Source organism: Flavobacterium flavigenum, assembly GCF_027111255.2.
Classification (GTDB): Bacteria; Bacteroidota; Bacteroidia; order Flavobacteriales; family Flavobacteriaceae; genus Flavobacterium; species Flavobacterium flavigenum.
Map to the genome: position 1 here is coordinate 173014 of NZ_CP114285.2, position 115343 is coordinate 288356.

Annotated in this window: 79 protein-coding genes and 1 pseudogene (2 of these 80 only partly in view); 46 read left to right on the forward strand and 34 right to left on the reverse strand. The window is 34.5% G+C overall.

All coding sequences use genetic code 11. From position 1 onward, the window contains the following. The 5 genes from OZP09_RS00565 to OZP09_RS00585 form a co-directional block, all read left to right on the forward strand. On the forward strand, window positions 1–1168 hold the 3' portion of the coding sequence (locus OZP09_RS00565; protein ID WP_269235971.1) for a glycoside hydrolase family 43 protein. 188 nt of this gene lie to the left of the window's left edge; 1168 of the gene's 1356 nt are visible here — the last part of the coding sequence; its start codon lies off the left edge, out of view; its stop codon occupies window positions 1166–1168. Window positions 1169–1239: 71 nt separating this feature from the next. After that, entirely contained in the window at window positions 1240–3207 is a 1968-nt protein-coding gene (locus tag OZP09_RS00570; protein WP_281310095.1) for a glycoside hydrolase family 97 protein, read from the forward strand. Window positions 3208–3219: 12 nt separating this feature from the next. Further along, complete coding sequence (locus tag OZP09_RS00575; protein WP_269235973.1) at window positions 3220–4569, forward strand: family 43 glycosylhydrolase; 1350 nt, start codon at window positions 3220–3222, stop codon at window positions 4567–4569. A gap of 76 nt (window positions 4570–4645) precedes the next feature. Further along, entirely contained in the window at window positions 4646–6385 is a 1740-nt protein-coding gene (locus OZP09_RS00580) for a glycoside hydrolase family 43 protein (RefSeq protein ID WP_269235974.1), read from the forward strand. 145 nt (window positions 6386–6530) lie between these two features. Beyond that, window positions 6531–8084 (forward strand): carboxylesterase/lipase family protein, encoded by a 1554-nt coding sequence (locus OZP09_RS00585; protein WP_281310096.1) that lies wholly within the window; start codon window positions 6531–6533, stop codon window positions 8082–8084. Between the two features lie 406 nt (window positions 8085–8490). On the opposite strand, the gene OZP09_RS00590 is transcribed toward OZP09_RS00585, so the two are convergent. Then, complete coding sequence (locus tag OZP09_RS00590) at window positions 8491–10338, reverse strand: glycoside hydrolase family 97 protein (protein ID WP_269235975.1); 1848 nt, start codon at window positions 10336–10338, stop codon at window positions 8491–8493. Window positions 10339–10585: 247 nt separating this feature from the next. Between OZP09_RS00590 and OZP09_RS00595 the strand changes: the two genes are divergently transcribed. From OZP09_RS00595 to OZP09_RS00605, 3 genes are all read left to right on the forward strand, one after another. Further along, window positions 10586–11506, forward strand: coding sequence for a helix-turn-helix domain-containing protein (locus OZP09_RS00595; RefSeq protein ID WP_269235976.1), 921 nt, complete (start codon window positions 10586–10588; stop codon window positions 11504–11506). Window positions 11507–11872: 366 nt separating this feature from the next. Next, a complete protein-coding gene (locus OZP09_RS00600) occupies window positions 11873–12799 on the forward strand; it encodes an alpha/beta hydrolase family protein (protein WP_269235977.1) in 927 nt (308 codons plus the stop codon). A gap of 202 nt (window positions 12800–13001) precedes the next feature. After that, a complete protein-coding gene (locus OZP09_RS00605; RefSeq protein ID WP_269235978.1) occupies window positions 13002–13124 on the forward strand; it encodes a hypothetical protein in 123 nt (40 codons plus the stop codon). 86 nt (window positions 13125–13210) lie between these two features. Here OZP09_RS00605 and OZP09_RS00610 read toward each other — a convergent pair whose 3' ends face one another. Further along, a complete protein-coding gene (locus OZP09_RS00610) occupies window positions 13211–14044 on the reverse strand; it encodes an SDR family NAD(P)-dependent oxidoreductase (protein WP_281310097.1) in 834 nt (277 codons plus the stop codon). A gap of 75 nt (window positions 14045–14119) precedes the next feature. Then, window positions 14120–15025, reverse strand: coding sequence for a helix-turn-helix domain-containing protein (locus OZP09_RS00615; protein ID WP_281310098.1), 906 nt, complete (start codon window positions 15023–15025; stop codon window positions 14120–14122). A gap of 419 nt (window positions 15026–15444) precedes the next feature. On the opposite strand from OZP09_RS00615, the gene OZP09_RS00620 reads away from it, so the two are divergent. Together OZP09_RS00620 and OZP09_RS00625 are read left to right on the forward strand one after the other, a co-directional pair. Next, window positions 15445–16839: an aldehyde dehydrogenase family protein gene (locus tag OZP09_RS00620; protein ID WP_269235982.1), complete on the forward strand. Its 1395-nt coding sequence runs from the start codon at window positions 15445–15447 to the stop codon at window positions 16837–16839. Between the two features lie 112 nt (window positions 16840–16951). After that, complete coding sequence (locus OZP09_RS00625) at window positions 16952–17974, forward strand: LLM class flavin-dependent oxidoreductase (protein ID WP_281310099.1); 1023 nt, start codon at window positions 16952–16954, stop codon at window positions 17972–17974. A 260-nt stretch (window positions 17975–18234) separates the two neighbouring features. Here OZP09_RS00625 and OZP09_RS00630 read toward each other — a convergent pair whose 3' ends face one another. Then, window positions 18235–19017, reverse strand: a complete 783-nt coding sequence (locus tag OZP09_RS00630) for a polysaccharide deacetylase family protein (protein ID WP_269235985.1) — start codon at window positions 19015–19017, stop codon at window positions 18235–18237. 186 nt (window positions 19018–19203) lie between these two features. On the opposite strand from OZP09_RS00630, the gene mprF reads away from it, so the two are divergent. The 3 genes from mprF to OZP09_RS00645 are packed head-to-tail and all read left to right on the forward strand — an operon-like array spanning window position 19204 to window position 23952. Next, on the forward strand, window positions 19204–21831 hold the full coding sequence (mprF, locus tag OZP09_RS00635; RefSeq protein ID WP_281310100.1) for a bifunctional lysylphosphatidylglycerol flippase/synthetase MprF: 2628 nt from the start codon (window positions 19204–19206) through the stop codon (window positions 21829–21831). A 12-nt stretch (window positions 21832–21843) separates the two neighbouring features. Beyond that, window positions 21844–22491, forward strand: coding sequence for a DUF998 domain-containing protein (locus OZP09_RS00640; RefSeq protein ID WP_269235988.1), 648 nt, complete (start codon window positions 21844–21846; stop codon window positions 22489–22491). Window positions 22492–22524: 33 nt separating this feature from the next. Next, window positions 22525–23952: an AcvB/VirJ family lysyl-phosphatidylglycerol hydrolase gene (locus OZP09_RS00645; protein WP_269235989.1), complete on the forward strand. Its 1428-nt coding sequence runs from the start codon at window positions 22525–22527 to the stop codon at window positions 23950–23952. 168 nt (window positions 23953–24120) lie between these two features. Here the strand turns inward: OZP09_RS00645 and OZP09_RS00650 are convergent, their stop codons facing one another. Continuing rightward, window positions 24121–25836 (reverse strand): hypothetical protein, encoded by a 1716-nt coding sequence (locus OZP09_RS00650; protein ID WP_281310101.1) that lies wholly within the window; start codon window positions 25834–25836, stop codon window positions 24121–24123. A gap of 476 nt (window positions 25837–26312) precedes the next feature. On the opposite strand from OZP09_RS00650, the gene OZP09_RS00655 reads away from it, so the two are divergent. The 5 genes from OZP09_RS00655 (at window position 26313) to OZP09_RS00675 (ending at window position 39338) form a co-directional block, all read left to right on the forward strand. Then, entirely contained in the window at window positions 26313–27188 is an 876-nt protein-coding gene (locus OZP09_RS00655; protein WP_269235992.1) for a tail fiber protein, read from the forward strand. A gap of 10 nt (window positions 27189–27198) precedes the next feature. After that, a complete protein-coding gene (locus OZP09_RS00660) occupies window positions 27199–35763 on the forward strand; it encodes a LamG-like jellyroll fold domain-containing protein (RefSeq protein ID WP_281310102.1) in 8565 nt (2854 codons plus the stop codon). Between the two features lie 62 nt (window positions 35764–35825). After that, entirely contained in the window at window positions 35826–36731 is a 906-nt protein-coding gene (locus tag OZP09_RS00665) for an SGBP N-terminal domain-containing protein (RefSeq protein WP_281310103.1), read from the forward strand. 2 nt (window positions 36732–36733) lie between these two features. Continuing rightward, window positions 36734–37114 (forward strand): hypothetical protein, encoded by a 381-nt coding sequence (locus OZP09_RS00670; protein ID WP_269235997.1) that lies wholly within the window; start codon window positions 36734–36736, stop codon window positions 37112–37114. Between the two features lie 487 nt (window positions 37115–37601). Beyond that, a complete protein-coding gene (locus OZP09_RS00675; protein WP_269235998.1) occupies window positions 37602–39338 on the forward strand; it encodes a thiamine pyrophosphate-dependent enzyme in 1737 nt (578 codons plus the stop codon). 462 nt (window positions 39339–39800) lie between these two features. Here OZP09_RS00675 and OZP09_RS00680 read toward each other — a convergent pair whose 3' ends face one another. From OZP09_RS00680 to OZP09_RS00695, 4 genes are all read right to left on the reverse strand, one after another. Next, entirely contained in the window at window positions 39801–40238 is a 438-nt protein-coding gene (locus OZP09_RS00680) for a hypothetical protein (protein WP_269235999.1), read from the reverse strand. A 27-nt stretch (window positions 40239–40265) separates the two neighbouring features. Then, the gene (locus tag OZP09_RS00685) at window positions 40266–41393 is read right to left on the reverse strand and encodes an efflux RND transporter periplasmic adaptor subunit (RefSeq protein WP_269236000.1); all 1128 of its coding nucleotides are present in this window, start codon (window positions 41391–41393) and stop codon (window positions 40266–40268) included. 7 nt (window positions 41394–41400) lie between these two features. After that, on the reverse strand, window positions 41401–45741 hold the full coding sequence (locus OZP09_RS00690; protein ID WP_269236001.1) for a CusA/CzcA family heavy metal efflux RND transporter: 4341 nt from the start codon (window positions 45739–45741) through the stop codon (window positions 41401–41403). Between the two features lie 95 nt (window positions 45742–45836). Then, window positions 45837–46133, reverse strand: a complete 297-nt coding sequence (locus tag OZP09_RS00695; RefSeq protein ID WP_269236002.1) for a hypothetical protein — start codon at window positions 46131–46133, stop codon at window positions 45837–45839. A 952-nt stretch (window positions 46134–47085) separates the two neighbouring features. On the opposite strand from OZP09_RS00695, the gene OZP09_RS00700 reads away from it, so the two are divergent. The 13 genes and pseudogenes from OZP09_RS00700 to OZP09_RS22635 form a co-directional block, all read left to right on the forward strand. Next, a complete protein-coding gene (locus OZP09_RS00700; protein ID WP_269236003.1) occupies window positions 47086–47319 on the forward strand; it encodes a hypothetical protein in 234 nt (77 codons plus the stop codon). A 258-nt stretch (window positions 47320–47577) separates the two neighbouring features. Next, window positions 47578–49092, forward strand: coding sequence for a ferritin-like domain-containing protein (locus OZP09_RS00705; protein WP_269236004.1), 1515 nt, complete (start codon window positions 47578–47580; stop codon window positions 49090–49092). A gap of 16 nt (window positions 49093–49108) precedes the next feature. Further along, complete coding sequence (locus OZP09_RS00710) at window positions 49109–49696, forward strand: hypothetical protein (RefSeq protein WP_269236005.1); 588 nt, start codon at window positions 49109–49111, stop codon at window positions 49694–49696. Then, on the forward strand, window positions 49686–50597 hold the full coding sequence (gene bufB, locus OZP09_RS00715; protein WP_269236006.1) for an MNIO family bufferin maturase: 912 nt from the start codon (window positions 49686–49688) through the stop codon (window positions 50595–50597). The genes OZP09_RS00710 and bufB overlap by 11 nt, the downstream gene beginning before the upstream one ends. Before the next feature lie 11 nt (window positions 50598–50608). Continuing rightward, window positions 50609–51448: an HvfC/BufC N-terminal domain-containing protein gene (locus OZP09_RS00720; protein WP_269236007.1), complete on the forward strand. Its 840-nt coding sequence runs from the start codon at window positions 50609–50611 to the stop codon at window positions 51446–51448. A gap of 243 nt (window positions 51449–51691) precedes the next feature. Beyond that, window positions 51692–52183 carry an RNA polymerase sigma-70 factor gene (locus OZP09_RS00725; RefSeq protein WP_281310104.1) on the forward strand — a complete coding sequence of 164 codons (492 nt, stop codon included), beginning with the start codon at window positions 51692–51694 and terminating at the stop codon, window positions 52181–52183. A gap of 99 nt (window positions 52184–52282) precedes the next feature. Then, window positions 52283–53485: a FecR family protein gene (locus tag OZP09_RS00730; protein ID WP_269236009.1), complete on the forward strand. Its 1203-nt coding sequence runs from the start codon at window positions 52283–52285 to the stop codon at window positions 53483–53485. 97 nt (window positions 53486–53582) lie between these two features. Next, entirely contained in the window at window positions 53583–57170 is a 3588-nt protein-coding gene (locus OZP09_RS00735; protein WP_281310105.1) for a SusC/RagA family TonB-linked outer membrane protein, read from the forward strand. 10 nt (window positions 57171–57180) lie between these two features. Continuing rightward, window positions 57181–58578, forward strand: coding sequence for a RagB/SusD family nutrient uptake outer membrane protein (locus OZP09_RS00740; RefSeq protein WP_269236011.1), 1398 nt, complete (start codon window positions 57181–57183; stop codon window positions 58576–58578). A gap of 61 nt (window positions 58579–58639) precedes the next feature. Next, entirely contained in the window at window positions 58640–60643 is a 2004-nt protein-coding gene (locus tag OZP09_RS00745) for a TlpA disulfide reductase family protein (RefSeq protein ID WP_269236012.1), read from the forward strand. After that, window positions 60643–62058 carry an alpha/beta fold hydrolase gene (locus OZP09_RS00750; RefSeq protein ID WP_269236013.1) on the forward strand — a complete coding sequence of 472 codons (1416 nt, stop codon included), beginning with the start codon at window positions 60643–60645 and terminating at the stop codon, window positions 62056–62058. The genes OZP09_RS00745 and OZP09_RS00750 overlap by 1 nt, the downstream gene beginning before the upstream one ends. A gap of 51 nt (window positions 62059–62109) precedes the next feature. Beyond that, the gene (locus tag OZP09_RS00755) at window positions 62110–64173 is read left to right on the forward strand and encodes a protein-disulfide reductase DsbD family protein (RefSeq protein ID WP_281310106.1); all 2064 of its coding nucleotides are present in this window, start codon (window positions 62110–62112) and stop codon (window positions 64171–64173) included. Between the two features lie 640 nt (window positions 64174–64813). Next, window positions 64814–65002 (forward strand): annotated as a pseudogene (locus OZP09_RS22635) (IS982 family transposase); the annotation flags it as partial. 126 nt (window positions 65003–65128) lie between these two features. Here OZP09_RS22635 and OZP09_RS00760 read toward each other — a convergent pair. Beyond that, window positions 65129–66187 carry a mechanosensitive ion channel family protein gene (locus tag OZP09_RS00760; RefSeq protein WP_269236015.1) on the reverse strand — a complete coding sequence of 353 codons (1059 nt, stop codon included), beginning with the start codon at window positions 66185–66187 and terminating at the stop codon, window positions 65129–65131. Between the two features lie 471 nt (window positions 66188–66658). On the opposite strand from OZP09_RS00760, the gene OZP09_RS00765 reads away from it, so the two are divergent. Then, complete coding sequence (locus OZP09_RS00765; RefSeq protein ID WP_269236016.1) at window positions 66659–68401, forward strand: APC family permease; 1743 nt, start codon at window positions 66659–66661, stop codon at window positions 68399–68401. 459 nt (window positions 68402–68860) lie between these two features. On the opposite strand, the gene OZP09_RS00770 is transcribed toward OZP09_RS00765, so the two are convergent. Both OZP09_RS00770 and OZP09_RS00775 read right to left on the reverse strand, forming a co-directional pair. After that, complete coding sequence (locus OZP09_RS00770) at window positions 68861–70153, reverse strand: hypothetical protein (RefSeq protein WP_281310107.1); 1293 nt, start codon at window positions 70151–70153, stop codon at window positions 68861–68863. A 257-nt stretch (window positions 70154–70410) separates the two neighbouring features. Then, on the reverse strand, window positions 70411–70773 hold the full coding sequence (locus OZP09_RS00775) for a hypothetical protein (RefSeq protein WP_269236017.1): 363 nt from the start codon (window positions 70771–70773) through the stop codon (window positions 70411–70413). 310 nt (window positions 70774–71083) lie between these two features. Between OZP09_RS00775 and OZP09_RS00780 the strand changes: the two genes are divergently transcribed. Continuing rightward, window positions 71084–72394 carry a DUF389 domain-containing protein gene (locus OZP09_RS00780; protein ID WP_269236018.1) on the forward strand — a complete coding sequence of 437 codons (1311 nt, stop codon included), beginning with the start codon at window positions 71084–71086 and terminating at the stop codon, window positions 72392–72394. A 90-nt stretch (window positions 72395–72484) separates the two neighbouring features. Here the strand turns inward: OZP09_RS00780 and nhaA are convergent, their stop codons facing one another. Beyond that, window positions 72485–73669 (reverse strand): Na+/H+ antiporter NhaA, encoded by a 1185-nt coding sequence (gene nhaA / locus OZP09_RS00785; RefSeq protein ID WP_281310108.1) that lies wholly within the window; start codon window positions 73667–73669, stop codon window positions 72485–72487. 381 nt (window positions 73670–74050) lie between these two features. On the opposite strand from nhaA, the gene OZP09_RS00790 reads away from it, so the two are divergent. From OZP09_RS00790 to OZP09_RS00810, 5 genes are all read left to right on the forward strand, one after another. After that, the gene (locus OZP09_RS00790) at window positions 74051–74443 is read left to right on the forward strand and encodes a hypothetical protein (RefSeq protein WP_269236019.1); all 393 of its coding nucleotides are present in this window, start codon (window positions 74051–74053) and stop codon (window positions 74441–74443) included. Window positions 74444–74602: 159 nt separating this feature from the next. Next, window positions 74603–75685: an efflux RND transporter periplasmic adaptor subunit gene (locus tag OZP09_RS00795; RefSeq protein WP_269236020.1), complete on the forward strand. Its 1083-nt coding sequence runs from the start codon at window positions 74603–74605 to the stop codon at window positions 75683–75685. Window positions 75686–75706: 21 nt separating this feature from the next. Next, window positions 75707–78913 carry an efflux RND transporter permease subunit gene (locus OZP09_RS00800; RefSeq protein WP_281310109.1) on the forward strand — a complete coding sequence of 1069 codons (3207 nt, stop codon included), beginning with the start codon at window positions 75707–75709 and terminating at the stop codon, window positions 78911–78913. Further along, window positions 78903–80339 carry a TolC family protein gene (locus tag OZP09_RS00805; protein WP_269236021.1) on the forward strand — a complete coding sequence of 479 codons (1437 nt, stop codon included), beginning with the start codon at window positions 78903–78905 and terminating at the stop codon, window positions 80337–80339. Before OZP09_RS00800 ends, OZP09_RS00805 begins: the two co-directional genes overlap by 11 nt. Window positions 80340–80807: 468 nt before the next feature. Further along, complete coding sequence (locus OZP09_RS00810; RefSeq protein WP_281310110.1) at window positions 80808–82592, forward strand: chloride channel protein; 1785 nt, start codon at window positions 80808–80810, stop codon at window positions 82590–82592. A 656-nt stretch (window positions 82593–83248) separates the two neighbouring features. Here OZP09_RS00810 and OZP09_RS00815 read toward each other — a convergent pair. Both OZP09_RS00815 and OZP09_RS00820 read right to left on the reverse strand, forming a co-directional pair. Beyond that, on the reverse strand, window positions 83249–83410 hold the full coding sequence (locus OZP09_RS00815) for a hypothetical protein (protein WP_269236022.1): 162 nt from the start codon (window positions 83408–83410) through the stop codon (window positions 83249–83251). A gap of 478 nt (window positions 83411–83888) precedes the next feature. Further along, the gene (locus OZP09_RS00820) at window positions 83889–84827 is read right to left on the reverse strand and encodes a ring-cleaving dioxygenase (RefSeq protein ID WP_281310111.1); all 939 of its coding nucleotides are present in this window, start codon (window positions 84825–84827) and stop codon (window positions 83889–83891) included. A gap of 314 nt (window positions 84828–85141) precedes the next feature. Here OZP09_RS00820 and OZP09_RS00825 point away from each other — a divergent pair, with 314 nt between their 5' ends. Continuing rightward, window positions 85142–86731 carry a sigma-54 interaction domain-containing protein gene (locus OZP09_RS00825; protein WP_281310112.1) on the forward strand — a complete coding sequence of 530 codons (1590 nt, stop codon included), beginning with the start codon at window positions 85142–85144 and terminating at the stop codon, window positions 86729–86731. A 6-nt stretch (window positions 86732–86737) separates the two neighbouring features. Here OZP09_RS00825 and OZP09_RS00830 read toward each other — a convergent pair whose 3' ends face one another. The 4 genes from OZP09_RS00830 to OZP09_RS00845 form a co-directional block, all read right to left on the reverse strand. Next, on the reverse strand, window positions 86738–87355 hold the full coding sequence (locus tag OZP09_RS00830; protein ID WP_269236027.1) for a TMEM175 family protein: 618 nt from the start codon (window positions 87353–87355) through the stop codon (window positions 86738–86740). 173 nt (window positions 87356–87528) lie between these two features. Then, complete coding sequence (locus tag OZP09_RS00835) at window positions 87529–87885, reverse strand: cupin domain-containing protein (protein ID WP_281310113.1); 357 nt, start codon at window positions 87883–87885, stop codon at window positions 87529–87531. After that, window positions 87885–88505 carry an alpha/beta hydrolase gene (locus tag OZP09_RS00840; RefSeq protein WP_269236029.1) on the reverse strand — a complete coding sequence of 207 codons (621 nt, stop codon included), beginning with the start codon at window positions 88503–88505 and terminating at the stop codon, window positions 87885–87887. Before OZP09_RS00840 ends, OZP09_RS00835 begins: the two co-directional genes overlap by 1 nt. A gap of 15 nt (window positions 88506–88520) precedes the next feature. Next, the gene (locus tag OZP09_RS00845; protein ID WP_349293616.1) at window positions 88521–88811 is read right to left on the reverse strand and encodes a GNAT family N-acetyltransferase; all 291 of its coding nucleotides are present in this window, start codon (window positions 88809–88811) and stop codon (window positions 88521–88523) included. Window positions 88812–89269: 458 nt separating this feature from the next. On the opposite strand from OZP09_RS00845, the gene OZP09_RS00850 reads away from it, so the two are divergent. After that, entirely contained in the window at window positions 89270–90235 is a 966-nt protein-coding gene (locus OZP09_RS00850) for an IS110 family RNA-guided transposase (RefSeq protein ID WP_269235741.1), read from the forward strand. A 255-nt stretch (window positions 90236–90490) separates the two neighbouring features. On the opposite strand, the gene OZP09_RS00855 is transcribed toward OZP09_RS00850, so the two are convergent. The 12 genes from OZP09_RS00855 to OZP09_RS00910 form a co-directional block, all read right to left on the reverse strand. Next, entirely contained in the window at window positions 90491–91855 is a 1365-nt protein-coding gene (locus OZP09_RS00855) for a sigma-54-dependent transcriptional regulator (protein WP_281310114.1), read from the reverse strand. Window positions 91856–91858: 3 nt separating this feature from the next. Next, on the reverse strand, window positions 91859–92851 hold the full coding sequence (locus tag OZP09_RS00860; protein ID WP_281310115.1) for a sensor histidine kinase: 993 nt from the start codon (window positions 92849–92851) through the stop codon (window positions 91859–91861). A gap of 52 nt (window positions 92852–92903) precedes the next feature. Continuing rightward, window positions 92904–93569, reverse strand: coding sequence for a YoaK family protein (locus OZP09_RS00865; protein WP_269236034.1), 666 nt, complete (start codon window positions 93567–93569; stop codon window positions 92904–92906). 4 nt (window positions 93570–93573) lie between these two features. Beyond that, on the reverse strand, window positions 93574–94047 hold the full coding sequence (locus OZP09_RS00870) for a Dps family protein (protein ID WP_269236035.1): 474 nt from the start codon (window positions 94045–94047) through the stop codon (window positions 93574–93576). A 1-nt stretch (window position 94048) separates the two neighbouring features. Beyond that, on the reverse strand, window positions 94049–94477 hold the full coding sequence (locus tag OZP09_RS00875) for a DoxX family protein (protein WP_269236036.1): 429 nt from the start codon (window positions 94475–94477) through the stop codon (window positions 94049–94051). A 10-nt stretch (window positions 94478–94487) separates the two neighbouring features. Next, window positions 94488–96374 carry an amidohydrolase gene (locus OZP09_RS00880; protein ID WP_269236037.1) on the reverse strand — a complete coding sequence of 629 codons (1887 nt, stop codon included), beginning with the start codon at window positions 96372–96374 and terminating at the stop codon, window positions 94488–94490. 8 nt (window positions 96375–96382) lie between these two features. Continuing rightward, on the reverse strand, window positions 96383–97114 hold the full coding sequence (locus tag OZP09_RS00885) for a M17 family peptidase N-terminal domain-containing protein (protein ID WP_269236038.1): 732 nt from the start codon (window positions 97112–97114) through the stop codon (window positions 96383–96385). 215 nt (window positions 97115–97329) lie between these two features. Continuing rightward, entirely contained in the window at window positions 97330–98622 is a 1293-nt protein-coding gene (locus tag OZP09_RS00890) for an alginate export family protein (RefSeq protein WP_269236039.1), read from the reverse strand. Between the two features lie 163 nt (window positions 98623–98785). Then, a complete protein-coding gene (locus tag OZP09_RS00895; RefSeq protein WP_269236040.1) occupies window positions 98786–99418 on the reverse strand; it encodes a hydrolase in 633 nt (210 codons plus the stop codon). Between the two features lie 249 nt (window positions 99419–99667). Beyond that, window positions 99668–99985 (reverse strand): phosphoribosylpyrophosphate synthetase, encoded by a 318-nt coding sequence (locus OZP09_RS00900; RefSeq protein ID WP_269236041.1) that lies wholly within the window; start codon window positions 99983–99985, stop codon window positions 99668–99670. Between the two features lie 72 nt (window positions 99986–100057). Further along, a complete protein-coding gene (locus OZP09_RS00905; protein ID WP_269236042.1) occupies window positions 100058–100876 on the reverse strand; it encodes an alpha/beta fold hydrolase in 819 nt (272 codons plus the stop codon). A 488-nt stretch (window positions 100877–101364) separates the two neighbouring features. Next, window positions 101365–103419 carry a tetratricopeptide repeat-containing sensor histidine kinase gene (locus OZP09_RS00910; protein ID WP_281310116.1) on the reverse strand — a complete coding sequence of 685 codons (2055 nt, stop codon included), beginning with the start codon at window positions 103417–103419 and terminating at the stop codon, window positions 101365–101367. Window positions 103420–104220: 801 nt separating this feature from the next. Here OZP09_RS00910 and OZP09_RS00915 point away from each other — a divergent pair. After that, the gene (locus OZP09_RS00915) at window positions 104221–104424 is read left to right on the forward strand and encodes a hypothetical protein (RefSeq protein WP_269236046.1); all 204 of its coding nucleotides are present in this window, start codon (window positions 104221–104223) and stop codon (window positions 104422–104424) included. 140 nt (window positions 104425–104564) lie between these two features. Here the strand turns inward: OZP09_RS00915 and OZP09_RS00920 are convergent, their stop codons facing one another. Together OZP09_RS00920 and OZP09_RS00925 are read right to left on the reverse strand one after the other, a co-directional pair. Continuing rightward, window positions 104565–105398, reverse strand: a complete 834-nt coding sequence (locus OZP09_RS00920; protein WP_281310117.1) for an IS3 family transposase — start codon at window positions 105396–105398, stop codon at window positions 104565–104567. Beyond that, window positions 105398–105925, reverse strand: coding sequence for a helix-turn-helix domain-containing protein (locus OZP09_RS00925; RefSeq protein WP_269235004.1), 528 nt, complete (start codon window positions 105923–105925; stop codon window positions 105398–105400). Before OZP09_RS00925 ends, OZP09_RS00920 begins: the two co-directional genes overlap by 1 nt. Before the next feature lie 500 nt (window positions 105926–106425). Here OZP09_RS00925 and OZP09_RS00930 point away from each other — a divergent pair, with 500 nt between their 5' ends. The 5 genes from OZP09_RS00930 (at window position 106426) to OZP09_RS00950 (ending at window position 114076) form a co-directional block, all read left to right on the forward strand. Continuing rightward, on the forward strand, window positions 106426–106983 hold the full coding sequence (locus OZP09_RS00930) for an RNA polymerase sigma factor (RefSeq protein WP_269236047.1): 558 nt from the start codon (window positions 106426–106428) through the stop codon (window positions 106981–106983). 118 nt (window positions 106984–107101) lie between these two features. Further along, window positions 107102–108040: a FecR family protein gene (locus OZP09_RS00935; protein ID WP_269236048.1), complete on the forward strand. Its 939-nt coding sequence runs from the start codon at window positions 107102–107104 to the stop codon at window positions 108038–108040. A gap of 120 nt (window positions 108041–108160) precedes the next feature. Beyond that, a complete protein-coding gene (locus OZP09_RS00940; RefSeq protein WP_281310118.1) occupies window positions 108161–111571 on the forward strand; it encodes a SusC/RagA family TonB-linked outer membrane protein in 3411 nt (1136 codons plus the stop codon). Between the two features lie 30 nt (window positions 111572–111601). After that, window positions 111602–113119 carry a SusD/RagB family nutrient-binding outer membrane lipoprotein gene (locus OZP09_RS00945; protein WP_269236052.1) on the forward strand — a complete coding sequence of 506 codons (1518 nt, stop codon included), beginning with the start codon at window positions 111602–111604 and terminating at the stop codon, window positions 113117–113119. A 126-nt stretch (window positions 113120–113245) separates the two neighbouring features. Further along, window positions 113246–114076, forward strand: coding sequence for an endonuclease/exonuclease/phosphatase family protein (locus tag OZP09_RS00950; protein ID WP_281310119.1), 831 nt, complete (start codon window positions 113246–113248; stop codon window positions 114074–114076). 156 nt (window positions 114077–114232) lie between these two features. On the opposite strand, the gene OZP09_RS00955 is transcribed toward OZP09_RS00950, so the two are convergent. After that, window positions 114233–115343, reverse strand: partial view of an energy transducer TonB gene (locus tag OZP09_RS00955; RefSeq protein WP_281310120.1) — the 3' portion only. Its footprint extends 425 nt past the window's final position; 1111 of the gene's 1536 nt are visible here — the last part of the coding sequence; its start codon lies beyond the right edge, outside the window — the gene reads right to left on this strand; the stop codon is at window positions 114233–114235.

The window sequence follows — 115343 nt, forward strand, 5'->3', positions numbered from 1 at the left end:
CACTACAGAAGATATGGTAAACTGGACCGACCATGGTTCTGTGTTATCCTATAAAAATTTCGGGTGGGCCAAAATGAATGCCTGGGCACCGCAATGCATAGAACGAAATGGGAAATTTTATATGTATGTACCAATAACCGATCGTCAGGGTAAAAACGGTATTGGTGTCGCGGTTGCAAATTCTCCATATGGACCTTTTACAGATCCGTTAGGAAAACCCTTAATACAAAACAGTAATGCTGATATCGATCCAACGGTTTTCATTGATGATGACAATCAGGCATACTTGTTATGGGGCAATCCGGAATGTTATTATGTAAACCTGAACGAAGATATGATTTCCTATAATGACGAAATAAAATTATTTCCCAATACTGTAGAATCATTTGGAAAACGAGCAGGAAAAGAAGATCCGCGAAGACCTACCACTTATGAAGAAGGGCCATGGCTTTACAAAAGGAACAAATTGTATTATTTATTTTTTGCAGGAGGTCCTATTTCAGAACATATAGGGTATTCAACCAGCAAAAGTCCGGTTGGTCCCTGGAAATATCAGGGTGTCGTAATGCCTGCACAGGGTGGAAGTTTTACCAACCATCCTGGGGTAATTGATTTTAAAGGGAAAACTTATTTTTTCTATCATAATGGAGCTTTGCCTGGCGGAAGCGGCTTTAACAGATCAGTATCAGTAGAAGAACTGAGTTTTAATCCGGATGGCACTGTTAAACAATTAAATATGACCGAAGGAATAAAAAAAGGTTTAGCAATTGTCAATCCTTATGTTAAGTCAGAAGCAGAAACCATGGCCTGGTCAAAAGATGTAAAAGCAATGCAAAATGATCAGGTAGGAGTTTTTATCACAGCCATGAAAAACGATGCTTTTACAAAAGTCAGGGATGTAGATTTCCGTAAAGAAGGTGCTTCAAAATTTACAGCGCGTGTTGGTACTACCCATAATAGCGCTGTATCAATGGAAATTAGGTTAGATGGTCCCGACGGTGAATTGATTGGCACAATAAAAGTCCCAATGACCGGAGGTAATGACAGATGGCAAGTAGTTACCGCAGATGTGAAGAAAGTAACAGGGATACATGATGTTTATTTTGTATTTAAAGGAAAAGCTCCCGCCAAAATCATGTTTTTCGATTACTGGATGTTTTCAAAATGATAAAAATGGTTCAAAAAATTAGATGTATTGAAAGCTATCTAATCATTATTAACAATAAAATAAATTATAAAATGCCAATTAACGATCAAACCATCATGAACTTTAAAAATATAGTATTCCTTTGTTTATTCAGTTTTTTTACCTCGAATGCACAATTGGTTGTAGAAAGCCCAGACGGAAAATTAAAAGTATCAGTTTCGTCAAATAACGGAACAGCTTTTTATAGTATTGCTTATAATGGAAAACAATTTTTGGAAAATTCACCACTTGGTTTAAAAACGAATGTTGGTGATTTTACTTCAGGATTGACTTTAGAAGCAAACATCAATAAAAATAAAATTGATGAAACGTATGAGTTAGCCAATATAAAGCAAAGCAAGGTGCATTATGTAGCTAGCGAAGCTGTATTTTCTTTTACAAAGGAAGGTAAAAATGCTATTGATGTTATTTTTAGAGTAAGCGATAATAATGTTGCTTTTAAATATAAAGTACATCCTCAAAAAGAATCGCGCTCATGTGTAGTGCAGGAAGAAGCTTCAGGTTTTTTACTTCCTCAGGGAACAACTACTTTTTTGTGTCCACAAAGTAAATCGATGGTAGGTTTTGCCAGAACAATGCCTAGTTATGAAACGTCCTATACGCTTGATGCTCCAATTGGGAAAAATGGAAACGGAGAGGGTTATACATTTCCATGTCTTTTTAAGGTAAATGGAAATGGCTGGGTATTAATTTCTGAAACCGGAGTAGACAGTTACTATTGCGGAAGCAGACTTATAGGCAAGGAAAACGGTCTATATACAATAGGATTCCCAATGTCAGGTGAAAATAACGGTAATGGCACGACTTCGCCAGGTATTGCGCTGCCGGGCGAAACGCCATGGAGAACAATTACAGTAGGGGAAACATTGGCACCCATCGTAGAAACTACTATTCCGTTTGATTTGGTCAAGCCGAAATATGAAGCTTCAAGACAATACCAATACACCAAAGGCAGCTGGAGCTGGATTATGAAAATGGATGGTAACACTACATTTCCTGTTCAAAAACAATACATCGATTTTAGTAATGCCATGGGATATGAAACCATATTAGTGGATGCGCTTTGGGATACGCAAATCGGTAAGGATAAAATTGCCGAATTAGCGAAATATGGAGAAAGTAAAGGCGTAGGACTTTACTTGTGGTATAATTCTAACGGATATTGGAACGATGCTCCGCAGGGTCCAAGAGGGATCATGGACAATACAATCATTCGTCGCAAAGAAATGGCCTGGATGAAAAGCATTGGAGTTAAAGGAATCAAAGTTGACTTTTTTGGGGGTGACAAACAAGTGACTATGAAGCTCTACGAAGATATTTTGACAGATGCTAATGATTTTGGTATTATGGTTATTTTTCATGGCTGCACACTTCCAAGAGGCTGGGAGCGAATGTATCCAAATTATGCGTCAAGTGAAGCTGTCCTGGCTAGTGAGAATCTGCATTTTGGTCAGGGAAGTTGTGATAATGAAGCCAAAAATGCTTCTATACATACTTTTATTAGGAATACTGTTGGAAGTATGGATTTTGGAGGCAGTGCTTTAAACGAGTTTTATAATAGTGACAACATACCTAATAAAGGCTCAAAAAGGATGACTTCGGATGTTTTTGCTCTGGCTACAGCTGTATTATTTCAAAGTGGGGTTCAGCATTTTGCTTTGGCACCTAATAATTTAACTGATGCGCCTGACTGGGCAATCAATTTTATGAAGGAAGTCCCGACAACCTGGGATGAAGTTCGTTTTTTAGAGGGATATCCTGGAAAATATGTGGTCCTTGCACGCCGGAAAGGGAGTAAATGGTATATAGCTGGTTTAAATGCTCAAAAAGAAACAGTGAAAATTAAATTAAAATTACCAATGATTCAGGCTGGAAATGAGTTGAAAATGTATAGCGACGATATGCAGTTAAACGGAAAGGTGAGCACTGTAAAAATGAATAAAAACCAACAGCTTGAATTGATAATTCCTTGTAATGGAGGCATTCTGGTAGTCAACTAAACAAAATATTTTATGATGAATCTTAGATGTTTTTCCGTAATAGTGACAGTATTGATTTTAATCAGCACTATGTCTTTTGCGCAAAATCCGCTTATCAGGGATCAGTTTACTGCTGATCCTTCTGCAAGGTTATTTGGTGATAAGGTCTATGTTTTTCCTTCTCACGATATATTGGCGACCGAAGGGAAAGGCCGTAAAGACTGGTTTTGTATGGAAGATTACCATGTTTTTTCATCATCAGACTTAACCAACTGGACAGATCATGGAATGATAGTACAGCAAAATTCAGTTCCATGGGTTAAACCTGATAGTTATAGCATGTGGGCTCCTGATTGTATCGAAAGAAATGGTAAGTATTACTTTTATTTTCCAAGTATTCCAAAAGACACTGTTAATTATAAAAAAGGGTTTACTGTAGGTGTCGCTATTGCTGATAAGCCTGAAGGACCTTATGTCACAGAACCCAAACCCATAAAGGGCGTTAGCGGAATCGATCCTAATGTTTTTATAGACAAAGACGGGCAGGCGTATTTGTACTGGTCTGGAGGAAATATTTTTGCGGCTAAACTAAAGCAAAACATGACGGAATTAGATTCTGAGGTGAAAATACTAGAGAATCTCCCTGCAAAAGGTTTAAAAGAAGGACCTTATGTGTTCGAAAGAAACGGAATTTATTATCTGACGTATCCTCATGTCGAAAACAAAATTGAACGCCTGGAATATGCAATTGGCGATAATCCGCTGGGACCATTCAAAGTGGCAGGTGTTATTATGGATGAATCCACAACCGGTTGCTGGACAAATCATCATTCGATTATACAATTTAAAAAAGAATGGTATTTATTTTATCATAATAACGACTTTTCGCCTCAGTTTGATAAAGCCAGATCGATTAGGGCAGATTACCTGCATTTTAATCCGGATGGCAGCATTCAAAAAGTTATTCCCACTTTAAGAGGCGTTGGAATTACAAAAGCAACAGATAAGATTCAAATAGACAGGTATTCTGAAATAAGTAAAGAAGGAGTTTCGATTTCATTTTTAGATAGCCAGAATACTTTCAATGGCTGGAAAACTACTTTCAATAAATCAGGAGGATCGATTCAATACAACGCTATTGATTTTGGGAAAAAGAAATTAAAATCAATAGTTGTAAAAGCCTCTTCGGAAAAAGGAGGGATACTTCAAATAGCTTCTAAAGGTAAAAAACAGACTATAATTGCTGAAGTGACTATTCCAAAAGGAAGTAATTGGGCAGAAATAAAATCACCTCTATTAAAATTTGAATCCGGCATTCAGGACTTGGCTGTTATATCGAAAAATGAGAATCAGGTTGAGGTTGACTGGATAAAATTTGAATAGCTTATTTTAAAAAAATTACTCTCCAAAATTCAAAACAACACAAAGAAAAAAATATAAAATCAATAATAAATAAGAAATGAAAAAGAAACAATTAATTTTACTTTCGGTCGTAATGATGAGCTTGTTTTCCTTTACAGGCATAGATGATAAGGATAAGGATAAACCTAAACCAAAAACAGTCAAAAATCCACCTGTTTTTTCTAAAGTAGTTTATCAGGGAGATGACCAGTTATACAAAAAATATCCATTAAAAGAAGGAGAATTTTATAATCCGGTTCTGCAGGGATGTTATCCGGATCCGGCAATTACAAGAAAGGGAGATGATTTTTATATGGTATGTTCTTCGTTTGCAATGTTTCCCGGAGTCCCTATTTTTCATTCTAAAGATTTAGTAAACTGGACCGACTTAGGAGGCGTTTTAAATAATGTTAACGAATTCAATCCGCACGATACAGGTATCAGTGCCGGAGTATACGCACCTGGAATAACTTACAATCCGCATAATGATACATTTTATATGATTGTAACTGCTTTTTCTGGCGGTCTCGGAAACATAATTGTGAAAACAAAAGATCCAATGAAGGGATGGGGAAGCCCTGTTAAATTAGCTTTTGAAGGAATCGATCCATCTATTTTCTTTGATGATGACGGAAAAGGGTACGTAGTGCATAATGATGCTCCGGATAAAGGAAAAGAATTATATAACGGACACCGTGTGATTAAAGTATGGGAATATGATCTTGTGAATGATAAAGTTATTCCTGGTACAGATAAAATCATTGTAGATGGGGGAGTAGATCTTTCTAAAAAACCAATCTGGATTGAAGCGCCGCATTTATATAAAAAAGACGGTCATTATTATTTGATGTGTGCTGAAGGTGGTACAGGAGGAAATCACAGCGAGGTTGTTTTTATCAGTGATAGTCCAAAAGGGCCTTTTAAACCATCATCAAACAACCCAATTCTGACTCAGAGACATTTTCCAAAAGACAGACCAAATAAAGTAGACTGGGCAGGTCATGCAGATCTTGTTTTAGGACCGGATAATAAATATTACGGAGTGTTTTTAGGGATTCGCCCTAATGATAAAGACAGAGTAAATGCTGGTCGTGAGACTTTCATGCTGCCTGTTGACTGGTCTGGAACATTCCCTGTTTTTGAGAACGGATTAGTTCCTATGGAACCAAAATTAAAAATGCCAAAAGGTGTTGAAAACAAAACCGGCAAGGATGGTTTTTTTCCTAATGGCAATTTCACTTTTGAAGAAAATTTCACCTCCAGTAAATTAGATTACCGATGGATTGGATTAAGGGGGCCTCGTGAAAATTTTATTTCAATAACTAAAAAAGGACTGCAGATTAATCCTTTTCAGGTGAATATAAAAGAAATGAAACCTACTTCAACACTTTTCCACAGACAGATGCATAATAATTTCACTTTTGCCACAACAGTCGATTATAAACCAGCTTCAGAAAAAGATTTGGCGGGTATTACCTGCTTGCAAAATGAGCGTTTTAATTATGTTTTTGGTATTACGAAAAAAGGTAATGATACTTATATTTTGTTAGAAAGAACAGAAAAAGGACAGTCTAAAATTATCGCAAGTACTAAAATAGACGTAAAAAAACCGCTTCGTTTACAAGTGAAAGCAACAGGCGACAGCTTTGAATTTAGTTATGCGACGGATGGAACAGATTTTAAAAACTTAGGAGGTGCAGTTTCTGGTGATATTCTTTCAACAAATGTAGCAGGAGGTTTTACAGGTGCATTGGTAGGTTTGTATGCAACAGCTGCTAATGATGCACAGCCTCAGTAAAAAATAATAGAAATTCATCAGCATGCTTTTGAATGTATGGCTATAGTACAGGTCCTGAAATTATTTAGATTTCGGGATCTTACTGTTATATATTCTTTACCACAATGCGAAATAATATTATAACTGTAACAAATAACCTTTACATATGAAAAATATTTTTTTTAGTGCTTTCGTTCTGCTATTGTTTGGTTTTACAGATGGAGCCAAAGAACCTCTTACCACTCAAATAGAGGTCAAACAAGGCAGGTTATCAGGAATTGAAGAAGATGGATTATTAGTATTTAAAGGAATCCCCTTTGCGAAACCACCAGTTGGAAATCTTAGATGGCGTGCTCCCCAACCGGTAAAAAAATGGGATGGCGTGTTGCAGGTAGATAAATTTGCGCCTGGTCCATTTCAGGGAGGAAATCCTCCATCTGGGAAAAGTGAAGACTGCCTCTACCTCAACGTTTGGACTCCGGCTAAATCTGCAAAAGAAAAAGTTCCGGTTTTGGTGTGGATTTATGGAGGTGGGTTTGGAGCTGGTGCAACCTCAGAAACAACATATAATGGGAAAAACTTAGCTAAAAAAGGTGTGGTACTGGTAAGTATCGCTTACCGTGTGGGGCCATTAGGATTTTTAACACACCCGGAACTCAGTGCTGAAAACCCAAAAAAAGTTTCAGGAAACTATGGTTTATTGGATATGATTGCAGGCTTGCAATGGGTAAAAGAGAATATTGCTGCCTTTGGCGGTGATCCAAATAAAGTCACAATTTTCGGAGAATCAGCAGGTGGGATCGCTGTAAGCATGTTATGCGCTTCGCCTTTGGCAAAAGGTCTTTTTACTGGAGCGATATCACAAAGTGGAGGCTCATTTGGACCTTCAAGAGCTACTACTTATCCAGGTGAAAACATGAAAACACTTAAGGTTGCTGAAAGCGAAGGATTGGATTATATGAAAAGTGCAGGTGTCGGTTCAATTGAAAAATTAAGGTCAATTGAGCCAGATAAACTGCCTGCAGGACGTGGATGGCCCATTATTGACGGATGGGTAATTCCTGACGACCAGTATAAACTATATGAATCGGGAAAATATAATGACACTCCAATTCTTATTGGCTATAATTCAGATGAAGGGGCAAGTTTTACAAGAACGAAAGACCCAAAGGAATTTATCAGCAGTGTAGAAACACGCTATGGTAAATTTGCAGAAAACCTTTTAAAAGCCTATCCTGTAGGTGATAATTCGGTTCCAAAAACAGCTCGGGATTTATCGCGTGATGCAGCTTTTGGCTGGCAGACATGGTCATGGGCGAGACTACAGGCAAAAACTGGAAAGTCGAAAGTGTTTTTTTACTATTTCGACCAGCATCCGGACCATCCTAAAGATTCACAATATTATGGTTTTGGTTCTTACCATGGCCAGGAGGTGGCATATGTTTTTGAGAACCTGGATAAATCAAACTCTCAAACAAGTAAATCAGATTTAGAGATTTCAAATCTGATGGGAACCTATTGGACAAACTTTGCCAAGTACGGTGATCCTAATGGCAAACATGTCCCTAACTGGCCAGCTTTTAGTAATTCAGAGCCTAAGTTACTGTATTTCAATAATAGCGCTTACACGGGGCCTGTTCCGAGTTTAAAATCACTTGAGGTTTTAGATTCTTATTTTTCCTGGAGACGTACACCAGAAGGAGAAGCCTGGGCAAAGTAAATCTATTCCTTTCAAATATAATAACATTTTCATATTATGTAAGTTATACTTATTGATGCAATTACTGAAAACGGCCACACTTATTCATCAAAGTGTGGCCTTTTTTTTAAATCATTATTATTTATTAATTATAAAAATGATGCGTGCAATTAGTTGTCATTTTTAATTAAAAATAGCTTACAAATCGTCGGAATTATTATATTTCAGGAAACACTTGTTCAGAGAAATTTCTATAATTGATTTGATTTCCATTTTTTTAATTTTTTATTTAATAAAAAATTCTTGTAAATATTTCCGATGGGTCTATGTTGATGATACAAAAATAATATTGAAAACATTTATCAGGATTATATATTTTCATGTTTACTGAGATATTGATATGCATATGAAATCTTAAACGAAATAATTATTTTTCTTTTTCAAATAAAATACAAGCCCCTCCGCCAGGAGCTAGTTTAATATCGATAAAATCGCTGCTGCTAACTTTTTTAGAAATGGTTTCGTGGCTTACTTTATTAGTTCTGAAATCAGCATCTTTTGCGTCCTGAATGATCATTGCTTTATAACTGCCTTTTCCTAATACCGTCAGTGGAATGCGAAGTGAACGTGGATCTTCGTTAGTGGCAACAGCTATCAGCCAGTTTCCATCTGCTGCCTGACGCGCCATAACAATATATTGGCCAATTTCTCCGCTAATTGTTTTGCTTTCCTGCCAAGGCTGTTGCTGTGCACTAATAAACTTTAATAATTCGGGATACTTATTGTAGTTTTCAGGAATATCAGGAATAATAGTTGCTCCTGAAAATGTTATAAGCGTGCGTGCTGCCTCTGCCGTAATTGTAGAAGGTACCGGCATTGGATTGTCAACTCTTCCTTTTTGCTCCATATCAAAAGTGCCGTTGTTCATATCAATCGGGCCTGCTATCATGTTCACAAATACAGAAGTAACAAAGGTTTTCGGTTGAAATACTCTTCGTGCATCCAACTGTGCCTGACAAAACTCACGTGTAACGGCGTTAGGCCAGGTTCTCATTTGTCCGTATGGATGAACAGGACCATCATGAAAATCGACCATTAAATGGTTTTCCGCACAAATTTTTGTTATATGTTGCGTGTGTATATTTTTTTCCTCCGGACTGCCTTGCATAAAACCATATTTTACACCGGCAGCTCCCCAGTCTCCGTATTGTTTTAATGTTTTTTCTAAAGGATAATTTTTTCCCCCAACATCATTCAGATACAGCCAAATGCCAACATTTTTTTGTTTTCCATAAGCAATAATCTGATGTACTTGTTCAACTTTGCCTCCTTTTAAAGGATCTGATTCTTTACTAAATTCTTCACCATACCAGTTGGCGTCTAATACCAAAGATTTCATCGCATTTGCAGATGCTAAATCAACCATTCGTTTCCATGATTCCAATGACATTTCATATTTAAACCCATCCGCTACTGCACCGTCAATACGCCAATCCCATACAGCCACCCCCGGTTTTACCCAAGAAAAATCGGCTCCCTTCGCTGGTTCAGGATTGAGTAATTCGATCAGGTGAGAATCAATTAAATCTCCCGGAGATCTTCCATAAATTACTATCCTCCATGCTTTTGCATTTTTAGAAGGTACCGAAAATAGCGTTGTTCCTTTTTTTGGCTGTAAAAGTAATGGTTCGCCACTTTCAAGATTAGCTTCATGAACTGCCATATAACTATTTTCTGCCGCTTTGACAACCATAACAGGTTCGCGCACATTATCTGCTTCAGATAACTTTTCAGGACCTATATTATGTCTTTCTCCATTATAATACCAGGCAAAGTAGTTGTCTGCAAAATTAAATTCTGTAAATTCTCTCTCCGAAGTTAGCCCTTCATATGTGAAAGCCATTCCGTCATTGTATACTCTTACTTTTATTTGATAAGAAGTGAGATCTATTATGATCTGATTGTAATGATCAGGTACATTTTTCCTTTTGCCCCAAACAGGTTTCCAGACACTCTTTACAGATGAATTAATCACTTTATTCCAATGAATATTGTTTGGTGATTCTAACCCAAGCTTAGATTGTTTTATCAATAAATGATTATCAGCCCGAAAACTGTATTCAATTGTATTTAAGCTGGTTTGTTCAATTTGAACTACGAGTTTTTTATCCGGAGAAGTAACAGTTACGGAATGTTTGTGTGATTGTGCTAATAGAATTGCCGGCAATTGAATGCAAATAAATACAATTACAATTAATTTGTTTTTAAACCTCATTTTTATTTTTTTATTGTCAACAAAAGACCCAATCATATTTGTGGTAACGAAAGAATTACGCTATGAATTTAAAAATACATTCTGCCGTTTAACCTAAATAACAAAACTAATCAATCTCAGTAATAAAAAACAATTTAATTTCAATCGCATTTTGGTTACAAAAGTACTCATTTAAGTTACGGACATTTATTGCTATATATATAACTTTGCTTATCTCCAATGTTGGCCAGTATTATAATGTATCATTATGAAAAAAGAAAATAGAAATAATGAAGTTTTCGAATCGATTACCAATGTACATAGGGCTTTCGGGCTGCCAGCTCCGCAACATCCGCTCATAAGTATTTTGAATGCACAAGATCTGAGAGCTTCAAAACGGCCTTCAGGTGCTCATGTATTGCATTTTTACAAAATTTCATTCAAGACAGCAATGAGTGGGAAGGTGCGTTATGGACAGAGCTTTTACGATTTTGATGAAGGAGGTTTATTGTTCGCTTCCCCAAACCAGGTCATCGGAAGTGATGATGATGCAGGTACAGAAGACTTATCCTTTTATACAATGCTGATTCACCCTGATTTTCTTCACGGTTTTCCGCTGGCACGTAAAATAAAACAGTATGGCTATTTCAGCTACGGGACCAATGAAGCACTGCATCTGTCTGAAAGCGAAAAGACAATTATTCTGTCGGTCTTTCATATCATCGAACAAGAACTCAATAGTCGGGTTGATGAATTCAGTCAGGAAGTCGTCTTATCACAAATTGAACTGCTCTTGAATTATGCCAACAGGTTCTATAAACGTCAGTTTATTACCCGTAAAATTGTTAGTAATAATACACTTGAGCGTCTCGAAGCTTTGCTGGACGATTACTTTGAAAACGAAAAAACAGCGAGCCAGGGTATTCCGACAGTACAGTTTCTATCGCAACGGCTTAATGTTTCATCAAGCTATCTTAGCGACATGCTGCGATCCTTGACAGGTATGAATGCCCAGCAACACATTCACAATAAACTCGTAGAAAAGGCTAAAGAAAAGCTGTCTTTGACCTCATTAACTATAGCGGAAATCGCTTTTGACCTTGGTTTTGAGCATCCGCAGTCTTTCAGTCGTTTTTTCAAGATGAAGGCAAAAGTATCACCTGTCGAATTTAGACAAACGTTTAATTGACCATAATGCACATTTGATTATGATTCACAGGGTATATATGATTACCAAATACGGCTAAACGCCGTATTTTTTTTGTCTTCTTGTGTCCATTTTAAACCGGTGCATTTCCCGATCGCATTACCTGTGTTTTTGTTGTGAAAACGAGATTCATTTCGGTTAAGCATTCCCCCGGTTCGGTTATGATTCAGAATGATTACTTATGGAACTTTGTCATGTAATCAAAAAACAAATATTTCATGACAACTTCAATACTTAAATCTAAAGCAGTTATCTGGATCACTGCTTCGTGCCTAATATCTTTTAGCTTATTTGCTAAAGGAAAGGTTTATTCTGCATCCAACAATCAAAATAAAAATTTATAATAAAATGAAAAATTCAGAAACTCCCGTAATGTCTTACGGTCCAATTGTAATGACTGTAGCGAACCGCCACGTAGACCTTCAGATGAAAGTAACTGCACCCGTAACAGGAGGTAACTTCCCTGTTGTTATTCTTTCTCATGGTCATGGACGCTCAAACTTCCTTTCTTCAATGTACGGGTACGGACCAATGGCCGACTTCTTTTCAAAAAACGGATTTGTCGTTATTCAGCCAACCCATCAAAATTCAAAATTACTAGCACTTGACGCAAACCTTCCTGAAGCTCCGCTGTTTTGGAGTTCACGCCCAAAGGACATTACATTTATTATTGATAATCTTGAGCATATTTTATCTACAGTTCCAGGCCTGAGTACTCGTGTCAACAAGGATCAAATAACTGTAGTTGGACATTCTATGGGAGGGCATACTGTCAGCATGCTGGCCGGAATGCAGGTTACTGATCCGGTTACAGCTAAAAAAGTAAATGCCATTGAAAAGCGTTTGAAGGCTTTTGTGATGATAGGCGCACCCGGTGCTCCTGAGGGACTTGTCCAATCAGCCAAAGAACATTATCCTGTGCTAAATAATGCTGACTTTTCGACTATGACCCAGCCAGTGCTTGTAGTAAATGGTGATAAAGATGTAAATCTGAACTTTTCGGAAGTTGACAACTGGCGCGCTGACGGATATTATTTAAGCCCCGGACATAGTAGCCTGCTGACAGTATATGATGCAGAACATATTTTTGGCGGAATCTCAGGATACGATTCTAATGAAACGACCGATGAAAGCCCGGAAAGGGTTGAATTCGTAAACCAATGTATTCTTGCCTACCTACGTAGTGCCTTAAACCCAAAAGATACAAATTGGGCTGATGCTCAAAAGCAACTTAATGATATCCCAGGAGCTAAAGGTCGTATTGATAATAAATAAGGGAGAATTTGAATTACAGGAAATAATTTTGAAGTGTTTAAAAAAAGAGAAGCCATCTCTTGTTGAGTCGGCTTCTCTTTTTTCTATGTATAATCTAACAATTCCGTTTATTGCTTTTGGCTACTTAAATTATGGTTTTGGCTAAAGTATCTTTCCTGTATCTGCTAAAATTTGCATCATAATAATATTAAAATAAATAATTATGTCAGCGCAAAGTAAAATTGCAGTAGTAACAGGAGGAAGTCGTGGTCTTGGAAAGATATGGCTAAATTTTGATTCTATATACTCAAACTCAATTTACAGAAATGGAAAATGTACATCTTAGAGGTCCATTTTCCTCACTCAGAAGTTATTGCCTTTATTTAGGGGATTGTAACAAAAGTTTATTTAATTCTAAAATGATTATAAATTTTACTTAAAGTCTGTAGATAGGGACAATGCTTCCCAATCGGACATCTCTTGATTCAATTGCTGTATTTTATTTTTCGCCCTGTTAAAAGCATCACTTCCTAAAAATAAGTTTACCGGTGGATTTTTACTCGATATCAACTCTAAAAAAACGGCTGCAAGCAGATCAGGATTTCCAAGTTGTGTTCCATGCATGCTGTTCATTTTTTCATGATATTCCCTCAGATAGCCGTACTCTTCAATCTGATTTATATTGTAAGCAATGGAATCAGGTGCTGCAAAATTTGTCCTAAACCATCCAGGCAAAACATTTGTAACATGTAATCCAAGCGGTTTTAAATCATTTGCAAGTGCTTCAGATAATCCGCTTAATGCAAATTTTGCAGCGCAGTACATTGACCATCCCAATCCTGGAGCGAAGCCTGCTATTGATGAAATATTAATTATGTTACCTGAACGCTGTTCTCTGAGATAGGGTAAGGCTTTTTGAATGACCCTGACAGCAGCAAAAAAATTAACTTCGAAATTTTCGGTCATTTCCGCAGCGCTAAGTTCTTCAAGTGCGCCTCCTAAACCATAACCTGCATTATTTACGATTACATCGATCCTGCCAAACTTTTCAATTGTTTTATTAAACGATAACTCAATGGATTGCTCGCTTTTTAAATCTACCACTAATGCCAGAAACCTGTCTCCGTATGTTCCTAACTGGTTAAAAATATTCGATGCTCTTGAGGTGGCTGCTACTCTGTGGCCTTTAGAAAGCAGTTCTTTTGTTATAGACAGCCCCATTCCTTTAGAAGCTCCTGTAATATACCAAACTTTAGTTGTGCTCATAAATTTTATTTTGAGACAAAGTTAAAACTGATAATTATGGCAGTTTTGTTAAAATAGCACTATTTTTTGTCAAATTCAAACCTTTCTAAAAGATGAGGGACTGCTCTTAGTTTGTTTTTTAAAAAAGTGATAAAAATGCGCCTGATCCTCAAAACCGAGAGCATAACTAATTTCAGCGATGCTCCAGTTAGTATATTTTAGCAGTGCTTTTGCTTCGGTGGCAAGCCTTTCGAAAATATGGTCTGTTGTAGTGCGCCCTGTAGTTTTTTTAATTGCCCGATTAAGATAATTAACATGAACAGAAAGCTTTTCTGCTATAGTTTTGGGAGACCTTAACTCAAAGCGCTGCAATGTCGACTCTATAGGGAATTGCCGCTCAAGAAGTTCTGTAAAGGAAGCTGTAATTCGAGCGCCGGCATCAATATGTCTAAAAAGTTCTTCAGCCGGCTGTAGCTGCAAAGTTCGGTAAATCAATTCGGTGATGTAACTCTTAATTAATTCATATTTATAAAGGTAATCCTTTTCAAAAGTGCTAATTATCTTTTCAAAAATAGCACTGATTTCTTCATATTCATTCTCATTGAGTTTGAAGACAGGGTAAAATCCTATAGAAAATAATGGTATTTCATGTAGATTAATCCGGAAGCTATTCTGAAAAAAATCCTCTTTAAATACACAAAAACATCCCTTGGTGTCTGGCTCAACTTTATCATAAGTATAGGGTACCTTAGGATTGAAAAACAATAATGTATCACCCTTTACCTCAATAGCCCTGTCTCCGTAATGAAACGTATTATTACCTCTATATAGCATGATTTTAAAAAAATCCCTGCGAATATAGGATGTTGATGTTGCATTGGCAGCAATACGATCTTCAATTCTAAAAACGTTAAATTGTCCAATATGCTTATTGTGCTGCAGTGGTAAATCGTTGAATTTATACCGGTAAAACTCCTCAAGAGATTGTATTGATTTTGCCATAAATTAATATATTTTGCAAATTTCAAACTTTTTTTATTACCAGATGTAAATTTTACTGACTTATTAAAATGATTTTATAGTTTCAATACATCTCTTACAATTACCTCTTAAAATCATAGAACACTAGAAGGCAATTCAAAATCTTATTACAATAAATATTCTGTCCATTAAATCAGTTTAGTGTTTTTCTTTAAGTGGGTATTATTAATAGTAGTCTTTTTTTAAAGTTGTATTCTTTTTTATTTATCCAACAACTAAAGCTCATGCAATAAATTCAGAATTACAATAGAGGATTTTAAATAACAAAACACATTGTTTTTACCAACAATTTGACTAAATTTAAGTAACAAACTCCTGTTGTATTAATTGTTAGATAGTAAGAGCAGGATTTTTAGATTTACCTATTAAAAAAACATTTTATGAAAAATACCACTAAAATAATTTTCCCATACGATCAAAGCCTTATAAAAGAATTGCCTTTAATTGATAAAGGTAACGTTGAAAATATATTGACTACTGCTTACAATTTATTTATTGATCAGCAAAACTGGATTCCTGCTTTTAAAAGAATTGAAATATTAGAAAAAGCAGCTTTAATAATGAAGGACAGAAGTGAAGAACTAATTCATATTGCTATCAGTGAAGGCGGAAAACCTTATAAAGACTCAAAAGCAGAAATTCTGAGAGCTATAAAAGGCGTGAAATTATCAGCTGAATATATATCGCACATCAAAGGAGAACAAATTCCGATGGGGCTTACAGAAGCTTCTGTAAACATAATTGCTTTTACATCAAAAGAACCTATTGGAGTTGTGGCAGCTATCAGTGCATTTAATCATCCATTAAATTTAGCAGTACATCAAATTGCTACCGCTGTTGCGGCGGGTTGTCCGGTCATATTTAAACCAGCAAGCAGCACGCCATTATCAGGTCTTGCTTTGGCCGATATTTTAAAAGAAGCTGGTTTACCCGAAGGATGGCTGCAAGTAGTTTTATGTGATAATGAAACAGCAGAAATGTTAGTTACAGATCCGAGAGTTAATTTCCTGACTTTTATTGGTTCTGCAAAAGTGGGCTGGTCGCTAAAAAGCAAATTGTCTCCGGGAACACGTGCTGCATTAGAACATGGTGGCGCCGCTCCTGTAATTGTAGAAAGTGATGCTGATTTTAGTGAAATGATTCCCGATTTGGTAAAAGGGGGCTTTTATCATGCAGGTCAGGTTTGTGTTTCAGTTCAGAAGATTTATGTCAATCAGGAAATTGTCGACCAATTTTTGGACCAGTTTTCTGAGGCAGTGCAAAAATTAATTGTTGGAAATCCTTTTGATGAAAATACAGATGTAGGTTCGCTTATAACGCCCAAAGAAGTTAATCGTGTCGAGGATTGGGTTAATGAAGCAATTGAAGAAGGCGCTAAATTAATAACTGGCGGAGAACGTATTTCTGACACCACGTTTCAGCCAACAGTTTTGCTTAATCCATCAGAGGATTCTAAAGTATCAAAGCACGAGATTTTTGGTCCTGTTGTCTGTATATATCCTTTCTCAAGTAGGGAAGAGGCCATAAAAAAAGCAAATGCTTTAGAAGTTCATTTTCAGTCCGCTGTTTTTACAAAAAATATTGATGTTGCATTAGATGCGACAAAAAAACTAAACGCTACAGCTGTTATGGTAAACGACAATACCGCTTTTAGAGTGGATTGGATGCCGTTTGGCGGAAGAGACGCTTCTGGTCTTGGAATGGGCGGAATATCGTATACGATAAATGAAATGACAAGAGAAAAGCTAATGGTATTTAAAAGTAAATCTCTCTAATTATGAGGATATAAAGAGTAACTGAGTTGACCAGTAAATGCACAAATTTTTACATTGTATAAATTACTGAGTTTTGATGCGTATATTTGAAATAGTAAAAAAATAAGTCATTATGAAGAGTATAGGATTTTTATCATTTGGACATTGGTCAAATAATCCATCCTACGGATCTCGTACAGCGGGAGATACACTTCTCCAATCAATCGATTTAGCTGTAGCGGCAGAAGAATTAGGCATAGACGGAGCTTATTTTCGGGTACATCATTTTGCACAACAGCTAGCTTCACCTTTTCCATTGCTTTCGGCTATTGGCGCCAAAACCAATAAAATTGAAATAGGAACAGGCGTAATCGATATGAGGTATGAAAATCCGTTGTACATGCTGGAGGATGCCAGTGCTGCCGATTTAATATCAGGAGGACGTTTACAATTAGGAATAAGTAGAGGATCACCGGAGCAGGTTATAGACGGTTGGCGTTATTTTGGTTATGAACCTAATGAAAATGAAACAGATGCAGACATGGGACGCCAAAAAGCATTACAATTTTTAGAAGGATTAAAAGGGGAAGGATTTGCAGAACCAAATCCGTATCCAATGTTTCCAAATCCGCCAGGATTGTTGCGTATCGAACCACATTCAGAAGGATTGAGAGAAAGGATCTGGTGGGGCGCTGCATCTAATGCAACTGCTGTCTGGGCTGCCGAAAACGGCATGCACCTGCAAAGTTCTACACTTAAGTATGACGAGAATGGCAAACCTTTTCATATTCAGCAGGCAGACCAGATACGATTGTACAAGGAAGCCTGGAAAAAAGCCGGACATGAACGTGAACCAAGGGTTTCTGTAAGTCGTTCGATTTTTGCATTAATGAATGATCAGGATAACTATTATTTTGGTTCGCAAGGAAAAGGAGCTGATAGTTTTGGTTATATTGAACGGGATAAAAGAGCAGTATTTGGAAAAAGTTATGCTGCGGAACCGGATAAGTTAATAGCAGAGCTGGCTCAGGATGAAGCTATACAGGAAGCAGATACCATTCTTCTGACTATTCCCAACACTTTAGGAGTCGAGTATAATATACATATTTTATCATCAATTTTGGAGCACGTTGCACCAGGATTAGGTTGGAGATAAATTGTAGAAAACAAACGGAAGCCCTCGCATTTAATGGAGGGCTTTTATTTTAAAGAGACTAAAAATTCCTTTGAGAAAATTAAACCCTTAAATTTTAGGTATTAAAGACTTGATATGGGTATAAAAAATTGACAATTAGTTGTTTATTTAAGTGACTTCGACGGCATCTTGTAAATTGGCAGTTTAACTTTTAAATCATTTAAAAACTTTCTAACAGATGTGACAGAAACAAAAATTTTCTATCCAAATCCAAAAATTAATTATTGTTTCTGAGGAAGCAAATTATCCAAATCAGAAAGTTTGTAAAACTTAAGATCATTTAGTTTCATGTATTTACAGATAAATTCGAGTGTTTCTATTTTGGTCTGATAATTTTCAGTTATCTCTTTAACAGGTTTGTGGCCGCACAGTATTAAAATTTTATTATTTTCTTTAGCGTAATGTAATAATTCGAGAAGATAAGGAATACTAAAATGAATATGGCTGTTATCAATATCAAAAGCAAATACAATTTTCGAATTGTTGAAATAGCTGTCCTGTTTTTCAGGAATCTCTCCTCCAAATGCACGGCCTCTTATGATCTTAAATTTAGGTGATAGTGCCCTGTCAAGAGATTCCGATCTTTCTCCATATGGATAAGCAAATGAAGTAGTTTTAAAGGATTTCTTTTTCAGAGAGATGATCATAGGATTTATTTCCTGATCCATATACTGGGAAATTCCATATTCCTGTGTAAATTTAACAGCATTATAATGGTGATAACCGTGTCCGGCAATCTCGTGTCCGTATTTTTGCATTTCCAGCAGTTTTTTGATTTGTGGAGCTCCTATAGAATCTATTCGGCAGACATTAAAAGTGGCTTTCCATGAATATTTTTTTAAAGCCTGATCAGCTTCGTACCATTCATCAACATAAGCATCATCAAAAGATAAAATTACGCCCGCTTTATAAGGTTTTGGTTTTGGTTTTGAATTTTTAGTTTCACAGGATAATAAACTTAACAACATTAAAAGTAAGAGTGTTTTAGTAAAAAATAGCTTCATAGATTTTTGCTGTTATTAAATTAAAATTGTAAACGGAATTCATTCAAATATAAAAAAATAGTCTGAATATTATATTGTACCTGTATTGAAAAAATAAAGGGACAACTCTTCTACAAATAGATATTTATTGTACATTTATGTACGCCTAAATTTGATTTTCATAACTAAATTATCAATAAGATAAATATGAAAGTACCAACCATTTTCAATACGTTTTCAGATTATTTTAAACAAACAAAAGGTATTTCCTTTTTACGGGAAAATGATAAAATTATAAGGCAGTTTGTATTCACTCTTTTCTTTATTGGAGTTGGAATCTGGTTTATCAAACATGAAAATTCAGAGCTTAAAGAAGTAAAAAATGTAATTGCAGATGCAGGCATTTTTTGGGTTTTATTCGGTGTAACCTTATCCGGAATCTATATCCTCCTTCAGGCACTGATGTATTTTGCTTCTTTTAAAGCGATACAAAGTGAAATTTCATTCAGGCAATCCGTTGTTTTATTTCTTAAACGAAATTTTGTGAGTGTATTTTTACCGGCAGGCGGAATTTCATCTTTGGCATTTTTTACAAAATCCATTGAAAAAAAAGGAGTAAAGCAGACTCAAATTCATTTTGCCTCAATACTTTATGGTTTTGTCGGAATCCTTTCTGTAATTATTGTAGCAATCCCTGCTTTATTGTATTCTTTATTTCAGGGCACTTTAGGAGCAGGAGAATGGTATGCATTTGGAGCTGTTGCGGTATTGGGGATCCTGATTTTTTATAGTTATAAATCAATTTTAAAGAAAAGCAATGTATACCGCCTTATTGTAAAGTTTTTTCCGTCTGCTGAAGTATTTATGGATGATTTGCAGAACAATCGGATCAACAAACAAAAATTCTGGCTGGTTGTCTTTTTTTCTGTGCTCATTGAGTTTGTCGGAATTACGCATTTGTATATCGCTATGATTGCTTTAGGCTTTACACCATCATTATCTGCAGCCATAATGGGGTACATTATTTCGGTGATATTCCTGATTGTTTCTCCCTTTCTTCGCGGGCTTGGCGCTATCGAAATTTCAATGAGTTTTATACTGATACAATTTGGCTTTTCAAATGTTAATGCCATAGCTGTTACTTTTTTGTATCGTTTTTTTGAATTCTGGATTCCGTTGCTTGCCGGAGCATCACTATTTCTGTTTAATGTCAATAAGTTGTTGATGCGCATTGTGCCATCTTTTCTACTTTTTGTATTAGGATTAATCAATATAATATCGGTCTTAACTCCGGCTATTTCTGAACGTCTTCATACTCTGGAAAATATTGTTCCGGTTTCGGCTATTAAAGCTTCAAATTATTTTGTTATAACAGCCGGATTATTTATGCTTGTTAACGCGGCTTTTATGCTCAAAGGGCTAAGAAATGCCTGGTGGTTTGCTGTTTTTCTTACCGGTATTTCAGTTATCGGACACCTTACAAAAGCGATTGATTATGAAGAAGCGATTGTTGCGCTGATCGTTTTGATTAGTTTAATTGTTACCAGAAAAGAATATTATGTAAAAAGCAGTTCGCATTTGCAGAGTATAGGCTTAAAGACCGTTTTAATGAGTATTGCGGCTGTTTTGGTATACAGCATTCTGGGGTTTTATTTTCTGGATAAGAAACATTTCAATATTGATTTTAACTGGGTCGAGTCTGTCAAATACGGCCTTCAGAATTACTTCTTAATAGGGAGTTCAGATTTGGTGCCTTTGGATCGTTTTGCGAGACGTTTTTTACTGTCAATTAATAGTTGTGGATTTTTATCACTCGGATTTTTGATTTACACTTTAGTTCGTCCGTATACCATAAAAAAGGAAGCGTTAGAAAATGATTTTGCAAAAGCTATTGAAATTCTGAATAAGTATGGAAATTCTTCTTTAGATTATTTTAAAACCTATGATGATAAAGTTATTTTTATTGCCCGTTCTAATAAAGCCTTTTTAGCTTATCGTGTGACCGATAATTTTGCCGTAGTACTTGAAAATCCCGTTGCAGCATCAGAGACAGAAATTAAACAATGCATCCTCGAATTTGATGCTTATTGTTATGACAATGGATTAAGAAGCCTTTATTATCGTGTACCCGAAGAAAATTTGGATTTATATTATTCGCTCCGCAAAAAGAGTTTATTTATCGGTCAGGAAGGAGTAGTAGATTTATCGTCATTTACTTTGGAAGGCAGTGCTAAAAAATCCCTTCGTAATGCGATAAGTAAAGTAAAAGAGAAAGGTTTTAAAACTACAATTCATACGGCACCAGTAAAAGATGGATTATTGCAAAAAATAAAAGCAGTAAGTGATGAATGGCTCGATAGCACCGGAAGAACCGAAATTATTTTTTCGCAGGGGAGATTTGACTGGGAGGAACTTAAACAGCAGACTATTATTACGGTTGAAAATTCCGAAGAAAAAATTGTGGCTTTTTTAAATGTAATTCCAGATTATGCAAAAGGGGAAGGAACATATGATTTAATCCGTAAAACGAATGATGCTCCAAACGGAATCATAGATTTCATTCTTTTAGAACTTTTTACGTATTTAAAATCTCAGGGCTGTACATCCGTAAATCTAGGATTAGCGGCAATGAGCGGATTAGAAGAGGCGAATACTTTTCCTGAAAAATCAATGAAGTTTGCTTATGAACGAATAAAATTCTTTTCACATTATAAAGGATTACGCGATTTTAAGGAGAAATTTTCTCCGGTTTGGTACAATAAATACTTAGTTTATTCTCATGATTATGATTTACTCCAGGCTCCGATAGTTTTAAATAAAGTAGTAAAACCATAAGAGATACGGATTATGGAGGTAGCACGTTTATATTTGGTGAAAATTACAGCTATAATGTGTATTACTATTTGTATTTCGGATATTATTGTATTGTTTCTGGCAGGGCTTTATTATCCGGGATACAGCCAGTTGAAAATGACTATGAGTTCTTTAGGGGCTTCAGAAAGTCCAGTGTCAGAATTCATTTCGGTATGGTGGATATTTATTGGAGTTGCATTTATTTTCTTCGGAATCGTTTTTAGAAAAGCATTCGGAAGCAATCATAAAAATGTAAGACTGGCTTCCCTGCTGTTTATCCTTTACGGATTAGGAGAAGGAATAGGTTCCGGTATATTCAAAGCAGACAGAATAGCCGGAAAAATGACCGATTCGTTTGTAATGCATGATATAGCAGGAGGTATTGGTGTTATTGCAGCATTGATCTTACCTTTAGTAATGAAGGAGGTGATGACAAAGGAAAATAAATCCGGTTTCACTTTATTGTCACAGATTATTTTTACCGTAGGATTTATTACAATGCTGCTTTTTACAATTCAGTTTTCTTCTGATGAAAACAATTTTATTGTTTTTTATAAAGGATTGTGGCAGAGGATTTTCATGCTGAATCTTTATGTGTATTTTATTGTAATTTCAGCTATCATGTATCATAAGAAAATATAATTTTCAATTTTATAATACTAAATAATAAGTAAGATGAATAAAATTATAGCACTCATTCTGTTAATTGCTGTTTTTAGTACCAGTACTTTTGCTTCTGAATCAGATACTATAAAAGTTGGAGCATTTGGAAAAGTTACGATTTATAGACCCAAGGTAACGCCTAATGCAGTTGTTCTGTTTGTTTCAGGAGACGGAGGCTGGAACAGCGGTGTTGTTGAAATGGCTAAAAAAATAGTAAATCAGGGTGCTTTAGTTGTCGGAATCGATATTCAGCATTATTTTAAAGAGATTAAAAAAGAAAAATCAAAATGTTATTATCCTGCGGGTGATTTTGAAGAGCTGAGTATGATTTTGCAAAAAAAGGTACAAATGAAACAGTACTTAAAACCTATATTAGTTGGATATTCCTCAGGTGCAACTTTGGTTTATGGTATGCTGGCACAAGCTCCAGCCAATACATTTAGCGGTGCCCTTGCACTGGGATTTTGTCCGGATATAGAAACAGACAGAACATTATGTGACGGTTCCGGACTAACTTCTCATGTTTTAAAGGAAGCAAAAGCCTATTATCTGGATAAAACAGAAAAGTTAACAGCTCCCTTTATTGTGCTTCAGGGAACTACTGATCAGGTTTGTAATTATGCCGATACTAAGAAATATATGGATGGACTGAAGCAGGGTAAATTAATTTCGCTTTCTAAAGTTGGTCATGGTTTTTCGGTTACCAAAAATTGGTTACCGCAGTTTATTGGGGCTTATAAAGAGATTTTAAACCTGTCTTATACCAAACAAAAATCAGAACAGAATTTTTTAGAAAAAGAACAACATCTTACTCCTTTGCCTTTTGAAATGCCTTTAACTATAATTCCGGCAAAAGGTAAGAACGAAGATTTACCTATTGCTTTTGTGATTTCAGGCGATGGCGGATGGACAAGTTTTGATCAGTTAGTTGGTGAAGCTTTGGCAAAGAAAGGAATTGCTGTAGTAGGATTAGATGCCCAAAAATATTTTTGGAATGCTAAAACTCCGCTTGAAACTTCAAATTCCATATCGAAAGCTGTTGAGCATTATTTACAGCAATGGAATAAAAAAACATTTATTATTGCCGGGTATTCATTTGGAGCCTCCATAGTGCCATTTGTAGCAGCAAATTTCACAGAGCCTTTAAAAGAAAAGTTAAAAGGGGTCTACTCTTTATCGCCAGATATAAAAGCAGATTTTGAAATTCATATTGCCGATATGCTGAGTATGGGAAGTTCGAATGACAATTATAATGTGATTGCTGAAATGAAGAAAATAAAACTGTACAATCCGGTTTGTTATTTTGGAAATGAAGAAGATCCTGAAACCCGTAAACGATTTTCAGAATCTGAAATTAAAGTTATTGAGTTACCAGGTTCACATCATTACAACAACGACTATAATAAAATTGCTGAAAATATTTTAAAAGAAATTAGGTGATTGTTTAAAATATAAATAGGCTTTGAACTAGTATATTGATTAATTTTAATGAAAAATTCTCCAAAACTTTTTTAAACCAGATAATATTAATTTATATTGAAAGCTAAGATTTTTTTAACACAGTATGATATTGCTGAACTTGAGGCAAACATTTACAATTGATTTCAACTATTTGAAATCTATAATTTCAAATAATAAATCGTATCGGTCGCCTAATTTTTTCTTTAACCGCTGTTTGCTTTTTTTGATTGCATCAACTGTAACACCTAATAAACTCGATATTTCGTAATTATTATAATCTAATTTTTGGAGCATTATTATTTTGAGATTAGATTCTTTTAATTCCGGGAAATTCTCCATTACGTTATTGTAAAAACTGTTATGCTGTTTTATAAACTCTCTTTTAAAGGTATTCCAGTTTTCATCTGTCATTAAATGAGAGTTTAATATTTCTTTTAGTTTTATTTTATCTTCTTCTAAATGTGTCGAAGAGAAGCTTTTAATCTCTTTAATCTCATTCTGTAAAATGGATATTTGTTTGTTTTTATTGCTAATATGTTCATTATAAGTGTCTATTTCCGAGCTGGCAACATTGAGTTTTTGTTCAAAAAACAATCGGTCGTTTTCGAGTTTTATTCTTTTTGTTTCTAATTTTTTATTTAAAGAATGATATGCGACCAGGCTCAATAAAATGGTTAAGCTCAAAATGATAATAAAAAGACGTTCTGTTCTTTGTCCTTTTTCTAATTCTAATCGAATTTTCTTAGCATCATTTTCATATTTCTTTTTCTGAATAAGCCAATATGATTTCTGTAATACGGTTTTACCGTTTGTTTTTAGCAGAAATTCCTCAAGTACTTTAAGCTGTCTTCTTAGAAGCAATTCTTTTCCGGGGTTTTTACCGTTTAAAATATTCAGTTTTAATTCAATTATTTCTTTTAATGAACTCCTGTAGTATGATTTTGAACTTGCAATTTTTCCAGCTTTTTCCAGAATTTTTCCAGCTTCTGTTGCAATATTTAGTTTTAAAAGAATTTTGGCTAATAAGATAGAAGCATACATTTCATTCTTATCAATTTTAAACTTTTGCGAATAAAAAACATCCTTTTTTAAAAGATTTACAGCATCTTTTAGATTACCTTTTTTTTCATAAACAAGTGCTTTGTCGCCTAAGATTTTTGCGTATCGGATACTATCGTTCACTTTTAATGCTATGGCTTCCGATCTGCTAAAGTAAAGCATTGCATTTGCTAAATCATTATTCCTAAAATAACAATTTCCAATGGCATTTAAAACCCCAGCAGATTCTGATGATGGTTTTTTCATGTATTGCATCGATTTTTTATAATAACCAATGGCAGAATTATCTTCGACAGTAGACATTATCCAGCCAAAGAATTTGAAAGTTTCTTCAGGCTGAATTATTTTTGATGGATCAATCTGACTTGTTTCTTCCATTGTTTTAAGTACAATCGGAATCAGTTTATCAATTTGGCAATAGAAATATAAGTATTTTGAATAATTCAATTTTGTCCAAATAATAAGACTTGGATCTTTTAGCTTTTTAGATTCTTCAATTGATTTTAAGTAATAATATTCACTTCGTTTATTTATTTTGTCAAAGAAAACAGAATAACCGTTTGCAAGCAATGCGTGATATAAAACAGATGATGTTTTGCCCGAAGATTTTTCTAAATAAGCCAACCGTTTTTTGAGTTCAACAGTATCTTTTTTAGGCTTATTTTCTTTGATAATTATCGATTCAATAGTACTGATTAAATCTGTAGAAGAATATTGGGATAGCTCTCGCGCATGTGAATTTTGAGAGAGAAAAAGGGCGAATAACACAAAAAAGAGTCTGTTTTTTTTTATACAGAAAATCATTTTGAAATAGGGCTTGTTAGAAGTGGCTAAACTATAAAAATAAATGTCTTTTTAAATAAAAAAGTAGCGCAACAGCATTTTTTTTTTAAAACTATTGGTTTGAAAATCTTAATTATAAAATTTTTCTTATACTCTTTAAATTTCATTTCAGAATAAACAGAAAAAGATATTTGATATTAGGTAAATTCTTTGAAAGATATTTCCAATGCAATGAAGTTGAAAGCAATTCCTTTGTAATATGTTCCAATGAAACAAAAAAAAATCACTTTTACTGCAATTTCTAAAACCTTACAAAAAGTATTTTTTTTTAAGTATTTGTAATTTAATATTTTGTGCTTTTTAGGAACGTAATTTGTCCCCTTTTTGTCTCTGCCTATTATTTAAATAGTCATTTTTTTTGAAATAATTTTGGGCTTTATTTATGAGATGTGACACATCTTAATTTATGTCGAATTTTTAATTTTTAAATAATATCTATGAAAACAAAATTATTTTTAATGTTTTGCCTTTTTTTGGCAGCAATTTCTAATTACGCCCAAAGTTCAGCCACTCAGTCAGGAATAGCAGTACAGGGAATTGCCAGAGATGCAAACAATACAGCTTTAACAAATCAGACCATCGATCTTACTTTTACACTGTATTATCTGGATGCTTCAAGTATCGAACAGACTATTTATAAAGTTACAAGAAAAGTCACAACCGATGCGTTTGGAGTATTTTCGGATGTAATAGATCCAACGGCAGTTAACAACAACTTATTTGCTAACAATGCTGCTTATCTTAGAATTGAAAAAGGTTCAGAGTTGATTTCTGATGAAAAACTGCGTCATGTGCCATATGCAATAGCTGCCAATAACGGTGTTCCAACCGGTTCTATTATGCCTTTCATCGGGACTGTTGCTCCAGAAGGATGGGTACTTTGCAACGGAGCAGCCCTTCCCACTACTGCTAAAGCTTTGATTGCTATGGTTGGGAATAATGCACCAAACCTGCAAGGTATGTTTTTAAGAGGTACAGGAATAAATCCAGTAAATAATGAGGCTGGACCGGCTTTAAAAGCAACACAGAATGAAGAGTTGAAGAGTCACTTACATGGAAAAGGTACATTAACTACCGGAACAGCTGGTAACCACAACCATGCTAATGGAAGCAGTAATATGCTTATGAATTATACCGGAAGCAACACATCTGACGGATTAGATAATACGGGTAATGAAGTTGATTTAATGAGCATGAAAGCTATGCTTGATGCAGGTAATCATACTCATACAATTTCTGGAGAAACGGCTGCTTCAGGCGGAAACGAGACTCGTCCTGTTAACTATGGTGTAAATTATATCATCAAATTATAAAGCTGCAATTATGAAGAAAATAATTGCAATTCTCGGAATATTTGTTCTGGGATCGGGACTCTATGCTCAAAATAACACTGGAGGAGCGAGAATAATACCCGTTTCGCAGGCAATTCAAAAAAATGGTTTCAGCATACAGGTTGGACTTCCATTTTTAGGTCAAAACAAAACAGGTCCAAGACTTACAAATCCTGCTGATATTCGTTTTCCATGGAATACACTTTACTTATATAAAACTTTTGCAGAAGAGTCTTTTGGAGTTTCAAAGGGTTTTTATGGCGATAAGGTTTTAATTACATGGGATTTAAGAGCCAATGAAAACCTTGTAAAAAGTATCAAAATCTACAGGAGGGTTTATTCAGAGGCGGGCAATCTTCCGTATAATTTAGTAGTCACTCTTTCTTCTACAGAAACTACTTACGAAGATAAATATGTAGAAGGAGGTGTTTTGTACGAATATAAAGTAGAGGCGCAGGGAATTAGTTCAACGCCGGAACTATATAGTACTTATATAACCGGTGTAGGATATCGAAATCCGACAGCTGTGGTAACAGGTAGTATAAGTTATAAGGGCGGAAATCCTGTAAAAGATGTTGTGGTTACAGCAACTCCTAGCGGCAGTGATGTTGCTAAGGGAAGTGCTTTAAATATTCCGGCTTCAGGTTTTGTAGATATTAAAGATTTAAGTTCAACAATTTCGAATTCAGCAACTTTTCAGGCATGGGTAAAACCAAATGGAGCTCACACAAGTGATTCAGAAGCTGCTATTCGATTGTTTAATATCTCTAGTTCTAAAAGTTCGGATAATATTGATGTAACCGTAAAACTAAATTCGGTTGCTAACTCCATTGATGTTAACATTGGAAGTAATAAATATACTTTAACGAATTATTTTCCTTCGGGTAATTTAAACTCAAGAGGAAATGATTTGCTTGTCCCAGTTTCAGATTTTAATAAATCTTTTGTGCATTTTACAGTCGTAATCAATGATAATCAGACTCCTTTATTATATGTGAACGGAAGGCAGATTACGCAAGCTTACAAAACAGAAGCAGACAGTAAATTAAAAGGTGTTGATGCCTCTTATACTGCTCCATATTTTAATGTAACAATCCCTACCGGAACAATAAACCTTTCTGGCGTAACCTGGGATAATGCTAAAGTTGGAGGAGGAAGATCAAGCTACGTTGATGAAATTAGGATTTGGAAAGCGGCTTTAGAATCTTCTGTAATTAGAACAGATTATTCAAGATTTATAAGCGGAAACGATTCCAGAATGGTTACCTACTTAAGGGCTAATGAAAAAGCAGGAAGTTATGCTTATGATTTGTCCCGAAGTGGTTTTAATTATAACGAAAATCACGGTAAACTTTGGGATGGTAATACTCCGGTAAATAATAAAGTTTTATGGGCTGTAGAGGCGGATAATTATCCAACAACTTCTCAATTAGGTATTTTAGGGGTTACAGACAGTAAAGGAAATTACCAAATCAGTGCCATTCAATATTCGGGTACGGGAGAATCTTACAACATTACCCCAATGTATGGTCAGCATAAATTCGAACCAAATCAACAGTTGGTTTATTTAGGATTAGGTTCTGAAGTAGTAAATAAAATTGATTTTGTTGATCAGTCATCATTTAGCTTTAAAGGTGTAGTTGCTTATGATACTCGTGGAGTTTTTCCTTCTTATGTGAAAGTAGACGGGAAAAAAACTGAAAATAAAAATGATGCATGGATTGATGGAGGAGCCAATATTCTTGATGAAGGATACAACTATTATGAAATCAATGGTGAAAAGTTTCCTAAAGCAAAATATTGGAAAAATGATGGAGAAACACCAACAGATAAGTCAGACGATTATTTAGAGCGTTATGCTTCAATCTATACAGCTGGAGCAAATATATATATCGACGGAAATATTGTGCTGGATGCCAATAACATTCCGGTAGTTACAGATGATAATGGTTATTTTGATGTAAGTGTACCTATTGGAAAACATTATATTACAATTAAAAAAGACGGACATGAATTTGCTTATAGCGGACGATTCCCGGGTGCTATTAGTGAATTTAAAGAGTTTTTCGAAGACTCGAACGAGCCGGTTTATTTTGTAGACAACACCAAAGTTACCATAGTAGGTAAAGTAGTTGGAGGTGCTGTAGAGGCTGAAAAAGCTATTGGTTTTGGTGGCACTGGTCTGGTAACAAAAACGATTACCGATTCAGGAATAACAAAAAATCTTGAAGTCAGTGCAAAAAACAATATTGGTAAAGCTGATTTTACATTAGGTTATGCACCAGTTGGGGCCACGGTTACCAATTACACCAAGTTTAATTTTACAAGTAATACAGCTTCAGGGGAATACAGGGTTGCGGTATTGCCTTTAAAATATAATTTGGAAGCAAATGATTTGGTTATTAAAAGCAACTCAGGTGTTTCGTTATTAAAAGCAGGAACAACAGAAACATTTGATTTTACTGAAATACCAACGGTAAAAACGCCTGAATTTAAGTATAAAGAAAATAATGTAGATAAAACCTTAACAGGAATACCGTATCATTACGAGAAAAGTTTTACATACAGGTCAACTCCTGTATTGCAGGTAATCGAACAGACTTCTGATAAAACGATTGATGTTGCCGGAACGCAAGTATCTACACAAAACTTTGCAAAACCAATTTATTCCCAATTTACGAGGTATAAAATTGTAATGAATCGTTTTGAACGTTATACCAATAATGATTCAGGTACAGCTGTAGAAGTAAAAGTTCCAGTAACAGATGGTGAATTGGTAAAAACAAACAATCTTGCTTTACCAAATTCAGAGACCATCACAACAGACGGTAGTACTTTAACATATACATTTAAAGGAGGAGTTCCTTCAATTACGCCGCCGTTTGAGATAAAAAGTACTTTAAAATACCGATTAAACGAAGTTGATTATCCAGTTGAAAACTTTAACGATACCGGAATTATCTTAGGAGGTGCATCAGACGGAAGCCAGACATTTGTTACTGAAGCTCCAGATGTTCCTGCCATAATTTTAAGAGACCCGCCGGGATCTAACAGTTTTGCGACTATAGAAAAAGGAGAAAGTATTTCTTTTACCTCTGAAGCCTCTCTGGCGCATCAGGAAGGATTTACACAAAACGTTACTGTTCATGCAGGATTGCATTTTGAGGTTAGCGGCGGGATAGTTCCTACACCAGTAGTAGAGGCAACAGCAACAAATAATGTAGATGTTGGAGTTGGACTTAACAATACTTCTAATAATGGTAAAAGCGTTACAAGTACTTTTACTTTCAGCAAGGCAATATCAACTAGTGATGCAACAGATTATGTAGGTTCAGATGGTGATTTATACATTGGAAACTCTAAAAATATGTTTTATGGTACTTTTGATAACATTGAAGCATCTAAAAAAATACCTGTAAAAACGGTAAACGGAGTTACTGTAGAATTGGGAGCTAATGAATATATAAACTTAGGAACTAGTATTGATCCTGTTTATGTAAGCAAGCAAAAAGCATTGATTTTAAATGATCAAACCAGTCCTACATTTTTCGTATACTCGCAAAAACATATTCTGAATACATTAATTCCAGAATATGAACAATTTATTACTACAAATCTAAATGGACAAAATCCTAATTCAGAAGAAAATAAAAGAAAAAGGGACCAGTATACTGAAAAAATAAGATTGTGGAGAAAGATAATATTAGAAAACGAAAGGACTAAATATACAGCAAAAAACTCTCCTGAGGCATTTAAAGCAGGTTTAGCAGGAGTTATAACCAAGTTTAAAAATGAGATAAACAATGTTTATGATAATGTCAGCGATCCTGTTGCTAAACAAAAACTGACGAATCAGCTTAATCAATCCAATACAATTAAAAATTTATTGGAATCTAATTTCCTGAAAAATATTTCATTTGATGCAGGTTTAGGTTCTTATACACAAAGTGTAGAAACAAGTATTGTAGCAGCAGAACCTACATCTTATAATCTTGTTATTGACGAATCTGTAGCTTTAGAGCTTGGATTTCTTTTCAATAAAGTAGGAGTTGTGAGTAAGACAAACTCTTTCTTTCAACAGGATATAAATTCTTCATTATCAGAAGAAAAAACGACTACTACAAATATAAGTTACACCATTAAAGATAATGATAAAGCCAACTTTTTAAGTGTAAACGTAATAGATTCGTTTGATGGTAATGGACCAGTTTTTATTAGTCAGGGAGGAAGAACTTCATGTCCGTATGAAGGTGAAGAATTAACTCATTTTTATAATAAAACGGACTACAGCGAGACGGCCACTGTAATTAATGAGCTGGTTGGTGATAAACGTGAAAAGTTAAACTTTGCTACACAAAAAGTAGAAGTACCTGTACTTATGGTAACCAACAACGATGTTAGTAACGTTGTAGAAACTAAAAAAGCTGAATTTGAATTAAAACTTCAAAATAACAGTGCATCCGGTTCTGATGCTGATTTCTTATTAGTTGTGGATAATACTACTAATCCAAATAATGCTATAATTAATATTGAGCCAAACGGTACAATTGTAAATGTACCTTATGGAAAAGAAGTTATTTATAAACTGACTTTAGGTAAATCTATTTCAGATATTTATGATTATAAGGACATAAAAATCAGACTGCAGTCATTATGTGACGGTGCAGATGTAAGTTCAGAAGTGCTTGTTTCGGCAAGTTTCGTTCCATCATGCTCAAGTGTAACGGTAAGCGCGCCGCTGAACAACTGGGTACACAATAGAGAAAAAGCATTTAATACAGATGGATCAACTAAGCCGTTAGCTATAAATTTAACAGGTTATAACACCAAATTTAAAAGTTTCAAGAAAATTGATCTGGAGTACAAATTAGCAACAAGTCCAAACTGGATTCGTCTTCACACGTATTATGGAACTCCTGAATTTTATAATGAAGCGGTAAATAATAAAGAAACTGAGATTTCATCGATTGGCGCGGCTACGACCTTAAGTTATAATTTTGATATTGCTGGCTTAAAATTAGCAGATGGTAAATATCAAATCAGGGCCAGAAGTACGTGTACCAATGATACAGAATTTATATCTGAAATCATTACAGGACTTGTAGATTTAAGTGCGCCTCAATTATTCGGTACACCTTTGCCTACAAACGGCATCTTAAGTGCTGGTGATGATTTGAAAGTAAATTTTAATGAAAATATCTTCTATAATCCTGCAGTAAGTACAATCGAAATAAAAGGAGAGACAAATCAATTAAAAATTGATCACAATGTAAGTTTACGTTTCGAAGGCAGTAACAATACGGCAGTAATCAATAGTCCTAAAATTAGTTCAGGGAATTTAAGTCTTGAATTTTGGTTGAATAATGAAACCAAAACTTCAAACGCTTCTATCGTTTCTCAGGATGGCGGTTTAAATATCGGCTTAAGCAACGGAAATATTTCCTTCACATTAGGGGATGTTACTGTTCAAGGTGGATTGAAAAACGACAATCTATTCCATCATTATGCTTTTACATACAACAGCGGCAATGGTGATTATAGAATTTTTGAAGATGATACTGAAATTGCTTCGAAAAGCGGTAAAGCTAACATGCAATTTGCCAATAATAATACTTTGTTAGTAGGAGGGAATACCTTTACAGGAAACCTACATGATCTTCGTTTATGGAATAAAGCATTAAGCAGAGAAGATTCTTATTCAAAAATGTATTCTAAATTAATAGGTAACGAAGCTAATCTGGTTGGGTTTTGGCCAATGAATGAAGGAAGGGATGCTTTAGCTAAAGATTTAGCAAGATTTAAGCATGCAACTGTAAACACTTCATGGGATATCAAGCCAAAAGGAAATTCGTATGACTTTGCTAACGGACAATATTTAGCAATGGACAATGTGAACTTTGTTCAGATCACTAAAGAAATGGACGCCACTATGGAGTTTTGGATTAAAACCGGAACTTCTCAGGAAGCTACTATTTTCTCAAATGGAAAAGGCGATGGTTCAGATGTAGTTCAAAGCAATGGTTTATCTAACAAATGGTCTGTTGACATGAATAATTCTGGTAATCTTTTACTGAAAAGTGAAGGTAAGACCTACGTTTTAACAACAGGAACCGTAGCTGATAATGCATGGCATCATGTCACTTTATTGTTCAACAGAAAAGGATCGTTAAGAACGTATGTAGATACACAATTAGTGTCTTCAAACCAGATGACAGCTATTGGAGGTTTCTCCGGAAATAAAATTTGGCTTGGAGCAAGGGGAGCAAAAGATCTTTCAGGAAAAGAAACTGTTGATCGTGTCTTTACGGGTAAGATAGACGAATTCCGTTTGTGGAATACACTTCGTAATGTCGAGCAAACAAACAGAGACAGTTATAATGAAGTTGATGTAGAGAGCATTGGCTTATTATTATACTCCCGAATGAATGTTCCTGATCCGGTTACAGCAAACGGACCAAGGTATTATCATGCAGACGCCAATCAAACGGTTGTCGTAAACAACGCAGTTTTAAGTGGCGGAGCTGTAAATTATTCTAATGATACTCCGGCAATAAAACCAGAAAGACAGTTGGTTAAATTTGTAACCACAAATGTTATTAAAGATGGTGAAATGATTATTGCACCAGTTATTACGGATTGGGCATCATTAGAAGGACAGATCTTAGACATTACGGTTCACAGAATGTTTGACAGTGCCAATAATATGCAGGAATCCCCGGTTACCTGGACAGCATATGTAAATCGTAATGAAGTAAGCTGGTTTGCCGAAGGATATAACGAAATTGTTGACCTTACAAAAAACAGCAGCGAAACTAAAACTTTCGAAATTACACTAGTTAACAAAGGAGGAAAACAACAGCCTTATACCATTAACAATGTTCCAAGCTGGTTAAGTTTAAGTAAAACATCGGGAAGTATTGATCCTAATACTAAAACAATAATCAAAGCAGTTGTTGATGAAAATGTAGCGGTTGGAGAATATCTGGAGAATTTATATTTACAGACTGATTTTGGCTACGACCAAAAATTGCAGACAAAATTAAGAGTATTGGCTCCGGAACCAAACTGGAATGTTGACCCAACGCGTTTTGATTACAGTATGAATATCATCGGAAAAGTAAAAGTTGACGGCGTATTATCTGCCGATTCTTATGATAAAATTGCTGCTTTCTATAATGAAGAGGTAAGAGGAACTGCAAAACTGGTTTACAATGAAGCTTACAAAGAGTATTTTGCATTCCTGACGATTTACAGCAATACCAATTCTGGTGAAAACCTGAAGTTTAAAATCTGGGATGCTTCTCAGGGGAAAATTTTAGAAGCTTCTATCGAGTCTAACTCATCTGTTACTTTCATGAACAATGAAGTGTTAGGAACGATGAGTAAACCGTATATTTTTGTAAACTCGGGTGTTATAGAACAAGAAATAAAACTGAACAAAGGATGGACTTGGGTTTCTTTAAACACAAATGATCCAAATTTTTCAGACTTGAATGCTTTGACAAAAAATCTAACGTTAGAAACTTCTAACCGTATTTTAAGTCATTCTCCTGCATTGCTGGATACTTATTTTAAAGACAATTCAAACCCTGCAAACAGCGGATGGTCCGGTACAATAAGTGCAAACGGAGGACTTTCGTCTTCTAAAATGTATAAAGTAAATGTAACGCAAGAACAGACTTTAAAAATTAAAGGTAAAAATGTAGATGTTTCAACCTGGAGTTTCCCAATTAAAGAAAACTGGAACTGGCTCTCTTATCCGATAGCATCAAACCAAACCACTAACGAGGCATTGGCATATTTTGATGCTGCTGACGGAGATGTTATTAAATCTCAGAATTTGTTTGCAATCTATGATCCTATTATTGGATGGAACGGAACTTTGAAATACTTAGAAGCCGGAAAAGGGTACATGATTAAATCAAGTAAAGACCAGACTTTTAAATATCCTGATAATTTAGAGAAAAGCAGAACCGGAAAAACGGTTAAAGCTGATGAACAGCAATCTATTGAATCAGAGTTTACGAAGTATTCACAAAACATGAATGCCGTTGTATTACTTCCAAAAGGATTTGATGAATTGTTTGTTTATGATTCGAAAGGTGTTTTAAAAGGATCTGCAAGAAACCAGATTATAAACGGAAAAGAGTTGAGTTTCATTACCGTTTTTGGTGAAGATGCAGAAGAACTTTCATTTACACTTGGAGACGGATTCTCGAAAAAAGGAACTTCAAAATCATTTACATTTAAAGGAAATGAAGTATTGGGAACAATTACAAATCCGGTTATTTTAGAAGAAGTTTCAAAAACCGGGAACAGTATTTATCCTAACCCATTTGCAACAGTTCTGAACATCGAACTTAATGCAGCTAAAAAGCAGGAAGTAAGCGTTCAGCTTTATTCACTAAGCGGTCAATTGGTTTTCAGCCAAAAGGCGTTTATTGAAAGCGGTAACAATGTAATTTCAATTTCCCCAAATATAGCCGAAGGAGTCTATATCACAGAAGTTGTAGTTGATGGAAAGCTGGTAAGAAGTAAAGTTGTGAAAAATAAATAAACAATAATTGAGCTCCTAAAACATCTCTTGAGACTGTTTTAGGAGTTTCTAATCAATTAAAAATGAGAAATTATATCCATATAACACTATTGCTTTTTATAATAAGCAGTACTGTATTTGGCCAATCGCCGGACTGGTCAGTCAATGAAAATAAATTTCAGTACACCATGTCGTTTGAAGGTTTCATAAACGCTGATGGAAAAGACTTAACAAACAGCAACGATAAAGTGGCTGCTTTCGTTAATGGAGAATGCCGCGGAATCGCCAGCCCGATTTATGTGCCAAGTGAAAAAAAATACATGGTATATTTAACCGTTTTTTCGAATACCGATAATGAAGTTGTTAGTTTCAGGATCTATGATTCAGCAAACAATGTTGTTAAAAATGTAGAAAAAACAAAAGTATTTGAAAACAACAAGCATTACGGAGATTTGTTTCAGGCGTATAGTTTTGCAAGTCCTGCATTGCAAAATACAACTGAAATTACAAATTTTAGCATTAAAGATTTAAAGACCACTAAAATTATTAATGGTTCGCTAATAACACTTTATGCTGCTAAAGGAACTAATGTTACAGCATTGAATGCCTTATTTGAATTAAGTGCAGGAGCCAGATTATTTATCGGGACAAACAATAAAATTTCAGGATCAAATAGTATCGATTTTACTAATCCGGTAAAGTTTCAGGTACTTTCAGAAGATCAGTCAGTTTTAAAAGAATGGACTGTTACGGTCAAATTAGGGAGTGCCGTATTTTATAAAAAAGATGCGGTATGTTACGTCGGCGGAATTATAAAAGTCTTATACGATGAGAATGAAGCCATAGCTGATTTGACAAAAGGCAATGTTAAAATTGCGACTCAGAATGTTCAAAATGGACAGGCAGTTTTTAATAACCTGGAAGCTGGAAAATATACTGTTAGTATAGGCGGTACAACAAAAGAAATAGTAATAAATCAAAAATATTAATAATGAAAATTAAGCAATACTATATTTTAGCATTCGTCATGTTTTTGTTTTTGGCTTGTTCAGATTATGAAGAAAGGAATATTTATGCTACAAGCATTTCTTTTGTTCACGCTGACGGTTCAAAATTATCAGAAAATGAATGTATCAGTCCGAATGTAAAATACGGAATAAAAATTGAAACTAATTTTAGTGATATAAACAGGCCTTTTAGAGTAGATTATTCTGTAAACGGAGTGGTATATGCAATGACTTTTACAGAAAATACTTCTCTGGTCAATCCGATTACTCTTATCAATGGTAATAATGCTGCACAAATAGTAGGAACTGACCATAAAGCAGTTCTTAAATATGTTGAACAGGGAGATTTTGAACTGGTTGAATAAAATGATAAAGTTTTTATTAACTATAGAAAGTGAAAGGGGCATGATCGGTTCCTAAATTTTCGAAAACCTGCTTTACGTTCTCAGGAAAGTTAAGGCTACTATCACGTATTTTGTTGCTTTCCGCAACAGTCCCCAACAAAGAGGTTATCCAAAAAGTAAAAATTCTGAACTTTTGGATAGCCTCTTTTTACATAATAAATGAAATTTTTAAGAAAGGTTTTAAATTTAAAAATTACCATTCTTATTGGACGATTTATCTTGTAAAGCTGTAATAAGGATTTTTTAAATTGATATTTTTTTCAGATGACAACGAGATTGAATTAAACATGGTTTTTATTTAACACGAATTGGTTTTCTCTATAAAATTAATTCACTAAATTTAAGTAAGGCAGCCACAATGTTAATTTTTAACATGCCTGCCTCATTTAAATATACCTTTTAAATCAATTTTTATAATACAAAAATTATCAATTCTAAAACATAATCCATGAGTAAAATAGTTGCAGAACAATTAGTCGAAATGTTGGTAGAAGCCGGAGTAAAACGTGTATATGCAGTAACTGGTGACAGTTTAAATTATTTTAATGATGCCATACGAAGGGACGGCAGGATAAAATGGATTCATGTCCGCCATGAAGAAGTTGGAGCTTATGCCGCTGCGGCTGAAGCAGAACTTGATGGTTTTGCGGTCTGTGCAGGAAGCTGCGGTCCTGGCCATGTGCATTTAATCAATGGTTTGTATGATGCCCACCGCTCTCATATTCCGTTACTTGCTATTGCTTCGACCATCAACACCAGCGAAATGGGAATGGATTATTTTCAGGAAACCAATACAATCAAGCTTTTTGATGATTGCAGTTGTTATAACCAAATGATCATGACCGCCGAACAGGCTCCCCGAATTATACAAACTGCTATACAACATGCATTAGGTAAAAAAGGCGTTGCTGTTATTGGTTTGCCTGGTGATGTTTCAGAGTTGGAAGCAGTACAAAGCAATGTATCTACCCAGTATTTTTATTGCAATCCTGTTATCAGGCCTTCAGATTCTGAATTACAATTATTAGCACAAACAATTAATGAAAGCTCCAAACTAACTTTATTTTGCGGGATTGGAGCCGAAAAAGCACATGATCAGATTGTCGAATTATCAAAACACATTAAAGCTCCTGTCGGATATTCATTCCGCGGAAAAATGAGCATCCAGCCTGATAATCCAAATGAAATTGGAATGACAGGTCTGTTAGGGCAGCCTTCAGCCTATCACAGCATGCACGAATCCGATCTTGTATTGTTGTTGGGAACTGATTTTCCTTACGATAAATTTATGCCTGTTGACAATAAAATTATACAGATAGATACAAGTTCTGAACGTTTGGGAAGACGTGCCAATCTCTATATGGGCTTGTGTGGTGATGTTTCAGATACTATTGAAGCCCTGTTGCCGTTGGTCGAAACAAAAACAGACGATAGTTTTTTACAAGCTCAGCTAAAACTGTACAGCACAGTAAAAGAAAATATGAATACTTACATTGCTGATAATGGGGGAGAAGATAATATTCAGCCCGAATATGTAGCACATATTATTGATAAATTGGCAGATCAAAATGCTATTTTTACAGTAGATACAGGAATGACATGTGTTTGGGGAGCACGTTTTATTAAAGGTACGGGAGAGCGCAAAATGCTCGGTTCTTTTAACCATGGCTCTATGGCAAATGCAATGCCTATGGCTATTGGAGCTGCCTTGTCGCAACCTGAAAAACAAGTTATTGCAATGTGCGGAGACGGAGGTTTATCTATGCTCATGGGAGATTTAGCAACGGTTAATCAATATAAAATACCCATCAAAATCATTGTGTTTAATAATCGGGCTTTAGGTATGGTAAAGCTTGAAATGGAAGTTATTGGATTGCCTGATAACGAAACGGATATGATAAATCCGGATTTTGGAATGATTGCTCAGGCAATGGGATTTCAAGGAGTAAACGTTCATAGACCGGAAGAGGTTGAAGGTGCTATCAAAGATGCATTTCTTCATGATGGCCCAGTTTTACTAAATATTTTTACTAATCCAAATTCACTTGCTATGCCGCCAAAAGTCGAATGGAAACAAGTGCTGGGAATGGCAAAATCAATGACAAGATTAATGCTTGGAGGCAAAATGGAGGAAGTCGTGGATACTATTAAATCAAATTATAAACATTTGAAAGAAGGTTTGTAATTTGATTTAAATTTAACCAATGAGGCCTATTACTGCTAGATGAGTTGTGTGGTGGAATCCAAATAGGAGTTAACTATCTGGGGGATTATATAATTTCCTGCTGTGACTTTACCTTGGAGAAACAAGAAAGTTTCTGATAGTGATGCCTTTACTGACAACAAAACTTTTTTGTTTGTTTTCCAATGATTAAACACTTTTAATTGTTGATTTATCCTCAACTATTAGGATTCTTGCAACAAAGGTGTTTTGGAAATTAGATTCATTATTTTTTCAGCAGTTATAGGTTTTCTGATATAAATTGTTTCAGAAGAATTTTGCTTTCAAATATAAATAGGTTTTAGAAATTAGTTTAATGAAACTTTTAAGATGTTCTTATGGATATAGATCCACAGTGTAACTATATAGAAAACACTGTGGACTAAAACTCTTTTAAGCAGATCTGCAAAAAAATAATCTAAGATGCTATCTAATTTCAGAATGCCTGATTTCTCCCCCTGTTGTACCTGTTTGCTGACCAAAGTATAAAACTGCCAGACAGTACACCAGTATAGTTAAAGCAATATAATTGGCATACGATTTCTTTTTCCAATTACTCCATAAAGCAGCTGCAGAACCTATGCCTAACAAATAAGATAATAAAGCAAATACCTCTGCTTTTTCTTCATGTTCATGGATTAAATTTTTCGAAATTCCCTCCATGTGTTCTATTGCTTCCTCGGCGCCGTCCCCTGTTGCTATTGCTGCAAAAGCAGCCAGTGCCCCTAATATAAAAATACAATAAGCCGTTCTTTTTACAATTTCAGATTTTACTATAAATCCGCCAATAAGAACCAGCAGACCTACAATAGGTATAATAATAGGTAAGTGGTTTAATACCAGATGATAATGTGCTCCGTTCATAATGTTTTGTTTTAAATGGTTAATTTTTTATTCTTCTTTATTCTTCATTTTCATCAGCAGCGTATATGCTCCATTGACTACTATTTTTTTGTCTTTAAATTGCTCCGGATTTAAAATTTCTAAATAGCCGTTTTCTTTTGACCCAACCTTAACTTCTTTCATTTCATATTGTTGTTTTGCAATTTCTATAAAGATGTAGTCTTTACTTTCAAAATTCACAATACTTAATTCAGGCAATGCATTGGCTAAACCCGATGTTGTTTCTATTTCTGCATTCATGTACATACCCGGTAAAAGGTATTTGTCATACTTTTCAAAATGGCAGTGTACCTCTGTATTACCGTTAGAGTTGATGTCTTTGTTGATTAAGATAATGTTACATTCGTACTTTTTATGGGGTGCTGCATTACTGTAAGCAATTACTTTTTGGCCCACAGCAAGCTGTGCAATATTGGTATCATAGACATTGAGGTTCAAATGAATGTCGCTTGGATCTATAAGTTCAAACATTACTTCGCCTGGTGCAATATATTTGCCTATATTGATATTCACTTTGCTGACAAAACCATTTATAGTGCTTATAATGCTTATGCTCTTGGAAATTTTACCGGCTGATAGAGTATTCGGATTTATATTGATCAACCTGAGTTTTTCCGCCAATGCATTTACTGTTATGCGAAGGCTGCTTGCTTCGGATTCTGCTGCTTGTGTTATTTTATCGCTGCTGGCTTTAGTCTGATTGAGGTCTTTCTGGCGGGCAAATTCTAATTCTGCAAAATGCAGTTTGGATTTTGCCATGAGATAATCCTGCTGTAGCTGAACATATTGCTGATCCTGTAACATAGCTATTATTTCGCCTTTTTTCACAGGCATTCCCGGTAAAAGTTTACTGTTTATTAAATATCCTCCAAGAGGGGCGTTTACAGATACTAAATTTTGTGGTGGCACATCTATTTTTCCATTCAGTTTTATAACCGTAGCAATATTTTTCTGTGTTAATTGGGCAGTTTTAATAGTTGCATTTTTGAATTGCGCATCAGTTAGTATTACACTATTTTCGTTCACAGGTTTTTCTGATGCAATCTGTTCTTCGGTCGTGTTTTTGCATGCATTTAGTATAAAAAGCATACTTATGAACAAGGATATATTTTTCATTTAATTATTAATTTGACGTGATAAAATTTAGTTCGATACTACTCTCGTTTAGCGCTCTTACTGCTTCTAAATAATTGCTTTGTATGTTAAGGGACTGATTGATTACCATTACAAAATCCAGGAAATTAATTTCTCCGTTACTAAATTGTTTGTTCGCTGTTTCTTTAATCAGCGTGGCGTTTTTTATTCCTGTATCTTCAAAATACTGTGTTATTTCGGTATTGCTTTTATAACTGGCCATTAATTGTTTATATCGATTCTGTAAAAGCTGCAATTGCATTTGATATTCATTTTCTGCAATGCTTTCTCCAATCTTAGAAGCTTGTATTTTGGCACTCTGGCTTCCTGCAAAAAGGGGGATTCCCAATCCGGCCTGTACCGAGCTAAAGCGGTTACTTCCGTCATAGAAGTTATTATCAGGTCCCATACCTTTAAAACTATTGTTAAAGTAGCCTATCGTAAGATCCGGCAGGTATTTTGACTTTTCTAATTGTGTTTGTGCTGTAGCATTATTTTTTTGCTGCTGCGAGAGTTTTAAAAGGATATTATTCTCAATTCCATTATTCATGGGAGCAAGAGGATATTTATAGCTTTTTTCTAAAGGAACAAGAGGCATTTCTGAGTTCAAAAGAACCTGAAGCTCTAATAACGTAGTCTGCATCTCTTGTTGCACCTGCATTAATTGTATTTCAATGGCAGCCCGCTGGTTTTCGGCAGTGGTTTTTTCCAGAATGTTGCTTTCTCCTTTTTGTAATCGAAGGTTTGCTTTGGCATAAAAATCCTTGAAAAGGGTATCTGCTTGTTGTAAAAGTTTTTCTTTTTCTTTATAATACAAGAACGTATAAAAAACTTGTGTTACGGCCTTTTTAATTTCCTGCTCTTTTAATGAAGTGTTTAATGCCGAAGTTTTCCACTGTTCGGATAAAAGCTGCTTTTGTTTTTTATATATCGTAGGAAATGCAATAGTCTGCGAAATGCCAAATCGGGTATCATTATAAGTACTGTTTATTTGTCCGGCTTCGGCTAAAACGTTTGTTTTAGGAATGTCATTTCCTGATTTAATAAGCGCTTGCGTGTAAGCTGTTCTAAGCTTTTCATTTTTTATATTATTGTTTTTCTCTGCTGCTATTTTTAATGCCGTTTCGAGACTAATTTTTTCCTGTGCGTTTACAGCTGAAAAAACAGAAAAGAAAACCAATGCAAATGCTGTCTTTTGAGTTAAACTTTTTACTTTAAAACCTTTTTCAAACAAGATATAGAGGAGGGGCAATACAAATAAGGTCAAAAAGGTAGCGACAAGCAATCCGCCTATTACAACCGTTGCCAGCGGGCGTTGTACCTCGGCACCTGCACCGTTGCTTAAAGCCATTGGCAGAAACCCCAACGAAGCTACAAAAGCAGTCATTAATACAGGACGAAGTCTTGATTTTGTTCCTATCAGAACAATTTGGGCGAGATTTTTCATTCCGTTATTTTTTAGCCTGTTAAATTCAGCTATCAATACAATTCCGTTTAAAACGGCTACTCCAAACAAAGCAATAAAACCCACACCAGCACTAATACTGAAAGGCATACCGCGCAGTGCCAGGAAGAATATTCCTCCAATTGCCGATAACGGAATTGCGGTATAAATAAGCAGCCCGTGTTTGACCGAATTGAACGCAAAAAAGAGTAAAATAAAGATAAGGACCAGCGAAACAGGAACCGCAATCATAAGGCGGTTTTTGGCCTGATTTAAATTCTCGAATGCCCCGCCGTAAGTAACATAATAACCGGCAGGCAGTTTTAGTTCCTTGTCTACTTTGGCCTGTAATTCATTTACGATACTCTGCACATCCCTGCCTTTTACGTTAAACCCCGTAACAATCCTGCGTTTTGTGTCCTCACGCTGTATTTGGTTGGGACCATTTTTAATTTCGACAGCAGCAAGTTGCGATAAAGGAATCTGACTTCCGTCTGATAATGGAATAAGCAGATTTCGAATGTCTTCGATATCTTTTCTTTCGTTGGTGTTCAGCCGCACCACCAGATCAAACCTTTTTTCCTGTTCAAATACTAAGCCGGTGCTTTGTCCTGCAAAAGCTGTATTGATTACTTTGTTAATATCAGCTATTGATAAATGATGCTGGGCAATTGCAGGCCGGTTATACGATATAATTACTTGCGGCATACCCGCTACGGGTTCTATGAATAAATTGGCCGTTCCCTCTACCTTGCTGATAATTTTGCCTAGTTTGTCTGCTGTGACCGCTAATGTATCCAGATTTTCTCCAAATATTTTAAGTACAACATCTTGTCGCGCTCCTGTCATGAGTTCGTTAAAACGCATTTGTACCGGGAATTGAAATCCTGTTGTAATTCCGGGAACATCTTCGAGTGCTTTGCTCATCTTGGCAGATAATTCATTAAAAGTTTTAGCAGACGTCCATTCTTTTTTATCTTTTAAAATCACCATCATATCGCTGGCTTCCATTGGCATTGGATCTGTAGGGACTTCGCCGCTGCCTATTTTAGTTACCACTTTTAATACTTCCGGAAACTGGCTCTTGAGTATATGAGCCGCTTTCTGGGTACTTTCTATAGTTGTATTTAAATTACTGCCTGTAAGTACCCTTGTGTCTACTGCAAAATCTCCTTCTTCAAGAGCCGGTATAAATTCGCCTCCTAAAGAGAAAAGTGTTATAACAGCCAAGATAAAAAGCAGTAACACAGAACCCAATACGACTTTAGGAAAACGAAGGATCCTTTTTAGTGTATTTTGATAAGTGTTTTCAAGGCGTTTCATTATCCTGTCTGATAAATTTTCCTCATGTTTTGTTTTTCTGCTTAGAAAAAAAGCACTCATCATCGGAATATACGTCAGAGATAGTATAAAGGCACCCAGCAGGGCAAAAGCGACTGTTTGTGCCATGGGTTTAAACATTTTACCTTCGATACCCTGCAAGGTAAAAATGGGCAAGTAAACAATCAGGATGATAATCTGCCCAAATACGGCACTGTTCATCATTTTACTGGCTGAACTTGTAACTGTTTTATCCATTTGTGAAGGAGAAAGTGAAGCCTGCTCTTTATATTTAGTAGTACTGGAAAGGTGATGCATGACCGCTTCAACGATTATTACGGCACCATCTACAATCAGTCCAAAATCAAGTGCGCCGAGACTCATTAAATTGCCGCTTACGCCAAATAGATTCATCATGCAGATGGCAAAGAGCATGGCAAGCGGAATGACAGATGCGACCAGTAAGCCTGCCCTGAAGTTTCCCAGAAACATAACCAATACAAATACCACAATCAGGGCACCTTCAATTAAATTTTTTTCGACTGTGCCAATAGCATTATTGACCATTTTTGTCCGATCCAGAAAAGATTCAATTTCAATTCCCTCAGGAAGTGTTTTTTGTATTTGGTCAATTTTCTCTTTTACATTTTTAATCACCTGACTGCTGTTGGCTCCTTTAAGCATCATGACAATCGCTCCCGAAACTTCGCCTTCATCATTATAGCACATAGCGCCGTAACGGGTAGCAAAACCGGTTTTTACCTGAGCTACATCTCTTATAAACAAAGGAGTACTACTGTTTTTATTTGGAATAGCTATATTTTCTATATCGGTCGTGTTTCCAATAAGTCCCTCACTACGGATATAAAGTACAGTTGGGCCTTTTTCTATATAAGAACCGCCTGTATTTTGATTGTTATCCTGCACCGCCGCAAAAACATCATTTATTGTAATACCGTATGCATTTAGCTTATCAGGACTAATACTGATTTCATATTGCTTTAGCTTACCGCCAAAACTACTCACTTCGGCAACTCCCTTTACTCCCAAAAGCTGCCGTCTTACGATCCAGTCCTGAATCGTTCTTAATTCGGTTACACTAAATTTTTGTTCATATCCTTTTTTGGGTTTTACCACATATTGGTATATTTCACCAAGTCCTGTGGATATTGGTCCGAGTGTAGGAGTACCAATGCCCTGCGGAATCTCATTCTGCACCTGCTGCAGGCGCTCTGCAACCTGCTGTCTGGCCCAGTACACATCAATATCATCATCAAAGACGATTGTTACCAGTGATAATCCAAATCTGGAAAAGCTCCGAATCTCTTTCATTCCTGAGATATTACTATTGGCCTGTTCTATAGGAAAAGTGATCAAACGTTCAATATCAGTCGCACCGAATGAGGGTGCTATGGTTATAACCTGCACCTGGTTGTTAGTGATATCCGGAACAGCATCAATAGGCAGGCGGGTAGCTTCATACGAGCCATAGCCAATCAGGGCAATGATAAATAGCCCTACGATGAGTTTATTCCTTACGGAAAACTCAATTATTTTAGTAAGCATAAGTTTTTTTGTTAATCGTAATTATAAAAAATAGAAAATATGAAAGCACACGCACAACCATGTATGCGGGAATTTATAAACTATAATAAAAAAGATTAACAGTTTTTGGGTGGCTGCCAGATGGAGGAAATAGAAAGCGAAGAATAGGAAAACGAATATGTGTATAAATTTTCCTTTTTATATTTGAAATTAACTTTCTGTATTGCTTTATATTCTTGTGTTAAGGGATAAAATACAAAAGAGTTGATACTGGTGTACGATTTAAAAGGAAGTTTCATGTCTTTATCATAATCAGCGTCAAATATATCTTCCCCCTGATAGTGAATGCATAAAAATTGAAAAACACTTAAATTAGGATTCAACTCTTTATGCTCCATATAGTGTTCTATCATTACAGGCAGTTTTACCAGTTCAATTAACGGAGTTACTGACATCAGGTAAAAGGATAAAAATAATATGGATATGTATTTTTTCACATATCAAATATAGCAAATTTAAGCATACAAAACGCTCTAAGTATTTGTTTAAAAGTGTTATAAATAATTAACCGGACTGAACCTGCTGCTTCATTTTCTTTAAGTTATTATATTCCAAATTAATATTATTGCGACGAATACTTTCGCTTCTTTATAGATTATATCAATATTTTTTTTTAAAGGAAAATCTACAGTCTGATGTGACCGTGAAATAGTTTCGTCCAGAAATAAGTGATCTATTACCATCTGCCTTAGGCTTTTGTCCTGTTTTTTTTCAGCGTTAAAAGGTTTATTTTTCTGAACCGAGAAGACCGTGATTTTGTCTTTTTCATTAAAGCCAGATTTCGAGGCTTTGTCGCATCTTCCAATAATCTTGATTTGAAATGGATCCTTGATCCCTTTGCTTAAGTTTAGAGTAAAAAAAATCCCGAAATATTGCTTTCGATGATTCAATTGCAAAAATCCGCCTTTTATTTAACTAATGAAAAATGTTTTTGATCTTTAAGTGTAAGCTTTGGTAAAACTTTTGGAACGAAAAAAAAGTATGAAGTACAAATCAATCTGTGGATGATTATTACAATGTTTTAACATGTCTATTTTAATTGTTTCTCCGTCTTTTTTTCACATCTATTCTTTTCAGATTTATACGGAAGCGTTTATAAAATATATAACGAAATAGTCTTAATGCTTTTATTTCGGTCTCTCATGGATAAAAATTCCGTATTCATGACTTTTTTTTAATTTGAACTATGGAGTACTAGTAATTTTATTGAAGAAATGAGATAAGATGCTTACGCCAATTTGCTTCAGAATCACTTTCCTAAACAAGAAGTAACTAACCTGAAAAGGAATCAAAAAACATAACAAAATGGAAAATTCAAACGGTGTACAACAGCAATCATGCCCTTATCAGGCTCAACAAGCAGCTGCCGCAGTGACAACAGCGAAACCAGCAGTAATTCCAGACATTACAACTCCGCTTGTATCAACAACGAATCAGCCGCCAGTTATTGGTACTTCTAATCTGGGACTTTTAAATAGTTTTATTGGTACCTGGAATAGTCCTGTGGGAGCAAATGCTACAGGTTACAATGTTTTTTAGTGCAGGATATCATGCCTATAAATCGCATTAATTTAGGTGATGTACAAAGATAAATTAGAAAACCATCACAGCTTGTTCCAAACACAGACTGCAAAATTTTTATTGTAGGAGAAACATATTCAAACGATCAGGCTTGGCTAGAAGGTGCATTTTGTACTGCCGAATCTGTTCTGAATGATTTCTTTAGTATTGAACCTATTATTGACGAAAAATACTATCCATTATCAGTCCTGAGTAATCTATTTTAACTAAAAACAAATGAAAACAAAAAAACTATTTACATTTTCTACTTCGGTAACAAAGGAGAATATTAAAGACGTAATGCAACAGGCAATTGCGTTGGAGCTGGCGACTATTCCAACGTATTTATCTACCTATTATTCCATAAACAGAGCCCAGGATCAGGATAAGCTGTATGCTAAACTTCATGCACAGCTTTCACAATCGGGAGTACGCACAGCTGCCGAAATCGACGAACTGGCACAAGAACTGAAGGTTGATATATTAGTTTATTCTAATAAATCGGCAGCCTTAATTATGAGTGTTGTTATCGAAGAAATGCTGCATCTGGCACTTTCATGTAACGTGAAACAAGCAGTTTGCCAGACAGCCCCTGATTTGATGGGAATTGGAAAAGTATTATCTTTTCCAACGCAATTAGACGGACATATTCCTGAATTTCAAATTAATGCAGCAAAATTGTCATTGAAGCAACTGACTACATTTTTACAAATTGAAAGCCCTGAACCGTTTAAAGATCCTTATGCAAATGAACAATTATTGGATACGGTTGAATATCAAACGATAGGACGTTTGTATCAAATGATTATCCAATGTATCAAAGATGATTTTCCGGGGCCTTATGATTACAGGCCTCAATTACTCCCTCCAGATAACCCAAATCGTCCAAGACCGTATTATTCTCAAAATTCAATGAATACGGTTCATTATGACAGGGAACACAATCCGCAATTTGCCAATACTGATGATAGTGAAGGACTTGTTGGCGTACACGACGCTCACTCGGCAATTGAAGCTATAGAGCGCATCATTGATCAGGGAGAAGGAAAAAGTAAATACAAGCAGCATACCTTAATTTGGGGCGAAAATAAAATGCCGGTACCAATGGATATTGTTGATGGCGAAGTAGTTTTTTGGGAAGGTGATTATGATGACTCCGGAAAAGAACCAGCTCATTTTGCCAAATTTCTTGAAGCCTATACGCTTGGCGGACATTATCAGCAAAAGTTTCGCAGCATTCAGGGCTTAGATGATTTCTTCAGCTATTTTGTATATGACACTGATGCTAATCCTAAAACAGCCGATTACAAAGCTTCTGGGAATCAAGTATTGTCATTATGTTCAGAATTAGGAAATGCAGTTTTTGCTTATATACTCTTAATGATTGAAGCTTGTTATTATAAAGATGAAAGTACACAATATGATTTATTCATTTTTGGTATTCATAAATCAATGATCTGGCTTTTGAGCGGTGTGGGTAACCAAATCAATCAATACACTTATACTAAAGGCAATCAGGCTTATAAAGGCGCTTTAACATTTGAACCTTTTTCGTTTGAGCAAAGTTTCCTAAGACCAAAAGCACAAATCATGAATCTGGTAGATCAATTGGCGAAAGCCGATCCTGTTAATTGGGGCTGGGCTATAAAAAGCGAAAACTATTTCCCGTCTTTACCAGACGTAGGATTGGATTATAGCATTGAAGCCGATATGCCTAAAGTATCAGGTACACCTTATAGACATCATCATTAATATAAAAATATACAACATGTCAGAATTAGTAACAAAAGAACTTCATGTATGCATGGGGCTTAATTCATGCAAAAATGCGGGATATTCAGGAAATAATGATTGTGCAGGTCAAGGCGATTGCTCAACAGCAGTTGGTCATCCCTGCCATACCTTAAACGCTTGTAAAGGGCAGGGAGGCTGCGGAATTTTTGGAACCACAGAAGAACTTTGCCATCCTGGCGAAAATGATTGTCGTTATCAGGGCAGCTGCGGTGTGCCTATTTTGTCTTCTCGTTTTATGGCGCAGGGGCCTAATAAAGGACTTAGTGTCTGGCAATTGGCAAGAATACGTTTTGAAGAAAAAAGAAAAGAAAACGGAGAATCCTTTGGTGAAGCTCCGCAGCAATACGGTCCAAGCGATGAATACGTAAATTCTATTCGCGGAACCTCAGGCGTAGATTATTCTTCTTGCGGACAAAGCGGTTCTAGATCTTGTTCGTACATCAACAATCCTGCGGACAGAAAAATTGCGGCAGCTGAAAGAGTTTTGAAGATGGAGGAAGAAAGTGCTAAAAAATTACCGGAGAGTCTTTCAAATTGTCAACCCAAAAATAATGGACACTAGACTTGGATTACCCAATTTAGGATTGGGATTAGGACTCAGAAGCCAGCATTTTGAACATATTCTGAAAAAGAACCCTGCCGTAGATTGGTTTGAGGTAATTTCTGAGAATTTTATGGATTCGCATGGACGTTCGAGATATATTTTACAACAAATAGCAGAAAAATATCCCGTGGTCATGCACGGGGTATCGCTTTCTATAGGGAGTACTGATGCCTTAAATTTTGATTATCTAAAGAGTTTAAAACAACTGGCAGCTGAAGTAAAACCTGCCTGGGTTAGCGATCACTTATGCTGGACAGGAGTTTTAACAACTAATTCGCACGATTTGCTTCCGCTTCCTCTAAACGAAGATTCATTAAAACATGTTTGTAACCGAATCAGAAAAGTTCAGGATTATTTAGAACGACCGCTGATTGTAGAAAATCCAAGTACTTACGCAACTTTCAATAATTCGACACTTCCGGAATGGGAGTTTTTGCGAATTATGACCGAAGAAACAGGTTGTGGATTGCTCCTGGATGTAAACAATGTATATGTATCTTCTTTTAATAATGATTTTGATCCTGTAGCATACATTAACGGAATTCCACACAATAAAATAGTGCAGATGCATTTGGCCGGACATCAAAATTGTGGCAATTACATTATTGATACACACGATAGAGAAGTAAATAATCAGGTTTGGAAATTATTTCAACAAGCTTATCAATTAGCAGATCAGGCATCAGTTTTGTTAGAGTGGGATGGTAATATTCCGGCTTTTGATGTGTACTATTCTGAGTTACTGAAATCAAAGCAATATATGGATGCAGCATTTGTTGGGGTTGAAAAAGAAGTTTTTTATATTGATAAAGAACAGGTTTCAAACCCATTGAATTTATTTGCTGTAAACAATTTTTAATAGATTTTAAGATGCAGAAAACGGTAAAAATACCATTAAAAGACTTTCAGCAATGGATGCAGCAGCTTTTGCTCGATCCTTATCAGCAAACAGGAGTGAACCCTGATGATTTGCTTTCGAATGCAGAAAATGCAGCTTCAATTGAAGATGTAATTTGTCATTCAGAAAAACTTTCGGCTCAGGAACATTTAGCTATTTACCAGCGAAGTTATATTGCACGATTACGAAATTGTATGTCACAGCAGTTTAGTGCATTGGAATATGCTTTAGGAGAAGCGATTTTTTGTGCTTTTGCTGATGACTATCTTGCTTCAAACCCCTCAAATAATTACAACTTATCTTTTTTAGGAGCCCATTTTGCGGACTATCTGGAAAATAACAGACCTGACGCAAATGAAAATATAAAAGAAGAATGGATTGATTTTATGATTGAACTTGCGCGATTTGAATATGCTATTGGTGTTCTTTTTGATGAAAAAGCGGAAGAAAACTACCAATTAGCAACAATCGATACCCCAGAAGATGAATTAAAATTGTTACCTGTATTTGCCTTATTTAAGTTTCAGTTTCCTGTTCGAAAGTACTATTCTGAATTCAAAAATGACAAAAATCCCAACCTTCCTCTTCAAAATGAAAGTTATTGTGTGGTTTTACGACACAAATTTAAACTGTCCATTTACGATTTGCATAAAGAGCAATATGAATTTCTGAGTTTTTTAAAAGACAATAAGAATATGACTGAAACAAAAGAATGGTTTAAGAATCATTATAAAGAGAATACAGTCCAATTCGAACAGGTATGGGGCAGTTGGAAAGAACGATGGCTAGATGCTCATTTTTTTAGAATGTAACGAGATTTTTTATCTCCAGAAATCTAATTTATACAAACAAACTCTTAATTTTCATTACGTTCATTCTTCGAATTAAACAATCAATAATTCTTACTTTTTTGTTGCTATTTAGAGTTTTTAATTCTAAATAGTCGGCAAAATGTTAGTTTTATTGATATATCATATATATTTGTTGACTTAAACTCAAAGAGGATTAAATCATTAAAAACAAATATCAAAATTGACGAAACTTACTACAAAGAGTTGTTTTATTCTTTGTATCCACGGCTTGTAAGTTATAGTTTTGGTTTAGTAAAAGATATTTTTATTGCTGAAGAAGTGGTCGAAAATGTGATGTTGCAGCTTTGGGAAAATCGTTTAAAGTTTGAAAAAGTAAACGATGTCAAATCGTATCTGTATACCATAGTCAAAAACGGTTCTGTTGCCGCTCTTAAAAAACAGCAAAAAAGCATCCACCTCGATGAAACATTTTCAGATGAACCATCAGAATTTGATTTTAATATCCTGCAGGAAGAAGTATATTCAGTTTTAATAGAAGCTTTGAATGCATTGCCTGAAAAATGCAAAGAAGTTTTTGAGTTATCCTGTTTAGAAGGAATGAAATACAAAGATATCGCCGAACAACTTGATATCTCTGTTAATACAGTTAAATCACAACGTGCCCGGGCCATCGAATTATTAAAAGTAAAACTGAAAAATCATTCAGAACTTTTATTTATTTTATTATTTCTTTAAAAATTTTTAAAAATCTTTCCACCCATTTTTGGTGTTTCGTACTCTTAGTTATATAACATTTACTTAAACTGTTAATAACCGATACTTAATATTAAAAATATGTCTTTAGGAAAGAAAGAATTTATAGTCGCTGACCTGATAAGAAAAGAGTTGCTTTTAGGGAAATTGTCCACAGAAGAGAATGCTTTTTTGCAGGAATGGCTTTCGTTACCCGAAAATGAAGTGTATTATCAAAAGGTTATTGATTTTGAAACTTTAAAATCAAAAGAATCATTTTATAGTGCCATTGATACCGATATGGCTTTTGAAAGGATCAGAGAAAAGATCAGTCAGAGTAATACGAATACTGTTCCTCTTTACAACTATAAAAGTCTGCTAAAATATGCAGCAGTTTTTTTGGTTTTACTTGGTCTTGCCTCTGCTTTTCTTTTTACAAATAATAAAAAAGAAAAACAAAAAGAAGTTGTAGTCACCAGTATTGCTCCAAAATACAATAGCCCAACTTTGGTTCTGGCAGACGGAACTGTAGTAGCGTTAGAGGCCAAAAAGGAAAAGATAGTTTCTAAAAACGGCGTAATCTCAAATGTAAATAAGGTTCTGGTTTATGATGCAAAAGATTTAAAAGGAGCTGCATCCGGAGAAAACACCTTAATTGTTCCTGTTGGCGGTATCTACGCCGTTAATCTTTCAGACGGGACAAAAGTCTGGCTGAACTCAAAATCGTCATTAAGATATCCTGTTGAATTTAGTGGCAGTAAAAGAATTGTAACCCTTGAGGGAGAAGCCTATTTTGAAGTAAGTAAAAATCTGCACAGTCCTTTTACTGTTAAAACGAAATCAGGAAACATTACGGTTTTAGGAACACATTTTAATGTAAGTTCTTATAAGGAGGACGATGCATTCATAACTACCCTTGCCGAAGGAAAAGTAAAAGTTTCTGATTTTGCTTCTGAAGAAAACCAACCGATTATTTTAAATCCGGGGCAGCAATCACGTGTAAATATTAAAAATGATGGTTCTGTAACTGTTGCAGCAGTTGATCCCTCAGTTTATACGGCCTGGAAAGACGGAAAATTTTATTTTGAAAATGAAAACCTGAAAAGCATATTGGCGAAAATGTCCAGATGGTACAACTTTAATGCAAAATTTGAAAATAAATCGCTGGAGCAGATCAGGTTTACGGGAATCGCTTTAAAAGAAGAACCAATTGACCGTCTGCTTGATATTATTAGTAAAACATCGAATGTAAAATATAAAATAACCAAAATAAACCAAACCTATGAAGTAACCGTAAGTAAGTAAATAAAAAACCGGAAAATATTGCAGTATTTCCCGGCGAGTATTGTTCAGTCGAAAAAAAGAGTTCGAAATCAATTAACCAACCAAAACATTTAAAAGTATGAAAAAAAAACTATCCGCAAAAGATTGTGGGATAAAATCCGCTCTTTGGGATAAATTTCTTAGCATTATGAAGAAATCCCTACTACTATCCATTTTTTTAGGCCATATTGTTGTTTTTGCCTACTCGCAAAAAGTAACAATTAATGCTAAAAATCAGTCTGTTGGAACTGTATTAAAAAACATTACCAAAAAAACTAAAGTTGAGTTTTTCTACAGTGATGATCTTTTTGATGCCCAAAGAAAAGTAAACATAGAAGCAAATAATGCCGATGTAATGGCTGTTATAAAACAGCTTATTGGTACTGATTATAAAGCCGAATTTGTAAATAACAAATTGATAGTCATTGCAGTAAATGAAAAATCTAAAGCTGCAATTGAATCTGTAATTGCAGAGAAAGTAAAAATTAAAGGAGTTGTAACCAATTCTAAAAAAGAATTTTTAATTGGAACAACTATTTGGGTAAAAGGAACAAGAGATGCAGCAACTACAAACTTTGATGGTTCTTACGAAATTATGGCCAAAAAAGGAGATGTGCTTGTTTTTGAATACATGGGCTATAAAAAACTGGAAGTTACAGTAGGAGATAGTTTAATCATCAATCCGATTATGTTAGAAGATGTTAGCAAATTAGATGAAGTAAAAATCGTTTCTACAGGTTATCAAAACATTGATAAAGAACGTTCAACAGGATCTTATGTAGTAATTACGGCAAAAGATTTAGAAAAAATCCCTGTTAACAACGTACTCCACAGATTAGAAGGTCAGGTTGCTGGTCTTCAGCTGGATGTTCATGATTCTGACAATACTTTTGTGTATGGAAGAAAATTTGGCTCAGGATCTGAAAAAACAGCTTATAATATTTCAATTAGAGGAAAATCTACTATATCTCCCTCGTCAAATTCAATGCCATTAATTGTACTTGACGGAACACCTACAGAGTTGGACATCAGGACGATAAATCCAGATGATATTGAGAAAATTACTTTCTTAAAAGATGCAGCTGCGGCTTCTATTTATGGTGCAAGAGCGGCAAATGGAGTAATGGTTATTAATACCAAAAAAGGAAAACAGGGACAAATCAGAATTAATTTTTCTCAAAATTATGGTTTCTCTAATAAACCTACTTTATCTAAACTACCATTGATGAATTCTTCTCAGGTTTTAAATTTAGAGCAGGAATTTGTAGATAAAAATTTAGTTACGGATCCTAAAAGCGTAACCTATATGCTTACGGCTCCTGTAAGTCAGGGAATGGATCTGATGTTTCAGTATAAGCGTGGTGATATTACTCAAGCCCAAAGAGATGCAGGATTAGGTGTTTTACGCAGTCGTAATACTTATGGTCAGGTAGAGCAAAATTTGTTGCAGGCCTCAACAAGTCAAAATTATGATTTGTCTTTTAGCGGAGCAGAGAATGATTATTCATATTTCATGTCAGGTTCTTATTCTAAAGAAGAAACTCAGTCAAAAGGAAACGACGGACAACGTTTGACTTTATTGTCTAATCAGGATTTTAAGCTTTTTAATTATATAAAAATGACAACCAGTTTAAGAGGTTCGATCTTTAAATACAATGAAAATAGTTTAGGACTTTCTCCATTAGGAACTTCACCAACAACTTTATTGCCTTACGATCAGATTGTTGGAGATAATGGTAATTCGGTTGATTATTATCGTCGTTATTATGCCGGACAAACTATTCCGTTAGAACAAAAAGGATATTTGCCTTGGACTTACAATTATATTGATGAATTAAAGAATCTGGATAATACCATAAATGAGCAAAATTTTGGTGCTACCGTTTCTGCTACACTTCCTTTAGTAAAAGGTTTAGATGCTGTTGGTACATATTCTGTAGAAACTTCAACTGGAACAAATGATAATATGTATAACGAAAATACATTTTTCGCTCGCGACGCAGTCAATTCTGCTACGTCAATAAACAGTAGTGGTGATTTAGTTTACGGAATTCCGTTAGGAGGAATTTATCAAAGTAATAGATTTGGAAAAAGAAGTTCTACAATGCGAGGACAATTAAATTACGATGGCATTATTGGTGAAGATCATTTGATTAATGCTATGGCAGGTATTGAGGCAAGAGAGACTGGAGAAACCCAGGATTCAAGAAAACTTTATGGGTATAATTCAAAAACTCAGACATCTGTAAGTCTTCCATCACAAAATTATGTAGACGTTAACGGATATAATCTCACTTTTAATAATAATGATGTCCATAAAGATTTCAAAAGAAGGTTCTTATCTTATTATGCCAATGCAGGTTATACCTTCAAAAATAGATACACACTTACAGGAAGTGCAAGATTAGATGATTATAACAATTTTGGAGTAGATAAAAAATTAAGACGAACTCCATTGTGGTCTACCGGAGCAAAGTGGATTATTAAAGAAGAATCATTTCTAAAAGACGTAAACTTTGTTAATAATTTAGCTTTAAGAGCGAGTTACGGATTTAACGGAAATATCAACTTAGAGGTTTTTCCTTTTACAAATATTAGTCTAAGTGATTTAGATACTTTTTCACAGCAGCCTTATGCTTTTATCTCGCAGCCTGCAAATCCTAATTTGCGTTGGGAAAAAACTGGGATTTTAAATTTTGGAGTAGATTTTTCAATCTTAAACAGCAGATTAAATGGTACAGTTGAATATTATAAAAAAGACAGCAAAGATTTGATTGTAGAATTCCCTGTATCACAATTTTACGGAGTGTCAAACAATTCATTAGTACAAAATGCAGCGACTTTGGCAGGACATGGAGTTGATTTAAGCTTAAACGGAACCATCCTTAAAGCGAAAGATTTTTCATGGAATTCTACTCTTGTAGTTTCTTTCAATAAGACAGAAGTTACGGATTCTCGTTTTCAAAATTTCAGCCAGTATTTAAATGGATCAGGAGGGACACCGCCAATTCAGGGTTATCCTTTAAACAGTATATTTGCTTTCAGATCAGCAGGATTAGACGCAACAGGTAGAACACAAGTATATGATAAAGACGGCAATATTGTAAATTCTTTTACTTCTCTAAAAGATATTGCCGATATGAAGTACATGGGAACTAATATTCCTTCGTATTACGGAAGCTTTAGCCAGACTTTCAATTATAAAAAATTCTCTTTATATGTTTTGGCAACTTACAAATTTGATTATGTAATGTTTAAGCCAACTTATGGAGGCTATGTTAACAGACAGGGCAGATTTAACCAATATGATTTAAATACAGATATTGATCAAAGATGGAGAAATCCAGGAGACGAAGCTACGACTTCTGTACCTGGAATTCAGGGATCAACAGGATTGAGTTACTTGAGATATATTAATGGAGAAGATCAGATTATGCAAGGAGATCATATTCGTTTTAGAGAACTTTCTTTAAAATATGATTTGACCAGCCTGATTGACAGAGGACTTGTTAGAGGAGCTTCGCTATCTTTTACAGCCAGAAATCTAGGTTTCTTCTGGAGAAAAAACAAAGACGGTTTAGATCCTGACTTTTTGCCTTATACAGGAACTAACATGAAACTGCCTGCAACGGCGATGTATTCAATTGGTTTTAATGTTAATTTTTAATTTTTTAAAGATGAAAAAATATTTAAAATATATTGCAATTGCTGCAGTAGGAGCAATTGTTTTAAGCTGTGATAATTATGTCGATATTAAGACCGAAGGAAAATTAATACCAGAAGAAACTACAAATTACCGATATCTTCTAAACAATTCATTTACATTAGATAAATCTTATGGAAATGTAGATATACCATCAGATGATATCAGTTTTCAGAATGAGGCACAGACCACCGCATTAGGCGCATCTGATTATTACCGTCCGTTTACCAATTTGTATAAATGGTCTGATAAAGTTTATTTTGACGGCGAGACAGATTATGATATGAGTAATTTGTATACTGCATTATACAATATTAACATTGTTATTAATGAAGTTACGAAAAGCACCAACGGAACAACTGCCGAAAAAGCAGCGATAAAAGGAGAAGCAGAAGTACATAGAGCTTTTATATTTTTGACTTTGGTAAATACTTTCGGAAAAGCGTATGATGCAACAACTTCTGCTACAGATCCAGGAATTGTTCTTTTTACAAAGCCGACAGTATCAGACGATATCAAAAGAACTTCGGTTCAGGATGCTTATGATGTAATTTTGAGCGATCTTAAAGATGCTGTAAATTCAGGATTAAAACCGGTTAATTCTGGTAATAATATAGCATTTCCTTCTCAGGCAGCGGCTTATGCGCTTTTGTCAAGAACCTATTTGTACATGCGTAATTATCCATTGGCATTAGAAAATGCCGAAAAAGCATTGGCATTACAAAGCACATTAAACAATTTGGAAGATTATGAATTTGCAGCTTATCCATCAAGGAAACAGGATAAAGAATTGATGTTGTCAAAATGGAACGGATACAGTACTTATAGCTATGCACCCCAATTATTATCATTAAGTAATGAATTAATCAATTCATTTGATACCAACGATTTGCGTTATGTCTTGTTTACACAGCCTACAAGCAATTTTAGCAGTGATTATACAATAGGCAGGACTTACTCTAAAGAAGGTTTAACCGGAGAAAGCAGAAATGCAGGACCAACAGTTCCAGAAATGATGTTGATAAAAGCAGAATGTCTGGCAAGAGCAGGATCCGGAGATCAGGCAATGATCGAAATAAATAAATTAAGACAAAAAAGATTCAGAACTGGAGAATATGTAGCTTTAACCGCAACAGACAGCAAAGATGCATTGATTAAAGTATTGGCAGAAAGAAGAAGAGAATTAATGGGATGTGGCGGTTTTAGATGGTTTGATTTGAAACGATTAAATAAAGAACCTGAATTTGCTAAAACAATTACACACGTTTTTGGCAATCAGACTTTTACACTTGCTCCAAACAGTGATCGTTATCAAATGCCTTTTGCTCCAATTTATTTTCAATACGCGCCAAACTTGCAACAAAATCCATAATTAGATTAATTAAAAATGTGCACTCAATTTTTTTGGGTGCACTCAATTCAAAAAACAAAAAATGAAAAAATTAAAACTGATCTTATTTTTATTCAGTATTACAACGGCAGTATTTGCTCAGGATGCACCTGCACCTGTATTGTCTCTTTCTCCGGAACATCCAAATCCGGGAGATGAAGTTACCATTACTTATAATGCTGCAAACGGCCCCTTAGCGAATGCGATGTATGTTAATGGTGTAGTATACACTTTTGATAATTTTAAATGGCGTGCAGACGATATCACTTTAAAAGCGGCCGGGGATAAAAAATGGGAAACCAAAATGAAACTCTCAAACCATGCTTCGTTTATTAATTGTGTTTTCAAATCAGATACAATCGTAGACAGAGGAGTAAAATTTCCAAATGGTTATATGTTTGCACAGGTTCCCGGATCTTATACAGGCTGGGGGATTTTGAGAAGCAGAGCCTTTCAGAATGAAGTCCCGAATGTCGTTCACGATAGCGCATACATCGCCGATCAGGTGGGTTTAATGTGGATCAATTACGAATTGCAATATCATCCGGAAAGCCGTAAAAAAATTTTTTATTATGGCTTAAAATTAAAGCAATTAACATCGGGAAAAGATGAAGGTGTAGCCATCAAAAAAGAATTGCGTGGTCTATTGGCAGATCCAAATCTGGATAATACTACACAATATGATATTCAGAAGACTTTATTTTTATTAGAAAATCCAGCTGATAAAGTATTTACAGATTCTGTTCAAAAAGTGTTGGTGACAAAATATCCTTACGGAGTTTTAGCAAGAGACAGACAAATTCAAAAGGTATTTAGTGAAACAGATTTTAAGACTAAAGTAAAATTGTTTACCGATTTCGAAAAGAATTTTCCACAAAATAAATTTGAGGATGTTTACACTGATTATGAAAGTTTGTTTTACGATAAAATGGTTAAATCTATTGTTTACGGCTATATCGTAAATAATAAAGATTATGATTACGCTTTAAACAGTGTAAAAAGAGTTTCTTTTGGCAACTTATTAGATTACCACTGGCATTTAGTTTCTATTCCTTTTGACAGAGATCATGAAGGAACTGAAAAAGCGAACATAGACACATTAAAAAAATACGCTGATATTTTTATGGCAGAACTAGAGAACAGACTAACATTTGTTCCAAAAATGTATGCAGGAAAATTATCGCTAAAAGAATGGCAGGAGCAGGCTTTACAAATGCTGGCCAGAGAATATTTTACGTATGCTAAATTAGCAGAAAAGACAAAAAACTATGATGTAGAGGAAAAATATCTGGCTAAAATTAAACCGCTGTTCGGTTATAATGATGCTACATATAATGAGGTTTACATCAGGATGTTATTAAGAAAAGGGCAAACAGCCGATGCTAAAAATTATATGGCACTTGCGGCAAAACAAAATCAGGTAACTCCTGAAATATTAGCTTCTTTAAAAGAACTTTATTTGAAAGATGGCGGAGCAATAGCAGGTTTTGAGGCTTACCTGGAATCTCTAAAATCTTTAAGTAATATTGAGGAACATAAAAAGAAAGTAATCTCAGAATTAATAAACCTTCCAATTGCAGGTTTTGATTTAGAAAGCAGTAAAGGCGGCAGAGTTAAATTAGCTGATCAAAAAGGAAAAATTGTAGTACTTGATTTCTGGGCTATGTGGTGCGGACCATGTAAAAATGCAATGCCGGGAATGAAGATGGCAGTTGATAAATACAAAAAGGATGAAAATGTAAAGTTCTATTTTGTAGATACAATGGAATATATCAAGGATTATAAAGAACAGACTCAAGCTTTCATCAAAGAAAAAGGATTTGATTTTAACGTTCTTTACGATGGGAAAAATCCTAAAACAGGAAAAATGGATGCTGCTTATGAACAGTACGCAAAAGCATTTAAATTTTCCGGAATTCCGGAGAAAATGATTATTGATGCAAACGGAAAATTACGTTGGATGTCTAATGGTTATTTTGGAAGTCCAAGCGAATTAGTAGATGAAATTTCAATTGTTGTTGAGCATTTAAAGGCAGAGAAAAAATAATGAAAGTTTTATTTAATTTAAACAGAAACAGCGTCCTTTTTGGATTTGCAATTTTCTTAATGATGACCAGCCAGTATAGTTTTGCACAAACTATCTGGCAGGGCCAGCATCATTCATACAGAATTATTTTGTCAGGAGATTTCGCGAAATACAAAACCGATTCGCTAAGTGTTAAAATACCTGAATTAGAAATTGATAAAAAAGTAGTAACCACCATAAAAGGAGATAGTATATCTTTTAAAAATGAAATGTATGGTTTTTCTTTTAAAGGGAAATATAATGTAGACAAAACGGCTATTTCAGGAATTTTTGACTATTATTCCATTCCAAATACAAATATTATTTTAAACAAAGAAAAAGAAATACAGCCTCTTTATTTTGCACAGCATCCTAAAAAGCCATATCCGTATCAGGTTATTGATATGACTTTTTTGGGAAAAAGTACCAAACTAACTTACGGAGGTACATTAACAATCCCAAAAGGGAAAAAGAAATATCCACTGGCAATTTTAATTTCGGGAACAGGTCAGCATGATCGTAATTACACGTACATGGGAAGAGAATTTTTTACGGTTTTGGCAGACGAACTGGCACGTAAAGGAATTGCGTCGCTTCGGGTTGACGACAGAGGAATTGGCAAAACATCCGGTAATTTCAAAGAGTCAACAACTGGGGATTTTGCTGATGACGTAGATGCTCAGATCGCTTATTTAAAAAGTGATAAAAATATTGATGCTTCTCATATTGGTTTGATAGGTCATTCCGAAGGTGGCATGATTGCCTCTATCGTAAGTTCTAGAAATAAAAATGTAAAATTCATGGTGAGCTTGTCAGGCGTTGCTGTTAGCGGGCTGGAAATGCTGAACCTGCAAAATACTGCAATTTTAAAAAATTATGGTTTTACAGATAAAGTGGTAAACAAACAAATGGAAATGTACAACATTATGTTTAAAGCTGTTTACGATACAAAAGCAACAGATTCTGTAACACCGGTTTTGCAGGTAAAGCTGGATGAGTGGAGAAAAACACAAGATTCAACTACACTAAAAGAAATTCATATGTGGGGCGGGCGTGAAAAAGATTTCATATACCGTTATGGGAATGATGCAGAACGCAAATGGTACCGATACAGCATTCACTACAATCCACAAGATTATCTGCCAAAAATAGATACTCCGGTATTTGCCGTAAACGGAGACAAAGATATCATGGTTCCTGCAGCAGAAAATTTAGGAAGCTTTAAGAAATACTTAAAAAGTACTGATGTTACGACCAAAATTTATCCGGGTCTGAACCATATGTACCAGCATTGTATAAAATGTACTCAGGCAGAAAGTAAGGAAATCGACGAGGTTTTTTCTCCCGAAGTCCTTGATGATGTTTCAAACTGGATTCTGGACCGCTATAAAAAATAATTCGTTACAGCAATTTAAATTCTGAGATATAAAATTTACTTCCAAATTGTCATGAAAAAAATAATCTTTTTTATCGTTTTACTTTTTACGATAAGCAACCTTACTGCTCAAATTTACGATCCTGTCTCGTTTACTACTGCAGTAAAAGAAACCGGAGAAAATAAATATACTCTGATTATCACCGCCAAAATTGATAAAAACTGGCACATTTATTCACAAAATGTACCAAAAGGCGGACCCGCACCAACAGCCTTTACGTTTCCAAAATCCAAAAATTATAAAACAATTGGCGGTGTTACAGAACCGGACGGTCACGAAGTAGACGATCCTGTATTCAATATGCGAATTAAATATTTTGCTGACAAAGCTGTTTTTACACAAAATATAGAGCGCAAAACTGCAGATGCCTTTGTTATAAATGCCAGCATATTTTTTATGGTGTGTAATGACAACAGCTGTCTGCCACCAGGAGATAAAGATTTAAAATTCACTTTCAAAAAATCGGATATTCCAATAAAAGAGGATGCAGCAGTAACAGTCGCAAACACAGCAGAAACAAAAACTGCAACAATTAGTACTGATACAATTACAAAACAGGAAATAAAAAAAGATACAACAATCTCTGTTACAGCAAGCGAAAAGGAAACTCTTAAATCGAAGGAGAATCCTGGAAAATTGTCAACGCCAAATTCTGATGATAGCCTTTGGACATTATTTTTCTTTAGCTTTTTAGGAGGTCTTGCCGCTTTGCTGACACCTTGTGTTTTTCCAATGATCCCAATGACAGTGAGCTTTTTTACCAAACAAAGTAAAAATAAGGCTGTAGGGATTAGAAATGCCGCTTTCTACGGAATCTTTATCATTATTATTTATGTAATTTTAGGAAGTCTTGTAACTGCAATTTTTGGCGCCGATGCCCTAAATGCACTGGCAACGAATGTCGTTTTTAATATCGTTTTCTTCATTCTATTAGTAGTGTTTGCAATCTCATTTTTAGGAGCTTTCGAAATCGTATTACCAAGTTCATGGATGACTAAAGTCGACCAGAAATCCGAAGTTGGGGGGCTGATTGGCATTTTCTTTATGGCTTTGGCATTGGCACTCGTTTCATTTTCATGCACGGGACCAATTGTTGGGACATTATTGGTTCAGGCTGCAGGTCAGGCAGGAATTGCCCCTATAGTAGGTATGTTTGGTTTTTCATTAGCTATTGCATTACCGTTTGCCATTTTCGCTGCTTTTCCGGGCTGGCTGAATTCGCTTCCAAAGTCGGGTGGCTGGTTAAATTCTGTAAAAGTAGTTTTGGGATTTCTGGAATTGGCATTGGCATTAAAATTTTTAAGTAATGCCGACTTGGTTTTACAATTACACTTATTAGAAAGAGAAGTTTTTATTGCGATTTGGATTGGTATTTTTTCCGTGCTCGCATTATATCTGTTTGGCAAAATCCAGCTTTCTCATGATTCCCCGGTAACACATATTTCTGTCGGAAGATTAAGCTTAGGTATTCTCGTTGTTTCTTTTGTTGTTTATATGATTCCCGGACTTTGGGGAGCGCCTTTACAATACATCAGTGGGTTTCCGCCCGCAAAACAATACAGTGAATCACCAAATGGTTTTGGAAATACGACAACTTTAAATACTGAAAAAACGGCTTTACCGGAAGGCGCAGAAAGTGGTCCAAACGGAATTACCACATTTCATGATTATGACCTTGGCTTAGCTTATGCAAAAAAAGTGAACAAACCGGTAATGATTGATTTTACAGGTTATGCCTGCGTAAACTGCCGTAAAATGGAAGAAAGAGTCTGGCCTGACCCAAAAGTTTTGTCAGTATTAAACAATGATGTTGTACTGATTTCTTTATACGTAGATGACAAAAGACCGTTGCCGGAAAGCGAGCAGGTAGTTTCTAAAATCACAGGAAAAATCCTGAAATATACGGGACAGAAATGGAGCGAACTTCAAATTTTAAAATACAAAACCAATGCACAGCCGTATTATGTATTAATGGACCATAAGGAAAATGATTTAAACAAACCGTCGGCTTATAATCCTGACATTGAAGTTTATTATAAATGGCTTCAGGAAGGTGTAAAGAATTTTAAAAAATAGAAATTTTAAACTCATAGAATTCGTTTCCAGACAATTAAAATGATATTAAATTTTTATTTTCTGCTTTTTAGTATAAGTGGTATGCGTTCGTTTGTCTTCAAGTATAATTAGATTAGCTTCAGATGATTAGATAATGATATTAATTTTGGCGATGATCCCGAAAAGCTAGTAAAGCTAAAATAATATTACGAACAGATTAATTTAACTCAAACTGCTGTAACAAAACAGGAGGATATTGAGTCTATTAAAAAACAAAGTTTAGTGGAAGGATCTAAAAGTTTTGAAAAATGGATTCTGTCTAATTAGCATTAAAAATATAAATAATGAAAGCTTATGAATGTAATTTATAAAAATCCAGTAAATAAAGTAACAGCGAAGGATATAAAAGCTTTTTGAAATAGTTTTTCACAAAACATAACATGCTGGAGTGGTAGTGAATCAAAGCCTTAGATTACTAAATTGTAATATTAAATATTTTGGTTTTTCATTTAATTTTAGAAGTATTTTGAATTAGTAAGCATATACAACTATCATGAAGAACCTTAAAAGAGCTGTTTAACAGCAGCTCTTTTGTATTTTTTCTCTTTGATTAATAAATCGATATAGTATTTTGGAGACAAACTAGTGTTATATATACCCAAACTCCAAAAGGATAGATACTTTGGAACAAAAAAAGGAAAAATTAAAAATGAGAAAAAGAGTTGAAGCAACAATTAGCGATATTAAAAAACTTTTCCCCAGAAAAATACACGCTGTGACATTGGAAGGGTTCATTATAAAGCTCACATTGTTTGTATTTGGATTTCAATTAAACAAAACTATTAACTAGCAACTGGAATTAATTATATGCTTTCGAATATAAAAGTCCAATACTTTTGAAATATATGCTTTTGAATGTAAATAGAAAAGGTATCACTCTATATCGAATTTTTATCAGAATATAGACAGTATATTACTAGTTTAATTTGACCTCTTTGTCCATAATTAAGGTTTGGGTAGGATATGCAAAATCAATCCCTTCTTTCTCGAAAGCAGAAAAGATTTCAAGATAGACTTCCTGCTGATTATCCATATAAATATTATAATCGGCATCGAGTACATAATATACAAATTCAAAATTCAGACTGAAATCACCATATCCCGAAAAGTGTCCCCTGTCAAATTGGAGCTGGGGTTTTGAGATTATAACTGTTTTTACAATTTTTGGTATTTCAGATAACTGCGAATGACTTGTCTGGTAGGTAACTCCCAAAGAAAAGACAACACGTCTTTTTTCCATTCTTTTATAGTTCCTCAATCTGGAATTGGTAAGGTCTGTATTGGAGCAGATAAGCTGTTCTCCGCTAAGAGTTCTAATACGGGTGGTTTTAATTCCGATATATTCAATAACTCCATTGTCAGGTCCCAATTGCACGAAATCACCAATTTCAAAGGGACGATCAAAAAAGATGACAAAATAACTGAAAAGATCCCCAAGCACAGCTTGCGCGGCAAGTGCAATCGCAATACCTCCGACACCTAATCCTGCAATCAGGGTGGTGACGTTGTAACCCATATTATCGATTAGAAATATAATACCGCAAATCCATATAATAATATTTACAATGGCAATAAGTCCTCCTGCCTGTTTTTGTTTACTTTCGCTTTCTTCTGATCTTTGAATGAAAGAATATACAAATTTTTTAAAGGCTGCGCTGATGATTTTTAGGATAAAATAGGTAAAGGCGAACATGTAGGCAACATGTATGATTCTGTCAATATTCTCAGGAAGTTTAAGAGTCTGTGATGCAAAATAAAAAGCACTGATATAAACTATAGGCAATACAGAGCTATCCACCACATCTATGATAAAATTATCCCAGGTAGTCTTGGTATTCAGTGTCCAGTTTTTGAGTCTTCTGATTACTATAACTCTCACTGCTTTTACAATAATTACAGATGCTATTATTATTGCCGCTGCTATAAGCCATGTTAAAAAAGTGTTGTCTAGAAAGGTTGTGTTTAAGATATCCATAAATAAGTTTTAATGTTTCGATTGGAAAAGATTAAACTAATGGAACACCAGCAGATTACAAAAGCATAAAATAGACGCAAATTTTGCTTATCAAGGTTTTTAGTTGAAAGAAGCTCAAGGAATGTTGTCTAAAGACAATGAAAGCTAGGGAATACTATTAAATATTAGAATCAACAGTTATTGATATAAGCAGTAACGAATTATTACACATCTATAATTTTGCAATAGGTGTACTGATAATTAGTATTTTCAAAGTTAACCATATAAAAAACCGATTCCAAGAAAAATGAGCAATAGTTCTATTTTTTCTTTCTAAAGATCTACAGATATGTAGCTGAATTCGTCATTTTTAGGACTTTGTCTGGGTAAAATATTAATTTAGACTTAACTTTGTTATTACGGTTTATAAAGCCTTATGAAAAAAGAAAATTTAAAAGTCTGAACCATTTCGCATAACTACATTTAATTTCTATGAAAAATCATATTACTAAAAAACTAAATGAGCTTCAGGCAACCGCCATCTGTGGTAACGATATTACCTCTTCCTGTCTTTATGTATCTGCTCTTACCATTGGTTATGCCGGTCAGTATGCATGGATCTCACTTTTAATAGTGGCATTTGTGCTGCTGCTTTTTCGGAAAATTTATGGTGAAGTTGTCGGCGCACTTCCTCTTAATGGAGGAGCGTATAATGTGCTACTCAATACATCGACAAAAAGGTTAGCTTCATTTGCAGCCATTCTTACTGTACTGTCTTATATGACAACAGCAGTAATATCAGCCACTGAGGCTATGCATTATCTACATACTATATTTGAGGGAATCAATATCCTTATGGCAGCGGCAGTGGTAATGGTTTTATTTACCTTACTTGCAATTGTAGGAATAGGCGAGTCGGCCATTGTAGCTGTCTGCATATTTGTATTTCATCTCCTTACACTACTATTGCTGGTTGGATTTTCAGGTTTTTTTATATTTTTCAATGGATTGGAAACTTTTCATCTTAACTGGGAACTGCCTATGAATTCCAATGGGATTTTATATACGCTTTTTCTGGGATTTTCTGCAGCAATGCTTGGTATTTCAGGTTTTGAAAGCTCTGCTAACTTTGTAGAGGAGCAAAAGGCGGGGGTTTTTCCCAAAACCCTCAGAAACATGTGGGCTATTGTCAGTTTTTTTAATCCTGTAATTGCCCTGCTGCTAATTGCTGTAATACCTATTGCACAGCTTGGAGATCACAAAGAATCGCTTTTGTCTTATCTCGGTCACACTACTGGAGGTGATTGGCTGGCATGGCTGATATCAGTAGATGCCGTTCTTGTTTTGTGCGGCGCAGTTCTTACTTCTTTTGTCGGGGTTTCAGGACTTCTGAAAAGAATGACTCTGGATAGGATACTGCCTAATTATTTTCTTAAAGAAAATAAAAAGGGGTCTAATTACAGGATCATTATTACGTTTTTTATACTTTGTCTGTCTGTTATGCTCGTTACAAAAGGCAGACTTGAATCATTAGCCGGTGTCTATACTTTTTCTTTTCTTGCCGTTATGGCACTTTTTGGAATTGGAAATCTGCTGTTGAAAATAAAACGCAGGAAACTGCCTAGACCTGAAAAAGCAAGGGGCATCGCAGTAGTGCTTGCCATAGCATTTATAATAATTGGATTTGCAGGAAATATAATTCTTAATGAGGCGGCTTTTTACACTTTCATCAATTATCTTATACCAGCAGTTTTATTAGTACTTATCATGCTCAATCGATCGTTGTTGATACAGACTATTGTGGATATTTTAGAATATTTCTACGAACCTGTCCGCAAGTTTGTCATTATAAGTAATCGTTATCTGAGAAAAATACAGAACAAAATCCATTCACAGGAATTTGTCTTTTTTACAAAAGGGGACAACGTGGCAATACTAAACAAAGTAATGCAGTATGTTCAGAACAATGAGACCACCAGAAAATTGAAAATTGTCAATGTTAGACAAATCGAGGAATGCAATGATGCACTTAAGAAAGATCTTGAAGTACTTGACAGAGCTTACCCTGAGATTCATATTGAGTTTGTAGAGATTGATGGTGTTTTCGGGCCAGATCTTATAGATGAATTGTCAGAGAAATGGATGATTCCTAAAAATTTTATGTTTATTGCCTCACCGGGTGATAAATTTTCCTATAGAATATCTGAATTGGGAGGCGTAAGACTTATTATGTAATATTGAAAAATCTGATTTATAAATCAGTAAGATTAATTTATCTTTTAAGATATCTTTTGATCATAAATATGGCTATTGGTACGCCAATAGCTCTGCCGGCTTCAACGTTTCTATTAAAACTGTAAAATATGGCATTTTTGGGATGTTCTTTTAGGCAAACGCAACAAGTATTGAATATCATTATCTTATTACATGTGTACTTACCATATATATTCATTCAAGATATATTGATTGTGATCATGTAAATAAAAAAAAAGCTAATGAAATGATAAGCAAATCACATCTTAATGGTAGATATAAGAAAATTTGAAAAAATAATAGTCTACCGGATATAAATGATGGAATTTATTTATTCCGGTAGACTAAATCTTTACTGTAATTTTAACTGAGATACTTCGTAAATAGGTTAAAACTTAAAACTTATTATTGATAATCAATTGTTCAGATTTGGAATTGAAATTATCTATTGTCGCTTGAAGCAGTAATTTTTCCTAATTGCAATCTGAAATCCGGTCTTTTTGTATCGAATATATCAACAAAAGTTTCTTTATTATCGGTTTTGGAATATACATTAAAAAATAAACTATTGCCATACCAGTGCTCTAAGTCTTCTTTGTTTCCCTGATCCTCTTTCAGGATGTTTGCCGTACAGAGATTAAAAAACATTTCCTCCAATTTAATTTTTTTGAGATTATCACCGTTAATCTCTATTTTGCTGTCCAATAAAACGGCAGGATTAAATCCTGAAATTACACTTCTCTTCATTTCAAGAGTGGCATTCTCAGCAATGTAAAGAGCTTCCTTAACAAGACCCGACTGAATATCCGTATTAATGTTTTCACTGTCATTGAGAATTGTGATATTGGCTGCCGAAACAAAAGTCTGCTTTTTGGTAAAATCGGTTTCATTTTTATTCTCATATGATTTTACGTCCAGACAGCGAGAACCATCTTTGTTACTTGATAAATAAGATGATCTTACCGCTAGTGAATTGTACAATCTGCATTGAACACCCTGAGTAAATTTATAGTCATCATTAATTGATTTATAAGAAACAAATTTAGTAGCATTTACATCACCTCCATAGAAAGCAAATGAGTTGCCGCCGCAATAGCTGACCATTATATTCTCTAATATTGTATGGCTGCCAACCCCTGCGATTGTCAAACCGTTGAATGTACCTGCACCCTTAATGTTTTTGCCTGCAAATTCGATTCTCACATATCTTAATATCCCGGAATTGGATGAAATATTATCACCTCCATATGTTGTTAATGCAGGATCAAGATCTACGTTATACGAACCAATATTTCCAAATTTATTGATAGGGGCATCACCAAGAAGTACGATACCTCCCCAGTCTCCTGCTTTTTTCATGCTGCGATTTGAAGTAAAAACAATTGGATCCGTTTCTAAACCATCTGCAATAAGCTGCGCACCTTTTGTAATGACCAGTGTTCCTTTTGTCTCGAAATCACCAATAATCAAGGTCCCGGGTTCGATTGTCAGAATGGCATTATTAGTGACATAAACGTTTCCTTGCAAAACATATATATTCCTTTTAAGAAGTTTAGTATTAACAGAAATATTTCCTGCCAAAATTTGGTTGGCTTCTCCATATTCTACTTTATGAGGCTTAAATTCAGACCAGTTTGAAAGCCAGTTTGTGTAACCAATAATTCCTTTCTCCTGTTGCCCACTCATACTTGCAACTGTTAAAAGAGCACATATAATTTGAGTAATTTTTTTCATGATAAGGTGTGTTTTATTTGATTATTTTTGAGATTTGTTTTTATGTTGAAAAAATCAATCTCTGAATATTTATTTTTTTTATTTATACAAGCCTGACCGCAAATATTTATAAAACAAAAGATTGTATCGTTTTTTTATTAATAGGGCAGGGGGCTAGTGTGTTAGTTTTGTAAAATACTTTCTAAAAATGTTATGATTATAAAAAAGTATTAGAGAAAACAATGAAAAATACGGAATTAAAAATAGAAAGTGAGGTGCTAGAAAAGCTGGTAGAGATGCAGATAAGTATAACGCTGAATCTGATAAATAGATGCAATACCATACATCAAGCGGTTTTTGAAGATCTTAAAATTAACTAATTTAATGAGGTATGGTGTCTTCAAAGTAATGCTTTCAGAAGTAGTAGCGCGGTATTTGAACTTCTTTTTAACTACAAAATAAAAATCTAAGTCTTTAGTTTGAACTCTGGATAATGCTGAATTGATCTGGATTTTACAACTTATAAACGAAGTGTGAGATTTTAATTTATCAAGCCCAGTATAGTATTTACTGCATTCCGCCCTGCTTATAAAAGCAAGAAGAAAAAAGAAAACAACACTTATGAACTTGATTTTTTTCATTCGGACATTTATGAATGTAAATTTGCTTACATCGGTGTTTCACAAATATAGTTATTTTTCAAAAATTAATTATTATAAATTTAAAAAAAATAATGAGAAATTTAAATAAAGTTGTAAAATATGCACACTTAAATATTTATTTGAGGTATAAAGAGATTTACATGGTTTTTTTAGGAATGTTTAGTCTGAGCGGTCTGTCAATGGATGGCAGAGATATACTAAAACTTTTAACATGGATTTTAATTTAAGACTTGTAATTTTTGGATTCCACTTTGATAATGTTTAGATTAGTATAAAAAAGAGCTTCAAAATGAATAAAATAACTGATCTGCTTAATCTGCGGGAAGGAGAGGACAATAAAGAAAAAACACTGGAAAGCGTTATTAAAAATATCAGCTTTAAAGGTGCTAATTTATGGATACTGGCATGTGCTATATTAATAGCATCTGTGGGTCTCAATGTAAATTCCACGGCAGTAATTATTGGCGCAATGCTTATCTCACCGCTTATGGGACCAATTGTAGGGGCTGGTTTTGCACTAGGTATTTACGATTTTACGCTTCTCAAGAAATCGCTGCGTAACCTGCTCACAGCGACACTTGTAAGTTTAACAGTTTCAACAATCTACTTTGCAGTAAGTCCGTTTAAGGACGTTCAGTCTGAACTTCTGGCACGTACTTCACCTAATATCTATGATATACTTATTGCTTTTTTTGGCGGTATTGTTGGAGTAATAGCTGTAACCAGAACAGAAAAGGGCAATCCTATTCCGGGTGTTGCGATAGCAACAGCACTTATGCCGCCTTTATGTACGGCAGGATACGGACTAGCCACGGGGCAGTGGACATTTTTCTTAGGTGCATTTTATCTATACTGTATTAATTGTGTTTTTATAGGAATAGCCACTTTTCTTATCGTTAAATATCTCAAATATCCTGCAAAAAGACAGGTTGATGAAAAACAGCAGAAACAGGTTCGTATCATCATTACGCTGCTCACAGCTGTTATGCTTATCCCAAGTGCTTATTTAGCGTTTTCACTTTATCGGGAACAGCAGTTTATAAAAAATGCCGATTTATTTATTGAAAATGAATTTGCTTCAAAAGGTTATACGGTAATATTTAAGAAAAGCGTCTTTACTCCAGCAAAAAAGACTCTGGAACTTGCTTTTCTAACGAAAAGGTTTTCAAAGAAAGAAATCAACCGATTTGATTCTATAATGGATAAAAATAGATTTTTGGCCGGAACAAATCTGATTATCCGCCAGGACACCACCGACAGGTTTAGTGCGCTGAAAGGTGATATTTTAAACCAGATCAAAGGAACAGAAAACCAGATTAATGCCAAAGATGTAAAAATTGCTCAGCTTGAAAAACAGCTGGCAGAAAATAGTTTTGATAATACAAGAATTTTAAAAGAATCCCGTATTCTTTATCCGTCTCTAAATGCGCTTTCTATTTCAAACCACAAACTGGTTAATCAAAAAGACAGCATTATAAATATAACTGCGGTACTGTATGAAGCGAATAAGGATCTTAGCTCTGAAGACAAAGAAAGATTCAGGAACTGGCTGCGACAGAGACTTTCATTAAAAAATGTCGAACTTTACAGAAAACAATGATTTTATAAAAAATAAATAGTTCTATTTATTTTTTTATATTTCTTCCAGAATTAATAAAAGCAGGCATATCTTTTTAAAAAGCATATTGATTTAGGAAAAATGTCTCTTTTTTTTGTTATATCTATTAAGAAGCATAAAACCGCAAATGCCTGATAAAATTGATGCCGTGAGAACCGCAAATTTTGCCTCTGTCTGAAATTCAGGGTTTTTAAAAGAGAGTAGTGCTATAAATATGGACATAGTAAAGCCTATGCCTCCTAAAATACCAAGGCCCAGTACATGTGGCCAATTTGTATTTTCTGGCAACTGGGAAATTTTCAATTTAACAGCGATCCAGGACATAAAAAAGATGCCTGCAGGCTTGCCCAGAAATAAGCCTAATACAATTCCGAGTCCTAAACTTCCTAAAAGTCCCTCGATCATTCCGCTTTGAAATGTTATATTCGTATTGGCTATTGCAAAAATAGGCATTATTACAAAATTTACAGGATGGGTAAGCATATGTTCAAGTTTTTCAAGCGGTGACTCGCTGTCATCTTCATTTGTAGGAAGTGTCAAAGCAGTAAGAACACCTGCAATGGTGGCATGGATTCCTGAATGGTGTATAAAATACCACATAAAAATTCCTGGAATAATATAAAAGAAAAGGTTTTTTAAGCCCATGCGATTAAAGATAATCTGAAGAAGAAAAATCGCTGCCGCATAACCAAGATAATTGAAATGAATTTCGCTGGAATAAAAAACAGCGATTACTAAAATTGCAATCAGGTCATCCACAATAGCCAGTGCAGCCAAGAAAATTTTAAGGCCTGCAGGAACCTTATTTCCTAAAAGAGAAAGTATACCTAACGCAAATGCAATGTCAGTAGCCATCGGAATACCCCAGCCGGCACTGGTCTGCGGGTTCGATGAATTGAATAATGCATAGATCAACGCCGGAACAGCCACACCGCCAAAAGCGGCAAGTACTGGAAGTGAAGCCTGTTTAAAGCTTGAAAGTTCACCTTCTATAATTTCTCTTTTGATTTCTAATCCAACCAGTAAAAAGAAAATGGCCATCAAACCGTCATTAATCCATATCAAAACAGGATATTTTAAGCTTATTGAGCTGAATTCTGCTCCCAGTTCATAATTTAAGATATTCGAAAACTGCTCTGCGAGGGAGGAGTTTGCAATTATCAAAGATATGATTACACATAGAAGTAAAATAATTCCTCCTGCTGAAGATGACATAAAAAAATGCTTGAAGCTTTTTAGATTGATTAATTTTTCCATATCTGCAAATTTAGGTATGAATTAATGAAAAAGCAAAGTTGCGCTTTAATCATTTTGCTTTTGTCAGCAATATTTATGTAATGATGCGACGTAAATGGTATAATGAATAACAAAAATAGATTTAATTATATACAATTATAATGACAGTTGGCTAGTAAAACTTTAAACATAAAAAAGATTTATAATCTGTATATATTTTAATTTTCCAATTCAACATTATTATTCATTAAACTCCATTCATCTCGAAAATCATAAATTTTGGATAAAAAATTATGACATTTTGAATTATGAAACACAAATAAATATAAAATAACAAATCTCAAAAAAATGTATTTTTTTTGCATGTTTTTAGAGAATCTTTTCTTTAAATTTGTGACTGCTATGAAAAATTGGTGCATTAAACTTTTACTTTCAGTTGTCATCCTCATAAATGGATATGGCAATGTTTACGCACATTCTGCCTCTTCAGGTGTGAACTATTTTTCTTCTTCATTAATTTTCAAAACAGATTTTCCTAACGCACACCAAATAAACAGAGGTCGTTTGTTTGAATCTTTTAAAAGAAAAATCTGCCTTTTCGACAACGAAGAAAATGAAGACAATTTTTCTGGAGCTCAAAAACAACTTGTAAAGAATAACTACTTTTTAATTTTTCAAAGCAGTGATCATTATGTCGCTTCTGCGACTGCTTTTACACAAAAGGTAAAGGACTGCAAATTTTTCAATTTACTTGATAATAAGGTATATCTGTTATTTCAGGTTTTCCGAATTTGATTTTTAAGGCTGTTTTCAACTAACAGCTGATTCCCTTATTGTTTCTATCCTTTATTCTGTTTTTCGGAAATAGACGGATATAAGCTTCTATGGCCTGTTTTCAAAGGTCTTTACACTTAAAAATCAAAAATAAATTACATTTTAAATGCTGCAATAATTATGAAAAGAATTTTCATGATCGTGAGTTTGTGCACTTTAGTTTTTACAAGCTGTAACTCCAAAAAAGAAGAAGAAAAAGAGGAAAAGACCAGATTTCTGGTTACCAATCCAATTGAAAAAGATACTACAATTACCAAAGATTATGTGTCGCAAATACATTCCATTCAACATATTGAAATAAGAGCCCAGGAAAGAGGTTATCTGGAAAAAATTTATGTTGATGAAGGACAAATGGTCAAAAAAGGGCAATTGTTATTTAAAATCATGCCAGCCCTTTATGAAGCCGAATTAAAAAAATCGAAAGCAGAGGTAAGTTTTAGCACCATTGAATATCAAAATGCTAAAAAACTGGCTGACGAAAAAGTAGTTTCTCCAAACGAACTGGCAATGGCAAAAGCGAAGTTAGAAAAAGCAGATGCCGAAATGGCTTTAAGTAAAGTTCATCTTCAGTTTACTGAAATCAGAGCGCCTTTTGATGGTATTATAGATAAGTTTCATGTTCGTCAGGGAAGTTTAGTAGATGAAGGAGAACTGCTGACAGAACTGGCAGACAACAGTTCAATGTGGGTCTATTATAATGTGCCGGAATCCGAATATCTGGATTATCAGGAAAAGGCTGGTAAAAGCGGCAAAATGAAAGTCAATCTTTTAATGGCCAACAACAAGAAATTTCAATATACGGGAATTGTAGAAACCATTGAAGCTGATTTTGATAACGAAACCGGAAATATTCCTTTCAGAGCTACTTTCCCTAACCCAAAAAGATTATTAAGACACGGAGAAACAGGAAGCATTCAAATGCCTATAGAACTTAAAAAAGCCATGCTGATTCCGCAGAAAGCGACTTTCGAAGTTTTAGATAAAAAATATGTGTATGTGATTGATAAAAACAATGCTGTAAAATCCAGAGAGGTTGTTATTGCTGCAGAAATGCCACACTTGTTTGTTATAAAAGAAGGTTTGTCTCTTGATGATAAAATACTTTTAGAGGGGCTTCGTCTTGTTAAAGAAAATGATAAAATCAACTACGAAGTGGTAAAACCCCAATCGGTTCTGTCCAATTTAGAACTATACGCAGAATAACCGAATCTAAAACAAGAACACATGTTTAATAAATTTATACATAGACCCGTATTTGCAATTATAATCTCGATTATAATTGTCTTTTTAGGTACGCTGTCCATTAAACAGCTTCCTATATCACAATTCCCGCAAATTGCGCCCACAACCGTAAATATCTTTATTGCGTATCCGGGAGCAAGTGCCGATGTGTTGGTAAAATCTACTTTAATTACCTTAGAGAATTCTCTTAACGGTACACAAGGTGTGCGTTATATGGCAACTGATGCCACAAGTGCGGGAGAAGCAACACTTAGAATCATATTTGAACCAGGAACCGATCCTAATGAAGCTGTAATTAGAGTCAAAACTAGGGTAGATCAGGTAATGCCATTATTACCTGAACTGGTTCAGCGTGAAGGTGTTGTTATTACACCTATTCAGCCCAGTATGCTGATGTATGTCAACCTTTATTCAAAAAGCAAAAGCATGGATGAGAAATTTCTCTACAACTATGCCGATGTAAAAATGATTCCCGAAATCAGCCGTGTAAAAGGTGTGGCAAGAACCCAGATTTTAGGAAGCCGTAAATATGCGATGCGTGTATGGCTGAATCCCGACCGAATGAGAGCCTATAAAATCTCTGTCGAAGAAGTTATGGAAGCGCTTCAGGAACAAAGCATTATTGGACGTCCGGGAAGATTGGGACAAAGTTCCGGGATTGCAGCACAGTCGTTAGAATATGTATTGACTTATAAAGGAAGATACAACGAACCTAAAGAATATGAAAATGTAATTGTACGTGCCAATGCAGAAGGAGAAAGCATTCGCTTAAAAGATATTGCAAAAGTAGAACTGGGAAGTGAATTCTTTGATATTTATTCGAATCTTGACGGTCATCCTTCTGCTGCAATTGTATTAAAGCAGAATTACGGCAGTAACGCCAGCGATGTAATCAATGATGTGAAAGCGAAACTGGAAGAAATGAAAGCCAGTTTTCCGCCGGGAATGGATTATAAAATCAGTTATGACGTTTCGCAGTTCTTAGATGCTTCTATCGATCAGGTGGTGCATACTTTAAGAGATGCCTTTATTTTGGTGGCTTTAGTTGTATTTATCTTTTTAGGAGACTGGCGATCGACTTTAATTCCAATTATTGCTGTTCCGGTTTCTTTGGTCGGCGCTTTCTTTGTGATTCAGATGTTTGGAATGTCAATTAACCTGGTGACTTTATTCTCTTTGGTATTAGCCATCGGAATTGTGGTGGATAATGCCATTGTCGTCGTCGAGGCCGTCCATGCCAAGTTTGAAGAGTTTCCGCATATTACACCTTATCAAGCCGTAAAATTAGTATTGGGAGAAATTGGAGGAGCCATTATCGCCATTACTGCCGTTATGGTTTCTGTGTTTATTCCGGTTTCGTTTATGTCGGGACCCGTAGGAACTTTTTATAGACAATTCTCGGTTACGATGTCAAGTTCGATTATCATTTCAGCCATTGTAGCCTTGACTCTTACTCCGGTTCTCTGTGCCATTCTTTTGAAAAACAATCATGGCAAAGAGAAAAAAGGAAATGTGCTGACAAAATCACTTGATGCCTTTAACCGATGGTTTGAAAGACTTACCGGTAGATATGTAACGGTTTTAAAAGCAATTGTAAGCAGAAGAGTTTTAACTTTTGGAATCCTAATTGCTTTCTGTGCATTTATTTTTATTGAAAATCAAGTCCTGCCTTCCGGATTTATTCCAAGTGAAGATCAGGGAACTATTTACGGAATCATTCAGACGCCGCCGGGAGCTACTTTAGAGAGAACCAACCAAATTGCGCAAAAACTGCAGAAAATCTGTGAAAAAGTAGAAGGCGTTGAATCGGTTTCTTCATTGGCTGGTTACGAAATTATGACAGAAGGACGTGGTTCTAATGCCGGAACTTGTTTGATTAACTTAAAATCATGGTCCGACAGAAAACATTCTGTGAGAGAAATCATGGAAGAGTTAGAAAAGAAATCAAAAGATCTGGGTGCTGTTGTGGAGTTTTTTGAACCGCCTGCAATCCCGGGGTTTGGTTCTTCAGGAGGTTTTTCTATGCGTTTATTAGATAAAACAACAGGTACAAACTATCAGGAATTTGATAAAATCAACAAGCAGTTTATGGCCGAATTAGGCAAACGCAAAGAGCTTTCCGGTCTGTTTACTTTCTTCGCAGCCAATTATCCGCAGTATGAACTGGAGATTAATAATGATTTAGCGATGCAGAAAGGCGTTTCTATTGGTAAAGCGATGGAAAACCTGAATATCTTAATGGGAAGTACGTACGAACAGGGATTCATCAAATTTGGACGTTTCTTTAAAGTGTATGTTCAGTCTGATCCAAAATTCAGAAGACTTCCGTCAGATGTATTGAATCTTTTTGTGAAAAATGATCACGGAGAAATGGTTCCGTATTCTGCTTTTATGACACTGAAAAAAACACAGGGACCAAATGAAATTACCCGTTACAATATGTACAATTCTGCAGCCATTCAGGGACAGCCGGCCAGCGGATATACCACAGCTGATGCTATTAAAGCAGTTCAGGAAACGGCCCTTAAAACACTTCCGAAAGGATATGATATTGCCTGGGAAGGTCTTTCTTATGATGAAGCTGGAAGAGGAAACGAATCTATCTATATCTTTTTAGTGGTTTTAGCTTTTGTGTATTTTGTTTTAGCGGCGCAATACGAAAGTTTTATTATTCCGTTGTCAGTTATTTTATCTATTCCTGTGGGAATCTTAGGTTCTTTTGTAATTCTGCAGATGATGGGACTGCAAAACGATATTTATGCTCAAATCGGATTGATTATGCTCGTCGGACTGCTCGGTAAAAATGCTGTGTTGATAGTCGAATTTGCTGTCCTCAAACATCAGCAGGGCGCGACAATATTAGAAGCTGCAATTGAAGGTGCAAAAGTACGTTTTAGACCAATCTTAATGACTTCTTTTGCGTTTATTGCTGGTTTAATTCCATTGATTTTTGCTTCCGGAGCTGGTGCCATCGGTAACAGGACTATTGGTGGATCTGCTTTAGGCGGAATGCTTTTCGGAACTATTTTCGGAGTAATTATAGTTCCCGGACTGTACTACATTTTTGCTTCAATGGCTGAAGGCAGAAAACTAATTAAAGGAGAAGAAGAAAGTTCATTATCTGATGATTTTATGCATCATGTAGATGATTTTTCAACAAACAATCAAACGGAGGAAAATGAAGAATAACAGAAATATAAAATACGCAGGTCTTGCCTGCGTATTACTTACTATAGCAGGCTGTAAAACAACTGCTATTGTAGAAAAAACAGAAAACAAAACGGTACCTGAAAACTATGCCAATAATAGTTTAGACACCCTAAATACGGGAAAAGTAAAGTGGAGAAGTTATTTTACAGATGAAAATCTGGAAAACCTGATTGATATTGCACTGAAAAATAATCAGGAATTAAATATTACACTTCAGGAAATTGAAATTGCGAAAAGCGAAGTCAAATCGCGAAAAGGAGAATACCTGCCATTTGTTGGCTTTAATGCCGGAGCTGATCTTACCAAATCAGGAAGATATACCAGTACGGGTTCAGGAGAAGCAACAACCGAAATTATGCCCGGCAGAGAAACTCCGGATCCGCTGCCCAATTATCGTTTTGCACTGACTTCAAGCTGGGAAATAGATATCTGGAACAAACTTCATAATTCAAAAAAAGCAGCTTTAAATCGTTATTTAGGCTCTATTGAAGGAAAGAATTTTGTAATCACAAATTTGATTGCCGAAATAGCTGATTCGTATTACGAACTTTTAGCATTAGATAATCAATTAGAAATTATCGAACAAAATATTGATATTCAAACTAATGCTTTAAAGATTGTAAAAATACAAAAAGAAGCAGCAAGGGTTAACGAACTGGCTGTACGCAGATTTGAAGCACAAATTTTAAACACTCAAAGCCTTCAGTTTGATATTCAGCAGCGGATTACGGAAACCGAAAACAGAATTAATTTTCTTTTAGGACGTTTTCCTCAGAAAATTGTTCGAAACAGCAGTACTTTCAGTACTATAACTCCTGCGGATGTTCATGCGGGAGTACCGTCTCAGCTTTTAGAAAATCGGCCAGACATTAAAAAAGCAGAAATGGAATTAATCGCTGCAAAGCTGGATATTAAAGCCGCTAAAGCTAAATTTTATCCATCGCTTGGTATTTCAGCAGGAATAGGATATGAAGCTTTTAATACCAAATATCTGTTGACATCACCAGAATCATTATTGTATTCAATAGCAGGCGATTTAGTCGCTCCGCTGATTAATAGAAATGCAATCAAAGCGGAGTATATTTCTGCAGGTGCCAAACAAATTCAGGCTGTTTACAATTATGAAAGAACTTTGGTAAATGCTTATGTAGAAGTAGCCAATCAGTTGTCTAAAATTCAAAATACGGCAAAAAGCTATGATTTAAAGTCAAAACAGGTCGAGGCCTTAAACGAATCTGTTCAAATATCAAATAACTTATTTAGTTCTGCCAGAGCAGACTATATGGAGGTTTTACTGACTCAGAAAGATGCTTTAGAATCTAAATTTGAACTTATTGAAACTAAAAAACAGCAGATGAGTGCTTTTGTAAATATTTACAAAGCATTGGGAGGAGGCTGGAATTGATTTTTTTTTTAATTTATTGTAGTGAAAGAGGTCTTCGTTTCTAGAAGGCCTTTTTTGTAAACTATTAAAATGAAGATTAAAATTAAGTAATTTATTGATAAAGTATCGATTGGCACTTGTGCTGTTTTTTAAATTAAAGCTCAAAGAAAATGATAACTTTTCAAAAATTGGATTATCAATAAAAATAATCTCCCGAAATTCCGTAACTTGATATTTTATTTACTATATGGCAGTTTATCTGTTATTATAAAATTAACCATCCGTTAGGTGAAATTCGGAAATTCTATATTTTGACGATGATTAAACGAATTCGTTATCACGAAAGCGCTGATAAAAACAGATTTTTTAAATTAAAAACAAAAATCCGCGTTTAATCCGCGTTTAAATTTTAAAAACTGCATTGTAAACATAATTACACCCAACAGGTTAAATTAACTTTATAATTACACTGCATATAATTTTACCCTTATGCTTAAAAAACATCTTCTTAAACTTCAATCATTATTATTTTGGGGTCAGGAAAAATTAACTCCTAAACAATTTATATTTCTTTCAAGTGTGCTGGTCGGAATAAGCGCAGCCTTTGCAGTAATTATTCTAAAAGCTTTCGCACACTCTGTTTATACATTTGCAGCTTACATCAACGGTATTTTAAAGCTGAGCTACTCAAATATTCTGCTTCCGATTATTGGTATAGTGCTGACCGTTTTTGTAGTTAAAAGAGTATTAGGGGGTACCATCGAAAAAGGAACTTCTCAAATATTACATGCAGTTGCAAGAAAAGGAAGTTATATTCCGAAAAAGCAGATGTATGCACAGATTATAACAAGCTCATTAACAGTAGGTCTTGGAGGTTCTGCAGGTTTGGAAAGTCCTATTGTGGTAACAGGAGCAGCTTTTGGTTCCAATTATGCCCAGCAGTTCAGGCTGGGATATCAGGGAAGAACACTGCTTATCGGCTGCGGGGTATCAGCTGGTATTGCCGCTGCTTTTAATGCTCCAATTGCAGGGGTTCTTTTCGCAATAGAAGTGCTTCTTGTTGATGTAACGATTTCTGCTTTTACCCCCATAATGATTGCAGCGGCGACAGGTACGCTTGTTTCGACTTTAGTGCTGAACGAAAATGTATTGCTCTCCTTTAAAGGCCAGCAGACATACGATTATCACAATATTCCGTTTTATATTCTTTTGGGGCTTTTTACAGGTTTTCTTGCGGTATTTTATTCAAGAAATTTTCTAAAAACGGAGCACTATTTTTCAAATTTAAAATACGGAATATATAAAAAAGCATTTGTAGGGGCTTCTATATTGGCGCTTTTAATATTTGTAATACCAACACTCTTTGGTGAAGGATATGAAAGTATTAAAACCCTTGCAGATAAAGATCCGGGTATTTTGCTGGAAAATACATTATTTGCTGATTTTAGAAATAATAATTGGGTACTTTTAGTGTTCGTTGGCGCGTCAATGCTTTTTAAAGCATTTGCATCTGGTATAACTTTAGGAAGTGGAGGAAATGGAGGAAATTTTGCACCATCTTTATTTTTAGGATCCTATGCAGGTTTCTTTTTTTCAAAAGTGCTGAATCTTATCGGTTTTACAGATCTTCCTGTGAGTAATTTTGCAATGGTTGGTATGGCCGGAATCCTGAGCGGTCTTTTTCATGCACCTTTAACAGCCATATTTCTTATCGCAGAAATTACAGGCGGTTATGATTTAATGATACCACTTATGATCGTGGCATCCACGAGTTTTGCTGTTTCTAAACGATTTGAGATTCACTCTTTGGATGTAAAGAATCTAGCCAAAAAAGGTAATGCTTTTACTAGTAATAAGGATAGAAATATTCTCTGGACTTTGAGTATTGAGGATATTATATCAATAGATTTTGTTTCTGTTTCAGCAAATGACAGTATTAAAGAAATAGCAGGATTAGTAGCAAAAGAAGGGCAACTTATATTTCCGGTATTATCTGAGAATAACACTTTAGAAGGCCTGATTTATTTTAAAGATATAAGATCTGTAATTTTCAGCGATACTGGTATAGAAAATATTTTTGTTAAAGATTTAATGGTACAATCAGATTATATTGCTGCATTTTCCGATAGTATGGAATCTATTATGGATAAATTTGAAAAAAGTGGGAGAGATACTATTCCGGTGGTTATTGATCAGAAATATTGTGGTTTTGTAAACAAATCAATTGCTCTTGAAGCTTATCGAAACAAATTGAAATCGATGACGTTTGAATAAATATACCAATTTTGAAATGAGGTTTCATTTTCTGAAATTGAACAGCAATTAGAGAAAAAACAAGGATATTATAAAGTCATAATTTCTCTTCATTCTGGGGTTCGAATCCTGTTAAGTTATCGAATAACAAATCAACCATTTGTATTGTTTTTCATGTAAATATACAATGATGCAGTTGGCTCTTTGTTTTAAAATTAATGAGTTAATATATATATATATGATTAACAATAATTTAAAGGCAATGAAAAACGGGACAAAAGATGATTTTTATCTTTTGTCCCGTAGATTGACCCTCACGGAACAATTTACAAACCATTTTATGAATGATTTAAAGAAGTTGGCTTACTTTTCAATTGATTTGTAAGATAATTATTTTATATTTTGACTCAAAAACGGTTTGTATGTATCGTAAGGGTTAAATGTTAAAAAGATTTAAAATATAATCATTCGATTTGCATAAGAGAGCCTCTAACAAAGAATAAAATCAAAATCAATTTTGGAGGTAGAGTTTATTTTTAAATAAAATTAAATTATAGCTTTTAGATTATATTCAGCAAAATTCGTTGAGAAATATGTTTTCTACAATAGCAAATATGTAAATATTCTCCTGCCAATCAATACTGCTTTTTCTTTAATATTCAGTTAAAAGGAAAGATTTATAATGCCACTTTTTTAAGAGTTGAAAAATATTTGCCTACTTCAATATCTTCAAAATCCTTTGCTGCTTTTTCTTGCACATCGACATCTTTAGTATGAAGAATGTGAGATATATAAGTTAATTTTCTACGAACATTTTCAATTAAGTCACTCCATCTCATAACCCAAATTTCAATATTTTTATTTTCATTTCTAAAATAAAAATATGGATTGTCTTCATTTCTTCTATTGCCATTAAGATGATTCTGTGATGTAAAAGGTTGGGACAGTAAAGAGATATATTTTCAAATATCTTAGATTTTGACTTAACGGGACTCGAACCAAATTTTCTTGTAATTACAGGAGCTTAAAAATTGAAGCAATTGAAACAAAATTTATCGAACCACAAAAATAGCCGAGAATTTAGATTTCTCGGCTTTTGATTTTTTAGTAGCCATGCCCGAACAAATGTCGAACTTTTTTGTAGAAGATTTAGAACGTTTATTGAATATTTCTTTATAAAACATATTCGCTCTTTTTTAATGGGATTAATCATTATTATCAATCTAAAATCCACTTTGTCAACAAGATTAATTATTTCGATCAAATCATTTGCTTCCCCATACTATCCAATAGTTAGAAGTGAAAAAAGTATTTAAATTAGTTTATCTTAACCAAATGAGCTTCAATTTCAGCTCTATTAGATTCGTATTGAGCAGGAAGTTTTAAGTTTTTACCTAATTCTTCTAAGCTTTCGTCTACGGTAAATCCAGGATTATCGGTAGCGATTTCGAATAAAACACCGCCTGGTTCTCTGAAATATAGAGAGTGGAAATAGTTTCTGTCAATTTGTGGTGTAATAGACAATCCGTATTCTTCGATTTTTTCACGGAAGTGCATTAAAATTTCATCATTTTTAACTCTAAAAGCTACGTGATGCACAGAACCATTAGCAACATGTCCACGTTTTTCGTCTGCCAATTCAACCAAATCTACAATTGCTGCATTTTCTACAGTATCAGTTGCATAACGGTAACGATTAACATCCTGATCGATTAATTTATAACCAAATATTTCAGTCAAAATCGCTGCTGTTGGTTTAATATCATTTAAAGTCAAAGTAATGTTATGAAAACCTCTTGTCGCTGCATCTGCTTTTACTTCTTCAGTTTCCCAAGGTTTTCTGTTATCTTCTGTTTTAGATTCGATTAACTCTAATTTTAAACCGTCTGGATCTAAGAAAGTCAAATATTTTTCTCCGAATTTTTCAGCAGGTTTGTTGTAAATTACATTATACTGCTCAAAACGTTTCTGCCAGAAATCTAAACTTCCTTTTGGAACAGAATAACCAATTTCGGTTGCCATTCCAGAACCTTTTCTTCCTTGCTGAATTCCTTCTCCCCAAGGGAAAAAAGTCAAGATTGTTCCGGCGCTTCCCACTTCATCACCAAAGTAAAAATGGTACGTTCCCGGATCGTCAAAATTTACCGTTTTTTTGATAAATCTTAATCCTAATATATTTGAATAAAAGTTGAAATTACGTTTAGCATCACCTGCGATTGCAGTAATATGGTGTAAGCCTAAAATTTTATTTTCCATGGTATTTATGTATTAAATTGTTGTTTGATTTTCTTTTACAAATTTACGGCGGTTATGGCCGCGCATCGATTAACCTAGATTAAGAAATAAAAAAGGGATATTTTTTTATTACCTAAATTATATCCAAATAATATTCCAGTTGAATTAATGTGCTGTAAAACAAAGGTTTTTTATTCCTTCGTTGTTTTTAGTTATACGATATATCGTAATTTTATATCTCGAAAATGCTTTATTTCAAAAATCAATAGTAATTTAAATCAGGCTATTTCTTAAATTTACCTTTTACCCAATAAATACCACGTCAAAAAATAAGTATGGAAAAGCCAGCAGATCAAACCGCAATTATGCTCAACAGATTGCAGGAGAGAGAAAAAGAGCAAATGTTGGTTTTGTCTATTTGCAAATGGCTTTCTGAAGCTTTGAGCAAAGAAGAATTTCACGTGGTTGTAAATGATGTTTTAAAAGAGCATTTTTTGTTTGAAGATTTTATTTTCGCTTTCGCGGAAGAGAATCAAACGGATTACGAAATCTTCTATCAATTCTCAGATCAAAAAAATACAGAAAACAAAACCTACAGTATAAATGACGGTTTTTTTGATGTTTGTCTGGATGCTGCCGATTCTGTTATTTTCGACTTAAAAACTTTAACAGAAAGAAAAAACAAACTTCCCGATTATCTTCATTCCATAAAAAATAAAAATTTCAAAAACGGAATCGGAATTTGCCTGCCGTCTATAAAAGGAAATCAAAGTGTGCTTTTTCTATTCTTTAAAAATGCGGTAACTTTTACCAGAGAATCCAATCGAATTATTCGTGGAATTGCTTCACAGCTTTGTATAACAGTTAGAAATATTAAATTATCTGAAGAATACGAAAGCAGCCTAAAAGAATTGCAGTCTTTGAAAAATAATTTAAGCGAAAGAAAATCGGAACCAAAACTTATAAAAGAAGAAAATTTTCTTGAAATTGTCGGCAACAGCCAAGTCATGCAAAAGGTTTTTGAATTGGTAAATCAAGTGGCTCCGTCGCAATCTACTGTTTTAATTTTGGGTGAAACGGGAACAGGAAAAGAACTAATTGCAAACGCCATTCATCATTTATCATCGGTTTCTAATGAAAAAATGATCAAAGTAAATTGCGCTTCTATTCCCGAAAGTTTAATCGAAAGTGAATTATTCGGACATGAAAAAGGCGCATTTACGGGAGCTACAGATTTAAAAATTGGAAAATTTGAACTAGCCAAAAACAGCACTATTTTTCTGGATGAAATAGGAGAACTGCCTTTCGAACTGCAAGGGAAATTACTTCGAGTTCTTCAGGAAAAAGAAATAGAAAGAATTGGCGGTCGAAATGCTATAAAAGTAAATGCAAGAGTTATCGCAGCAACCAATAAAGTACTTGAAAAAGAAGTAGCCGAAGGTCGTTTTAGAAGCGATTTGTTTTATCGTTTGAATGTGTTTCCGATTTCACTTCCGGCGTTGCGTGAACGCCCGGAAGATATAGAAGTTCTGGGGAATTTTTTCTTAGAAAAACATTCACAGAAAATCGGAAAAAAGATAAAAGGATTTTCTAAAAAAGTACTTAAAAGCATGACCGCAAATCCGTGGCCGGGAAATGTGCGCGAACTCGAAAATATGGTAGAACGCAGTATTTTGTTTGCAAAAGATGACGTAATCAAAGAAATGATTTTTTCGAAAGTTTTTATCACAGAATCTCAAAATGCAGAAAATGAACTTTACACCAAAACTTTACAGGAAGTAGAAGCAGAGCATATTTTGAAAGTTTTAAAAAAATGTGGCGGAAGAATTTCTGGTCCTCAAGGCGCTGCAGTTTTATTAGATCTACCTCCAACAACGCTTATTTCTAAAATGCAGAAATTAGGGATTAAGAAAAAGTATTTTTAGGATATTTTATTCCTGAGCGATTTTTATTTTTCCTGAAGAAATGGCCCAAAAAATCAACAGCATCATATTGATGGCCAATGCAATTGTGGGAAACTGAAACGAAATTCCGAAAGCAATTAAATACGTTGGAAATCCGTAGAGATAATTATTTGTGATTTTTTTAATCGCCGAATCGGTAATTCCTGGACGAAGCAGTTTTTTGTTATGGCTCGCAATAAACCATAAAAGGTTGTACGAAATATTAATTAAAACAAAGATTCCTGTATAAACTGCAACTGCAATATTGGAAGCTTCGCCATCAAAAAATCGTGCTAATAACGCAGTTGGATAGGAAACGGCTGAAACCAGAAAAAGAATCAATCCGTTGGCAAACATGATTCCGGTATTGCGGCTGTAAATCTGTTTGAAAATCTTGTGATGATTGACCCACATGATAAAAATACTGAAAAAAGAAAGCGTAAAAGCCAGATAGGTTGTCCATTCGCTTTTTAGAAAAGCCAATAATTCACTGCTGGTTTTTACAATTCCAATTTCGGGCGCATGAAGGTCTAGCACCAAAAGTGTTATCGCAATCGCAAATACGCCATCGCTGAAACCTTCTATTCTTGCAGTTTCTTTTTCCATTTTTTATGATTTGTTTGGGTGTAATTTAAATTCAAAGTATTTTGACGCGGATAAAACAGATTCGTTATCACGAAGACGCGGATTTACACAGTTTTTTCTCTAAAAATTGTAAATAGATCTGCGTAAATCAGCGTTTTTGCGTTAGCAAATCAGTTTTATCCGCGTTCTTGTAACTAGTGATTTAGTTTAATAAATATCGATTTTCGAAGTTTTGGTTCGATATTTTTTGTTTTGTGTCCTTTCCCGGTTGTGTCTTCAACCAATAATATTGAACCTGTTTCAAAAGTTCTTTTTTCTCCCAATGAAGTTTCGATTTCTACGCCTCCGTCCAGTAAAACAATATATTGACGGTCGGGCTCATTGTGAAAATCGTAATCGTAAGAAGGTTTTACTTCTCTAAAAACGATCGATTTTACAGGTTCATCTTCATACAAAAAGCCGATGTCGCCATTATTTTTTAACGGAACTTCAAAATCTTCAAAATGACTTTCACCATTTTCGCCGCTGTAAACTCGCGTAATCTGGATCATTATTTCTTAGAAAAAATAAGCTGGTTTGCGAGATCAATTTCATCCTGACTTATGGTATGCCCCATATTGTCGTAGATTTTTTTGGTCACATTGGCGCCCAGTTTTTTCAAAAGTGCTTCAGAATCATTTACTCTTTCCACAGGAACATGAAAATCAGGATCGCTGGTACCGATGAAAATTGGTGTATTTTCAAAGTTTCCGTGATAATGTTCTTCGTAAACTTTATCGCCGATAAGTCCGCCTGTAAAAGCTACGACACCACCATATTTTGCTGCATTTCGTGCTGTAAATTCTAAAGCAAGACAAGCGCCCTGCGAAAATCCTAAGAAATAAATATTCTCTTTTTCGATTCCGTTTTGCTGTACCGCAACTAAAACCTGATGTATTGCTTCTAAAGATTTTGAAAAAGAAGGTTCGTTTTCGTTAATCGGAGCTAAAAACGAATAGGGATACCATGTTCTGTTTTCTGCTTGCGGCGCTACCAAAGCAAATTTTTCTACATCAAGATATTTGGCAATCGATAAAATATCGTGTGAAGTTGCACCACGTCCGTGAAGCATGATTAAAGCTTTTTTGGCTTCGTTTAAAGGAACGCCCGCTGTAATTGTATCTAAGTTCATAAGCTTTGTTTTTAATTATTTTTTCCAGATATCTTGATATTCGTCTGGATGTCTTGTGAATTGTGCGTGTACGTAAGGACAAAGTGCTTTAACCATCATTTTATGTTCGCGAACATAAGGAACCATTTCTTCAAGAAGTCTTTTTGCATAACCTTTTCCTTCCGCTTCTGGTTCAACACCTGTGTGGTAAACAGTTAAGACATCATCTTTTATACTTATAACCATTTCACCTAGTTTTTTTCCGTCAACATAAAGATTAAAAGCGCCGTGTTTTTTTTCGTCTAATTCTAGTTTTATTGTTTCCATAGTTTTTTGATTTTTTAACCGCAAAGTTCGCAATGAATTACGCAATGTTCGCAAAGTTTTGTTTTTATGTGTTGGTTTTATAGTTACAAAGTTCGCTAAGCTTACGGTTAAGTCAGCTTAATCTAGATTAATAAGAATCCTTTTTTTCATTTTAGTTTTATGCTACTTGCCGCAAAGGCGCAAAGACACAAAGTTTTTTATGTCTAGTTTGTCATCCTATGTTTGCATAAACATCGAAGATTTAGTTTTTAAGTAAATTTATAATGAAAAATTTTCAACAGAAGAAAGGGAAAGATAAAAACTGAGTATTGTCATTTGTCTTAAAAAGACTGTTCGAAATGGTAGTTCCTTCCCTCTCTGCTTTTGAGCTTGGACAGTTCATTAGGCTAAGAGCCTGTATTTAGGATTGATAAGCTAATAGCAGATTTCTTCCGTTTACTTTACCTAAAAACAAAGTTATGACAAAAAACAAAAATTACATTGGTATCGATATATCAAAATTAAGTTTTGATGTTGCCATTAAAAATGAAAGAGATAAATATTCACATTACAAGTTTAGTAATGATAATGAAGGCTTTGCAAGTTTTAAAAAACTGCTTAATGAAGATTTGGATGTTTGTGTAATGGAAGCCAGCGGACCATACTATCTAAAATTAGCGCAATACTTATTTGATCAGAATCTATTTCTTAGTGTTGTAAACCCTTTGGTTATAAGACGTTTTAGCCAGATGCGACTGTCTCGAACTAAAACAGATAAGAAAGATGCTGTAATTATTGCAGAATATGGAAGGGCTGAAAATCCGGGTCTATGGAAGCCTGAAGCAGAGTATGTCCTTGAAATAAAACAGATGCAGGCTTATGTGGAACAGATGAATAAATCCAGAACTGGATTTATGAGACAGAAAGAGGCTTTTAAACAAAATACTATGGAATCAATTGTATTGAATGAGAGTCTGGATAAAATGATTGCTGGATTAGAAATTGAGATCAGCCGTATTGAGAGTAAAATGATGACAATTATAAACTGCCACCACAGCCGGCTTTTCAAACAAATGCAGAGCATACCTGGAATAGGCAGAAAAACCGCTGTTCTATTAATTGTAATCAGCGGAGGATTTACAAAATTTGACAATGCTAGACAGCTGAGCTCTTATATTGGGATAAGTCCGCGCATTTTTGAATCTGGAACAAGTGTAAAAGGAAGATCAAAGATCTGTAAAATGGGTATGAGCAGAATAAGGGCGATGCTATATATCTGTTCATGGTCTGCCAAAAAATGTAATAATGCATGCAGGGAATTGTACGATAGATTAGTCGAAAAAGGGAAAGCTAGAAAAGTTGCTTTAATTGCTGTAGCAAATAAACTGCTCAAACAAGCTTTTGCTTTAGCATCGAAAAATGAATACTATTTACAAAATAATTAAAAATAAATTTGCTTATAAACACAGTTCATTTCGACGAAGGAGAAATCGCACTCGTAACCACAAAGAGTTAAAGTTTAATTTGTCATTTCGAGGAACGAGAAATCTTCGTAAGTAACTCCGCAATAAGAAGTCAATCTTTGTCGAGCTTCTTGCGGAGATTTCTCCTTCGTCGAAATGTCAAACTGTACCCAAACAGACCTTTGCGAACCTTGCGTAAATCTTTGCGCTCTTCGCGGTTAAAAACTTCTAACCGAATTAATTATATCCCTGTTTTATCCCTAATTTTTTCATTTTCGAATACAAAGTTTGTGCGGACATTTGCAAAAGTTCTGCTGCACCGCCTGGCCCTGAAACTTTACCGCTGCAATTTTGCAATGCTGTCAAAATATGTTCTTTTTCCATTTCTTCCATAGTTTTCATTTTACCCGTACTTTCTTGTATCGGACTCGAAACAAACTGTGGTAAATCAAATTTTTCAATTTCATTTGTTTTAGAAAGTAAAACATTTCTTTCTATCAAATGTTCGAGTTCGCGAATATTTCCTGGCCAGTCGTATTGCATTAATTGTTGTAAAGCATTGGTGCTTATACTTGAAACGTTTTTGCGTGAACTTGCGGCATATTTTCTAAGAAAATGGTTGGCAAGCGCTTCAATATCTTCTTTTCGTTCTTTTAATGATGGTAACTCAATCGGGAAAACATTTAATCGATAATACAAATCGAGCCTGAAACGGCCTTCTGCAACTTCTTTTTCCAACGATCTGTTGGTTGCCGCTACAACACGGACATTTATTTTTATGGTTGAATTTCCGCCCAGACGCTGTATTTCTTTTTCTTGTAAAACGCGTAATAATTTTACTTGAGAATCTAAAGGCAATTCACCAATTTCATCCAGAAAAATAGTTCCGTTATGTGCTTGTTCAAATTTTCCAATTCGTAATGAATTTGCTCCCGTAAAAGCACCTTTTTCGTGTCCAAAAAGTTCTGATTCTATTAGTGAATGTGGTAATGCAGCACAATTTACAACCACAATCGGACTTGATTTATGAGCCGAAAGATCATGTATAGCGTGTGCGACTTTTTCTTTTCCCGTACCGCTTTCGCCAAGAATTAAAACAGAAGTTTGAGCCGGCGCTACAATTTTTATTTTCTCAATTGCTTCTTGCAGTAATTGGCTGTTTCCAATAATTCCGTTAATTTCCTGCGTTTTTTCTTTGGTATGAATGTCTGTCTGCGTTCCGTTTTCCTGATTAAATCGGTATTTTGCAATATCCAGCATTACAATAAGATCACGTTCTCTAAACGGTTTTACCATAAAACCATACGGATTTGTTGCCTTTACAGCTTCTAATGTTGACTGATTGGTATTCGCAGAAATGTAGAGAAATGGTAATTGCATTTCGCGAAGTTCCCAAGCGAGTTCAATTCCCGTCATATCGCCTTTCAGTATAATATCCAACAAAACCCAATCGGGTCTTTTTTCTTCTATTAATTTGCGTGCCTGAACTACAGAAGAAGCAATGCCGGTTATTTCGTAACCTGCTTTGAGCAGCATGATTTTTAAATCGTTTGCTACAATAAATTCGTCTTCAACAATTAGAATTTTCTCCTTTATTAACATAAATTATATAGTTTCAGAATTTGGGGCAGTTTCTTCAAATTCTGTTTTTCTAGTAAAGGTAATTTGAATTATCAGTCCGTTGTCATTTTTCATTTCAAAAATTCCATCAATCTGGTCGCTTAATCCCGTAATTAAATTTACACCTAATGATTTTTTTTCGATAAAATTAAAATTTTCAGAAACACCAATTCCGTTATCTGCAATGACTAATTTATACGTGTTTTCGCCAATGCTTTTAAGTTCAATATGAACTTCACCATTTTTGTCAACAGGAAATGCAAATTTTATGGCATTACTAACAGATTCGTTTATTATTAATCCCAGCGGTATAGCTTGTGAGACATCCAGACAGACTTTTTCTATATCAAGAATAAAATGTATCTGGTCATCGATTTCAAAACATTCTTTGATATAATCTATCAATTCATAAATATACCAAGACATGTCTATATTGGTCAGATTATCAGATTGATATAGTTTTTGATGAAGTATTGACATTGCCTGCATTCTGTGCTGGCTGTTTTGTATCGCCAGCAAGGCATCTTCGTTGTCTAAATAAGCGGATTGTGTATTGAGTAAACTAATTACAATTTGGAGATTGTTTTTTACTCTATGATGAATTTCTTTTAAAAGCCATTCTTTTTCAACGAACATTTTTTGGTTCAGTTTATTTTGCTCGTCGATTTCCTGTTTTTTTATTTCCAGTTGTTCGTTGATTTTCTTTTTCAACCAAAAACAATTGTAAAATAATATTATAAAAAGAACTAAAATAACCAGACTTACTATAAAAACATATAGAATTACGGCGTCGTTTCGGGTTTGAATTTTTTGCAGTTTGTGCTCTGCAGTTAGCGAATAACTGATTCTATTTTTATAGGATAAAATAAAAATTGACTTGGTCTGAGCAGTCAAAAAAAGGTTTACTGTTAAAAATAAGAAAGCGGCATATAAATGACGCACATGTTTTTGGACAGAAAAGAAGGCTCTACTATTCATTTTTTTACAATAATCGATTATCAAAATTCTGCAAATTCATGTGCGTTACTATTTAATTGTTTCTATGATACCAGTAACAAATAATCATGGCAGCTCCGGGTAAAATTAAAGTTCCAAGACCAAAAAACTTTCCGGCAACGGCTCCAAGAAAACAGCCAATTAGAAAACCAAAAATGGTAACCAATTGTTTCTTAAAACTTAAAAGCGAATCGGCATCGTTTGTCCCGTTTTTTATTAAGTTTCCTAAATCCAGAGAAGCTTGTGTTACGTTTCCTGTCATCATCGTTGTAGGTCCGTGGGTTTCTTTAGCAAATAATTTTCCGAAAGCATTCTGAAGTCCCATCGCAAAAACGGTTGTCATCGCTACGGTGTACATTGTCCATTCTGAAAATATTTCTAAATAGCCAAAAACATAAGAAGCAATTCCTGACAGCAGCAATATGACGCCTTCCCAAAATAAAATAGTATAGCGGTTTACACTTTTTAAAGCGATTCTGCCGCCAACGATTACCGCTAAGATGAAGATTGGAAAAGTCAATAATTTGATCCAGGCATGCACATCAGAACCTTTAATAATCTGATAAGCAAAGACAATAAAGTTGCCCGTAACGTGCGCCGAAAATATCGAATCGGCTGCCACGAAAGTAACAGTGTCGCAATACCCTGCTATCATTGTGAGAAGCAGGGTTACGTACCAAATATTTTTTTGAATTTCCATAGTATTAATTTAAGTGGGCACGAAGCATCCACGCCATTTTTTCATGAGTTTCTACAAGACCTGTAATAAAATCACTTGTTCCGGCATCTTGTAAATCATTAGCAATAAAATTGATGTTTTCACGCAGATAAATCACGATGCTTTCGTGATCGATAAGCAATTCTTTAATGAAACCGTTAGCATCATTTTTCTCTTTTAACTCTTCTGAAAGATGGGTTAATTCTAAGAAGTCTTTTAGGGTTGCAGGAGTATAATGGCCTAAAGCTCTTACTCTTTCTGCAACGGTATCCATAATTTCGTCAAGTTCTTCATATTGTTTTTCGAAGAAAAGATGTTTGTTGTAAAAATCCGGACCTTCAATATTCCAGTGTGCTCTTCTTGTTTTTGTATAAAGAACAAATTCATCTGCGAGAACTTTAATTAATGCATCAACTGCTTTGTTAATGTTTTCTTGTTTAATTCCGATGTTTGCTTTCATTTTAAATTAGGTTTAATAAATAATAATCAAGTGAATATTTTCCTGCGCCAAGCGCTAGAATTAGTAATAGCGATAAAGTGTACATATAAGGAACGTCGCGTACTTCGAGCGAATCTTTTCTGTGCACTACAAAATAACCAACAGCTGTTACGCCAATTGTCGGTAAAACTGCTAAACGAGTTCCAAGTCCGAGAATAATAAAAAACGGAACTACAGTATCTGAAAAAGCCGCCACCAATCCGTTTAGTTTTTCAGGAAGGTGCAATGGATTTGGAACGTGTTCTTTTTGTCCGTTTTCAACTCTGAATTTTTTCATTCCGTGCACTCTGAAAAGTTCAACAGCCAAAAGAATTCTAAAAACCAGAATTGCAGCATTGTTGAATGAACTTCCTAAATCAGAGTTTAGGATTTGTTTTATAAGGTCTATCATTTTTATAATATTAAAAAGCAAAACAAGAACACCCTAAAGCACCCCAAAATGCATTGTAATTGTTAACTGGAACATTGCTTAATCTTGCAGCGTCGTGATTGTGTAAGTGCACATCGCAGCTGCCGCTGCAGTTGTGTATTTTTGATGTTAAACTTGGTTTTGCATGAGTATGAGCATTTTTCTCAATTGTACTTTGAAAACTGTTTCTTGCTGGATATCCGTTGTATATATTCGTCGGCGACCAATCTGGAAGAATCGGAATATGCGGCGGAGAGAAAGAAGAGAAATCGCCATTTGCATAGACAATTTTTCCGTCTACAATCGTTAAATCAGCTTCGATTTTTTTGATGTCTTCATCGTCAATGCTAAAATAATCACGATCCAGAACCACTAAATCGGCAAACATTCCTTTTTTGATATCTCCTTTTTTAGCTTGTTCTTGAGAAAACCAAGCGCTTCCACGAGTATATAATTCCAAAGCTGTTTCTCTGTTCAATCGGCTTTCATTGTATAATTGTAAACCTCCAACAGTTTTTCCAGCCGTCATCCAATACATAGAAACCCACGGATTGTAACTGCTTACACGTGTAGCATCTGAACCTGCACCAACAGGAACTTCCATTTCAATCATTTTTTTGATTGGCGGTGTGTTTTCTGCTGCTTTTGCGCCGTAACGATCGGTAAAATATTCGCCTTGATACGCCATTCTGCTTTGAACGGCGATCCCTCCGCCAAGTGCTTTTACACGTTCGATGTTGCGTTCGTCAATAGTTTCAGCGTGGTCAAAAATCCACGGTAAACCGTTAAACGGGACTTCACGGTTTATCTTTTCGAAGACATTCAAAAATCTGGTAATGCTTTCGTTATAAGTAGCATGAAGCCTAAACGGCCAGCGATTTTCTACCAAAAGACGAACTACTTTTTCTAGTTCTGCTTCCATGTTTTCTGGTAAATCAGGTCTTGGCTGTAAAAAATCTTCAAAATCGGCTGCAGAGAAAACCAACATTTCACCCGCACCGTTATGACGATACATATCATTTCCCTGATATAATTTTACTGTATCAATCCAATCGGAGAAATCTTCAAATTCTTGTTTTGGTTTTTGAGTGAAAAGATTGTACGCAATTCTAACCGTCAATTGTTTCTTTTCATTTAATTCATTTACGACTTTATAATCGTCAGGAAAATTCTGAAAACCGCCGCCGGCATCAATCACACTTGTGATTCCAAAACGGTTGAGTTCTTTCATAAAATGACGTGTCGAATTGATTTGATGTTCATACGAAAGTGTCGGCCCTTTTGCTAAAGTCGAATATAAAATCATCGCGTTTGGTGTTGCAATAATCAATCCTGTTGGCTCTCCATTTGCATCTCTTTCGATATGTCCTCCTGGAGGAGCTGGTGTATTTTTGTTGTAACCAACGGCTTTAAGCGCGGCTCTGTTCATAATTGCTCTATCATACAAATGCAGAATAAAAACAGGCGTTTCTGGAGCAATTGCATTGATTTCTTCTAAAGTAGGCATTCTGCGTTCGGCAAACTGAAACTCTGACCAACCGCCCACAACACGAACCCATTGCGGATTTGGAGTGCGGTCTACTTGTTCTTTCAACATGCGAAGCGCATCAGCAAGAGAAGGAACTCCGTCCCAGCGCAATTCTAAATTATAGTTTAATCCGCCGCGAATTAAGTGAATATGCGAATCGTTGATTCCAGGAACCACTCTTCGGTTTAAAAGATCAATTATTTTGGTTTCTCCTGATGCAAAACTCATGATCTCGCTGTCATTTCCAACGGCAATAAATTTTCCGTCTTTTATGGCTACAGCGGTTACATTTGGCGTTTCGGCATTGAAACTGTGAATTTTTCCGTTGAATAAAATTAAATCTGCTTTCATAATTTCTATTATTTAGAATTTAATTTTGTGATTGCTTCTTTAATTCCTTCGCCTGCAATGGTGTAGAAAGCTGGACCAGCAAGCAGAATAATTTTAGTTAATGGCTTATTGTCGGATAATTTTTTCTCTTTCAAATAATTCTGCGTTCTATAAGCCTCAAAAGAACCTAAAACTACATTTGTCGCAACCAAAGCTGTTGGAGAATCGATTCCAGCATCTTTAATATCGCTTGCAAAAGAAAAGTTGCTGACTCCCAAACGCAAAGCCTCACGTATCGCAACACTTCCTACACTGATCATTAAATCTGGAGTAAATTTATTACGGTCGCCTAAACCAATAAGTAAAAGTTTTTTTGATGCTAAAGTTCCTTTTGGCGGTGTAATCAATAAAGTTTCAAGAGCATGTCCGGTAAATTTGCCGCTTTTTCTTAATTCGGTAATCAGACCTTTAAAAGCGTCGTCAAGATGAACCATTCCGTTAAGGTTGGCAGGAAGGGCAGGAGGATTAAAAATATCCCCTTCTGTATATTCGAAAACGCAGGCAACTTGTAAATCTGCTTCTGCTGCAGATGGTCCTTGAACCAACCCGTTTACAGCAACTCCGTCTACTTTTCCCCAAGTTGTAGTCGATCCGAGTGCAGCGTTTTGTGCAAAAGCAGTATTTGTTAAGCCTGCGAATAGTAGAAAAATTAGAGTCGTTTCTCTAATCGCATATTTTTTTAAAAGAACTAAGTTTTTCATATTTAGAATTTTAGTTGATGTTGTTTTTATTTTAAACATATAATGACGTAGATTTTGACGCTGATGACACGGATTCGCTATCGCGAAAACGCGGATTTACACAGATTCTTTTTTTAGGACTTTATTTAAAAATCCGTTTTTATCAGCGTTTTCGCGATAGCGAATCCGTATCATCCGTGTTCTTTTTAGGATATGTGTTTAAAAGAATTATGTTTTTAAAATTTAAATCCAAGTCGGGCATTCCAGAAAATACCGTCTTTAGAATTTGGAATAATGTCGTTGATAAAAGCGCCTGTTTTAAAATACTGAATCCCGCTTACGACTGATATATATTTGTTGACGCTGTAAGTGAAATTGGCTAAATAAGCCGTTCCGATATAACGTTCGTTTGATTCACTTCCTCGAAGATTCAATGTTCCGCTTGGTCTGTAAACTCCGTCTTGTGTTGAGAATCGCCAGTTAAAAACCACATCGACCTGCATCTTCAGCGTTGGCAGTAAATCCATTGTGGCGTAAGGGTGAATATCGATAAGATTGACTGGCCCAACTTGCGGACTAAAACCAAAATAACCCCCTTTTGGATACAACGGATTAAACGTTTGTAAGTTTGGATTGTCTTTGTCTTTATCTCCAGAAATGTAATCGTTGCGAAGATTTATCGTCGGTTTAAATTTGATATTTTCAAAAGAATAACCCAAATCTGCCGATGCTGTCCAGGCATTTATATCTCCTGAACCAAAACTTCCGAATTGATAAGCAGCTTCAAGATTGTAAATAAAACCGCCGCCGTACTTCCAAAATCTAGTACCAACGGTATGTCGTTTTTCGGGAGCAATTCCTTGTTCAAAAAGCGATTCATTTCTTTTGATTCCGAGATAATACAAATCCAGATTTCCTGCTTTTGGGAAAATGATTTTAGAATAAGTACCCCAAAGATTCAGTTGTTTCGACATTTTATTATCAAAAGCTCCAGTGTAAATCGTATCGGCCATCATGGCAAAACCGTCAATCGAGAATCGGGCAGAGGAGTACATTATTTTTCCTCCTGTAAAATACAATCTTGCATTTGGCCCTTCTCGTACCGAAATTAATCTTCCAGATCCGTAATCGAGTTCTTGTCTTCCGGCGCGGACAATGAGTTTTTTATCTTTTTGCTGCCAAAGTGTGACATCCAAAAACAAATTCTGAACATTCAATTGATCTTCGTCAATACCTCTTGCTCCATTTACTCTGCCGTCTTCTAAGGCACTTCTCAATTGTGCAAACACTCTAAAGTTTTTTCCTAAATGAATATCGGCATGAAGATCGTAGCGCTGTAAAAGGAAATTGTTGTGACCAATATTTAATCTTCCCCAATCTTCATTATTGAAATCAACATATTCATATCGTGCTTCGCCTCCAAAAGACAGGTAAAAGTCTTTTTCCTCGTTTAAAGGAACAAATTTTAATTTCTCGTAAAAGTTTCGGGTAGAATCTTTCAGTGATTCATAATTTTCGTCGTAACGCAAAAGCTTAAAGTTTTGCGCCGATGCGATACTTCCCAAAAAGAGAAAAAGAAAAAGTAACTTGACGTTGTTTGATATGATTTTTGTTGATTTCAAAATAATGAAGCGTAAAAGATTGTTTGTTTTGTTTCAGGTTTCAAGTCTGCTATTGAAATTTGAAATTGATTTAGTGTTTCAACATATTATGAGCATAGTGAATTCCTAATCCGTAAGAACCACCGTGTTTTTTCATTAAATCAGTTACTGGAACATACGTTTCCTGACGTCCCCAATCTCTTTGAAGTTCTAATAAATACTGAATTGAAGTTATTGGGATTGCACCAGCCTGAATCATTCTTTGTACGGCACGTTCGTGTGCTTCAACGCTTACATCTCCACACGCATCTGTAATTACGTAAACTTCATAACCTTCTTCAATTGCCGACAATGCCGGCCCAACAATGCAAACACTTGTCCATAATCCTGCCAGAACTATTTTTTTCTTATTTTTTGCTGTGATTGCTTTATAAGCGTTTTCGTCTTCCCAAGTATTCATTGATGTACGATCAATATATCCTGAAGTTGCAATTGGGAAAAATTCTTCTACTTCTGGGAAAACTGGACCCGAAAAACTTTCTTCGGCAACTGTTGTAACTACAGTTGCTACATTAAAGATTTTTGATGCACCGCCAATAATAGCAACGTTATTTCTTAATTCGCTTAAAGCGATATTGCTTGTAGCAAATGCCATTTGACCTTCAAAGTCAATTAATACTAATGCGTGATTGTCTGGTGATAATAAGTTTACTGATGGTTTCATGTTATTTATTTTTAAAAATTATTAATTAGTTAGACCTGTAAATTGTTAGGCTTTGATGATTTGTATTGATTTGTGAGGAAAAATTGCCTCCTGTTTTAGCGGGAGTTTTTTAATACATAGAAACATAGATCCTTCTTGTTTAAATTGAAAGAAACTAGTTTCTCACACACAGCTATGTGCATTGATGCAATTGAAATGCCTTTTTTCGCAATGAAAAACTATGTTTCTATGTGTTAGGAAAAATTATGTTCAATGTGTAGAAAGTTTTTTGATCATTTCCACCGAAACTGAATCGGCGTAAATGCCGAAAGCACTTGTCAAAACTCCTTTTATATTATAGACGTCAGAGATGATTCCGTACACAATATCTTCGTCGCCTGGATCTGTATCGCCTTCAAAACGGAATATATATTCAATCTTAAATTCATCTGGAGACATAGACTGCGAATTATTGTTGTAACGAATACAGTTTACATCAAGATTAAAATTTTGTGTAAAACCTTGAAGATTGAGCCATTGAAGCGCTTCTGTAACTGTGTCAAAGGAAGGTTGTTGAAATAAACTCATAAGAAGTTTTTTTTTAAACTGCCCGTAAAAGAAATTTTTAACAGGCAGTTTGGTTAATTAAAGTCTGTCAGATTACGCTTTAATAAATTCTAAAATATCTTTATTGATTGTTTCAGCTTCTGTAGTCGGCATGCCGTGAGGAAAACCTGGGTAGGCGATTAATTTTCCATTTTTCAATAATGCTGCTGCTCTTGGAGCCTGACCAAATGGTACAATTTGATCGTCTTCTCCATGAAGAACTAAAACCGGGATATCTAAACTCTGAAGATCTTCTGTAAAATCGGATTCAGAGAAAGCTTTAATTCCGTCATAATGAGCCAAAATAGAACCCATCATTCCCTGACGCCACCAATTGTGTTTGATACCTTCTTGAACAGTTTGTCCTTCGCGGTTCCATCCGTAAAATGGAATAGGAAAATCATAAAAATATTGTGCTCTGTTAGCTGCTGTTCCTTGTCTGATTTCGTCAAAAACAGATAATGGCACACCTTCAGGGTTCGATTCTTTTTGAATCATAACTGGTGTCACAGCGCTGATGATTATCGCTTTTGCAACACGTCCTTTTCCGTATTTTGCTGCGTAACGAATTACTTCACCGCCTCCAGTTGAGTGTCCTACGTGAATAGCATCTTTTAAATCTAACGCTTCAGTCAATGCTGCTACGTCTGCTGCGTAAGTGTCCATGTTATTTCCTTCAGAACTTTGTCCAGAACGTCCGTGTCCGCGGCGATCGTGAGCAATAACTCTGTAACCTTGTTTTAAGAAAAACATCATTTGTGCATCCCAATCATCACCAGATAATGGCCATCCATGGTGGAAAACGATCGGTTGTCCTGTTCCCCAGTCTTTGTAATAAATCTGTGTTCCGTCTTTTACTGTAATTGTGTTCATTTGCTATGGTTTTTAATTATTGATTTAATTTTTAATATATTATTTGTTAATTGTGTGATTCTGTGTTATTGATACTGCAAATCTATTGTGGAGTATAAAGTGAATCTATTAATCTAGATTAAGAAGGTATTTTTTGCTATTAGTTCTTAATCTAGATTAATCTTTCTGGCTTTTGTCCAACGGAATATTTTGATTGTTTTTATTTGAATTATTAGAACAATGCACAAGAATAGCCAAATAACATACCTTTTCTCTGATGTCTTTGTTTATAAGGTGTTTGTAAATTTTGACTGTGTTTTTTTGTTACGATATATCGTAAATTTATTAGTGCAGTAATGAGAATTAAGGAAATTTACAGAGCTAAATATGTAGCAAAAAAAGTCTGATAAGATTTTTTAAACCTTATCAGACTTTTTTAAATGAAAAATTACTTCCTGTTCTTCATAAACTAAAGAGAAAATGCGAAAGTAGTATTAAAAAATCAGCTTTTACTTTTGAGAAATATTGTTTTTTATAAATTGAATTTCAATTACAGCACCATTATCATTAAAAAACGAAACTTCTCCATCAAGCTGTTGCGCCAAACCACTGATTAAATTGATGCCTAAACTCTCAGAAATATCAAAATCTTTAGGGAAACCAATTCCGTTATCTTTGATTTGAAGTTTTACTTTAAAGTTTTCAAGAGACTTCATACTTATTAAAATAGTTCCTTTTTGATTCTCTGGAAATCCATATTTTATGGCATTTGTAATACTTTCATTCAAAATAAGACCAACAGAAACGGCTTGCGCTTCATCTACAAGTAACGGATCAAGATCTACTTCAAAAATGATATTTTGCGTATCAAAAGTATCGCGGAAGTTGTGGAGTAGATCATTAATATAATTTTCCATTTCAATTTCCCGTACAATATCTGTTCGGTACAATTTTTTGTGCAAAAGAGAAATCGCATATAATCTGTGCTGGCTTTTTTGAATGGCGTCAAATGCTTCTTTATTTTTTAAAGTAGACGATTGCGAGTTTAAAAGACTCATCACAATCTGCAGATTATTTTTTACACGATGATGAATCTCCTGCATAAGTGATTCTTTTTCAACAACCAGTTTTTGAAGGGCTTCATTTTTATGATCAATTTCATTTTTCTGATCCATCAAAAGCTCATTATTTTTTTTCTTGGATTGATAACTTATCCAAAATAAAATGATGCTCACCAAAAGAAAAGCAACGACGCAAATACCAAATTTTATGGTGCTTTGTGCTTTAATTGTTTTTTCTTTTTCGGCATTCATATTTGATTTTAACGCAGAAAACTCTTTTTCTTTTTTTTCAAGACCATATAAAATCTGCAATTCTTCAATTTGCTTGTTTTTTTTCTCATTAAAAATAGAATCATTCAAATTCTTATATTTCTGAAAATATTTGATTGCTGTAATGTAATTTCCTTTTGCAGAATCAATTTTAAAAAGATATAAATTGGCTTCCTTTACTTGAGAGAGTTCTACAATTCCGCTGGAAAAATCAAGTGATTTTTGAAAATTCACTTTGGCTTTATCATAGCTTTTATGCTCTTCGTAGAATTTTCCAAATTCAAAATATGCCTTAGATAAATCAATAATATACATAGGAGAATTGCTTTCTTCATATAAGTTTATCATTTCTATAAACTTAGCCTCGGCACGTTTTGTCTGGTTGTTTTTGTTGTAGCAATAGGCCAGCGAACCATATATAATGGCTTTATCTGTATTTTTTTTAGGCGGATATTCTTTTATAATATTTTGTACCTCTTTTAAAGCTTGTTTTGGCTTTTTTGTCTGAATTAATTCTTTACTCAATAAATCAGTAAAAGAATATAAGTTGGTATAATCCATTTCCTCTCTGGATTTAAGAATAGCGATTGCTTTTGTAAGCAATTCGATGCTTAAATCATATTTACTAAGATCTTTGTAGGCAATTGCCAGCTGTTCGTAAAAATCGGGAGCAAAGTCAAAATCCTTTGTTTCTTCCATGTATTTTACACAGGCAAGAGAATAGTAAAGGCTTTTCCCCAAATCGCCTTTCAGTCTATTAACATCTGCTAGTAAATCATAGGTAAAATGCAGTTTTTTATAACCGATTTTTTTGTAAATACCCAAAGCCTGAAAGAGTTCTTTTTCGGCGAAATCCAATCTTCCTTGGTTTAAATGTGCATCTGCTTTGTATTTTATGAGGTATGCATAATCCTCAAATCGGCCTAGATTTTTATAAAGTGCAGCAGCTTTATCAAAACATATTACGGCTTCATCAAAGGAATTGAAATTTCGCGGTGACTGCCAAAATAATCTTTTTCCCTGCTTTGTCCATAAATCGGCTTCTTTTTTATATTGTTTGGTTTTTTGATAAAAAGCCATAACCTTTTGATAAAACTCAAGCGCTTTAGGATAATTATTTTCTTCGAATAAAAGTTCGCCGTAATAGAAAAGACATTTGTGTTTCAGATTCTCATCGTTGATTTTATGGCTAAGAACAAAAGCCTTGTTAAAATTAATACGGGCACTGTCCATATCAATTTTATAGCTATCGGGTTTATATAAAAAAGCTTCCCCATTTTCAAGAAGGTTTTTGATTTTTTGTAAAATTAAAGAATGCTTTTTTTGAGTTGTATCTAAATTAGAAACTACTTGGGGATTTATAGGGTAGGAATACCTGCTAAGTATAAAAAAGAAAGCAAACCACAATTTTGCAATGCAGCATTTAATCATATTATAATATAAAATAACTTTAGAAAATTAATTTAGTTTTCAAATTGTTTTTGAAGAATTTTAGCAACAGCTAATGTACTTCTTTATTACTGCTAATTAAAAAAGGTATTCGTGTAAGATGGTATTAATCTGATTTTTTCAATCCCAGTTTTAAGGAACTTAACTGTAGTTTACAAACATACAAAAAGTAATAATAGCATATTAAATTAAAAATTTCTTATAAAAAATCAAGAAGATCAATTGTTAACTAAGATAAGTGCAATTTGGATATGCAAACAAAAACTGGAGAAAAAGTTAAACTACATTTTTATAATTAGCTTATTTGTTTTTAAATAAGCTTGTTATTTGTGGATAAATTTGTTCGTGTTTCAAAGTTAGTGGTATGAGATTTTGAAACTTCTAACCTTTTGAAATTGAACAAATTTTAGAAATGAATAATTTAAAGTTAGAAGTAATGCTCATCTTTTTTGTTTTAATATTTCCTTAAATGAGTAAAAATCGGATATGGTGATCCATAGTTAGTGATGGTATGAATTTGCAAACCAAATATCAGCAAAGGTTGTAAAGGCAAAAGATTTACTTTTTTCCGAAAAAACACATCAGATGATTACAACGATATTAAAGAGGAATGTAAAAAAAACCGAAAATTTAGAAGAGGAACTATCAGCTTTTATGTCAGAACACAAAAATCTTGACATTAAGAAAAGTCTTGAGGGAGCAATTGTTATGATTCGCAAGCTATCAAGAGTTTATAAAGAGGGTGATATAGAGTTTAAGCGGAAAGTTATAAGTTCGATATACCCTTAAAAATTGGTTTTTGATGAAACACATATCGAACACCGCGAGTTAATGTTATCGAAAGGTATATCTTGTTGCTTAATAAGGTTTTATTTGATAAAAAAAACCGAACAAATAGACTGCACCCAAAAGTTTAGACAAATTTATAATTAATTTTGATAATGATGAGCTCGATATTGTATCGGGCTCATTTTGTTTAAATTTGACTTGATTCTTTCTCTATTGTAATAGATAATATAATTTTCGATATCTTGTTTTAATTGACTTATAGAACTGTACTTTTTAAGGTAAAACAATTCGGATTTTAATATCCCGAAGAAGTTTTCTATAATCGCATTATCCAGACAATTCCCTTTTCTGGACATACTCTGTACGATTCCTTTTTTTTTCAATAAATGCTGGTATTGTTTCATTTGGTATTGCCAGCCTTGATCAGAATGTAAGGTCAAATTAGTATTGTTTGGTATTTTCTTAAATGCTTTTTTTAACATCACGACCACTTGACTAAATACGGGTCGTTCCGCTAGCTCATAACTGATAATTTCTTGGTTGAATAAGTCTATAATAGGCGATAAATATAGTTTTTTTCCTGATACATTAAACTCGGTTATGTCGGTTGCCCATTTTTTATTTGGAGCTTCTGATTTAAAATTGCGTTCCAAAATATTAGGTGCGATTTTGCCCTGTTCCCCTTTATATGATTTATATTTCTTTATTCTAATAATGCTTTTTAGCCCTAATAGCTTCATCAATCTGAAAACTGTTTTATGATTGATAGTTATCCCTTTATTGTTCAATTCGTCGGTAATTCTTCTATAGCCATAACGACCTTTGTGCTTGTGATAAATGGATTTTATAAATTCTTTTATGATTTGATACTTATCCACAGATTTGTTTTGTTTTTCATAGTAGTAAAAACTGCTACGTGCCATATTAGTACGATTCAAAAGTAAATCTAAATCATATAAATGCCTTAATTCCATTATGGCTTGCGCTTTTTGGCTGCTTCTTCGGCTTGAATTAAGGCTTGTAGCTTTTTTAGCAAATCGTTCTCACAGCGCAGGGCTTCAATTTCCAAGAGAAGTTCTTCTTCCCTGGATAATGGCTTGTCTGATTTGCGTTTTTTACGTTTGAAATTGCTCATAGATTTGGGCCTGCCTTTGGGTTTTGGTTGTAATGCTTCAACTCCAAAGTTAGCAAAATCTTTTTGCCATTTTAACAGAATAGCTGCATCGGCAATATTAAACTTCACCGAGGTCTCGCGTAAGGAAAGTGATTCTTTTTTAATGGCTTTTAGAACCTTTAACTTAAAATCAACCGTATAATTATGATTCCTTCTAGGTAATAAGCCGTCTTTGCCGTATGCTTTATAAAAAGCTACCCATTTACGGATATTGGACTCGTCCAAACCCTTCAATCTTGAAACATACACGTTCGAATAATGTTTCTTTAAAACTAATTCTACACATTCTAACTTAAATGCATAATTGAATTTTACTTTTCTGTTCATAAAAAATGCCCCAAATAGTGTCTAACTTTTTGGGGCATGTTCAAAATGAATCAATATCTCATTTGTCCGGTCTTGTAGCCCTGACGGGACAATTCTCGAACCTTTTTGTTGATGATGTGAATAAGTTAAGTTTGGAATGAATTGTATATTTCAATTTTCTTAGTTTATTTTAATGTACTAAAAGACGTATATGTTTTTAGGTCTTGTTTCAGACCCTCCAACACTTTCTATTTCTTTAGTAACTACAGGATATCTGCCATTACCGCCCCCAACTTGAGTATCACCTAGTCTATCTTCAGACTCCTTTGGATTTCCACTAGCAATTGAATCTATCCAGCCGGAATGAGAATGTAACTTTGATAAGTATAACCATTTTGTTGTTTTAAGTTTTCATGCCTGTTTTTTTTTGATTCATTAAAAATTTAATAAAAAAATCATATTGATAAATAGTAAAATTGTATAAGGCCCGTATAGCTTTGCAGTAAACTAAAACTAATGTAGTGAACGTAGAATACAATACTTTTTTAAACAAAAAACCTGTTTTCAATAAAGTTTACGAACAAAACTGGAAAGCTCTGTTTACTTTTGCTTTTAATATTTTGCGTGATAAAGGATCAGCTGAAGATATTATTCAGGAAATATTTATTGATTTTTGGGTACGGATGAATGATACTGAAATTCAAAATTACACTGCATATTTATTTCAGGCAGTTCGAAACCAATGCGCAAAAAGCCTCAGAAATAAGAAACTAACAGCTTTTGAATTACAAGTATTAGAAGAATCTATACAATTGATAGATGAGGAAGAATTTGCTGAATTTCCAAAAGAGCGTTTAGTTGAGCAAGTCAGACAAAAGGCAAATGAAATCTTACCTCCAAAGTGCCTTGATATCTTTAATCTTAGATTTCATGAAAATATGAGTATTAAAGAGATTGCTGAATATAAAAAGATATCTGTAAGCACAGTTGAAAATCAAATTAATAAGGCTTTAAAAATGTTAAAGACAGAAAATAATTACTACATTAAATTATTGGCCATCCTTATTTTTTGTTCTTAACCAGAGTTCTTTTCAAGCTTTTTGTTAAGAATGTTAACAAATTGTAATCCTTTAAAAATTTTATAGGTGCTGCCTGCTTTTCGTGTACTATATAATAAAGACCTTATTAAATAGTCATATGCAAAAACAGTACAAGTATCTTTTTAAAAGATACAGTGAAGACAAATCTTCTGAAAAGGAGAAAAAAATAATAGATACCTATTTTAACAAAATTCAGAATAGCGGTATTACAGAACAGGATATTGATAATGTTTTGGGAGATCGTATTTTGCTTAAAATAGAAGAGCGTTTAGAGAGAAAAAAGAAAACCCATTATTATAAAATTTCGGCATCTGTTGCGGCGGTTATACTTTTAGGAACGGTGCTGTTTACTTTTAATTCTATTTTTAAAACGAATCATTTTATTACTGTTGCTGCCCAATTTGGCGAGCAAAAAAATGTACGATTACCTGATTCCTCCATGGTTTATTTAAATTCAGGAAGCAGTATAGTTTATCCGGAGCACTTTGGAGAAGATTCCAGAGAAATTACTTTAAAAGGAGAAGCTTATTTTGAAGTTGTACACAAAGAAAAACATCCATTTATAATTTCTTCAGCTCATTTAAAAACACAGGTTCTGGGTACTAGATTTATTGTAACCAATTATGAAAAAGGTATTCCTTCAGTAACGGTTGTTTCGGGAAAAGTAAAAGTTACAGATCAGCATTCGTCTAAATCAGAAATTATCACTAAAAATCAGAGAGTGACTTATGATGATGTTTCCGGGGCTTTTATAAGATCCAATAATATAGAATCATCAAATTACCTGGCATGGAAAGAAGGAAGAATCTTTTTTGATCATGCTCAGATAGATCAGGTATTGCTAACACTTCAAAGAAAATACAATATGGTACTGAAACTGGATTCAAAACTTTATCAATGCAATACTATTAGTGGAAATTTCTCAGGCAATGACATTAAAAAAATCTTAAGCAGTATTCGTTTCATTAATGATATGGAATATAGCGCAATTAAAAATGATACCATAAAAATTAAACTAAAACCCTGTAAAAACTAGTGCCTATGCAGAACTGAAAGACTACTCGAAAAAACATAAAAGAAACCCGAATATGGCGGCCACCAATCATCGGGTCACATTAATTGCAAAAAATTAACATAAAACAAATATATTCAAATTATGTATCTTGTAACAAATAAAAAAAATAATAAAAAGAATATACTTTTCTTTTTTTTGGTTACGTTATGGACACAAGTGACATTTGCGTCAGCATTTACCTCGCAAAGCACAGAATCTACTCCAGTATCAGTTTCAAAAAATGTTTATGAACTCAAAGCTTTATTTAAAGCTATTGAAAGTCAAACTGATTTTTCGCTTCTTTATTCTGACGAGGTTGCAAAACTTAAAACTCAAGTTCCTGTTAGTTCAGGAACACAAACAATAGCATCATTACTTAAGGAAGCTGCTGTTAAATTTAACGTTGCTTATCAAATAAATGATGGTTTGATTACTTTTAAAATGAATAATCCTGCTAAAGGTAAAAAGACAGTAAATGTCGCAAAGCAAATAAAAATATCAGGGACAGTTACGGATAATTTAGGTAAACCCATTCCTGGAGCTACAATTCTGATTGAGGGAACATCAGTAGGTGTGCAAACAGATTTAGACGGAAAATACAGTATTGAAGCCGAAGAAGGAGAAATACTTGTTTTTGTTTATATGGGATTTAAGACGGTTAAACAAAAAGTTGAAAAAGAAAGGATAATCAATATTACCCTTGAAGAGGAAGCTGAAGCACTAAACGAGTTAGTAATTACTGCCTTAGGAATTAAACGAGAAGAAAAGGCTCTTGGGTATGCTGTACAAAAAGTCGAGGGCTCTTCAGTTCAAACGGTAAAAGGTGTAGATGTTGCAACGTCATTAACTGGTAAGGTATCAGGTTTACTTGTAAAAAACAGCACTGAATTTGCAGAAGCCCCAACTGTTGAAATTCGAGGCGAAAGTGCCTTATTAGTTATTGATGGAGTACCTTATGGAAACATGACTCTTAGAGATATTCCTGCTGATGATATAGAATCTTTAAGCGTACTTAAAGGAGCAACAGCATCAGCTTTATATGGCTATCGTGGCGCCAGCGGTGCTATTGTTGTAACAACCAAAAAAGGAAGTTCCAAAAAAGGCCTTACCGTATCACTTAACAGCAGTACTATGTTCACAGCGGGTTATTTGGCAATTCCTGAAACTCAAACAACTTTTGGAAGACAGATAGACGCTACTACCAATATGTATAAAGGAACAGGGTCTTGGGGAGTACCAATGGAGGGGCAAGAAGTTGTTCAGTGGGATCCGGTTAGTAAATCCTATAAATCGATGCCTTACTTACCAATAGGAAAGAATAATTTTAAAAACTTTCTGGATCAGGGTTATATTTTAAATAACAACTTAAGTGTAACACAGCAAGGAGAATTAGGTAACCTTAGATCATCTGCAACTTGGGTTAACAATAAAGGGCAATATCCAAATTCTCAATATGATAAATATACTTATACATTAGGTGGAGACATTAGTTTAGATAAATTCAAATTATCATCTTCAATATCGATAAATAAGCAAAGCTCTCCAAATACTGGATTTAATGGTTATAAGGGCTATGATCCTATGTATAATATTCTGGTTTGGTCATCCCCGGATTACGATATACGAAAATATAAAGATTATTGGCTTGTAAAAAATGAGTCGCAAAATAACAGTTATACCGGTACAAATAATAATCCTTATTTTGACAGATTTGAAAGATTACACAGCTTAGACCGTAATGTTTTTAACGGTTTTGTTTCGGCGAGTTATGAAATAGCTCCCTGGCTTAATGCTACTGTCAGAACTGGTTTTGATACATATAATAATAAGCAGACTGTTAGAATTTCAAAAGGATCTCTGGTTGGTGCTGGTGTTTCTACAGTTATTCTTAATGGGACTGAGATTTGGGGAGAATCTTTAAAAGGATCTTATAATGAAGGTTTAGGAAGTGGCTATAGCTCTAATACTGATTTTATCTTAACTGGAAATAAAAAAATTAATGATTTTGATATTGAGGGTCTTTTTGGAGGAACTATTTATTATACACAGGATGAAGGTATTGAGGCCAGAACCCAAGGCGGACTTTCTGTTCCAGGTTTCTATTCTTTAAAAGCTTCTGTTACTAATGCTGTTGTAAACTCTTCTGTTTACAAAAGACAGGTAAATAGTTTTTATGGAAGACTTGCCGGATCATGGAAGGGAATGGCTTTTCTTGAAGGTACTTTACGAAAGGACTGGAGTTCGACACTTCCTGAATCTACACGCTCTTACCTTTATCCATCTGTTTCTGGCAGTTTTTTAGTCTCAGAAGTTTTGCCAAAATTTGATTGGTTATCCTTATGGAAACTTCGAGGCTCCTGGACATCATCTAAAACCCCGGCAGGAGTTTATGATATTAATTCAGTTTACAATATTACAACCAATGCTTGGGGAGGTTTAAACTCCGCTTCTTATCCTGATGTTATACGTGGAAACGAAGTTAGGCCCGAGTCAGCAAGTACTTGGGAAATAGGAACAGCTGCAACTTTGTTCAAAAAACGTTTATCATTTGATTTTACTTATTATTCAAAGAGAATGTACGACTTTTTAACCGCAACAAATGTGAGCAGTGCTTCAGGTTTTAACTCAAATTATATCAATATAGATCAGGAAATTACCCGAAGAGGAGTTGAGCTTACATTGAATTTTACCCCAATAAAAACAGCCGACTGGCAATGGGATGTAATGGCAAACTGGTCTAAATATGCACGTTATTATACTAAGCTGGACAAAGAATTTTCGGCCGACAGGCCCTGGGTAAAAGTTGGAAACAGAGTTGATGCTTTTGTTATAAATGATTTCCAGAAAAATGCAAATGGAGCTATTATTTATGAAAATGGACTACCGGTCTATTCTGCTTATGAATCAGTTTATGGATATGGCGATCCTGATTGGATTTGGGGGCTGACATCTTCACTTCGTTATAAAAATTTCACTTTGAATATTGCTGTAGATGGACGAGTAGGAGGTTTGGCACAAACTACAACCGAAATGTATATGTGGCAGTCTGGAAACCATCCTGACTCTGTAAATGATATTCGTTACAAAGATATTACCACAGGTACGAGCAATTATGTTGGAGATGGGGTAAAAGTAATTTCTGGTACAGTAACTTATAATGCCTACGGCAATATTACGAGTGATACCAGACAATATGCTTCAAATGACGTGCCTGTTACTTACGAGAATTATGTAAAAAGAATTCATAAGGGTACAGCTTGGGGAGGTAATCCATCTCCTGCGGATACCTATAGCACTACTTTTTTGAAATTAAGAGAAGTCTCACTTACTTATAATGTCCCGAAGTCAGTATATAGTTTTATAAAAGCAAAAAATGCTACCATATCAGCAATAGGTCAAAATTTATTCCTTTGGGCAAAAGATTTTAAATATTCTGATCCGGATGGAGGAGTTGATAATTTTAGCGATCCGTCACAACGTTTTGTAGGTTGCAATATTAAACTTGAATTCTAAATTGAAAAGTAACATAATTAAATTATTGATATGAAAAAAATAATCGTTGCAATTACAGGTATGTTAATGTTTTCCAGCTGTAGTAATTTTGATGAAATCAATACCAACCCTAATACGCCTACCCAGGTAAGTGCTTCATTATTAGCTACAAATATAATTCTGAATATTGCTAAATATCAAGGCACTGATTCAAAAGAATATATTTCTGAAAATGCTTTACCAAAATATGTTGGTTATGCAAATGAAGGACAATTGGGAACTCAATACAACTTAATAGCAAATTCAAGTTTTAACAAAATGACCATTTTACCTGATATTGATAAAATGTTACTTGCCGCTCAAGGCAGCCCGGCAGAAAACTCATATAAAGGGATAGGTCATTTTATAAGAGCATATACTTTTTATCTTCTGACCATGAAAATGGGAGATATTCCATATAGTGAAACAAATCTTGGACTGCAAGGAAATTACAAACCAAAATACGATTCTCAAAAAGAAGTTTTTATTGGTATTCTTGGTGAATTAGAACAAGCACGTATTGATTTCTCTGCAGGTGTAGCCTTTGATGGTGATCCAACAATTTTTAAAGGAAATCCCCAAAGATGGAGAAGAGCCTGCAATGCATTTGAACTTAAAGTTCTAATGACTTTGAGTGGAAAAGAAAGCGATGCTGATTTAAAAATTAAAGAGAAATTTGCCAGTATAGTTAATGAAAATATGCTTCTTCAAGATGATTCTGATTATTTTGGTTTAGAATATAATAGCGTAAACCTTCATCCGTTATACAGTACAAACGATATGTTTACCGGTCGAACTATTTTAAGTGATATTATAGTAGACAATCTTAAAAGACTAAATGATAAACGATTGTTTTATTTTGGAGAACCCTCAGCTGATCAAATTGCAAAAGGATTATCTCAAAATAATTTTATGGCTTACGCAGGTGTAAAAACTTCGTTAGATTACGGATTAATGAATGCCAATTATTCAGCGGGTAAATATTCTAAAATAAACCTGAGATACCAAACCAAACAAAATAGTGATCCAAGAAGGCTTCTTACATATGCTGAGCAGGAATTGATTTTGGCTGAAGCAAGAATCAAAGGTTGGATTACTACATCAAGTGCACAGCTTTATTATGAAAACGGAGTTAAAGCTGCCTTAAAAAATGTCATGAGTACAGACCCTTCTTTTGCGCACGGAAATCCTATTGTACAAATTGATATTGATAATTATTTTACCGGTGAAGCAGCATTTGCTGCAGATGTAGATACTCAATTAAAGCAAGTTTGGATGCAGCGCTATTTGCTTAATTTTTTAGTTGATGGAGAAACTTCTTATTTTGAATATAGAAGAAATAAATATCCTGATTTTAATATTGACCCGTCAACTAACTTAAATGTTAATAGTCCTAATAGTATGCCAATGAGGTTTTTGTATCCTTCTTCAGAATTGAATTATAACAGTCAAAACTTAATGGAGGCATTAAACCGTCAATTTGGAGGTTATGATGAAATTAATAAAACAATGTGGCTTTTAGCAAATTAGCAAAAAGATATATTCATTTTTAGTTTAGTTTTTTTTTCACGCTGCTCTTCATAATTAGAGCAGCGTTTTTATTGGTGAATAATAGAAAATAAGAAATCAAATTTATAAGGATTTAAAAATAAAATTATGAGAATAGTGAAACTTTTGATAGTTATTCTTTTGGGAATACAAATGAAGGGACAGCATTTAAAAATAATGAGCTACAACATCCGTGTGGATCATAAAGCTGATGGTGATAATGACTGGAGCCACCGCAACGATTTCTTTACATCACAAATTCAGTTTTATGAACCAGATGTATTTGGAATTCAGGAAGCGGCAACAAATCAGGTAAATGATATTGCAAATAGACTTCCTCAATATAGTTTTGTTGGTATAGGAAGAGAAGGTGTTGGAAAAGGAGAATCCTCTACTATTTTTTATAATAAAAAACGTTTAAAAATGCTATTAAATGACACTTTTTGGCTTTCAGGAACCCCCGGTGAAATTTCTTTGGGTTGGGATGCGGCATATAAAAGAGTCTGCACCTATGCATTGTTTAAAGATGTAAAAACAAAGCAACTTTTCTGGGTTTTCAATACCCATTTAGACCATGTTGGTGAACAAGCAAAAATAAATGGTATAAAACTTATTCTTTCTAAAATTAAAGAAGTGAATAATAAAAATTATCAGGTCATTTTTACTGGAGATTTAAATTCAGAGCCAAACTCAGATGCGATTTTTCTTCTAAAGAAAGAGATGAAAGATACCAGAGCAATTTCAAAAACAAAACCTTTTGGTCCTTCTGGAACTTTTAATGGTTTTAAGCATAATGAACCCGTAACACGATTATTGGATTATATTTTTATATCCAAAGATGCTAGTTTTAAAGTAGAAAAATTTGCCGTTTTAAGTGATTCAAAAGATTTAAGATATCCATCAGATCATTTGCCTGTTTATATAGAATTGAGTTATTAAAAGAATGTGGATATGTTTTTTAAGTTTGACTTAATGGGACTCGAACCATATTTCCTTGAAAACACAGGCTTTTAATTTTTATTAGTAGCGGGAAGCATTCAATTATCTAACCGATTTTATGAAGATTTTTTTATGATTGTGAACTCTCGTGAAAGGTTATTGTGGATCAATTTGGAAAGCTATGCTTTTAAGACATCTGACTGTTTTTCCGTTTTGCATTCCTGGTTTCCATTTTGGCATTAGGTTTATAATTCTCAAAAACTCTTTTCCTGATGATGGGCCAAGATCTCTAAGGATTTTTAAGTCAGTTAAACTTCCATCTTTTTCAATTATAAATGTAGCGTAAATTTTACCAGAAGTTTTTTTATTGATTATTTCTTTGGATGCAACATAATTCTTTTTAAGGAAAGCATTCATTGATTCAGGTCCCCCTGGGTATTCTGGAGCAACTTCCAGACCAGCAGTATTGTAAACTTCGTCTGATCCAGCTTCAATAACAGCTTGTACTGGAAACATACTATTATAATCAGATTTTTTAATCTGATTTTCTGTTATCTTTTCAGAATAATTCTCTTTTAGAACAACTTCTTGTTTTACTAATTCTTTTTTATTAGTATTTTTTAAAATATTACTTTTTGTTGATTTATATAGAAACACGTATTCGAATTCTGAAAATAATTCATTGTTGACATATATTTTTTTTGAAATTAAATTCCCCGACTGATCAAAATCAAAAGCTTCTTGATAAATGATTGGGAATTTGTAATAATTCACTATTCTGGAATTGATAAAGAATTTTAGGTAACTGTTGTCACTAGCTTCCATATTGATTTTCTTAATTTTATCATTCCAGTATTCAAATTGAATGTTTTGGTATGAGCTGTTTTTTTGAACATTCATTGTTTTAAGCTTTCCATTACTTTCATAGGTATAATTTGTGACCATAAATTTTGCAGGTTGCATACCTGTAGTGCCTAAAGAGTCTGTGACAAGTCTATTATTTGAGTCATATATAAATTTTTTTGAATCTATAAGTTTAGATGGAATTGCCTGAGTTCCCATGTACTCTTTAGAAGCAACTAAATTTCTATTCTTGTCGTAACTAAATTCTTTAACAGAGGAATTTCCAACTTTTTTTACTAGAAAATTATTAGCATAAAGATATTTTTCACTTTGTTTGAATGTAGAACCGTTAAGCGTAACTAAAGTTTCCGTTAAACTAGATTTATCGTAAATGAAAGTCTTCTGAGAAAAATCTGTAGTATCT

Excerpts from the sequence above, each read along its gene's own strand:
- OZP09_RS00570 (WP_281310095.1), top strand. The coding sequence starts at position 1,240 with ATGCCAATTAACGATCAAACCATCATGAACTTTAAAAATATAGTATTC.
- OZP09_RS00575 (WP_269235973.1), top strand. The coding sequence starts at position 3,220 with ATGATGAATCTTAGATGTTTTTCCGTAATAGTGACAGTATTGATTTTA.
- OZP09_RS00580 (WP_269235974.1), top strand. The coding sequence starts at position 4,646 with ATGAAAAAGAAACAATTAATTTTACTTTCGGTCGTAATGATGAGCTTG.
- OZP09_RS00585 (WP_281310096.1), top strand. The coding sequence starts at position 6,531 with ATGAAAAATATTTTTTTTAGTGCTTTCGTTCTGCTATTGTTTGGTTTT.
- OZP09_RS00590 (WP_269235975.1), bottom strand. The coding sequence starts at position 10,338 with ATGAGGTTTAAAAACAAATTAATTGTAATTGTATTTATTTGCATTCAA.
- OZP09_RS00595 (WP_269235976.1), top strand. The coding sequence starts at position 10,586 with ATGAAAAAAGAAAATAGAAATAATGAAGTTTTCGAATCGATTACCAAT.
- OZP09_RS00600 (WP_269235977.1), top strand. The coding sequence starts at position 11,873 with ATGAAAAATTCAGAAACTCCCGTAATGTCTTACGGTCCAATTGTAATG.
- OZP09_RS00605 (WP_269235978.1), top strand. The coding sequence starts at position 13,002 with ATGTCAGCGCAAAGTAAAATTGCAGTAGTAACAGGAGGAAGTCGTGGT.
- OZP09_RS00610 (WP_281310097.1), bottom strand. The coding sequence starts at position 14,044 with ATGAGCACAACTAAAGTTTGGTATATTACAGGAGCTTCTAAAGGAATG.
- OZP09_RS00615 (WP_281310098.1), bottom strand. The coding sequence starts at position 15,025 with ATGGCAAAATCAATACAATCTCTTGAGGAGTTTTACCGGTATAAATTC.
- OZP09_RS00620 (WP_269235982.1), top strand. The coding sequence starts at position 15,445 with ATGAAAAATACCACTAAAATAATTTTCCCATACGATCAAAGCCTTATA.
- OZP09_RS00625 (WP_281310099.1), top strand. The coding sequence starts at position 16,952 with ATGAAGAGTATAGGATTTTTATCATTTGGACATTGGTCAAATAATCCA.
- OZP09_RS00630 (WP_269235985.1), bottom strand. The coding sequence starts at position 19,017 with ATGAAGCTATTTTTTACTAAAACACTCTTACTTTTAATGTTGTTAAGT.
- mprF (WP_281310100.1), top strand. The coding sequence starts at position 19,204 with ATGAAAGTACCAACCATTTTCAATACGTTTTCAGATTATTTTAAACAA.
- OZP09_RS00640 (WP_269235988.1), top strand. The coding sequence starts at position 21,844 with ATGGAGGTAGCACGTTTATATTTGGTGAAAATTACAGCTATAATGTGT.
- OZP09_RS00645 (WP_269235989.1), top strand. The coding sequence starts at position 22,525 with ATGAATAAAATTATAGCACTCATTCTGTTAATTGCTGTTTTTAGTACC.
- OZP09_RS00650 (WP_281310101.1), bottom strand. The coding sequence starts at position 25,836 with ATGATTTTCTGTATAAAAAAAAACAGACTCTTTTTTGTGTTATTCGCC.
- OZP09_RS00655 (WP_269235992.1), top strand. The coding sequence starts at position 26,313 with ATGAAAACAAAATTATTTTTAATGTTTTGCCTTTTTTTGGCAGCAATT.
- OZP09_RS00660 (WP_281310102.1), top strand. The coding sequence starts at position 27,199 with ATGAAGAAAATAATTGCAATTCTCGGAATATTTGTTCTGGGATCGGGA.
- OZP09_RS00665 (WP_281310103.1), top strand. The coding sequence starts at position 35,826 with ATGAGAAATTATATCCATATAACACTATTGCTTTTTATAATAAGCAGT.
- OZP09_RS00670 (WP_269235997.1), top strand. The coding sequence starts at position 36,734 with ATGAAAATTAAGCAATACTATATTTTAGCATTCGTCATGTTTTTGTTT.
- OZP09_RS00675 (WP_269235998.1), top strand. The coding sequence starts at position 37,602 with ATGAGTAAAATAGTTGCAGAACAATTAGTCGAAATGTTGGTAGAAGCC.
- OZP09_RS00680 (WP_269235999.1), bottom strand. The coding sequence starts at position 40,238 with ATGAACGGAGCACATTATCATCTGGTATTAAACCACTTACCTATTATT.
- OZP09_RS00685 (WP_269236000.1), bottom strand. The coding sequence starts at position 41,393 with ATGAAAAATATATCCTTGTTCATAAGTATGCTTTTTATACTAAATGCA.
- OZP09_RS00690 (WP_269236001.1), bottom strand. The coding sequence starts at position 45,741 with ATGCTTACTAAAATAATTGAGTTTTCCGTAAGGAATAAACTCATCGTA.
- OZP09_RS00695 (WP_269236002.1), bottom strand. The coding sequence starts at position 46,133 with ATGATAGAACACTATATGGAGCATAAAGAGTTGAATCCTAATTTAAGT.
- OZP09_RS00700 (WP_269236003.1), top strand. The coding sequence starts at position 47,086 with ATGGAAAATTCAAACGGTGTACAACAGCAATCATGCCCTTATCAGGCT.
- OZP09_RS00705 (WP_269236004.1), top strand. The coding sequence starts at position 47,578 with ATGAAAACAAAAAAACTATTTACATTTTCTACTTCGGTAACAAAGGAG.
- OZP09_RS00710 (WP_269236005.1), top strand. The coding sequence starts at position 49,109 with ATGTCAGAATTAGTAACAAAAGAACTTCATGTATGCATGGGGCTTAAT.
- bufB (WP_269236006.1), top strand. The coding sequence starts at position 49,686 with ATGGACACTAGACTTGGATTACCCAATTTAGGATTGGGATTAGGACTC.
- OZP09_RS00720 (WP_269236007.1), top strand. The coding sequence starts at position 50,609 with ATGCAGAAAACGGTAAAAATACCATTAAAAGACTTTCAGCAATGGATG.
- OZP09_RS00730 (WP_269236009.1), top strand. The coding sequence starts at position 52,283 with ATGTCTTTAGGAAAGAAAGAATTTATAGTCGCTGACCTGATAAGAAAA.
- OZP09_RS00735 (WP_281310105.1), top strand. The coding sequence starts at position 53,583 with ATGAAAAAAAAACTATCCGCAAAAGATTGTGGGATAAAATCCGCTCTT.
- OZP09_RS00740 (WP_269236011.1), top strand. The coding sequence starts at position 57,181 with ATGAAAAAATATTTAAAATATATTGCAATTGCTGCAGTAGGAGCAATT.
- OZP09_RS00745 (WP_269236012.1), top strand. The coding sequence starts at position 58,640 with ATGAAAAAATTAAAACTGATCTTATTTTTATTCAGTATTACAACGGCA.
- OZP09_RS00750 (WP_269236013.1), top strand. The coding sequence starts at position 60,643 with ATGAAAGTTTTATTTAATTTAAACAGAAACAGCGTCCTTTTTGGATTT.
- OZP09_RS00755 (WP_281310106.1), top strand. The coding sequence starts at position 62,110 with ATGAAAAAAATAATCTTTTTTATCGTTTTACTTTTTACGATAAGCAAC.
- OZP09_RS00760 (WP_269236015.1), bottom strand. The coding sequence starts at position 66,187 with ATGGATATCTTAAACACAACCTTTCTAGACAACACTTTTTTAACATGG.
- OZP09_RS00765 (WP_269236016.1), top strand. The coding sequence starts at position 66,659 with ATGAAAAATCATATTACTAAAAAACTAAATGAGCTTCAGGCAACCGCC.
- OZP09_RS00770 (WP_281310107.1), bottom strand. The coding sequence starts at position 70,153 with ATGAAAAAAATTACTCAAATTATATGTGCTCTTTTAACAGTTGCAAGT.
- OZP09_RS00775 (WP_269236017.1), bottom strand. The coding sequence starts at position 70,773 with ATGAAAAAAATCAAGTTCATAAGTGTTGTTTTCTTTTTTCTTCTTGCT.
- OZP09_RS00780 (WP_269236018.1), top strand. The coding sequence starts at position 71,084 with ATGAATAAAATAACTGATCTGCTTAATCTGCGGGAAGGAGAGGACAAT.
- nhaA (WP_281310108.1), bottom strand. The coding sequence starts at position 73,669 with ATGGAAAAATTAATCAATCTAAAAAGCTTCAAGCATTTTTTTATGTCA.
- OZP09_RS00790 (WP_269236019.1), top strand. The coding sequence starts at position 74,051 with ATGAAAAATTGGTGCATTAAACTTTTACTTTCAGTTGTCATCCTCATA.
- OZP09_RS00795 (WP_269236020.1), top strand. The coding sequence starts at position 74,603 with ATGAAAAGAATTTTCATGATCGTGAGTTTGTGCACTTTAGTTTTTACA.
- OZP09_RS00800 (WP_281310109.1), top strand. The coding sequence starts at position 75,707 with ATGTTTAATAAATTTATACATAGACCCGTATTTGCAATTATAATCTCG.
- OZP09_RS00805 (WP_269236021.1), top strand. The coding sequence starts at position 78,903 with ATGAAGAATAACAGAAATATAAAATACGCAGGTCTTGCCTGCGTATTA.
- OZP09_RS00810 (WP_281310110.1), top strand. The coding sequence starts at position 80,808 with ATGCTTAAAAAACATCTTCTTAAACTTCAATCATTATTATTTTGGGGT.
- OZP09_RS00815 (WP_269236022.1), bottom strand. The coding sequence starts at position 83,410 with ATGAGATGGAGTGACTTAATTGAAAATGTTCGTAGAAAATTAACTTAT.
- OZP09_RS00820 (WP_281310111.1), bottom strand. The coding sequence starts at position 84,827 with ATGGAAAATAAAATTTTAGGCTTACACCATATTACTGCAATCGCAGGT.
- OZP09_RS00825 (WP_281310112.1), top strand. The coding sequence starts at position 85,142 with ATGGAAAAGCCAGCAGATCAAACCGCAATTATGCTCAACAGATTGCAG.
- OZP09_RS00830 (WP_269236027.1), bottom strand. The coding sequence starts at position 87,355 with ATGGAAAAAGAAACTGCAAGAATAGAAGGTTTCAGCGATGGCGTATTT.
- OZP09_RS00835 (WP_281310113.1), bottom strand. The coding sequence starts at position 87,885 with ATGATCCAGATTACGCGAGTTTACAGCGGCGAAAATGGTGAAAGTCAT.
- OZP09_RS00840 (WP_269236029.1), bottom strand. The coding sequence starts at position 88,505 with ATGAACTTAGATACAATTACAGCGGGCGTTCCTTTAAACGAAGCCAAA.
- OZP09_RS00845 (WP_349293616.1), bottom strand. The coding sequence starts at position 88,811 with ATGGAAACAATAAAACTAGAATTAGACGAAAAAAAACACGGCGCTTTT.
- OZP09_RS00850 (WP_269235741.1), top strand. The coding sequence starts at position 89,270 with ATGACAAAAAACAAAAATTACATTGGTATCGATATATCAAAATTAAGT.
- OZP09_RS00855 (WP_281310114.1), bottom strand. The coding sequence starts at position 91,855 with ATGTTAATAAAGGAGAAAATTCTAATTGTTGAAGACGAATTTATTGTA.
- OZP09_RS00860 (WP_281310115.1), bottom strand. The coding sequence starts at position 92,851 with ATGAATAGTAGAGCCTTCTTTTCTGTCCAAAAACATGTGCGTCATTTA.
- OZP09_RS00865 (WP_269236034.1), bottom strand. The coding sequence starts at position 93,569 with ATGGAAATTCAAAAAAATATTTGGTACGTAACCCTGCTTCTCACAATG.
- OZP09_RS00870 (WP_269236035.1), bottom strand. The coding sequence starts at position 94,047 with ATGAAAGCAAACATCGGAATTAAACAAGAAAACATTAACAAAGCAGTT.
- OZP09_RS00875 (WP_269236036.1), bottom strand. The coding sequence starts at position 94,477 with ATGATAGACCTTATAAAACAAATCCTAAACTCTGATTTAGGAAGTTCA.
- OZP09_RS00880 (WP_269236037.1), bottom strand. The coding sequence starts at position 96,374 with ATGAAAGCAGATTTAATTTTATTCAACGGAAAAATTCACAGTTTCAAT.
- OZP09_RS00885 (WP_269236038.1), bottom strand. The coding sequence starts at position 97,114 with ATGAAAAACTTAGTTCTTTTAAAAAAATATGCGATTAGAGAAACGACT.
- OZP09_RS00895 (WP_269236040.1), bottom strand. The coding sequence starts at position 99,418 with ATGAAACCATCAGTAAACTTATTATCACCAGACAATCACGCATTAGTA.
- OZP09_RS00900 (WP_269236041.1), bottom strand. The coding sequence starts at position 99,985 with ATGAGTTTATTTCAACAACCTTCCTTTGACACAGTTACAGAAGCGCTT.
- OZP09_RS00905 (WP_269236042.1), bottom strand. The coding sequence starts at position 100,876 with ATGAACACAATTACAGTAAAAGACGGAACACAGATTTATTACAAAGAC.
- OZP09_RS00910 (WP_281310116.1), bottom strand. The coding sequence starts at position 103,419 with ATGGACAGTGCCCGTATTAATTTTAACAAGGCTTTTGTTCTTAGCCAT.
- OZP09_RS00915 (WP_269236046.1), top strand. The coding sequence starts at position 104,221 with ATGATTACAACGATATTAAAGAGGAATGTAAAAAAAACCGAAAATTTA.
- OZP09_RS00920 (WP_281310117.1), bottom strand. The coding sequence starts at position 105,398 with ATGGAATTAAGGCATTTATATGATTTAGATTTACTTTTGAATCGTACT.
- OZP09_RS00925 (WP_269235004.1), bottom strand. The coding sequence starts at position 105,925 with ATGAACAGAAAAGTAAAATTCAATTATGCATTTAAGTTAGAATGTGTA.
- OZP09_RS00935 (WP_269236048.1), top strand. The coding sequence starts at position 107,102 with ATGCAAAAACAGTACAAGTATCTTTTTAAAAGATACAGTGAAGACAAA.
- OZP09_RS00940 (WP_281310118.1), top strand. The coding sequence starts at position 108,161 with ATGTATCTTGTAACAAATAAAAAAAATAATAAAAAGAATATACTTTTC.
- OZP09_RS00945 (WP_269236052.1), top strand. The coding sequence starts at position 111,602 with ATGAAAAAAATAATCGTTGCAATTACAGGTATGTTAATGTTTTCCAGC.
- OZP09_RS00950 (WP_281310119.1), top strand. The coding sequence starts at position 113,246 with ATGAGAATAGTGAAACTTTTGATAGTTATTCTTTTGGGAATACAAATG.